We start from the raw sequence: 114051 nt of genomic DNA on the forward strand, positions 1-114051 counted from the left end.
CGTGGTGGTGATGCTGATCCGGGCCTCGATGACTCTTACCGGCTGGCCGCCGATGACCGACAGCCAGGATCCGTCTCGACAGCGGCGGGTCATCGGGAGTTTCCGGTTGGTCTTGCAGCGGATCAGCAGGTCCGCTCCGGTGGCGGTGAACGCGGTGATCAGGTCGGCGGCGGCGTAGTTGCGGTCGGCCAGCAGCAACATTCCGGCGCGCAGGCTGCGGGTCAGCCGGTGGGCTTGGGTGGTCTCGCCGGTGGTGCTCGGGTCGAACACGGCGTCGATGACCGAGCGGGTGCCGCACGTCAACAGGGCGCTCAGCCGCAGTGTGGGGTAGCCGGAGCCGCCGTTGTTGCACCGGTGTTTGACGTAGCGACGCAGGTTCGCCGGCGAGTCCGCGACGGCGATCATGGTGCCGTCGATGACGACCGGTAGCAGTCCCCGCCACCGCACCGCGGCGACAGCGCTGGTGGCCGCGGGGCCGCGTAGCAGGTCGAACAAGGCCCGCAGCGGTGCCGGGCCGAGTCGTTGCCGGGCCTGTCGCAACGCACTACCGCTCGGCGGCGACTGAACGACGTTGGTACTAGCCTGCGGAATCGTGGAACCCGCCGACGCTGCGCTGCTCATCGTCGCCGGTCTCGCCGCGGGCACGGTGAACGCGGTGGCCGGCGGCGGTTCACTCATCACCTTTCCGGCGATGATCGCGGCGGGCTTGCCACCGGTCCCGGCGAACGTGAGCAACTCGGTGGCGGTCTTCCCCGGGTATGTGGCAAGTGTGGTGGGCAGCCGGGTGGACCTGCCGCGCGGCCGCGTGCTGGCGGCGCTGGTACCGACCACGGTCCTCGGTACGGTCGCCGGGGCGGCGCTGCTGCTGGCCACCCCGGCGCGGACGTTCGAGTTGGTCGTGCCCTTCCTGGTAATCGGCGCCACGGCGGTGCTGGCCTTCCAGGATCCGCTGCGCCGGCTGGTCGGGCACCCGCGCGACCTGTCACCACACCGACGTGGCGCCGCGGTGCAGGCCATGGTCGCGGTCGGTGCGGTGTACGGTGGCTACTTCGGCGCGGCCCTCGGGGTGATGCTGGTCGCGGGACTGGCGCTGGTGCTGGACGCGACGCTGGCCCGGGTCAGCGCAATCAAGAATCTGCTCTCCGCGGTGGTGGGGCTCACCACGCTGGTGGTGTTCGCGCTGTTCGGGCCGGTGAACTGGGCGGCTGTCGGGCTGGTCGCACCGGCGACGCTGGTCGGGGGGTACGTCGGTGCCCGGTTGGTCCGCCGGCTGCCGTCAGTGGTACTCAAGGCGGTGATCGTCACGTTCGGTGCGGTCATCGGCCTGTACCTGCTCTGGCGCGCCGTGCGCTGACCGGCCGGCCCGCGCACGGTCACCGCGCGGCGCCCGCGAGTCCGCCCGTTCGGGGCTGGCCGGCAGGCAGGCGTGGAGCGCGTCCGGCACGGGGGTTGGAGGGGACCCTGGTACGACGCCCGGCCGCGACCAGGGCACCCTCCTCACCACCTCAGGCGACCGGTTCCGGGGCCGCGTCGGCACCGGTACGGTCGCCCGGCGTGACGCGCGGGTCGCCCTCGTCGGCGAAGTAGTCGTCCGGGCTCGTCCCGTCGCCGTCGTCGGACATCTTCGCGGTCCGCAGCAATAGGGTCAGCAGGGCCGCGACCGCCAGGTTGACGAGCACGGCCACGAACCCGACGTAGATGGTCATCGTGGTGTCGAGGCCGAACCGCTCCAGCGGGAACGCGGAGCCGCCGAAGTGCTTCCGGGTCGGGCTGGACACCTGGTAGAGCATCCACATTCCGACGGCCATGCCGACCGCCCAGCCGGCGATCAGCGCGGCGCGATGGAACCAGCGGGTGTAGAGGCCGAGGGCGACTGCCGGCAGCGTCTGCAGGATGATCACGCCGCCGATCAGCTGGAGGTCGATGGAGAACTGTGGGTCGAGGAAGACGATGCAGGCCACCGCGCCGATCTTCACCACCAACGAGGTGATCTTGGAGGCGTTCGCCTCCTGGGCCGGGGTGGCGTCCCGCCGCAGGTACTCCTTGTAGATGTTGCGGGTGAACAAATTCGCTGCCGCGATCGACATGATCGCCGCCGGCACCAGCGCCCCGATGCCGATGGCCGCGTAGGCGACGCCGGTGAACCAGCTCGGGAATTGCTGGTCGAAGAGCACCGGCACGATGGTGTTGTTGTCCACCGTGCCATCCGTCGCCCCCGGCAGCGGCTTCACGTCGGCCGCGATCGCCATGAAGCCGAGCAGCGCGATGAGCCCGAGCAGCACGCTGTAGGCGGGCAGCGCCGACATGTTCCGCTTGATGATGTCCCGGTTCCGGCTGGCCAACACGCCGGTGATGCTGTGCGGGTACAGAAAGAGCGCCAGCGCCGAGCCGAACGCCAGGGTGACGTACTGAACCTGGTTGTTGGCGTTGAGCAGAATCCCGTCGCCGGGGTTCGGAGAGGCATCGAACTTCGCGTCGGCGGCGTCGAAGATGGTGCCCCAGCCGCCCAGCTTGTAGGGCAGGTACAGTACCGCCGCCAGGATCACCACGTAGATCAGGGTGTCCTTGACGAAGGCGATCAGCGCCGGCGCGCGCAGCCCGGACTGGTACGTGTACGCGGCCAGGATCGCGAACGCGATGATGATGGGCAGGTGCCGGGCCAGGGCGCTCTCCCCGGTCACGCCCATGGCCTTGAGCACCGCCTCGATACCGACGAGTTGCAGCGCGATGTACGGCATCGTGGCCACGATGCCGGTGATCGCCACGAGCAGCGCGAGGACCGGCGAGTCGAACCGGCTGCGGACGAAGTCCGCCGGGGTGACGAAGCCGTGCCGGTGCGACACCGACCAGAGTCGACAGAGCACCAGGAAGACCATCGGGTAGATGACGACCGTGTACGGCACCGCGAAGAAGCCCATCGCACCGGCGCCGAACACCAGCGCCGGTACCGCCACGAAGGTGTACGCGGTGTACAGGTCACCGCCGATCAGGAACCAGGTGATCCAGCCGCCGAAGTTGCGCCCGCCCAGCCCCCACTCGTCGAGGTGGGCCATGTCCTTCGGCGCGCGCCACCGGGACGCGATGAAGCCCATGGCGCTGACCAGCAGGAAGAGCGCGGTGAAGATGCTGATCTCGGTGAGGTGGTCGCGCCACATCAGCGGTCACCCCGCCTCTTCGTCATCCGGTAGACGAGCGTGGTGGTCGCGACGCCGAGCAGGATGTACGCGAGCTGGAGCCAGTAGAAGCGCGGGAAGCCGAAGATCCGGGGCGATGCGGAGTTGAAGAACGCCGGGATCAGCGGCACCGCGATCGGCACGATAAGCAGCCAGTTCCAGGGACTCTTGTCCTTCGCCCGGGTCTTCGCGGCGGCCCGCGTCTCCGGTTCGGGTGCGGCCATCGGCACACCTCCGGTGCTGGTGGTTGGGATGTGACGGCCGAGGCTACGGCCAAGTGATCACCGTCACGTCCCACCAGCGGCCCGCTGCGCCGGGCGGTGGGTCTGCTGCGCCGAGCGGCGGGGCTGGTAACCCTGCCGGGTCCAGCCACGACCCCTTCGTCGACGAACCGGCGGCGTTCGCCGCGGCGGCGGAGCGGTTCCTCGCCGGCTGACTCAATCCGCCGTCAGGTGGGCGGTGTCGTTGACGGTGCGGACCGCGACGCCGCCGTCGGACCACAGGTCCACCACCGAGATGCCCGCGGCGTCGAGAAACAGCCGGTGTAGCAGGGTGTCGCCGGCCCCGAGCGCGTCCCGCAGGATCAGCTTGATCGGCGAGACGTGGGAGACCACCACGACGGTCTCCCCGCGGTACGCCTGCCGCAGCGCGTCGACCGCCCGACGGCTGCGCGCGGCGACCTCGGCGAACGACTCGCCGTCCGGCGGGGCGACCCGCGTCGAGGCGAGCCAGGCGTCCATCTCCCCCGCCCATCGCTCGCGTACCTCGGCGAAGGTACGCCCCTCCCATGCGCCGAAGTCACACTCGATGAGGTCCTCGTCGAGGCGTACCGGGCGGCCACCGAGCGCCGCGGCGATGGCCTCGGCGGTCCGCGCGCAGCGGGTCAACGGTGAGCTGACCACGGCCGCGACGGTCGGGGCCAACGCGGCCACCCGCGCGGCCGTGGCTTTGACCTGGGCCCGACCGCGCGCGGACAGCGGCACGTCACCGCGGCCGGAGTAGCGACGCTGCTCGGTGTACTCGGTCTCGCCGTGCCGGACCAGGATCAGCCGAGTGGCGGTGTAGCTCGGCCGCGGCTCCCAGGAGGCGGCGGCCGTCGCCGGGTCGGTACCGGTAGTGCGCGCGGTGCCGGCGCGGGCTGCGGCCTCGCGGGCGGCCGCCCGGGCCGGTGAGTCGGGCGCCGCGACCTCGCGCGGCGGCTCGGGAGCGCGGGTGGGACGCGCCGGGGCGCCGGCCGCCGCGTCCATCGCGGCGTTGGCCAGGGCGTCGGCGTGCTTGTTGCGCTCGCGCGGGATCCAGCTGAACCGGACGGCGGTGAACCGGCCGACCAGCCCGGCTGCCTGTGCGGCGAGGGGGCGCAGGCCGGGATGCTTGATCTGCCAACGGCCGCACATCTGCTCGACCACCAGCTTGGAGTCCATTCTGGCCTCCACCTCGCTGGCGCCCAGCTCGACGGCGGCCTCCAGCCCGGCGATCAGGCCGCGGTACTCGGCGACGTTGTTGGTGGCGGTCCCGATCGCCTCGGAGCGCTCGGCCAGCACCTCGCCGGTGTCCGGATCGCGGACCACCGCGCCGTACCCGGCCGGCCCGGGGTTGCCCCGGGACCCGCCGTCGGCCTCGATGACGACCACGCGCGGGGCCATCGGCTACAGACCGGACTCGGTGGTGCGGACCATGATCCGGCGACACTCCTCGCAGCGGAGCACGTCGTCCGGGTCCGCCGCGCGGATCCGGGCCAGGTCGGCGCCGGCGAGCTCCAGCCGGCACCCACCGCACCGGCCGGCGGTGAGCAGGGCCGCGCCGAGCCCGGTGTCCTCCCGGATCCGGTCGTAGAGCGCGACCAGGTCGGCCGGAAGGTCGGTGGCGAGCGGCCGCCGGGCCGCCCGCTTGAACTCCTCCTCCTTGGCGATTCCGGCCAGGCTCTCGTCGCGGCGCTGCTCCACTGCGGCCCGCTTCTCCCGGGCCTCCGCGAGCCGCTTCTCGACGCCGTCCAGGACGCCCTGCGCGGTCTCCCGCTGCTCCATCAGCTCCAGCTCGGCGTCCTCCAGGTCGCCCTGGCGGCGGCTGAGCGACACCAACTCGTGCTGGAGGGCCTCGAGCTCCCGGGCCGGACCGGTGCCGGCGGCGAGCCGGGCCTCGTCCTTGCTCTTCCGCGCGCGCACCTGGTCGACGTCCTTCTCCAGCCGGTCGATGTCGCGGTCCAGGTCGTCGACGGACACCTGGGCGCGGACCCGCTCGTCCTCCAGAGCGGACAGCTCCCGCGCGAGGGCCTCCAGCTCGGCCCGCTCGGGCAGCGCCCGGCGGCGATGGGCGAGCTGGGCGAGAGCGGTGTCGATCGCCGCCAGGTCGAGCAGGCGGCGCTGGACCTTCGAATCAGCCTTCACGGTCGGGCTCCTTGTCGTCCGCCACGGGCGGGGTGGCGTGTACGGTCCACGGGTCGGTGTCCAGGTCGGACACCAGAGTCTCGACCCCGGTCGTCGCCCGCAGGACGGCGGCCAGGTCGTCCAGCCAGGGACGTTCGGTCGCCCAGTGGGCGGCGTCGAGCAGGGCCGGCCCGCCGGCGGCCAGGTGCTCCCCGGCGGGGTGGTGACGCAGGTCGGCGGTGAGGTAGGCGTCCACCCCGGCCGCGGTCGCGGCGGCGAGGAACCCGTCCCCGGAGCCGCCGGTCACCGCGAGGGTACGTACGAGGCGCGCATGATCACCGGCTGCGCGGACCCCCCAGGCGGTGGCGGGAAGCACGGCGGCGGCGTGCCGGGTCAGCTCGGCGAGGGTCATCGGCCTGGGCAGCTCGCCGATCCGGCCGACCCCCCGGTTGGCGCCGTGGGCTGGCGAGCCCGTCGCGGGCCGGTGCAGCGGGCGCAGCCCGGTCAGCCCGAACCGGGCGGCGAGCGCGTCGGAGACACCCGGGTCGGCCACGTCCGCGTTGGTGTGTGCCACGTAGAGCGCGACATCGGCCTTGATCAGCCGATGGATGATCCGCCCCTTGTAGGTGGTCGGGGCGACCGAGGACACGCCGCGCAGCAGCAGCGGGTGATGGGCGACGATCAGGTCAGCCCCGGCGTCGATCGCCTCGGCGACCGTCTCCGGAACCACGTCCACGACGCAGAGCACCCGGCGAACCGGCGCGCGCGGTTCGCCGAGCACGAGGCCGACGCGGTCCCACTCCTCGGCCCAGCCGGGCGGGTACCGCCGGTCCAGCTCGGCCACCACGTCGGCGACGGTCGGCGAGGGCGCGGGAGTACTCACGGCGGGCCAGCTTACCGGCGCGGACCGCGTCGGGGCGCGTCGCCACCCGGGCGCTGCCCACCGCGCCGTCCGGCACCGACCCTGGTGGTCTTCGTGGCGGCGGTCGGGACTCAGGCGGCGGTGGCCGTCGGGGACCGGTCCGGTAAGGCGGCCACCGCGACCTCCCAGGGGAAGGCATGCAGGTGACGCCCGCCCGCGCCCGGCGGGTGCAGCGGGAAGACGTGGTCGCCGAAGAGCACCGTGACTCCCCACTCGGTCAGCCGCTCCAGCCCGGCCAGGAACGCCGGGTGGGCAGCCATCGCCGCGTTGGTGTACGGCACCGCCACCAGCGGCACGCCGAGCCCCTGGGCCTCGACGACGAGCCCGAGGGCCAGCGTGTCCGCGATGCCCGCCGCCCACTTGTTGACCGTGTTCACCGTCGCCGGACAGACGATCATCGCGTCGGCCGGGGGGAGGACGTCCGGGTCACCCGGGTTCTTGTAGTGGGTGCGTACCGGATACCCGGTCTGTCGGGCCAGCGCCGCACTGTCGACGAACTTCGCACCGTCCGGCGTGGTGACGACGCAGACCTCCCATCCGCCCTGCTGAGCCAGCTCGACGAGGCGACCCACGTGTTGGGCCAGCGGTGAGCCGCAGGCGATGACGTAGAGCACCCCGCGGCGCTCGCTGCTCTGGTGCGGGCCGGCCATCAGACCGGCTCCGCGTTCATACCCCTACTCCCATGTGCTCAGCCAACTCCGCGATCGGGGAAGGCGGCGTACCGCGTGTGCGACGGAGGATGTCGGACATCACCTCGTGGGCGATCGGACGGCAACGGACCTCCGACGGCGCCAACCGGTCGCCGCGCAGCAGCGTCTCGCCGGCGTTGGCCACGTCGCCGACCTGTGCGTAGCCGCGGGAGATATCCAGCAGGTGGTGGGCTCGGCGTTCGGGAAGCAACGCGTTGAAGGCCGCCTCCTCGATCCGCTGGGTGTGGATCTCCACCGCCCGTCCACCGTCCCCCATCTCGACCGCGGCGGCAGCGCGGTGCAACAGCACGTTGGTCGGGCCGAATGACGTCCAGTAGTGGTTCTGGTCGCCGCCCAGCGCACCCGCTGCTTCCTCGGCGCCGGCCAGCAGGTCCTCCACGGTGGCGCAGTCGCCGATCCGGCAGGCGGCCATCGCGCCCTGGAGCAGGAGCATGCCGTACACCGACAGCCCCTCTGACGTGGTGGCGTCGGCGCCACCCGGGGCGAGCCGGTTGGCGATCGTGACGTTCAACTCCAGGGCCGGGAGGGGCCGGCCCATCGCCACGAGCGCGTTGCAGACCCGGGTGGTGGCGACCCCGGCCAGCAGCGGGTCGTCGGCCCGCTGGGCGACCGCCATCGACCGGTCGGCCGCCAGCCAGGCCAGGTCACACTCCCCGAGCTTGCGCAGGACCGAGGAGGCGATCTGGTAGACCTGCCCGAGCAGGTGGGCCGCCTCCCGGGCGGTCTCACCGCCGAAGCCGGCATCGGCGGCCTGCGCGTCGCGCAGCAGCTTCGGCAGGGCGCGGGTGAGCATCCCGTAACGGCCGTACTGGTAGGTCAACCAGGCATGGGTGACCGCCTTGCGCATGTCTGCCAGCGGCGGCGGGTACGGTGCCGCGTCGAAGTAGGCACTCATCGAGTCGTATCTCTCCAGCGCGGCCCGGATCTCCTGGACCTCGACCGGGTCGATGCAGTTCAGCGCGTCGGTACGCCGCTCCGGGTCCTTGCCGAGCAGCAGTTGCACGTCGACCTGGAGGATGTCAGCGATCTCGTAGAGGACCGAGAACTTGTCCAGCCGGCGCACCCCGCGCTCGACCTTGTCCACCCAGCTCTTCGACTTGCCCAGTCGGTCCGCGAAGACCTGCTGCGACATCTTGCGCCGCCCCCGCCAGTACGCCACCCGCCGCCCTATGGGCAACTCGTCCATGCCCCACCCCTCCCCTGTGTCGTCCACTCCGGCCGGTGGGTCGAGGTCTCCTCCGCGGGCGCGACGCTTTACGTATTCAGGTTTTCGCTGGTCGCACAGCATGTACGTCAGCCTTACGGCCGATCCTCGTAGTTTTCGTGCAAGTTGCATCAGCCGTTCGTCAACTCAACGATCGCGGGTTACGGCAGTGACGGTGTTCGACGTACGACCTCGACACCGCCGGGTGTCCGGCGAGGGGAGATGGCATACATGTGGGGGAATGTCGGACCGCGCGTCGCGCACCTGTCACCGCTGGAGCGGGTGCGGCTGCGCCGGGTCGCCGTACGATACGCGCTACACGGCTGGGCGGTGACCCCCGGCGCGTGCCTGGCCCGGAACCGCTTCGTGTGCGGGCGGGCCGGCTGCCCCACGGTGGGCTGCCACCCGGCGCTGGAGAACTGGGAGCACCTTGCGAGCACCGACCCGGCCCGGGTGGCGACCTGGTGGCGTACCCGCCCACACGGCGTCCTGCTCCCCACCGGCCGCACGTTCGACGTGCTGGAGGTGCCGGCCCAGCTCGGGCGGCAGGTGCTGGCGGCGGCGCAGAACCACCCGGCCGGCCCCGCCGTCCGCGGGCCCGTGCTGGCCACCCCCACCGGGCGATGGATGTTCCTGGTCCGCCCCGGGGACGCCCTGCGGCCCGAGCTGGACCACTGCTTCCAGGTCGTCCGGCACGGGCCGGGTTCGTGGATCCCGGCACCCCCGACCCGGCTGCCCGAGGGTGCCGTGCGGTGGGTCGTCGCCCCGGAGCAGGCACGCTGGCAGGTGCCTGACTCGTACCTGCTGCAGAACACCCTGATCGGGGAGTTACAGGCGAGCGGGGTGCCCCTGGTTGCGGAACTACTCCCCGGGCACCTGCCGCTCCCCCGCCGTGGCCGGTGAGCCCCGTCGGGCGGCCATCCGCCCGCTCGACCGCTCGGCCGTCCGAGCGGCCGTCCGAGCGGAGCGGGCAGCATCGTCGGGCAACCCGACTCGTTGCACCTGGTGACGGCGCAGGAACGCCACGAGCGGGGGTTGCATGTCCACCGACGACACCATGCGCGAACCGGGCGCCGAGCCGCCCCGCCGCCAGCGCCCTCGGCATCGCTGGGCCGGCACCCGCCCCGCGGGCTCCCGCCCCGGCCGCCCCCGCCCCACGGGCTCCCGCCCCGCCGGCACCCACCGTCCCACCCGCTGATAACCCACCCGCTGCGACTTCGCACTGGCTGGCAACCGCCGGCCGCCGGGTCCGCGCCGCGGCGGCACCGGCGGGTGGACGCCGCCGGCCGACCGACCGGCGGCCCAGAACCCTCTTGCCCGGGTCGAGTTTTGCCAGCGCAGCCAGCCGTCGATGCCCCGACCCTCGATCTCGGCGAGGACCTTCGGCGTGGCCCCCGAAGGTCGCCCGCCGGCCAGATGCAGGATCGGGTCCTTGACGAGGACCGTCCTGAGTGCGCACGGTGCGTGCTCGGTTGCTGGACGCCGGGCCGGGCCGCTGCGCCGCCGGTCACGGCGGTGCCGGTGGCGTCGCCGGCCGTCACGCCCTCGCCGAGGAGACCACGGACCTGGGGCGTCATCGCCAGTGCGCCGCCGGCGACCGCCGCGGCGGTCCCGCCGAACGCGACGACCCACCTCGCGGCCGGGCTCGTCGCCGTCGTCCAGACCGGTCAGTCCGTCGCCGGATACCGGGATGGACGGTGCGATACCGTCCGAGCGGATCCATCGGGGTCGCCGGGACGCCGGCGGGGTGGGACCGTCGTAGCCGGACAGGGTGGGCGCTTGCTGGCCGTTGTACGCCGCGGAGTGTGGTCCGCCCGTCCCATCCACGGCCGTCCGCACACGACGTGGTGGCACATTCCGGTCGGCCATGGAGCAATCCGTTTTTTGCGGCGCACCGTTCCTGACCGGGAAGGACAGGGGTGCGGCGGCCGATGCCTGCGCGGTTGCCACGGCAAGGTAGTCAAGGGGTGGAAGGCCATCAAGCGGCGTCAGAGAACCCCGAACCGGCACTTGAGGCGGCCCTCAGCCTGCCGACGCCCAGCCGTGCCGGCCAACTCCGGACAGACCGCGTCGAGCAGGGCCGACGTGACCTCCGGGGACACGAGGAACGTTTCCGGCCCCCGCGACGCTGATCGCGCCGTTCGGTGGGACAGGGCAACGTGAGGTCCGGATAAGCCGAACCTGAAGCGTGCGTCGGGCGCCTCCGTCCCGGCCGCCGCACCGCGGGCGGCACGCGGCGGAGCGCGGATTACGACAGCGGCGCGGATTACGACAGCGGCGGAGCGCGGACCACGAAAGAGGAAGGGGCAGGAGAGCGTGAGCCGCCACCGCAGCGGGTATTCCGCCGAACCGCTGAACGCGTGAGGGGAAGGCACATGCTCAGCAAAGAGGATCAGCGCAGATTCGAGCAGATCACCCGACATCTCAGGGAGACCGACCCGGCGTTCTTCGCCCGGCTCGACGACCGCGCACGGGGCCGCCGCGGCCGGTGGCTGATGCTGTTGACCATCGTGCTCTGGGCGGCGCTGCCGGCGACGACCGTACTGGCCGGACGGCTGGCCGGCGCGATCTGCGCGGCGGTCCTGGTGGCCAACGCCGCGGTGATGTGGCGGTTTCGCCGCCGCTGGTTGTGAGGTCGCGACCCTTCCGGAACGTCGCGGCCGGGCGGACGGCACCTACCGGACGGCACTGGTGAGTTGCCAGGTGACACACGCCGACCACCGGCGGCGCCGACCGGATCGCGCCGTCAGTCACCGAGCCGCCGGTACGCCCGGCGCAGCCGCTCCACCAGCCCCGGTCCACCGATCGCGGGGGCCGGCGCCCCGAGCTGCCGGAGCAGCAGATCCGGCCCGGTCACCAGGGTGGGCGGCCGGTCGGGCAGCGGCACCGGTGGGGACCAGAACCGGTCCACCGCCTCGGCGAGCGGCGGCGATGGCAGGCCGGTGACCGCCCGCGCGGTGCCGACCGGCACAGCCTCCACGGTGGCCGGTCCACCGGCGCTACGGTCGGAGGTGGGCCGTGGGATCGGCGCGGCGCCGGTGCCACGCAGCTCGCGCAACCGGTCGAGCAGCTCGTCCCGGCTGCGGCCGCGCCAGTGCAACAGCTGGAACGGATCGGCGTCGAAGGCCTCGGCGAGCAGATAGAAGGTCGCCGCGAGGTGTTTGCAGGGGACCGCCGCGTCCGGGCAGCTACACCGCTGGCGCAGCTCATGCACAGCCGCCGGGAACAGCGGTGCGCCGGCATCAGCGAACAGCTCCTCCAGCTCGGCTGGCAGGTCACCGGCGAGCAGGCGGGCGCTGAAGAACGCCTGCGCTGCCAAGTCCGCCTCCACCCGTGCCCAGAGCGCGGGCGGGAAGGCCGGCAGCGTGATACGTACGTTGTACGGCCGAGGCCGGGAACCCTGCACGACGGCGGTCACCTCGCCGGGTGCCACGTCGAGGCGGACCACCTGACCCGCGCGGGCGTACGACCGACCCCGGGTGAGGCGGGTGCCGAGCGCGAACGACTCCAGCACCTCCAGGAACCGCCGGGACCACCAGGACCGCCCGATCGCGCCCCGGGTGCTGCGCGCCCGGAGTCCACCGTCGACCCGCCGGGGCGGGCCGTAGTCGGCAAACCGACCGGCGCCGTCGCCACGTCGGGCGGCACCGTCGCGCCCGGTGGCACCGCCGCGCGGACTCACTCGACCACCGCCCCGGTCTCCAGCCGGAACAGGTCCCGCAGCTGGGCGGTGGACAGCTCGGTGACCCACTGTTCGCCGGTGCCGACGACCTGTTCGGCGAGCTGGCGCTTGTCGGCGATCAACCTCGCGACCTTCTCCTCCATCGTGCCGGCGCAGACGAACTTGCGGACCTGGACGCGCCGACGCTGGCCGATACGGAACGCCCGGTCGGTGGCCTGGTCCTCCACCGCCGGGTTCCACCAGCGGTCGACGTGCACGACGTGGTTGGCGGCGGTGAGGGTGAGCCCGGTGCCGCCGGCCTTGAGTGACAGGACGAACAGTGCCGGCCCGTCCGGCGACTGGAACCGGGTCACCATCACGTCCCGGTCGGCCTTGCGGACGCCGCCGTGCAACAACAGCGCCTCGCGGCCGAACCGGGCCGACAGGTGGGCACGCAGCATGCCGCCGAACTCGGCGTACTGGGTGAAGAGCAGAGCCTTCTCTCCGGCCGCGAGCACCTCGTCGAGGATCTCCTCCAGCCGGGCCAGTTTGCCCGAGCGGCCCGCCAACACCGATCCGTCGCGCAGCAGCTGCGCCGGATGGTTGCAGACCTGCTTGAGCCGGGTCATGGTGGCCAGCACCAGCCCGCGACGCTCGATGCCCTCGCTCGACTCGATTCGAGCCATCATGTCGTCGACCACCGCCCGGTAGAGGGCAGCCTGCTCGGCGGTCAGGTTGCAGACCACCTCCATCTCCAGCTTCGCCGGCAAATCGGAGATGATCGAGGAGTCGGTCTTGAGCCGACGCAGCACGAACGGGCCGGTGATCCGCCGCAGCCGCTCGGCCGCCTCGGCGTCACCGTGCCGCTCGATCGGCTCGGCGTACCGTTTCTTGAAGCTCGCCGCCGGGCCGAGCAGCCCCGGGTTGGCGAACTGCATGATCGACCAGAGGTCGGCGAGCCGGTTCTCCACCGGGGTGCCGGTGACCGCGATCCGGTGCCGGGCCGGCAGCGCGCGGACCGCCTCGGCCTGCCGGGTGGAGGCGTTCTTGATGGCCTGCGCCTCGTCCACCACCACTCGGTGCCAGTCGACGCCAGCCAGGTCCACCGCGTCACGCGCCGCCACCGAATAGGTGGTGAGGACCAGATCCGCCGTGTGCACGGCGTCGGCGAACGCCGTGCCACGGGCCCGCTCGGCGCCGTGGTGCACGTGGACGCGCACATCGGGGGCGAACCGGGCCGCCTCCCGCTGCCAGTTGCCGACCAGCGACATCGGACAGACCAGCAGGGTCGGGCCGGCGGCCACCGGATCGGCCGCGAGCAGGGCGAGTAGTTGCACGGTCTTGCCGAGGCCCATGTCGTCGGCGAGCACCCCGCCCAGCCCCAGCGACTGGAGGAAGGACAGCCACGCCAGCCCCCGCCGCTGGTACGGGCGCAGCGTGCCGCGGAACGACGGCGGCGCGTCCAGCGGGGTGAGCCGCCGCTCCACCGCGCCGGCGAGCAGATCACCCAGCGCGCCATCGGCGCTCACCTCCAGCACCGGCAGCGCGTCGGAGTCGGTGTCGGACAGGCCGAGTCGCAACAGGTCACCGACGGTCAGTTCGCCGGTCGAGCGGAGCAGCCGCAGGCCGGCGGCGAGCCGCTTCGGGTCCAACTCGACCCAGCGGCCGCGCAGCCGGACCAGCGGTGTCTTCAGGGCGGCGAGGGACGCCAACTCCCCGGCGCTCAGTGGCTGGTCGCCGAGTGCCACCTCCCAGCGGTAGTCGACCAGGGCGTCGAGCCCGACACCGCCGCCGGCCCCGGCGACGGTGCCTGGGGCGGTCCGGCTGCGCGCCTGAAGGCGCGCGCCGAGCCGCGCCGACGGACGCTGCCACCAGGACGGCAGCAGTACCGCGAACCCGGCCGCGTGCAGTACCGGCGCGCCCTCCCGGAGGAACCGGTGTGCACCCTCGACGTTCAGCTCCAGCCCCTCGGGCGTGGCGGTGCGCAGCGCTGGATCCAGCTCCGGCCAGAGCCGGCTGGCCCGTCCCAGCTCCGCCAGCAGCGTCTCCTGCGGACGGTCGAGGCCGGGCGCGGTTTCCGGCTCGTGCCAGATCCGCCCGGCGTCGACGTGCAGGCTCGGTTCCTCCGCGGCCTGCAGGCCGAACTCCACCCGCCAGGGCAGGTCGACCGGCGGGTCGACCGGCACCACGGTGACCGGCTCGGTGATCTCGTCGAAGAATGGCTCGACCAGGCGAAAGCTGGCCCGGACCGGCCCGCCCGCCGCGTCGCGCTGCCACGCGTCCAGCTCGTCCCGGAGCGTCGCCAGAGCCGCCGGACCCGCGGCGAAGTCGCGGTGCGGACCGGTCAGCGCGGCCAGCCACGCCGGCACCGCGCCCAGCGAACGCACCCCCCGGGCGAGCGCAGCGTCCGCGAGCGTGGCCCGCACCGCGGCGTCGGTGAGCGCGTCGAGCGCGTCGGCAACCAGGTCACCGGTGTCCGAACCGATGCCGTCCCGGCTCCGGCCGCCGTCCCGAGCCGGACCGGCCGACCCGATCGCGGTCCGGCCGGCGGTCCGGGACCCGGCCGCGATACCGGCCCCCCGATCGGCCACCGCGACGCCGATGACATCGGCAGATTCCTCAGCGGCGGAGTGTGCGATGCCAGTGGCGTCGGACGGGTCGAGCCGGACCTCGACAGCGGCCCGGGCGGCCGGCGGCAGGGCCAGCGCGAGCGAACGCGCCCAGCCGGCGTCCGTGCCGGTGAGCAGTGGCCGCCACACCGCCCGTGCGGTCACCGTTCCCGGGTCGGTCGGGGCCCACCCGCCCGATCGGGCACCGTCCGCTCGCCAGGCCGCGTCGCCTGCGGCCCGCTCCACCGACTGGACCGGGACCGTCACGCCCGGCAGGACCCGACCCCGGGCGGCCAGGTCCACGGCGAACGCCGCCAATTCGGCGAGGTGGCGCAGGGCCGTCCCGGCCACGGCCGACTCGGCGACCCGGCACAGCAGGGACAGGGCACAGTCCGGGGCGTACACCAGGGCGGGGGCTCGCCACCCGGCCAGGGTGACCGGCCCACGCGCCGGTTCCACCGGCTCGGTGCGGACCAGTTCCGGTGAGTCGAGCGGCGAACCGGCACGGGTGGGCAGGCTGAGCAGGGCCGTGCCGAGCGCGGTCGGCTCGGCGATCTCGGCCAGGACGGCGGTGAGCGCGGTGTGGTCGGCGGCGAACGGGTGCGGGCGCTCCCGGGGCGCCCGCCCCGGCCGGCGCGGGGCACGAGCCGGCCGGGCGCTGTCCTCGGCCCAGACGGCGAGCCCGGTGCCGGGCCGCCATGACCCGTGGATGACCAGCACGCGTTTCCCCCTCGCTCCCGCCCCGGCCAGGATAGGCACCGCACTGCCCACCCGGTCCTCCGGGACGGCCCCGCCGGCCGACACGGCGGCCCACGTGACCCACGCGCCGCCGGGGAGCGGCAGCGGGCCCGCACCCACGACGGCACGGAGTACCCAGAACGCTGCCCCCGCGCTGACGGCACCCCCGGACAACTCGGTGAGCAACGCCCGCTCCCGGACCGGCTGCACAGCCTGACCCAGGGCCGGCGTCCGCTAACCGCTGCGGAGACGGGTCCGGCGGTGCAGGATGGGCGCATGGCATCAACCGCGGAGATCCCCCTGGTCGGTGGCACTGCCGACGGGCAGACCGTCACCGTCGAGTTGGACCCGAACGGCCGTCCGCCCCTCACCCACCACCACCTGGGCGACGGTGGGCTCACCGAGGCGGAGATCTACGAGCTGGAGACGGTTGCGGCCGCGACGGGCCAGTGGCGCTACTGCTGGCGCGGCCCGGCGGTCTGACCTGCCGCGCCTCGGAGGTTGACGGCGGGCTCAGGAGGATCGAGGCGGGCTCATGCACCGACGCGGATCAACGACTCGGCCCGCAGGCTCTCCAGTACCGCCCGGGTGACCTGGGAGGTGCCCCGGGCCTCCTCGCACACGTCGGCCACCCGGCGGGCGGTGGCCTCGGCGCGCTGCTCCCGCTCGTCCCACAGCCGGTCCACCTCGGCCAGCAGCGGGCCCTCGACCTCCCGCTCCACGCCGCGCAGCGCCGGCACGCCGAGCCGCTGGGCGAGGTCGAAGACCTTGCCGGCGTACGGCAGGGGCAGGAACGGGGTCCCGACCATCGCGGCGAAGATGAGGAAGTGCAGCCGCATGCCGACCGCGAGGTCGAAGTGGCGCATCAGACCGAGGATCTGCTGCGGCGCGTAGGTACCGTGCAGAATCCGCCCCCGCTCGGCGGCGATCATGTGCGACAGCACACCGTGCGAGTGCCGGATGTCGTCCCGCTCCATCGGGACGAACAGGACGTACGCGTCGATCCGCTGCACGAGGAAGTCACCGATCTGGGCCAGCAGCCGATGGTAGCCGTCGACGTCGAGCCGTTCGGCGGCCCGCCCCGGCTCCCGTACGCTCATGCCCACCAGCCGCCTGCCGGCCGGCACCCCCTCCTCGCGCAGCAGATGCGCGGGGAAGTCCTCCGGCTCCAGCAGGAACGCCGGGTCGGCGGTCACCGTGATCGGGTTGAGCAGGCCCGCCTCCTCGAGCAGCATCCGGGACTCCTGGTCCCGCACGGTCACCTGGGCGGCCCCGGCCAGCGTCTCGCGCACCATCCCGGTGTCCACGGTCTCGCTGAGCGGGCCGACCCCAACCGCGTACGTCAGCAGCGGCAGGCCACGCTCCTGGGCGACTCGGACGACCCGCAGGTACCGGCGGGCCTCCCGGTCGTAGAGGATGCCGCCGCCGCCCAGGATGAGCAGGTCCAGCTGGGCGAGAACCAGGGAAGAGTCGTTGCGGCTCACCCCTTCCCAGGGCACCGCCTCCACGTCCGGGTGGGCCACCCGGGTGTGCGCGGGGTCACGGGAGAAGACGATGATCCGGGCATTCGGCTCCTGCTCCCGCAGGTCGGCCAGGAGGCCGGTGAGGATCGCTTCGTCGCCGAGGTTACGACCCCCGTACGAGCCGAGCACACCGATGGTCAAGCCGGCGCCATGCGTCATCCGTCGCTCCTCCCCAGGTGCGTCCGGGAAGGTCTTCCCGGTCCACCGGCGAACAGTCCTCTCCGGCGTGGTCACCGGGACGGTGACGGCGCGACCAGCCGGGCGACGAAGGCCACGACCACCTCGTCCGGGTCGAACCCGGTGTCGATACCGGTGGTGAGCAGGTCCAACAGCAGCCCGTCCAGGGCGTAGTGCAGCAGGGCGATCTCGAACGCACCGCCGGGCAGCCCGGAGGCGGCGTGGAAGGCGAGGTCCTCGCGGTACCCCCGGCGCAGCGTGTCGCCCAGCGCCCGGCCCAGCCCGGGGTGGCGGACCGCCTCCAGGCGCAGCTCGATCAGGGCCCGGGTCAGATCGGGCTCCCGGGTGGTCCGCTCGACGATGTAGCGCACGTAGTCGGTGAAGAGCTCCAGCGACGGTTCCCGCGCGCCCAGCCTCGCCAGCACCTCCTCGTCCGGGGCGAACCGTTCCATGATTCGCTCGCCGAGTGCGCTGAGCAGCGCGTCGCGGGAGCGGAAGTAGTTGGAGGCGGTGCCGGTCGGGACCTTCGACTCGGCGTCAACAGCACGGTGGGTCAGCCCCCGCGCGCCGGTCGCCGCCAGCACCCGCAGCCCCGCGTCCGCCAGGGCCGCCCGTCGTTCCGGATTCCGTACCACAGGAACACTTTACGCAACCACGACAGCTGTCGTATATTTTCAACCACGACACCAGTAGTGATTGGGGAATCGGTTGCGCAAGCTCGTGTACTACGTCGCCAGCACCCTCGACGGTTTCATCGCCGCCCCGGACGGGTCAGCCGACTTCTTCGGGCTCGAGCCCGACCTGGCCGAACACCTCGCGGCGCACTGGCCACAGACGCTGCCGACCGTCGCCCACCCGCAGTTCGGAATCGACCGGCCGGAGGGCCGCTTCGACGCCGTGATGATGGGCCGAGGGACCTACGACCACGCGCTCAGGCAGGGCATCACCAGCCCGTACGCCCACCTGAAGCAGTACGTCTTCGCCCACTCCCTGCCGCCAGCGACCGAGCCGGAAGTGAAGATCGTCTCCAGCGATCCGGTCGAGTTCGTCCGGACGCTCAGGCACGAGACCGGGGGCGACATCTGGCTCTGCGGCGGCGGCCACCTCGCCGGCCAGCTCCTGCCCGAGGTGGACGAGCTGGTCGTCAAGCTCAACCCGATCGTGATCGGCAGCGGCGTCCCGCTCGCCGCGCGAGACTTCGATCCCCGACGGTTCACCCTGGTCGACACCAGGCCGCTCGCCAGCGGAGTCGTCATCCTGCGCTACGCGCGCCCGGCCACCGACGGTACCGCCGGGTGATCCCGCGGGTACGCGACTCGTCCGGGTGAGATCAGGTCGGCGGGCGGACCACGTGGGTGAGAAACGGCAGGACCGCGGCCGGTAGGGCGGGTGACGCGAGGATGTCGTGGTGGGTGAGGCCGGGCAGCACGGCCAGCCGGGCGACCGGCCGCCCGCTGCCGTCCCGACCGGCGTCCCGGTGGCCACCGCCGAGCAGGCCGAAGAACTCCACCATGTGCGCGGTGGTGACCGAGTCGGCGTCGGCGAAGACCAGCAGGGTGGGCAGGGCGAGGGCGGACACCTCCAACGACCAGTCGTACTCGCGCCGCAGCAGCTCCCCTGACTTCGCCCAGAGCCGGGACCAGTCCGCCGGCTGGGGCGCGACCCGGACGTGGTGCTGATACGCCGGACTGGCCCGCATGTGCTCGCCGTACGTTTCGTCCTGCCCGGCCATCGCAGCGAGCACCTCCGGGTACCAGCCGCTCCGCCGGCACGGTGCCGACACCACCACCAGCCGGCGGACCAGGCCGGGATGCTGGATCGCGGTCCGTAGCGCGACGCCACCGCCGAGCGAGTACCCGAGGATGTCGACGGCGGTCAGGCCGAGCCGGACGATCAGCGCCGCCACGTCGTCGGCCATCGACTCGTACCGCAGCGGCCGGTCGACGTCGGCGGTGCGGCCGTGGCCCTGCAGGTCGACCGCGATCACGCGACGCCGGGCGGTCAACGCCGGAAGAAGCGGGGCGAACGCCGCAGTCGATCCGAAGCCGCCGTGCAACAGCACCAACGGGCGGCCGGCGCCGGACGCCTCGTACCAGATGCGGAGGCCGTCGACCTCGGTGTAGGTCACGACGCCCGCCCGCCGCGTGGGCTCATGCCCGCGACCCGGGTGAGTACGGCGACCGCGCGGAGCCGGCGGCCCGCCGAGACGGATCCTCCCGATGCGCGACCGTGAGGAGGACCGCCGCGCCGAGCCGGTGCCGGCAACCAACCCTCAACGCCACCGCCCGCACCCCCAGTTCCGACACCCACGCCAGGGTCCACCTCCATCGGGACATGTCATCATCCCGGCCTACAACGAACACCGATGAAGATCACGCCGACACGCTGAACACATCAGACCAACCTGGCCCCTGCAATCTGTACGGCTGCCGGACAGGACGAGATCGGCACAGCGCTGCGGCCGGTCCTCACCGCGCCAACCGGGGACACCGCGACCGAACGGTTCCTCGAGTTCGCCGAAACCCGGACAAGAATCACCCGGCGCTCGTCAAGCCGGGGGAGAACACCCGGGCGAGCAGTCCGCCGCTTGCCGGAGTAACACGGGAGTGTCAAGTTAACGGCTGATCTTGGTTGTTGAGGTGGTCAGTTGTTGGCCGGGGTGAGCCGGCCTTCGAAGGCGATCTGGAAGGCGTTCAGTGGTGCTTTCCAGCGTATGGTCCAGCGTCGGCGGCCGGCTCCGGTCGGGTCGAGGCTCATCAAGGCCATGTAGACGCACTTGAGTGCGGCCTGCTCGTTCGGGAAGTGGCCACGAGCTCGCACGGCCCTGCGGATACGGGCGTTGACGGACTCGATCGCGTTCGTGGAGCAGATGACCTTGCGGATCTCCACGTCGAAGGCGAGGAACGGCACGAACTCCGCCCACGCGTTCTCCCACAGCTTCACGATCGCCGGATACTTACGGCCCCACGCCTCGGCGAACTCGAGGAACCGCTCGGTGGCGGCGTCCTCGGTCGCCGCGGTGTAGACCGGCCGCAGCGCTTTGGCGATCTTGTCCCAGTCCTGCCGGGCGGCGTAGCGGAACGAGTTGCGCAGCAGGTGCACCACACACGTCTGCACGATCGTGCGCGGCCACACCGTCTCCACCGTCTCCGGCAGTCCCTTGAGCCCGTCACAGACCAGCATCAGCACGTCGGCCACGCCGCGGTTCTTCAACTCGGTGAGCACGTGCAGCCAGTACTTGGCGCCCTCGCCGCCGTCACCGGCCCAGATACCGAGGATGTCGCGGTGGCCGTCGACGGTGACCGCCATCGCGAGGTAGATCGGCCGGTTCGCGACCTGACCGTCCCTGATCTTGACGTTGATGGCGTCGATGAACACGACCGGGTAGACCCGGTCCAGGGGCCGGTTCTGCCACTCGGCCATGCCGTCCATGACCTTGTCGGTGATCGTGGAGATGGTCTGCTTCGACACCTCAGCGCCGTAGACCTCAGCCAGGTGCGCGGCGATCTCGCCGTGGGTCAGGCCCTTGGCCGACAGCGACAGGACCATGTCGTCGACGCCGGTCAGACGCCGCTGCCGCTTACGCACGATCTGCGGCTCGAACGTCCCGGCGGCGTCGCGTGGGACCCGCACCTCGACCGGCCCGACGTCGGTGAGCACCGTCTTGGTCCGGCTGCCGTTACGGGTGTTCCCGCTACCCCGACCCGCCGGGTCGTGCTTGTCGTAGCCGACGTGGTCGGTGATCTCCCCATCCAACGCCGACTCGAGGACCCGCTTCGTCAGCTGCTGCAGCAGCCCACCCTCGCCGGTCAGCTTCAACCCGTCACCACGAGCCCGATCGACCAGCATCGCGATCAACTGCTCATCCGTGACCGCACCCACCGGCTCCACGGCCGGCTGTCCCACGGTGGTCTCGGTCGTCATCTGGCGTCTCTCCCTTGATCGGTCGATCAGCCGTTATTTGTACAGTCCCGAGTAACACGGCTTTCGCGACCCCTGTCGACCCCTGGACGAACACCGTGAACTGTGACGTCGACGTCTTGCCGAGATGATTCACTGATGAAGTGCCTCGTTCCGAGCCGAGCAAGGCGGATGGACGGCAGCCGGTAACTGTTGTCGAGGGAGATGAGCATGACGCGTCCGATACCGGAACTCGATACGGAGGACTTACGGGAAATGGCCATTCGGGGTGGCATCGAGGGCGCGGCCGACATGGACCGGGAGGAACTGGTGGAATCCCTGCTCGCCCGCCCCGGCGAGGGCGCCTGGCAGGAGGATCCCAAGCCGGCCGCGGTCAACCCGAACGACTACCGTTACCACGCCCCCGATGAGCGGTGAGTCGCTCCGCCCAACAGGTTGATCGATCATGTGGTGTGGCCGTGTTCGATGGAGAGCGGCACACGGTCAACGGCCCTTGCCGCCGGTGTCGACGGTGATGATGCGGAACGGTGGGGCCGCGGCGGCGCGTTTGTGGTGGTGGTGGTGTTCTTCCCGTTCAGGGCGAATGTTTAGGTTCCAACCCGACGAATAGTTGTTCGAGCTGCTGGAGCGCGCCGAGCCGCACGTCGGACAGAAAGGACTCGCGCCGGAGGAGTTTGTCGGCGGCGACGATCGTGACGTCGGGCCGGGAACATCCCACCATCGACACTGGCGTGCCCGCTCGGTCGACCGAGCGAGTGCCGAGCGAGCGGCAAGCGAATCCGTGGCAGCGGCCAGACAAGCGCGAAGGCCCGATGACCTTGGTGTTTCCCCAGTTCACCGGGCCTGTTCCGGTTATGTGGTGGGCGCGGCAGGTTTCGAACCTGCGACCCCTCGCTTGTAAGGCGAGTGCTCTCCCGCTGAGCTACGCGCCCGGACGCCCGTACGGAGGGCCGGAGGCTGGCAAGCTTACCCTGCCGACCACAGACCACGCCGCACGGTCGCGTTCCGGTCCTCCCGGGTCAGGCGTTGGTCACCTCGGCGAGCGCCTTGCGCCAGCCCTGCTGGTCGCGCACCTCTCCCGGCATGTTCATCTCCGCGAAGCGGACGACGCCCGCCTTGTCGATGACGAAGGTGCCGCGGTTGGCGACACCGCCGACGTCGTTGAAGACCCCGTACGCCTGGGCGACCGCGCCGTGCGGCCAGAAGTCCGACAGGAGCGGGAACTGGTAGCCCTCCCGGTCGGCCCAGATCTTGTGGGTGTAGACCGAGTCGACGCTGACGGTCAGAACCTGGACGTCGTCGTTGAGGTACTCGTTGAGGTTGTCCCGCACCTCGCACAGCTCACCCTGGCAGACGCCGGTGAAGGCGAGCGGGTAGAAGACCAGCAGCACGACGCGCTTGCCGCGATAGTCGGAGAGCTTGACCTCCTGGTTGTTCTGATCCTTGAGCACGAAGTCCGGCGCCTCTGCGCCAACCTGGATAGGCACTTAAGAGCTCCTTTGTGGTCGACTGGACGGTGACGACAGCGTGCCACACCCGGCGGCGACGCCACCGTGTGTGAAATCGCTCAACTACTTCTTGGACTTCGACCCGCGCCGGAGCACCAGCCGCGCGCCGCTCCAGTCCCGGCCGGCGTTGATCGTGGACGTCTGCTGGAGCCCCGCGGTGGGTGCGGACTCGGCGACCTCGCTCGGCTCGACGTGCCCGTCACGCCCGGCCTTGGGCGTGAGAAGCCACACGACCCCGTTGTCTGCCAGCGGGCCAAGGGCGTCGACGAGCAGCTCGAAGAGGTCACCGTCGCCATCCCGATACCACACCAGCACCGCGTCGACCACCTCGTCCGTGTCCTCGTCGACCAGCTCCCCACAGCGGTCGGTCAGGGCGTCCCGGAGATCCTGGTCGACGTCGTCGTCGTACCCCATCTCCATGACGACCATCCCCGGCTCGATTCCGAACCGGTCCGCCAGGCTGCGTACCCCGTCGGCGGCCTGACCAGCGGTCGCGCTCACTGTCGCGTGCCTCCTCATCTCATCCCTGCTCGCGGCGCCGTACGACGCCGTCCGGCCAAGTCCACACAGTTGCGGCTCCCCGCGCAAGTGGCGCACCGGGTGGAACGGAATTTACCGTGCCAGCAGCGTGCGGGCACCCTCGGTGATGGCATCCTCGGTGACCAGGACCAGACCGGCAGCCGGACCTAATGGTACAAACGAGTCAACTGCCGCGACTCTCCGCGCGGCGCCCACATATCCGGCATCGACCAGGGCCGCGATGACTCCCTCCCCGACGCCACCCGAACGTCGTGTCTCGTCCACGACCAGCACCCGGCCGGTCGCCGTGGATTCCCGGATGAGGTCGGCGACCGGCAGCGGCGACAGCCAGCGAAGGTCCACCACCCGGGTGCCCACCCCTTCCTCGGCGAGCACGGCGGCGGCGCGCAGCGACAGCCGCACCCCGTTACCGAAGGTGATGATCGTGACGTCCTCAGCCGAGCCCACCGCGTACACGCGGGCCCGGCCCACCGGCACGTGCACGCTGGGCCAGGTGCCCGGTTCCGGGTACTCGGCGAGCCACTCCCCGTCACCCTCGATGTGCAGGTCACGAGCGTGGTACAGGGCGATCGGCTCCAGGAACACGCAGACGCTGCCGTCGACCGCCGCGCTGGCCAGGCAGGTGCGCAGCATGGCGGACGCGTCGTCCGGCCGTGCCGGGACCGCGACCACCAGACCGGGGATGTCCCGGAGTACCGCCACCGAGTTGTCGTTGTGGAAGTGCCCGCCGAACCCCTCCTGATACGCCAGCCCGGCGATCCGAACCACCATCGGGTTGCGGAACGCCCCGCGCGAGAAGAATTGCGTCGTGGCCGCCTCACCGCGCAGTTGGTCCTCGGCGTTGTGCAGGTACGCGAGGTACTGGATCTCCGGCACCGGCAGCATCCCGGCCAGGCCGGCGCCCAGCCCGAGCCCGAGGATGGAGGTCTCGTCGAGCAGCGTGTCGAACACCCGGGCGGCGCCGAAGCGCTCCCACAGCCCTTTCGTCACGCCGTACACCCCGCCCTTGGCACCGACATCCTCGCCGAAGACGGCCATCTGTGGATGCTCCACCAGCCCGTCGGCCAGCGCGGCGTTGATGCTCTGCGCGAGCGTCAGCGGGCCGGTCCGTTCCGGCCGCCGTCCGCCGAACGCCTCGGCCCGGGCAGCCGCACCCGGCCCGGCCGCGCGGGCCGACGCGTCGGCCACCGCCCGGGCCACCCGCGCCGGCCGCCGGGGCGCCAGCGGGGCCAGCACCTCGGCCGGGTCGGCCAGCTTCGGCTCGTCCAGCACCTCCTCGGCGATCCGGCGCACCTGCCAGCCGATCTCGTCGTACCGGGCCAGCAGTTCCGCACCGGTGGCGACGCCGGCCCCGACCAGCAGCCGCGCGGTGGCCAGTAGCGGGTCCCGGTCGAGGTCGGCGGCGATCTCGGCGCCGGCACGGTAGGCGGCCTCCACGTCCGCGCCGGCGTGTCCCATCAGGCGGACGGTCGACAGGTGCAGCACCGCTGGGCGGCGGTGCCGGCGCACCCACGCCGCCGCCTCGGCCGCCACCGAGTACGCCCCGGCAAGGTCGGTCCCGTCGGCGGCGAAGTAGCGGATCCCCGGTTTCGATCGCAGGGTCGCCGCCACCCACCCCTGCGGCGAGCGGACGCTGATGCCGAACCCGTTGTCCTCGCAGACGAACAGGACGGGGATACGCAGGCCGGTGTGGTCGTACCAGCCGGCGGTGTTGAGGGCGGCGGTGGCGCTGGCGTGGTTGACCGACGCGTCGCCGAAGGAGCAGACGACGACGGCGTCCGGTGGCCACGGGGTATGGGACGCGGTGTCGGCCCGGCCCCCGGGTTGCCGGTCCGTCCCGTCGAGCCGGCGACGTCGTTCCAATGCGAGACCGAGGCCGACCGCGCGGGGCAGATGCGAGGCGACGGTGGCGGTGGTCGGCACGACCGCGAGGTCGGCCCGGCCGAAGACCTTGTGCCGGCCGCCGGCCACCGGCTCGCGGGCCGAGGCGACCATGCCGCGCAGCACGTCACGGGCCGCGCCCGCGTACCCGGGGGCGAGGGGCCGGTCCGCACCGAGTCCGGCGGTGCGCTCGGGCCCGTTTCCGGTGGGCGCCGTCCCGATCGGGTCGGCGCCGTCAGATCCGGCCGCGGGCCGCGGACGCTCGCCAGATCCGGCCGCAGGCCGCGGACGCTCGTCGGGCCCGGCGGCTGATCGGGCGTCGGCACGATCGTCGAGGTCGACCGCTGACCTGGCGTTCGCCACCACCGCGGAGAGCGGAGGCGGCGTGGTGGCGCCACCCGGGCCGGCCGGGGCGGCAGGTCCGGACGCGACGCCACGCTCCGGGGTGAGGCCGGTGGATCCGGTCGGGTCCCCCGGCGAAGCCCGGGTCACCACGGCGTCCCGGCACGACGCCAAATCCTGCGAAGACGGGGACCCCGGCACGACGGCCTGGCCGGGGCCGGCCGGCAACGGGCCGGGCACATCGGCCGGGTGGCCGTCCCGTGACGGCGGAGCCACCGCGGTCGCCGACGGAACAGCAGACCCGGCTGGCTGGCCGGGCAGCCCGCGCGGTACGTCCTCCGGCGTCCTGTCGGCCCCCGCCGCCTGCCCGGCCCGGACGCAGTAGAAGGCGCCGGACCGGTAGTGCAGCAGGGCCGGGTCGGTGGGCCGCAGGGCGGCGGCGACCGCGGCGTTACCCTCGTGTCCGGCGGAGCCGATGGTGTGGAAGCCCTCGCCGAAGCTACGCAGCCAGCGACCGGCGAGGTCGAGCTGGCGGCTGACGACCTGGGCGTCGAACAGGTCCAGCGCCCGCGCGCCGGTCAGCGACGCGCCGTCGGTGACGGGTCGGGTCGGGTCCCGTCCCGCCTCGGGGCCGGTCAGGGTGTCCAGGGCCGCGCGGAGCCGTTCGTCAAGATCGTGCGGGGTGGTCACGTCGGACAGCATTCCCGACCGAGGCCCGAGTCGCACACCAGGACACGACGCGGGAAACGCCTACGCCGCCGCGCACGCCTCCGGGCATCCGCCGTCGGACGCCCTGAACACCAGCTCACGCAGGGTGGCGCAGCCCGCTCCGCGAGGCCGCGGGCCGACTTCGACTAGCGTCGCACCGGTCCACTGCGTATCCTTTGTTCAATACTTTCTGAACGTTCGAAACGGGATCGGGTGATGGAACTCTCCGAGCAGCGGCGCTACGCGGAGGACGCCGCCGTCGTGCTGGGCGGGCTCGGGCTCCCGCCGGCGTACGGCAAGCTGCTCGGCTGGCTCCTGGTGTGCGATCCGCCGGGGCAGACCAGCGCGCAACTCGCCAGCGGCCTCGGGCTCTCCAAGGGCTCGGTCAGCACCGGCATGCGCATGTTGGAAACCAGCGGCCTCGCCCGGCGGGTGCCGGTGCCGGGGCAACGCGGTCACGCGTACGAGATCCAGCCGGACGCGATCGTTCGGATCGCCGCCGACGCCACGAAGTTCCGGGCGTTCCGCGAACTGATGGAACGCGGACTCGCCGTCACCGCCGGGGCGGACACCCCGGGCGCCGGGCGTCTGCGGGTGATGCGCGACTTCTACGCGTTCGTCGAACGCGAGGTGCCCAAGCTCGTCGAACGCTTCGAATCGGAGTACCTGGGGAAGGGAGACCGCGATGGCCGAGCCCGCCATCCACACCGAGGACCTGGTGAAGACGTACGGCCGCAACCGCGGCCTGGCCGGACTGGACCTGCGGGTCGAGCCGGGTGAGGTGTACGGCTTTCTCGGCCCGAACGGAGCCGGCAAGTCCACCACCATCCGGCTGCTGCTCGACCTGATCCGACCCACCAGCGGACGGATCCGGGTGCTCGGCGCCGACCCGCGCCGCGACGGCGTGGCGCTGCGCCGCCGGATCGGCTACCTCGCCGGCGACTTCGTCACCGACGGCCGGCAGACCGCCCGCGAACTCCTCACCTACCTCGGCAACCTGCGCGGCGGGCTGCCCCAAGCCCGGGTGGACGAGCTGGCGAGCCGGCTCGACCTCGACCTGAACCGACGGATCAAGGGGCTGAGCAAGGGCAACCGGCAGAAGGTCGGCATCGTCCAGGCCTTCATGCACGATCCGGAGCTGCTCGTCCTGGACGAGCCGACCAGCGGGTTGGACCCGTTCCTCCAACAGGAGTTCGTGACCATGGTTCGCGAGGCGCGGGCCGCCGGCCGGACGGTCTTCATGTCCTCGCACGTGATGAGCGAGGTCCAGCAGACCGCCGACCGGATCGGGATCATCCGGGACGGCCGGCTGGTCACCGTCGCCCGGGTCGAGGAGCTGCGCGAGCGGGCCGTCCGTCGGGTAGAGATCCACTTCGGGGACCCGGTGACCGAGGCGGAGTTCGCCGCCCTGCCCGGGGTCAGCGAGGTGAGCGTCGCCGGCACCACCCTGCGCTGCCGCCTCGACGGACGGGCCGACGCCCTGGTCAAGGCGGCAGCGGGGCACACCGTTGTCGGACTGCTCTCCGAGGAGCCCGACCTGGAGGAACTGTTCTTCGGCTACTACGCCCGCGAGGAGGCCAGCAGTGCTGCTGCGTGACCCGTTCGGCAAGACGCTGCACGACGCCCGCCGGTCCCTGCTGGTCTGGGCCGTCGCCGTCGTCGCCGTCGGCAGCATGTACGCGTCGTTCTGGCCGACCATGCAGACCCCGGAGATGGCAAAGGCGCTCGAGGCGTACCCGGAAGGGCTGCTGGAGGCGTTCAACTACCGCGACCTGACCAGCGCGGCCGGCTACCTCGGCAGCGCGGTCTACGGCCTGCTGGTGCCGCTGCTGGTGACGGTCTTCGCCATCACCGCCGGCAGCCGGGTGGTGGCCGGCGACGAGGAGGCCGGCACCCTCGACCTGGTCCTCGCGCACCCGGTGGGTCGGGCCCGACTCGCCCTGCTGCGGTTCGCCGCCGCCGCCGTCGGTGTCGTCGGGGTGACCGTGCTGCTCGGCCTGGCGCTGGTCGGGCTGCGCGGCCCGGCGCGACTGGCGAGTATCAGCGTCGGCGGGTTCGCGGCCATGACCCTGCACCTGGCGCTGTTCGGGCTGGCGTTCACCGCGCTCGCCTTCGCGGTCGGGGCGGCCACCGGGCGGCGGGCGACGGCCCTCGGCGCCGGCGCCGGGGTAGCCGTCCTCGGCTACCTGGCCAACTCGGTCTTCCCCCAGGTCGAGGGCCTCGGCTGGGCGCGGGAGGCGTCGCCGTACCACTGGTATCTGGGCGGCTCACCCCTGGTCGACGGGGTGCAGCCACTCGGCGCGCTGCTGCTGCTCGCCAGCACCGCCGCGCTGGTGGCCACCGGCACCGCCGCCTTCACCCGCCGCGACCTCGCCGTGTGACGTGCGGCAGGGACCGTTGGCGGCGCCGCACAGGACCCCTTGGCAACGCTTCAGCGGCCAAGCCAACGAACATCACGCTGCCCAGGACCACCCACGCTGGTCGTCGACCGCAGCTGCACGGCCAGCCGCCCCGGGTCGCTGGCGGCCCTCGCTGACGCTCGCCATCGCCGTCAGCCGGGGAGGAACGAGAGGCGGACCTGGCGGACCGGGTTGTCGCCGTTCGGGTCGACCAGGCACACCGACTGCCAGGTGCCCAGCGCGATCCGCCCGCCGACCACCGGCAGGGTCGCGTACGGCGGCACGAACGCCGGCAGCACGTGGTCCCGCCCGTGGCCGGGTGAGCCGTGCCGGTGCCGCCACCGGTTGTCGGCGGGGAGCAGCTCGTCCAGCGCGGTGAGCAGGTCGTTGTCGGAGCCGGACCCGGTCTCGATGATCGCCAGGCCGGCGGTGGCGTGCGGCACGAAGACGTGCAGCAGCCCGTCGCCCTGCCCGGCGACGAACCGCTCCGCCTCGGCGGTGATGTCCCGGACGGTGGGGCGATTTCCGGTCTGGACAGTGATCACCTCGGTGCGCATACGCCGCATTCTGCCCGAGCCGGACCGCCGTCGCCCGGCCGACCGCGCCGCGTCACCCACTGCCGCGCCGCCCCACCGGCCCCGGCAACATCCCCGCGCCCGTCCGCCACGTGCACGCCCGTGCGGTAGGACTCCGCGCACAACCGTGCGGTAGTAATCAGCCGCGGGTCCACCGATCCGGCCGCCATCACCGTCGCGCCCCGCAACCGGACGGATACGGGGCGACGGACCCGCGACCAGCGCGATGTTACCGGCGGGTACCTGTGTCGAGCGTCGCGTCTCCCGGCGGTGGACGTGACGACGGGTGCCACGAGGGGGCAGGATGGCGCTAGAGACCTGTCCCACCCACAACCGAGGGAACGCCTGTGGCTACGGAACGCAAGCGCCCGGTGATCACCGCCGGTCTGCCGAGCCAGCTTCCGGACATCGACCCCGCAGAGACCAGCGAATGGGTCGAGTCGCTCGACGGTGTCATCGGCGAACGCGGGACCAAGCGCGCCCGCTACGTCATGCTGCGCCTGCTGGAGCGGGCCCGCGAGCGCCAGGTCGGGGTGCCGTCCCTGACCACCACGGACTACATCAACAGCATCCCGCCGGAGCGTGAGCCCTGGTTCCCGGGTGACGAGCACGTCGAACGGCGGATCCGGGCGTACGTCCGGTGGAACGCGGCGATGCTGGTACACCGGGCGCAGCGGCCGGAGATCGGTGTGGGCGGGCACATCTCCACCTTCGCCAGCTCGGCCTCGCTCTACGAGGTCGGCTTCAACCACTTCTTCCGGGGTAAGGACCACCCGGGCGGCGGCGACCACATCTTCTACCAGGGCCACGCCTCCCCGGGCATGTACGCACGGGCGTTCCTGGAGGGCCGGCTCACCGAGCACCAGCTCGACGGATTCCGGCAGGAGCTGTCACACCCCGGGGGCGGCCTGCCGTCGTACCCGCACCCGCGGCTGATGCCGGACTTCTGGGAGTTCCCCACCGTCTCGATGGGCCTCGGCGGCGTCAACGCCATCTACCAGGCCCGGTTCAACCGGTACCTGCACCACCGCGGCATCAAGGACACCTCCGACCAGCACGTCTGGGCGTTCCTCGGCGACGGCGAGATGGACGAGCCGGAGACGCTCGGCGCGATCGGGGTGGCCGCCCGCGAGGAGCTGGACAACCTCACCTTCGTCATCAACTGCAACCTCCAGCGCCTCGACGGACCGGTCCGCGGCAACGGCAAGGTCATGCAGGAGCTGGAGGCGTTCTTCCGGGGTGCCGGCTGGAACGTCGTCAAGGTGGTGTGGGGCCGCGAGTGGGACCCGCTGCTCGCCCGGGACACCGACGGCGCGCTGGTCAACCTCATGAACACCACGCCCGACGGGGACTACCAGACCTACAAGGCGGAGTCCGGGACGTACGTCCGGGAGCACTTCTTCGGTCGCGACCCGCGGACCCGCAAGATGGTCGAGCACCTGACCGACGAGGAGATCTGGAACCTCAAGCGCGGCGGCCACGACTATCGGAAGCTCTACGCGGCGTACAAGGCGGCGATGGAGCACACCGGTCAGCCGACGGTGATCCTGGCCAAGACGATCAAGGGCTGGACGCTCGGCTCGCACTTCGAGGGCCGCAACGCCACCCACCAGATGAAGAAGCTGACGTTGGAGGACCTGAAGACCTTCCGCGACCGGCTCTACCTGGACATCCCGGACAGGGCGCTGGAGGAGAACCCCTACCTGCCGCCGTACTACCACCCGGGCGAGAAGTCCGACGAGATCGCCTACCTCAAGGACCGGCGAGCCCAACTCGGCGGCTATCTGCCGTCGCGGCGACCCGGCACCAAGCGGCTCACCATCCCCGGCCCGGAGCGCTTCTCCGACGTCAAGCGCGGCTCCGGCAAGCAGAAGGTTGCCACCACGATGGCCTTCGTCCGCCTGCTCAAGGACGTGATGAAGGACAAGGAGTTCGGCAGGCGCTGGGTGCCGATCATCCCGGACGAGGCACGCACCTTCGGCATGGACTCGCTGTTCCCGACGCAGAAGATCTACTCCCCGCACGGCCAGCGGTACACCTCGGTCGACCGGGAGCTGTTCCTGTCGTACAAGGAGTCGACCGCCGGGCAGATCCTGCACGAGGGCATCAACGAGGTCGGGTCGGTGGCGTCGTTCACGGCGGCGGGCTCCTCGTACGCCACGCACAACGAGCCGATGATCCCGATGTACATCTTCTACTCGATGTTCGGCTTCCAGCGCACCGCCGACGGGCTGTGGGCGGCGGCCGACCAGATGGCGCGGGGCTTCCTGCTCGGTGCCACCGCCGGACGCACCACACTCAACGGTGAGGGTCTCCAACACGAGGACGGCCACTCGCTGCTGATCGCTGCCACCAACCCGGCGGTGGTCGCCTACGACCCGGCGTTCGCGTACGAGATCGCGCACATCGTGGAGAACGGCCTGCACCGCATGTACGGAGTGGCGCAGGAGAACGTCTTCTACTACCTGACCGTCTACAACGAGCCGATCGTGCAGCCGGCGGAGCCGGACGCGGTGGACGTCGAGGGCCTGCTCAAGGGGATCTACCGCTACGCGGTGGCACCCCAGGTGGACGGTCCGAAGGCGCAGCTGCTCGCCTCGGGCACCGGCATGCAGTGGGCGCTGCAGGCGCAGGAGCTGCTCGCCCAGGACTGGGGGGTGGCCGCCGACGTCTGGTCGGTGACGTCGTGGACGGAGCTGCGCCGGGATGCGGTCGAGGCCGAGGAGCACAACCTGGTCAACCCGGGTGGAGACCAGCGGGTGCCGTATGTGGCGCGGAAGCTGGCCGACGCCGACGGCCCGAAGGTCGCGGTCAGCGACTGGATGCGGGCGGTGCCCGACCTGATCGCCCGCTGGGTGCCGGGCGACTACACCTCGCTCGGCACCGACGGGTTCGGCATGTCGGACACCCGGCACGCCCTGCGCCGGTACTTCCACGTGGACGCCGAGTCGATCGTGGTCGCGACGCTGCGGCAGCTCGCCCTGCGGGGCGCGGTGCCGGCGACCGTGCCCGCCGAGGCAGCCAAGAAGTACGCGATCGAGGACGTCACCGCCGCCCCGGTCGGCGAGACCGGCGGCGACAGCTAGCCCGGACAGGACGCACGGCCCGGCGCCATCACGCGCGTCGGGCCGTGCGCCGTGTCCAGGGACGGGCGGTTCGGCGCGGCCGGTATCGGACGCGGACTTGTTGCGACATCCGGGACGGCCAGGGCGCACAGTGGCGGTGGCCCGGGATCCCTGGCGGGGACCCGGGCCACCGCCGGGGGCGGGTGACGCCAGGACTCGGCCCGGTCAGCCGACGGCGGCCAGGTCGGTCAGCCGGGCGAGCGAGTCCTCCAGGTCGGCGCCGACCCGACGCAGGCCGAGTCGGAGCAGGGCGGCCTTGGCTGGGCCAGCCGGCCAGCGTACGACGATGAGCCGCACGGTCGTCCCGCCCTCCTCCTCGGCGGTGAGCTGGACGTAGATTTCGGTGCGCGCCTCGGCGCGGGCCCCGGCGCCCTTGGCGCGTTCCCGCCAGCCGATCAGGGTCGGCTCCTGGTAGGCGATCACCTCGGCCTCATGCGCCGTGCCGCGCCCCGCCTGGACCAACTGCCGCCGGCCGAAGCCCTCGCCCGAGAGCACCTCGGCCGCACGGACCCCGGCCAGCCAGTCCGGCAACTGTTCGGCCCGCTGGACGACGCCCCAGACCGCTCCGATCGGCGCCATCACGTGCGCACTGCGTTCCACGAGGATCATTTCCGTCTTCCTCCAGTGAGGACATCCCACAATATCGGCACTCTATGCGCAAATTCGGACTTACTTGGACGGGTTCGGAAAAGACACGCCGAAAACCATTGCGGAGCGGGGACTCCGAGGCCTATGGCGCTGCACGCCAGGGACCTGCCACAGCCGCTGGAAGACGCCGGCGGCTGGCTGAACCGGGACGCCGCCTACCGGTTCGCCGAGTACGCCGACGCGACCGCCGCCCGGTTTGGCGACCGGGTGCGGCTGTGGATCACGCTCAACGAACCATGCATCCACATGAGCCCCGGTCACGGCACGGGGGTGCACGCACCGGGGTCTACCTGTCGGTGGACGCGGCGCTCATCACGCAGGTGCTCCCCCGGGCCGCCGACCGGGCCAAGGATCTCGACGTGATCAACATCGCGAACCCGGCGCCACAGGTGCTCGGCCCGGCGATCTCCGCGCCGATCGTGGTGTTCCTGGGCGGCCACCCGGTCCTGTATGCCGTCACCGCGGCGGCCACCGTCCTGGTGTTTAAGATCCACTCCGTTGCGTGACCGCCGGCAGCACGGGCGGGGATCCCGTTGATGAGCGAGGCGATGACAAGGGGCCCTTCCTCGCGGCGCGAGGGGCGGCCGTAGGCTGGGGGCGTGACGGTACGTGTACGCTTCGCCCCCTCCCCTACCGGTATGTTCCACGTCGGCGGTGCCCGCTCGGCGCTGCAGAACTGGATCTACGCCAAGCAGCAGGGCGGGGTGTTCGTACTGCGCATCGAGGACACCGACGCGGCCCGCAACAAGCCGGAGTGGACCGAGGGGATCCTCTCGGCGCTGGACTGGATCGGCATCGCCCGGGGCAGCTACGAGGGCCCCTACTTCCAGTCCCGGTACGCCGGCGAGCACCGGGCCGCCGCCGCCCGGCTGTACGAGTCCGGTCGGGCGTACCACTGCGACTGCACCCGAGAGTCGGTACAGGCCCGCACCGGCTCGCAGTACACCGGGTACGACGGGTTCTGCCGCGACCGCGGCCTGACGCCCGGTGAGGGTCGCGCGCTGCGCTTCCGTACGCCCGACGAGGGCGAGACCGTGGTGGTCGATCTGATCCGTGGCGAGCCCACCTTCGAGAACAGGCTGATCGAGGACTTCGTCATCGCCCGGGGCGACGGCTCGCCGGTCTTCCTGCTCGCCAACGTGGTCGACGACGTGACCATGGGGATCACCCACGTGATCCGGGCCGAGGAGCACCTGCCCAACACCCCGAAGCAGCAGCTGCTCTGGGACGCGCTGGGCGTCAAGCCTCCGCTGTGGGCGCACGTCCCGGTGGTGGTCAACGAGAAGCGGCAGAAGCTGTCCAAGCGTCGCGACAAGGTCGCCCTCGAGGCGTACCGCGAGGAGGGTTACCTGGCCGACGCGATGCGCAACTATCTCATGCTGCTCGGCTGGGCGCCGTCCGGCGACCGCGAGATCGTGCCCTGGTCGGTGATCGAGGAGGAGTTCCGGCTGGCCGACGTCAACCCGTCGCCGGCGTTCTTCGACGAGAAGAAGCTGCGCGCGTTCAACGGCGAGTACATTCGCGCCCTGCCGGTGGCCGAGTTCATCGCCGCCTGTCAGCCGTGGCTGACCGGAGCCGACACCATCGCGCCGCCGCCATGGCAGCCAGAGGAGTTCGACGCCGAAGCGTTCGCGGCGGTGGCCCCGCTGGCGCAGACCCGGATCGCGGTGCTCAGCGAGATCGTGCCGAACGTCGACTTTCTCTTCCTGGACTCGCCGCTGATCGACGAGGCGGCCTGGGTCAAGGCGATGAAGGAGGGCGCAGCGGAGCTGCTCGACGCGTCCGTCGCCGCCTTCGAGGCGCTGGCGTCCTGGGACGCGGTGTCCATCAAGTCGGCGCTGGAGGCGGTCGGTGCACAGCGTGGCCTCAGGCTGGGCAAGGCTCAGGCCCCGGTCCGGGTCGCGGTGACCGGCCGCAGCGTCGGACTTCCGCTCTTCGAGTCGCTGGAGGTGCTCGGCCAGGACCGCACCCTCACCCGCCTGCGTGCCGCGCGTCTCCGGCTCTTCTGATCCCTCCCACCTTCGCGGGTCGGTCTCTACTCGCTTGTGCTGGCAATGTGACCGGACGACAAGTGCAAGATCACGGGGATGGTGGGGTCGTGGGGTGGCCTGGGAGGCGGGGCCGGGCGCCGGCGCGGCGACACACCGAATACCACTGGCGAGGCACGGGCCACACGTGCGACCCTGCCCGTCATGAAACCCTCCCTAACGGCACGATCCGCCCACCGGACAACAGCGGTCGTGGATTGATCGTCACGTGGTTCGCACCTACTTCCAACTACAGTTTGGCAAGGTGCAACCGGCCGCCGTGCGGCGGCGTCATAAGGTTGGGTATCCAGCCTGCGATTGCGGTCACGTCGGTCGGCCCGACACATGACCCTGCAGTGCAGCCATCCATCGAACGGGGCGAGGAGAAGGCGATGGTCCGAAGGGTACGGCGGCTGACCGCTCTGGTCGCGGGAGCACTGGCGACGGGAGTGCTGTCGCTCGGTCTGGCCGCTCCGGTGACGGCGACCCCGAAGCCGAGGCCCGCGGGCGTCGACATCACGGGCAAGGGGCTGACCGAGCCGCTGCGGCTGCGCGCGGACCTGCACCCGACCGAGGTGGTCGCCGTCATCGACCAGGTCAGCTTCCTCGGAAGCACCGGCCAGACCACCAGCCCGCGCAAGGCCGACCTCGGTCCGAAGTACACGCTCGTGGTGCTCTCCGGCGGGACACCGCGACAAACCTACGACCTGTATCCGAAGGCGGTCGGCGGGCCGCGCGTCTACCGGCCGGCGAAGCAGCCGGGCTCGCGGCAGACCACCGCCGGCTGGTTCCTCGGCCGGCTCAACATGTCAGAGACACTGCGGACAGTCGGCGTGCCGTTGAAACGCGAGTTCGACACGGTGAGCGGGGGCGTCGGCGGCGGCGAGCGGGTGATTCCGGAGGATGCCATCAACCCCGCCAAGGACATCGACGAGGCGCTGGGCGAGTTGCGGCGAGTGTTGCTGCTCAACGTGGCGGTCGTGGTCGCTATCACGTTCGGGCTGGCTGGGATCGCCCTGCTGATCCGCCGCCGGACCCGCTGACACCACCTCGGCGGAGTTCAGACCCTCAGGACCGCCCTGAGCCGAACGTGGCCCGCCTCGACCAGACGAACCGCGCACCGCCTGGTCGAGGGGGAACGTCCGGGTCACGTGGACGGTCAGCCGGCCCGCGTCCACCAGCCCCGCCAGGACAGCACGAGCAGGTCGGGTTCGCGGGCACCACGCTGGTGGCCGGACGGCCGGCGGACAGTCAGCACCAGCGGCGTGGCGGCCGCTCGCGGCGACCGATCCGCTGCCGGGGCCGGACCGGGCCGTGCCGGTGCCCACCCGCCCAACCCGGCTGGTCACTGCGGCAGCTGGCGGGCACGGGCTCGGTGACGCCGGACGACGGCGGATCGGCCGACCGCTGCCGGGGCACCGCGACGTCGTCGTCGGCGGGCTCGGGCACGCGCCCCGTGGACATCTCACCCGGGTGCGCCGGCGTGCCCCCGGCCAGCCGCCGGTGGTGCTTGCCGGCCGGCTGCTCGTGGTGACCAGGCCGGTAGGGCTCGCCCTGGGCGCAGCCGTGGTCGGCCTCCCCATGCGCCATCCCGGTCTCCTCACACTCGCCGTCGCCCGCCGGCGGTCGCCCCGGCGTGCCCTGTCACCGTACTGGTCGAGGGTGCGGAGCTGTGCAACGCGTACCCAGGTCAGCCCCGGGCCCGGCGCGGGAAGATCGTCTCCCACACCGGAAAGGCGACCAGCCAGACGACGACGGCGAGGCTGAGCCTCGCAATCCAGTTCGCCAGCTCACGGGTACGCTCGGCGTCACCGACCCAGACGATCGCCAGGACGAGCAGGCCGCAGGCGATCGCCCAGCCGAGCAGACCGCGCGCCCACTGCCGCCACTCGTGCCGGGTTCGGGCCCACCCGTGCCGGGGCGGGCGCACCGGAGGCGGCCCGCCCGCGAACCAGTACGCGAACCGCTGATCGGCCCAGCGGACCGTGGAACGGCCGAACGCCGCCGAGAAGCCCAGGTAGGCGGCCGCCAGGCCGTGCGTGACGTCCGCGGTGGCGCCGCGCCGCAGGTCCAGCGCGGTCGCCACGAGGAGCACCAGATCCACCAGGGGTACGCACACCAGCAGCGCCGCCCCGACCCGCGGCCGGCGCAGCGGGTAGCGCGCCACCAGCCCGGCCACGAGCACCACCCAGAACGCGATCTCGCCGGCGACGATCAGTCCGACCAGCATCTTTCTCCCTCCCCATGTCCGGTCCCTTTAGGCTCGCCGGCCCGGGGACGGCCGACCTCGACACCGCAGACGATCCTCAGGTCCATCCTTCGACGGACCCGCGCGCCGACATCCGCCCTTCGACGGAGGGGCGGTGGGTGATCTCCGTCCCGGGTCGGAGTCCGGGCGACCGGCGTTGTGGTGGGATCGGAGCCATGCGACCGCCACCCTGGCTCGGCCCCGGCACGCTCGGCCGGGACCTCACGCTGGGCGGAGTGTCCCTGGCCGGCGGTCTGGTCCTGTACGCCATCGGCACACAGCCGCAGCTGCCCTACGGGACGATGACACCGGACCCGGCGTTCCTGCCGTCGCTCGTGGCGGTCTGCGTGGCGGTCGCTCTGCGGCGGGTCGCGACCGGAACCAGCCTGGCGCTGGGCACCGTGGCGGTGGTCGTCGACGTGGCCCTGGGCGGATCGCTGGCCACCGTCCTCGTGTACACCCAGGTCCTCTACGACGCGTGTGTGTTCGGCTCGCGTCGGACGTGGCGGTGGCTGCTGCGGGTCACCGTGGCGCTGAGCGTGCTCGGCGCGGCGGCCGGGGTGCTGTGGCTGGGACGCTGGCAGGGGGTCGGCGTGGGAGCGCCGGTGGTGCTTGCCGGAGTGCTCCCGGTGGTCACCGGGCTCAGTGTGCGGCAGTACCGCGACCAGGCCACCGCAGAGCGCACCTGGGCCGAGCAGACCGCCCGCCTGGTCGAACTGGACCGACGGGAGGCGGTAAGCACCGAGCGGGCCCGGATGGCGCGGGAGCTGCACGACGTGATCGCCAACCACCTGAGCGCGGTGGCCATCCACGCCACCGCCGTGCTCTCCGTGCCCGACCTGGGCCGGTCACAGGTGGAGTCGGCGCTGCGGGTGATCCGGGAAAGCAGCGTGCAGGGCCTGGCCGAGATGCGGCAGATGATCGGGCTGCTCCGCGGCCCGGCCGAGAGCGGGACCGGCGAGGACGCGACGGAGGAGGCGACCCGGGCCCGGTTGAGCGAGGTGGCGACCGTGGTGGACCGCGCACGGGCTGCCGGGCTGGCGGTGCGGGTGCGCTGGCGGGGTGAGCCCCGCGTACTGCCGGTAGGGGTGGACCTCGCCGCGTACCGGATCGTGCAGGAGTCGCTGACCAACGCGCTCAAACACGGCACGGGTGAGGCGGACCTGAAGGTGGCGTACGAGCCGGCGACGGTGGTGGTGAGCGTGGCCAACCGGCCGCGCCGCGAGGCCGCGACGGTGGGTGGCGGGGGCGCCGGACTGATCGGGATGCGGGAGCGGGTGGCATTGCTGCACGGCCGGTTCACCGCCGGGCCCCGGGACGGACACTGGCACGTCCGGGCCGAACTGCCGACCGACGCTTTCGTCGGGAACGGGAGGGCGAGATGACCGGCCCGGTCCGGGTACTCCTCGCCGACGACCAGTCGACCGTACGGGCGGGCCTGGCCCTGATCCTGGCGGGAGAGCCCGGCGTCGAGGTGGTGGGTGAGGCTGACGACGGTGTCGAGGCGGTCCGGCTGTGCCGGGAGTTGCGCCCGGACGTCGCGGTGCTCGATGTGCGGATGCCTCGCCGGGACGGCATCTCGGCGACCCGGGAGATCGTCACGGACCACCTCGCCGACGTGCTGGTGCTCACCACGTTCGACCTCGACGAGTACGTTTTCGGGGCGTTGCGGGCCGGCGCCGCCGGATTCCTGCTCAAGGACACCGACGCGGCCGGGCTGGTCGCCGCGGTGCGGACGGTGGCCCGCGGCGAGGGCTTCATCGCCCCGGCGGTGACCCGGCGCCTGATCACCGCCTTCGCGGCCAGCGCGCCGGCCACCCCGGAGAGCGCCCGAGCGGCGGTAGGCGCGTTGACGCCCCGCGAACGAGACGTGCTCACCTGCCTCGGGTTGGGCCTGTCCAACCAGCAGATCGCCGACCGGTTGACGATGGCGGAGAGCACCACGAAGACCCACGTCAGCCGAATCCTCGCCAAGCTCGACCTGCGCAGCCGGGTGCAGGCTGCCATCCTGGCCCAGGAACTGGGCCTGCCGGTGCCTCCGCCGGCCGCGCCGGCGGGCGGGGGCACCGGGTAGGGACCGGCCCTACGTCCCGGCTGTGATCCGACCGGCGCCTTCACCCGGCCCGTACCTCGCCGACGCCGCCGGCATCAGGTCGACCGGTTCCCCTCGACCGAGGGCGGCGGCCCAGGCCCGGCGAACCAGAGCACGGCTTGTCACTAGGCTGGGGCGGTGAGCGAGCCGGGTACCGAACTGGCGGCCACCCTGCGCCGGATCGAGCGGGCGGCCGGGACGCTGGCCACCGCCAGTGTGGTGCGGATGGACGAGACCCTGCCGTGGTTCCGCGCGCTCCCCGCCGACCAGCGCTCGTGGGTGATGCTGGTGGCCCAGGCCGGCGTGCGCTCGCTGGTGCAGTGGCTGCGCTCCGGCGGTGGCGCCGCTGACAGCACCCAGGAGGTCTCGGACGAGGTCTTCGCGGCCGCACCTCAGGCGCTGGCCCGGTCGATCAGCCTCCAGCAGACCGTCGCCCTGATCAAGGTCACCATCGACGTGGTGGAGGAGCAGGTCCCTCATCTGGCCGCCCCCGGTGAGGAGCCGCAGCTGCGGGAGGCGGTGCTGCGCTTCTCCCGGGAGATCGCCTTCGCCGCCGCGCGGGTGTACGCGCGCGCCGCCGAGTCCCGCGGCTCGTGGGACGCCCGGCTCCAGGCGCTGCTCGTGGACGCGCTGCTGCGCGGTGACTCTCCGGACGTCCTGGCCAGCCGGGCCGCCGCGCTGGGCTGGATGGACGCGCCCCCGGTCGCCGTGGCTGTCGGCCGCTCTCCCGGCGGGGAGGTCGCCGCGGTGCTGCATACGGTCTACCGGCAGGCCCGGCGGATCAGCGTCGAGGTGATCGGCGGAGTGCACGGGGATCGGCTGGTCATCGTGCTCGGCGGTGCCGCCGACCCGATGGCCGCCACCGGCAAGCTGCTCGATGCCTTCGGGGAGGGGCCGGTGGTGGTCGGCCCGGCGGTGCCGAGCCTGGACGAGGCCACCGAGTCGGCACGGGCCGCCCTCGCCGGGTTCCGGGCCGCGCCGGCCTGGCCGGCCGCACCGCGGCCGGTGCCCGCCGCCGACCTGCTGCCGGAGCGGGCGCTCGCCGGCGACTCGGAGGCCCGACGGCGGCTGCGGCACGACGTGTACGCGACGCTGACCCGCTTGGGCGGGGAACTGCTGGAGACGTTGGACGCCTTCTTCGCCGCTGGTGGAACGCTGGAGAGCGCCGCACGCACGCTGTTCGTGCACCCGAACACGGTGCGCTACCGGCTGCGACGGGTCGCCGAGGTGACCGGGTTCTCCCCGCTCGAAGCACGGGACGCGTACGCGCTCCAGGTGGCACTGACGGTCGGCCGGCTCGATCCGGTCGTCACGGTGGTCCCGACCCAGACAATGACCCCAGGCATGAGGAAAACATCACAGAACGATGGTGATCACGGCCGATCTTTGTAGGATCCCTCCAAAGGTCCTAGTGCGGTTTGGTCGGGGGCGGCACAGCGCTACCCGCGCGTATCCGGGAGAGTCATAGACGTGCTCGCTGTACTCTCCCCCGGCCAGGGTTCACAGAAGCCCGGCTTCCTGACGCCCTGGCTCGACCTGCCCGGTGCCGAGGCGCGGCTACGGTGGTGGTCCGCGCTCTCCGGGGTCGACCTGGTCCACCTCGGCACGGTCGCCGATGCCGCCGAGATCAAGGACACCGCCGGCACCCAGCCGCTGCTCGTCGCGGCGGCGCTGCTCGCCGCCGAGCACCTGCCGATGTACGACGTCGCCCTCACCGCCGGCCACAGCGTCGGCGAGCTGGGCGCGACGGTACTCGCCGGAGCGCTCCCGCCGGAGGCCGCCGTCACCCTCGCCGGTGTCCGCGGCCGAGAGATGGCCGCCGCCTGTGCGCTGGAGCCGACCGGAATGGCCGCTGTGCTCGGCGGCGACCCGGACGAGGTACTGGCCGCGATCGCCGCACACGGGCTACACCCGGCCAACCGCAACGGCGCCGGGCAGATCGTCGCCGCCGGCGCGCTCGACGGGCTGGACAAGCTCGCCGCCGAGCCACCGACGCGCACCCGGATCGTCCGCCTCCAGGTGGCCGGCGCGTTCCACACGCCGTACATGGCCCCGGCCGAGGCTGCGTTGGCGGCGGTGGCCGCCGGGATCACCCCCGCCGATCCGGCCCGCATCCTGCTGTCCAACCTCGACGGCTCGGCCGTCAACCACGGCCGGGAGATGGTGCAGCGACTGGTCCGCCAGGTCACCGCCCCCGTCCGCTGGGACCTCTGCACGCGCACGCTGGCCGACCTCGGGGTGACCGGGGTGATCGAGCTGCCGCCGGCCGGCGCGCTCGCCGGCTTGGTGAAGCGGGCGCTGAAAGGCGACACCGCCCCGGAGATCGTCACGCTCAACACCCCCGACGACCTGCCCGCCGCGCGGGACCTGATCGCCCGGCACAGCGGGCTCGGCCACGAGCCGGTGATCCAGTTCCGGGTCGTGGTCTCCCCCGCGGCCGGCACCTTCATGCCCGTCGAGGAGCTGGCCGAGGGCGCCGACCTGCGCACCGGACAGGTCATCGGGCACGTCTCCACCCGGCAGGGCCCGGTCGAGGTGACCGCACACGCCGGCGGGCTGCTCACCGAGTGGCTCGCCCACCACGACGACCCGATCGCCCCGGGCCAGCCGCTGGCCCGGATCGGAGGTCACGCATGAGCGACCGCAGCAAGCGGATCAGCCGGCTCGGCGCGGATGTGTCTCGTGACGGCACGTCAGCGAAGCGGAGTGCCGTCACGGCCGAACGCGGCGGGCACACCAGCGAACACGGCCGGGACAAGTCCCAGGCCGAGGTCGGCCGCGGGGAGGGACCGGCATGACCGGCAGCCGGATCGTCGCGCTCGGCCACTACCAGCCGTCGCGCGTGGTGACCAACGACGAGATCGCCCAGCTGGTGGAGACCAACGACGAATGGATCCGCGACCGAGTGGGCATCGTCACCCGGCGGATCGCCGACGGTGAGACGGTGTCCGACATGGCCGCCGCCGCCGCGGGCAAGGCGCTGGCCGGCTCCGGCCTGACCGCCGCCGACATCGACCTCGTGGTGGTCGCCACCTGCACCGCCGTCGATCGCAGCCCGAACGTCGCCTGCCGGGTCGCCGCCAAGCTCGGCATCACCGCCCCGGGCGCGTACGACATCAACACCGCCTGTTCGGGCTTCGCGTACGCCCTGGGCACCGTCGACCATGCCATCCGGGCCGGTGCCTCGCGCAACGCCATCGTCATCGGCGCCGAGAAGCTTTCCGACTTCACCGACTGGACCGACCGCTCGACCTGCATCATCTTCGGTGACGGGGCCGGTGCCGCGGTGGTCACGGCCAGCGCGGCGGACGAGCCCGCCGGTGTCGGCCCGGTGATCTGGGGCTCGGTGCCCGACCGGGGCGACGCGGTCCGCATCGAGGGCTGGCGTCCGTACATTCAGCAGGAGGGGCAGGCGGTCTTCCGCTGGGCCACCACCGCGCTGGCCCCGCTGGCGCTGCAGGCGTGCGAACGCGCCGGAGTCGACCCGTCGGAGCTGGCCGCGTTCGTGCCGCACCAGGCCAACGCCCGGATCATCGACGGTATCGCCAAGCGCCTCGGCATCCCCGACGCGATCATCGCCAAGGACATCGTCGAGTCCGGCAACACCTCGGCGGCGAGCGTCCCGCTGGCGCTGTCGAAGCTGGTCGAGCGGCGGGAGGTGCCCTCCGGCGCCCCGGTGCTGCTGTTCGGCTTCGGCGGCGGCCTGACCTACGCCGGTCAGGTCGTCCGCTGCCCCTGAAGACCCGGCGCGGTCCGGCCGTGCCGCCTTCGCCACCCACGGCGAAGCAATCCCGATGAAAGGAACCAAACCGTAATGACCCGTGACGAGATCACCACCGGCCTCGCCGAGATCCTCGAAGAGGTTGCCGGGGTGAACCCGGACGACGTGGCCGAGGGGAAGTCCTTCACCGACGACCTGGACGTCGACTCGCTGTCGATGGTGGAGGTCGTGGTGGCCGCCGAGGAGAAGTTCGGCGTCAAGATCCCGGACAACGAGGTGCAGAACCTGAAGACCGTCGGGGACGCCGTCAGCTACATCGAGGCGCAGTCCTGACCATGGCACACACCGATGTCGTCGTCACCGGGCTCGGCGCGACCACCCCGCTGGGCGGGGACGTCGCGTCGACCTGGGACGCCATGCGGAGCGGCCACTCCGGGGTGGGTCCGCTCACCCAGGAGTGGGCCGAGCAGCTGCCGGTCCGGATCGCCGCCCAGCTCGCGGTCGATCCGGCCGGCCTGCTGGACCGGGTGAAGCTGCGCCGCCTGGACCGCTCCGAGGCGATCGCGATCATCGCCGCGCACCAGGCCTGGGCGGACGCCGGTCTGGCCGACTCCGGGCTGGACCCGGACCGGCTGGGCGTCAGCATCGGCTCCGGCATCGGCGGCGCGCTGACCCTGCTCGCCCAGGACGACATCCTGGAGGCGTCCGGCCCGCGGCGGGTCTCCCCGCACACCATTCCGATGCTGATGCCGAACGGCCCGGCCGCCTGGGTCGGCCTGGAACTGGGCGCCCGGGCGGGCGTGCACTCGGTGGCCAGCGCCTGCGCCACCGGGGCGGAGGCGATCGCCCTCGGCCTGGACATGATCCGTGCCGGCCGCGCCGACGTGGTGGTTGCCGGCGGCACCGAGGCGGTCATCCACGCGCTGCCGATCGCCGGCTTCTCCTCGATGCGGGCGATGTCGACCCGCAACGACGAGCCGGAGCGGGCTTCCCGGCCGTGGGACTCCGGCCGCGACGGTTTCGTGCTGGGTGAGGGCGCCGGCATCCTCGTGCTGGAGCGTGCCGACCACGCCGCCGCCCGCGGCGCCCAGGTGTACGCGCGGCTCGCCGGCGCCGGCCTCACCTCCGACGGCTACGACATCGTCCAGCCACATCCCGAGGGGGCCGGCGCGATCCGGGCCATCGCCAAGGCGATCGCCGACGCCGACGTAGCCAAGCGGGACATCGTGCATGTCAACGCCCACGCCACGTCGACCCCGGTCGGCGACCTCGCCGAGATCAGGGCTCTGCACCAGGCGCTGGGTGATCACCCGGTGCTGACCTCGACGAAGTCAATGTCCGGGCACCTGCTCGGTGCGGCCGGCGCACTGGAGTCGATCGCCACGATCCTGGCGATCCGCGACGGCGTGGTGCCGCCCACGATCAACCTGGACGACCCGGACGACGGTCTCGACCTGGACGTGGCCGCCAACAAGGCGCGCCACCTGGAGATCCCCGCCGCGCTGAACAACTCGTTCGGTTTCGGCGGACACAACGTGGCTCTCGTCTTCACGCGGGCCTGAGACCACAGCCTTGGAGGCTCACGTGACCACCACTGTCGTCGGCTCGGATGCGTCTACCACCGACCATCGGGACCCGGAGCTGCGACTGCGGGCCCTGTTCGACGCGGGTACGCTGCGCCTGCTCGCACCCCGGGACACCTCCGGCGTGCTCTGGGCGCAAGGCGAGATCGAGGGTACGCCCGCCATCGCGTACGCCACGGACGCCACGAAGATGGGCGGCGCGATGGGCGCCGAGGGGTGCCGGCACATCGTCGACGCCATCGACACCGCCGTCCGGGAGCGGGTGCCCGTGCTCGGGCTCTGGCACTCCGGCGGCGCCCGGCTGGCTGAGGGCGTCGTCGCGCTCGACGCGGTCGGGCAGGTGTTCGCCGCCATGGTCCGGGCCTCCGGCCGGGTGCCACAGATCTCCGTCGTGCTCGGTCCCGCCGCTGGTGGCGCGGCGTACGGGCCGGCGCTGACCGACATCGTGGTGATGAGCGGCAGCGGTCGGATCTTCGTGACCGGCCCGGAGGTGGTCCGCAGCGTCACCGGCGAGCAGGTCGACATGGAACGCCTCGGCGGCCCCGAGCCGCACGGCCGACGCTCCGGCGTCGTGCACGTGACGTGCGGGGACGACGAGGAGGCGCTGGCCGAGTCGCGCAAGCTCGCCGCGCTGTTGGGCCACCAGGGCCGGCTATCCCCCGACGACGTGCCCGCCTCGGTTGAGGACGGGCACGACCTGGCCGCGAAGATGCCGGCCGAGACCAACCGCGCGTATGACGTGAAGCCGGTCGTCAAGGCACTGCTCGACGCTCCCGGCGTGGAGCTGCACGCGAAGTGGGCGCCGAACATCGTCACCACACTGGGCCGGTTCGCCGGCCGGACGGTCGGTGTCATCGCCAACAACCCGCTGCGCCTGGGCGGCTGCCTCGACGCGTCCAGCGCCGAGAAGGCAGCCCGGTTCGTACGGATGTGCGACTCGCTCGGCGTGCCGCTGATCGTGCTGGTCGACGTCCCCGGTTATCTACCCGGTCTGGGCCAGGAGTGGGACGGCGTGGTCCGACGCGGGGCGAAGCTGCTGCACGCGTTCGCCGAGGCGGTGGTGCCGCGGGTGACGCTGGTGACCCGCAAGGCTTACGGCGGGGCGTACATCGCGATGAACTCCCGCTCCCTCAGCGCGACCGCGGTCTTCGCCTGGCCGAACGCGGAGGTCGCGGTGATGGGTGCCAGCGCGGCGGTGAACATCCTGCACCGTAAGAAGCTGGCCGCCGCCCCCGCCGAAGAACGCGAGGCGCTGCGAGCGCAACTCATCGAAGAGCAGATCCGCGTCGCCGGCGGCGTGAACCGGGCGCTGGAGATCGGCGTGGTCGACGAGGTCATCAAGCCGGCCGAGACCCGGCGGCGCATCGCCGAGGCGCTGGCCGCCGCCCCGGCGGCCCGCGGCGCCCACGGCAACATCCCGCTGTAGCCGTGGAGGCGTGCTCTCAGTACCGGTTGGCCACACCAGCTTAGAGATCAACAAGGGGAGTCCCACCACCGTGCCACGTCGTAGCACCGCAGCGCTGCTGGCCACGCTGAGCCTCGTCCTACCCACCGGCTGCGGCCGCGACGACACACCCGACGACGCGTCGTCGGCTCCGACGGCCACCGGCGAGCCCTGGTACGACGAGATCGCCGTCGCCGGGGCCGACGGCGAGGTGGGCCGGGCCGGAACCCCGTGCCCGTTGCCGCTGACGTTCCCCCTCGCCGAGGGCTGGCGACCCGAGACCGTCGAGCTACCCGAGACCGTCGAGCTACCCGAAACGGTCGAGCTGCCCGAGTCGGCCCCGTCCGGGAACCCGGACGCCCAGCTGGGCGCGGAACTCGCGGCGGCGCTCGGCCGGCGCGGCGGCGCCACCGTCCGGTGCGAGGTGGACGGCCGCCGCGCGGGCGCCGGGTTCCTGCGGGTCTGGGCCGTCGACCAGTCAGCGGTCACCCCGCGCGCCGCGCTGGCCGACTTCCTCGCCGACACGTCGGTCGAGCAGACCGTCGAGCCGCGATACCGGGACGTGACCGCCGGCGACTTCGCCGGTGTCGAGGTGACCTGGCTGAGCCGGAGCGAGCTGCTGGACGAGGAGAACCGCAACTGGGCGGTGGCCGTCCGGGCGGACGAACGAACCCTGCTGTTCACCGTGAGCGAAGGCCTCCTCGCCGAGCGAACCGACGTGCTGCCGGCGTACCGGCTGGCGACCCGGGGGCTGCGCGCCAGCGGGTAGACGGCGGTCTGCGGCGCCCGCCGAGCCGGCTGGCCAACGCTTCGTCGTCTGCGGCGACGGCGGGCTCGCCCGTCGTCTCGTGTCCGAGCTGGTGGACCGTTACGGCGTCGCCGTAACGGTCGTCCTTCCGTCGTTGGCCGACAACCACGCCCAGGACATCGCCGAGTTCCGACCGTCGACCGGCGAGCACGTGCGACGCCCCGATGTCGTGGTCGGACGTCGCCTCAACGCCGAGATCCTGGAGCGGGCCGGCGTCCGCGACGCGGCCGCGGTGGCTCTCGTCGGCGCCGACGACGTAACCAACGTGGACGCCGCCATGATCGTACGCGAGCTGGCCCCGGAGGTTCGTTTGGTGGTCCGCCTGTTCAACCCGGTGCTCGGCGACGGCGTGGCGGCCATGCTCGGGGACTGCGCCGTGCTCTCCGGCTCGGAGATCGCCGCGCCGGCGTTCGTCGCGGCGACGCTCGGCGACAACGTCCCGACATACCTGCGGTTGGCGGAGGACGAGCTGCTGCGTGCGGCCCCGCGCCGGACGCTGGGCGGGTCGACCGCGGACATCGTCTGCGGGCTGGCTGACACCAGCGGGCCGGAGCCGGTCACCCTCCCCGCCGACGAGGACGCCGCCGACCTGGTCCTGGTCCGGGCACACGAGCGGCACCACCGGGCGCCGGCCCGCCGGCGGCCCCGGCTGCTGCGCGCCACCCGGCTGGTCCTCAGCCGCAACCTACGGTTCGCGCTGGCCGGCACGGCAGCGCTGTTCGCGGTCGCCAGCCTGCTGCTCGCGTACGCCCGGGACCTGAACGTCGCCGAGGCCGGCTACCTCACCCTGCTCACCGCGCTCGGCGGGGCCGAGACGGACCCTGCCGCCCCGCTCGCCGAGAAGGTGACCTCGGTGGTGCTGGTGGTCGCCGGGGTGGCCCTGGTGCCCACGGTCACCGCCCTGGTGGTCGACTCGCTGGTGCACGCCCGGTTGGCGGTGGCGGCCGGTGGTCTCACCGACCCGGTCGCCGACCACGTGATCGTGGTGGGTCTGGGCAACGTCGGCACCAGGGTGATCGAGGAGCTGCACGCCTTCGGCGTAGCGGTGGTCGCGGTGGACCGGGCGGCGTCGGCCCGGGGCGTGGCGGTCGCCCGCGAGCTGGGACAGCCCGTGCTGATCGGGGACGCCACCCGGCCGGAGACGCTGCGGTCCGCGTCCGTGCGGACCTGCCGGGCCCTGGTGATGCTGACCTCCGACGACGTGACGAACCTGGAGACCGCCCTGCTCGGCCGCGCGGCCTACCGCGCGGCGCACGGGCCGTCGGCGGAACCGTTGCGGGTGGTGCTGCGGCTCTTCGACGGCGGCTTCGCCCAACGGGTCCAGCGGACCTTCGGCATCAACCACTCGCGCAGTGTCTCCTACCTGGCCGCCCCCGCGTTCGCGGCGGCCATGATGGGCCGTGAGGTGATCGACACCATCTCGGTCGACCGGCGGATCATACTGGTGGCCGAGCTGCCGGTCGGCGCCGGTTCTGACCTCGAGGGCCGATACTGCCCGGAGATCTCGGTCGCCGGGGCGGTCCGGGTCATCGCGATGCGCACCGGTCGGGCCGGCCAAACCATCTGGTCGTTACCGGAGCGCCGGCCGCTGGTCCGCACCGATCGGCTGGTCGTGGTGGCGACCCGGGCCGGGCTCGCGGCGCTGCTGCCCCGCACCGTGCCCTGGGCCGACGCGCCGGCCGAGGGCTCGCCGCGTAGCCCGCTACCCCGGTCGGGCGGGTCACCACCGCCGGTCGCCGACGGCGCGGATGCGGCGCCCGGACCGATGCCGTCGGCCGGGTGAGCGCCACCCGACCGCGACCTGGTCCCGCCCGGCGTCCCGCTCCAGTGGCGGGCGCTACGACGCGACCGCGGTCGCCCAGCCGGAGTTGGTCCGCAGCCTGCGCGAACGTGGCGTCGGCCTGGACGACGTCCAGCAGATCCTGGCTCGGCAGATCACCGTGGCGGACGTGGCGCGTGGCGCGGGCGCGCGCTGGACGCGAGATCAGGGGTCTGCGGCTGTGCCGCGGCGGCGGGCTGCCGGGTCAGCTGTCGCAGGTGGTGGCGGGCAGGCCGGGCACCGGCACCGGGGAGCGGCCGGCGGGCGGGGCCTTGCCCGCCAGCACGCGAGCCAGGGCGGTCATCGACGCCCCACTCGACGAGTATGTGGCCAGCAGCGTCGGTGAGACCGCCTTGGCCAGCACGTACGGGGTGTCTGTGGCGACCGTGACGGCAGCGTCGGCGCGCAGGTCGTCCGCGTCGTCGCCGTAGCCGACCAGGTGCACCACCGTGCCGCCGCCGGCGACCACACGCACCCCGGCCGCGGTCAGCGCCTCGGCCAACACCGTGCGGGTGTGGTCGCGGCCTGCGGAGGCGGTCACCGTCACCGGACCACGCACCGGCGCGCCGCACCGACCCCGCAGCACCGTCACCGCCGCGGCGGCGAGCTGTCCGGCCGCGTCCCGGTGCGCCGGGGCGGCGAGGACGGACAGATCGGGGGTGGCCCGGTCGGCCAGAGTGACCTTCATGGTGAGCACCCGGGTCACCGCCTCGACCAGCCGAGCCCGGGGCAGCGAGCCGTCCCGCAGGGCGGCGAGTAACCCGTCGTACGCCTGACCGACGTGCGGCGGCATGAGAATCAGGTCGTTGCCGGCGTTCAGTGCGCGGACCGCGGCCTCCCCCGGCGGCCATCGCTTCGCCGGCGCCATGTTCATTCCGTCGGTGATCACCACTCCCCGGAACCCGAGCTGGCCCCGGAGTACCCCGGTGAGGAGCTTGTGCGAGAAGGTCGCCGGGGTACCCGGGTCGACCGACCGCACGTCAAGGTGCCCGGACATCACCGCGAGGGCGCCCGCGTCGACGCCGGCCCGGAAAGGCACCCACGCCCCGGCTTCCAGCACCGTCCGGGGCTGTTCCAGCACGGGCAGGTCGGTGTGCGAGTCGATGGCGCTGTGGCCGTGGCCGGGGAAGTGCTTGAGGGTCGCCGCGACGCCCGCAGCCTGCAGCCCCTGTACCGCGCCGCCGACCTGGGTCGCCGCCACCTGCGGGTCGGCGCCGTACGACCGGGAGCCGATGACCGTGCTGGGGGTGGCGAGCACGTCGGCGACCGGAGCGAAGTCGACGTTGATGCCCATGGCGGCGAGCTCGGTGCCGGCGGCCCGCCAGGCCGCCTCGGTCAGCTCTGGCCGGCCGGCCGCACCGGCGGCGAGCGCGCTGGGCAGCAGCGTGACGCCGTCGGTGATCCGGGTGACCACCCCGAACTCCTGGTCGGTGCCGATCAGGAACGGCGCCGCGCCGGCGGGCAGCCGGCCGGCAGCCTCACGCAGCCCGGTGGTCAGCTGACGGACCTGCTTCGGGTTGTCGACGTTGGTCGTCTCCTGGTTGCCGCTGGTGGGGTCGTCAGCGCTGAACCCGACCAGGATCAGCCCGCCGAGGTGGTATTTCGCGATCATCGCGGCGGGCGTGTCGACGCCGGCAAGGGCCCGGTTGCCGGCGGCCGACCCAGGCGAGACGCGGGTCGCGGCGTCGCCGTACGCGTACGGCATCAGCACCTGGCCGACGAGGTCCTCGTCGGCCAGTGTGCCGGCCAGGGCCGCGGCGCGGCTGGCGGGATCACCGGCCGAGACGGAGGCCGACGGCGCCGCCGAGGACCCGGTCGGTGCCGGTGTCGGACGCGCGCGATCCGCTGTGTCGGCACAGCCGGAGACGAGCAGTGCGGTCAGTGCGGCGAACGCGATGCCGCCGCGTCGCGGAGTTGTCGACACGCGAGCCATCCCACCAGTTCGACGCTAATCGGGGCAACCCGACCCCGTGCGCGCCGACCCCGGGTGGCGCCCGCCGTGGCGCGGCCCGCGCGCGGGGATCAGCCGACCCGGGTGAGCAGGGTCACCGGAGCGCCGTCGCCCGCGTACCGGTAGGGCTCGAGCTCGGCGTCCCAAGCGGTGCCGAGCGCCTTGTCCAGGGCGTGCGCGAGGGCCTCCGGCGCCCGGGCACTCGCCATGATGCTGCGCAGCTGGTCCTCGCCCAGCTGGATGTCGCCGGCCGCACCCACGGTGGCCCGGAACAGGCCCCGGCCCGGGACGTACATGAAGCGCTCCCCGTCGGCGCCGGAACTCGGCTCCTCGGTGACCTCGAAACGGATCATGGGCCACTGCCGGAGGGCAGCAGCCAGCTCGGCGCCCGTCCCCGGACGACCGGTCCACCCGCACTCCGCCCGGCGGGCGCCGGAGTCGACGGGCTGAGCCGTCCACTGCAGGTTGACCGGCGCCGCGAGGACGCGCGCGATCGCCCACTCGACGTGCGAGCACACGGCGAGCGGGGTCGAGTGGACGTATACGACGCCACGCGTTGGCACGGTGACCTCCCGGAGAGCGAGGTGCGTCTTCCCCTACGACCTCGATCAGCCGGGTGGCTTCTGGCACACATGATGACTCCTGTGACGGATGGTGCGCCAGAGAATCGGAAAACTCGCCGGTGGAATAGCCGGTCGGGTGACCGCCGTTGACGCTCACGACGCGGTGACCAGCCAGACATCGCAGCCGTGTACAGTTCCATTGGCGGCCTGTGCCGCGAACGTCTTTCGCGGGTCCACCTCCGGGTGAATCCGCACCAGCCCCCGGACGTCTACCCACGTCCTCCCGTACGTCTGCAAGGAGTACCTCCGTGGCGAGCAACACCTCTAAGACCGCGCGCGCGTCCGTCCGGGCCGGCCAGGCTGGCCAGGGTGGCGCCCTCAGCGTGCTGGGCGAGTTCAAGTACCTGATCCCGCTCAACGGCGGCAAGTACGCCTACGTGCGGAACCTGACCAACGGCAAGACCGTGCACCTGCGCACCGACTCCGAGGCCTTCATCGAGGAGATCCGGACGCTGGCCGCCGCGGGACACGCCACCAAGATCCGGGCCGAGCTGAGCACCCTCAACGTCAGCCACCCGGGTGACGGCTGGGACGCCACCGAGAAGCGCCTCGTCGAGGCCGGCGTCTTCGAGGGCTGAGCCCTTCCGCGTACCACCGGAACCGCCCGTCGGGCCCATCCCGGCGGGCGGTTCCGTGTCACGTTCACAACAGGTTGACCTCGCCGGTGGCGAGGTCGTAGAGAGCGCCGACCACGCTGACGCGGCCGGCAGCGACCGGCTCGGCCAGCTGATCGTCGACGCGCAGCGTGGCCACCGTCCGCAGCACGTGCCGTCGAACGGCCAGCGGCCCGGCCTGCGGGTCACGCAGGCCGACCTCCGCGACGGCAGGTGCGATCTGGTCGACCAGGTGGGCAAGCGAGCCGTTCGGGCGCACGTTGTCACGCAGCGCGCTCACCGCCGCGGCGATCGCGCCGCACCGCTCGTGCCCCAGCACCATCACCAGGGGAACGCCGAGCTGCCCCACCACATACTCGATGGAGCCCAGCACCGCCCGGTCCAGCACATGCCCGGCGGTGCGGATCACGCAGATCGACCCGAAAGTCTGGTCGAAGATCGCCTCCAGCGGCACCCGCGAGTCGATGCAGCCGAGCAGGACTGCGTACGGCTGCTGGTCGCCGGAGGCGGACGCCGCCGCGGCGGTGACGTCATGGCCGTGGATCGGCTGGCCGCTGACGAAGCGCCGGTTGCCGGCCAGCAGCTCGGCCAGCGCGGCGCGCGGCGTACGCCCCGCGGCGCGCCCGCCCGGATCGTCCGGCGGAGCCATGTCCGTCAGCCTGACTGGTCCCCGGAGTTCCGCGGGCCGGGTTGGCGAACCTTCTCTCCGGTGCGGTTCCCGTGATGTCATGACGGGTAAGCCGGCGTTACCGACGGGTATCGGACGTTACCGTCGGTGTGACGGACTCGCACCGCCCGGGGAGGTGGCGATGCCGGAGACACGTGAGGTGCGTCTGGCCGACGACGTCCGCCTGCACGTCGAGGTGAGCGGGCCGGCCGACGCCGAGGTGACGGCGGTGCTGCTGCACGGATGGACCCTGGACGGGCGTTGCTGGCACCGGCAGCTCGCCGACCTGCGGGAACGTTTCGGCGCCGTCCGCGCGGTGACCTACGACGCCCGCGGGCACGGCCGGTCCAGCTGCATGGCGCTGCCCACCGCCACCCTGGCCCAGCTCGGCGACGACCTCGCCGCGGTGCTCGACACGGTGGCCCCCACCGGCCGGGTCGTGCTGGTCGGCCACTCGATGGGCGGCATGACGGTCATGGAGTACGCGCACCGCCATCCCGCGCACTTCGCCGCCCGGGTCGCCGGGTTGGTGTTCGTCTCCACCACCGCGGAGGGGCACACCCACACCCGCTACGGCCTCTCACCCCGGATCGCCCGGTTGATCCGGCTCGCCGAGACCACCGGCGCCGGCGTATTGGCCCGCTGCGGGTCCTGGCGACCGCCGCGAGCCCTGTTGCGTGCCCTCCGGCCGAGCATCCGCTGGATGCTCTTCGGCGACCGCTGCGAGCCGACCGACATCCGCCTGGTCACCTCGGCGGTGGCCCACGCGTCGCTCCGGTCGATCGGTGGTTTCCGGGCCTCGATCGGGGCGCAGGACCGGCTGGAGACCCTGGCCGAGCTGGCTCACCTGCCGGCCGCCGCGCTGGTCGGCGGCCGGGACCGGCTGACCCCGCCGCCGTGCGCCGAGTCGATCGCGGCCGCCCTTCCGGCGATCGAGCTGACCGTCTGCCCGGGTGCCGGGCACATGCTGATGATGGAGCGTCCTGATCAGGTGAACGGCGCGCTGGCCGGTGTGCTACGCCGCGTGCTGGACCGCCCCGCCGCGACGGTGGAGTCCGTCGGGTAACACGTTCGCGCACCTCCGGTGCCTGCCGGTGATGCCGGGGCCGTACTCTCGTTCGGTTGGCCGGCGTACGGCCGCGCGTACCGCGCCGCCCTCGCCGTCGACATCAGGAGGAGCGAGCGTTGACCGACCAGACCGCGCTGGAGCAGGAGATCGCCGTCGAGCAGCGGCATCTCGACCGGGTGTACACGCGCCTGGCCGAGCTGCGCCGGTCGGCGGTCCGCGCGGAGCGGGAGGGCTACCGGCTGGCCCGGGTCGGCAACTTCGGCGCCCTGGTGGAGCGGGACGCGATGGTGTACCACGCGGCGCAGCGCCGGTACCTCCTCGACGCTGAGCACGAGGGGCTGGTCTTCGGCCGCCTCGACCTGCGTGACCGGCAGGTGCTGCACGTCGGCCGGCTGGGTATCCGCGACGAGAACGCCGCCACTCTGGTGGTGGACTGGCGCGCCCCGGCCGCCGCCGCCTTCTACCGCGCAACTCCGGCGCAGCCGCTCGACGTGGTCCGGCGTCGCATGATCCAGTCAAGCGGCGAGCGGGTCACCCGGATCGAGGACGATCTACTCGACCCGGCGGCCGCCCCGCCGGAGATGACGGTGGTCGGTGACGGCGCCCTGCTCGCCACCCTGTCGAAGGCGACCGGACGCGGCATGCGGGACATCGTGGCCACCATCCAGCGAGAGCAGGACGAGGCGATCCGGTCCCCCGGGTCGGGCGTCACGATCGTCTCCGGCGGCCCGGGGACCGGCAAGACCGCGGTCGCCCTGCACCGGGCAGCGTACCTGCTCTACTCCGACCGCAGCCGGTATGCCGGCGGCGGGATCCTGGTGGTCGGGCCGTCGACGGTCTTCGTCGAGTACATCGCCTCGGTGCTGCCCTCGCTGGGCGAGGACACCGCCACGCTGGCCTCGCTGGGCAGCCTCATCCCCGGGATGACCGCGGCCCGCACCGACCCGCCGGAGGTCGCCGCGGTGAAGGGTTCACTACGGATGCGGCGGGTGCTGGAGCGCGCGGCCCGGGACGCGGTCCCGGGTGGTCCCGGCGAGCTGCGGTTGCTCTACCGGGGCCAGCTGTTGCGGATCGACCGCCGCGAGCTGGACGCCATCCGGGAGCGGGCGCTGCCGCGGGGGGCGCGACGCAACGAGGTGCGCCGGGTCGGTTTCGACGGCGTCTTCGCCGCGCTCTGGGCGCAGGCCCGGCGGTTGGGCGTCGCCGGCCTGCCGGCGCAGCACGCGTTCGAGGACGAAGTCGCCGAGCGGCCCGAGTTCCGCGAGTTCCTCAAGGCGTGGTGGCCCCGGCTGCACCCGCGCCATGTGCTCGGCTGGCTGGCTCGGCCCGATCGGCTGCGCCGGTACGCCGCCGGCGTGCTCGCCGCCCGCGAGGTCCGGCTGCTCACCGAGGCGTACCGAAGTCTGGACTCCCGGGGGCTGACCGTCGCCGACATCGCCCTGCTCGACGAACTGGACACTCTGCTCGGCAAGCCGATGAAGCCAGCCCGGCCGAAGCGGGACCCGTTCCAGCTGGCGGGTGGGGTCCGCGAGCTGAGCACGTTCGCCGACCGGCAGCGCGCCGCCCGGGAGGCCGCCCGGCGGCGCCCCGAGGACTACCGCGAGTACGCGCACGTGATGGTCGACGAGTCGCAGGACGTCTCGCCGATGCAGTGGCGCATGGTCGGGCGACGCGGACGGCTGGCGTCGTGGACCGTGGTCGGCGACCCGGCGCAAACGGCGTGGACCGGTGACCCGGACGAGTTGGCCCGGGCCCGCGACCAGGCGCTCGGCCGTCGCCGCCGGCACTACTACACGCTCACCACCAACTACCGCAACTCGGCGGAGATCTTCACGGTGGCGGCGGCGGAGATCCGGCGGCTCGACCCCGACCTGCCGCTGCCCACCGCCGTCCGCACGACCGGCGTCGAACCGGTTGAACTGGTGGTGCCGCCGGCGGAGTTGGAGACCGCCGTCGTGGAGGCCGCCGGTGCGCTGCTCGCCGAGGTGGCGGGGACGGTGGGCGTGATCGCGCCGGTGCCGCGCCGGGAGCAGGTCGCCGGGTGGCTGGGTGGGCTCGGCGCGCTGCGCCTACAGGTGGTGACCAGCCTGGAGGCCAAGGGTATGGAGTACGACGGGGTGGTGCTGGTCGCCCCGAGCGAGATCCGGGCCGAGCCGGGATCGGGCGTGCGAACCCTGTACGTCGCGTTGTCCCGCGCCACCCAGCGGCTGACCACGATCGATCCCGCCGAATGAACGCCATCATTTGCATACATAGCGATGTGAGCATAGATTGGACGCGGATCGGGACGGGTGACGGAAGGTGTCCGCGTGGGCCCAAGTCATGACCACCACGGGGCGGTCGCGAACGCGGCGGAGCGGCACCGGAGCCGCCTCTGGGCCGCCTTCGGGCTGCTCGCCACCCTGATGACGGTGGAGGCGGTGGCCGCGTTCCACACCGGGTCGCTGGCGCTGCTCAGCGACGCCGGACACATGTTCACCGACGTGCTCGGCATCGGCATGGCGCTCGCCGCCCTCACCGCCACCCGCCGCCGCAACGGCGATCCGCAGCGCACCTTCGGCCTCTACCGGCTGGAGGTGCTGGCCGCGCTCGCCAACGCCCTACTGCTCTCCGGCGTGGCGATCTACGTGGTGGTGGAGGCCGTACGCCGCTTCGGCGACCCGCCGGAGGTGCTGACCGGCCCGATGCTCGCGGTGGCAGTCCTCGGCCTGCTGGCCAACCTGGTAGCCTTCGTCCTGCTGCGACCCGGCGCACGGGAGAGCATCAACCTCCAGGGCGCCTACCTCGAGGTGCTGGGCGACCTGCTCGGCAGCCTCGGCGTGATCGGAGCGGCCCTACTGATCGCGGGCACCAACTGGTGGTGGGCCGACCCGCTGGTCGCGGTCGCCATCGGCGTGTTCATCCTGCCGCGCACCTGGCGGCTCGGGCGGGCGGCGCTGCGCATCCTCGTCCAGGCCGCCCCGGAGCACCTCCAGGTCACCGCCGTGCACGACCGCCTGGTGACCGTTCCGGGCGTCTGCGAGGTGCACGACCTGCACGTCTGGACGCTCACCTCAGGCATGGAGGTGGCCTCCGCCCACCTCACCATGGCACCCGGCGCCGACGTCGGCGCGGTCCTGGCCGCGGCGCGGGCCACGCTGCGGGAGGAATTCCACATCGAGCATGCGACGTTGCAGACCGAGCCCGGTGCGACCCACGGAGCCTGCGGGTCGGTCGAGTGGTGACGAACACATCCGCGATCTGACGGGATGTTCGTTGGTGACATCCGATCCGACTGTCGTCACACGGACACCCTGGGTAACTCCCACTGCAATCGCCCCAGCCACACCGGTAGGCTCTGTTCCGGCCTCCGCCAGGCGGCACCCACCGGTGCCGGCGGCGGCCGCCGCCTAATCGCCCCCGCGGGGCGAGCCGGGGAACCAGGTACCTGGGGTGCATCCGCGCCAGCGGTAGGGATCTTCCGTCCCGAACCCGTCAGCTAACCCGGTCGGCGGCTGACGGAAGGACATGTGGATCAATGCCGGAAGTGGCACCCGAACGACATGCCGCCCGGGTGGTGGCCCTGATCATCGCGGCCCTCACCCTCACCCTCGGTCTCGGCGTCGCGCCGGTCGCCCCCGCGGCGGCCGTTCCCCCGGCCCGCCAGGCCGCCGCACCCGGGGACGATCCGGAGGGCGGCACCCCCGCCCTCCGCGCGCAGCTCGAGGCGGCCAGCAAGGGCTACCTGGACGCCAAACGGGCCCTGGACACCTCGGTGAAGCGGCAGGCACAACTCGCCGAACAGCTCAAAGCCACCGAGACCCGGCTCGCCGAACAGACCACCCGGGTCGGCGAGCTGGCCGGCCTGGCGTACCGCACCGGCCGGCTCGGCGCCGCGTCGGCGCTGCTCAACAGCGGCACACCGGAGGGCTTCATGGACCGGGCCGCCGCCTTGGACGCGGTCACCGCCAACGAGGACCAGGCCCTGCGCGAGCTGCGGGACAACCGAGACCAGGTCGCCGAGGCCAAGCTCGCGGTGGAGGTCGAGATCGTCGAGCAACGCAAGCAGCAGGCGGTGATGGCCAAGCGCAAGCAGCAGGCGGAGCGGGCGCTCACCACGGCCAACTCCCGGGCCGCCCAGGCTCCCGCCAGCCGGGGCGGGTCCCGGACCGCCGCGCCGGCCCCGCGCAACTCGGACGGCTCCTGGCCGCGGGAGTCGTGCAGCGTCAACGACCCGACCCCGGCCAACGGCTGCATCACCCCCCGGACGCTCCACGCGCTCAACCAGGCCAAAGCGGCCGGATTCACCCGGTACGTCTCGTGCTACCGCCCCGGCGGCTCGGGCGAGCACCCGAAGGGCCGGGCCTGCGACTTCGCGGCCCAGAAGAACGGCTTCGGCGGTGCCGCCACCGGGGGCGACCGGACCTACGGCAACAACCTGGCGGCGTTCTTCGTCAACAACGCCGACCGGCTCGCCGTGCTCTACGTGATCTGGTACCGGCAGATCTGGCTGCCCAGCAGCGGGTGGAAGTCATACAGCGGAGCGCGCGGCGATCCGTCCAGCGACCACACCAACCACGTGCACCTGTCGGTCTACTGACCACAGGCGGGCCGGGTCCGCCGGTCACCCGGACGGCCCCGGCCCGCCGTGGTCAGACGGAGGGCGGATCGGCGGCCAGCACGGCGCCGAGTCGACTGCCCAGCGCCAGATGGGCCGACCGGGCCTGCGCGAACACGTACCCGAACAGCGACGCGGGCGCGGCGACGGTGACCTCCACGTCGATCCGGACACCGTCTGGATCAGCCGACAGCCGGGTGCGGTTGCGGACGGTCGTCGCCGGCCACTGCCGGGCCACAGTCACCACCTCGTCCGGATCGGCGACAAGCACGTCGGCGCGGTACGCGATCGGGAAACGCAGCCGTCCGACCGCCAGTTGGTCGGTGATCGCGTAGCTGGCGCGGGCACCGGACGCGGGCGGAAGCCGCCGGACCCGGACCATCAACGGATGCAACTCCACCTGCTGGAGCGGGTCGGCGAGCAACGCCGCGGCGACCACGGGCGCGCAGCGTGCCTGCACGGTATAGCTGAAGGATTCGCGCCTCAGCACGCCGTCTCCCCACCGTCGTGGCTCCGCCCGATCGTCGCCCACCCACGCCCGGCTGGCAATGCCCGATCGGACACCGACGAACGCCCACCCGCTCGCTACGGTCGACTGATACGGCACCACCGGGGTGACCGAGCCGGTGTCGGCCAAGGGGGGACACACGCCGCCGACGAGCGCGGGGCGGTGAGTCGATGGCCGCCGAGTGGGTCAGGCGCCCGGGAGGACTTCCGGGGCCGCGGCACCCGCGTAGTAGGGCTCCGGGGCGCCGAAGAGACCGAGCAGGCCGGTCACCCAGAGCTGCCGGTGCACGAACCGGCTCGGCTGGGTGACCACCAGCTTGACGCCGCTCACCTCGGCGGTCTGGAAGCCCGCGACCATGGCGCTGATGCCGACCGAGTCGATGAAGGTCACCAGCCGCATGTTCAGCTCGATCCGGGTGGGGCGTCCCTTGGCCAGGATCTCGGCGATCGCCTCGCGCACCTCGTACGCGGTGTCCACGTCGATCTCGCCACGCGGCGCGATCTCGAGGACACCCCTGGGCAGGACCGACTTCACGATCGACAGGCTCACGCGAGCACCTCCACTCGCCCATCCGACGGGCGCCTCATCAGTACGCGGGCCGCGACCGAGAGTATTCCTCCGACGCCCTCGGTCGCCACCCCTCGGGATGAGCAATTCTTGTGGTCCGGAGCTCCAAGTCGCCTATGTCCGGACATTTCACCTTCCGTTTCCACGATCGTCGGCGACGGACAGTCGCCGAACCAGAGTAGCTGTCCTCGGCCGTTCCGACCTCAACCCGGCCCGCCGGGGCGCCCCGCCCGGAATCGGGCCCCGCCCTCTTCCACCCCGCACGCCCCCACCTTCCACCCCGTACGCCCCCACCGGAAGTCGTTTTCCGCCGAGGCGTCCCCACCTCGCGCGCCGGCGCGTTGCCATATCGGCTACAGGCCGGTGGACCGCGGCACAGCCGACGCGGCACAGCCGACGCGGCGCGCGTGCCCCGGTGCGGTTGTTCGAGACACATAGCATCGACGGACAGGACGGTACCGTGACGGAGGAACAATCGATGATCAGGAGAGCGGATCGATGATCAGGAGACTGGCCGCGCTGGCCGGGGTCGGTGCACTGCTCACCCTCGTACTGGCCTGCGGTTTCGGCGGCGGTGAAGACGAGGACGAGGACGACGACTTTGCAGGACGCACGACGGTGGGCGTCGTCCTCCACTGACCCGGTTTGTGGCGCCCCGCCGCGGGGCAATGGCGCACCAGGCGATCCGCGACACGCCGGAGACCCGCCCGACGTCCGACGTGGCCGCCGGTTTCGGCATTCGAGGAGGTAGACGATGTACCCAATCAAGCTGCTGGACCGCCGTGCCAAACCGGAGCGGATCGCGGACCAGGCGTGGCAGCACCTGGCCTCGGCGGTCAGCTTCGCGGGGGACAATGTCCGTCACTCCGCCCGCTCCGCCCGCCGTGGCGGCTCCGGTCTCGCCGACAACGCCGGCGACCTGGTCGGCTCGGCGGCCGAGGAGGCCCGGCGCCGCGCCACCCTGGCGTTCGACGCCCTCGCCGGCCGACGGCCGGCGCTGCCGTGGACGATGCTGATCGGCGCCGCGCTGGTCGGGGTGGCGGTCGGCTGGGCCGCCGGCACCGCGGCGCGCGCGGTAGGCAGCTGCTCGGACCGGTCGGCCGACGACATCGAGTTCGTCGACGTGGATCGACCCAGCTCCCCCGCCGACCTGGACGACTGACACCGTTCACAGCCTGAGCACCCCCGGACGACCGAGTCGTCCGGGGGTGCTCAGGGCGACCCGCGATCTCGCACCACCGACCGGCCGCTGCGCCTCAACTGGATACGCGACCCGAAGCCGCGAGATCGACAGGTGCGGGGACCGAGGAGGGGCTCTGGGGCTGGTGAGAGAACTCAACCCGTCGTGGTGCAGGGCCAGAAGGCGGTCCCGATCGGCATGGCGGACCGACACCGTCACCCGCCCCGGGCGAGGGCGCCTCACCCGCCGAACGGACAGGATCGTGCCGGACGGGCGCGTGTCTGTCACCGAGGAGGGAGTCAGCGATGACCATCATGACGATCAGCCGCACCGACCAGGACATCCAGGCCGCCGTGCTCGATGAGTTGACCTTCGAGCCCCGGGTGCGACCGCACGAGATCGGCGTGACCGTCACCGAGGGGGTGGTGACCCTGACCGGCCGGATCGACAGCTACGCCCGGAAGTGGGCCGCGGAGCGCGCCGCGCACCGGGTGCCGCGGGTCCGGGCTGTCGCCAACGACCTCACCGTGCAGATCGGCACCGCCGCCGAGCGCCCGGACCCGGACATCGCCACGGCAGTCGACCACAGCCTCGAGTGGGACGCCTTCGTACCGGTGGACCTGATCGACGTGAGCGTGTCGCACGGCTGGGTCACGCTGCACGGCGATGTGGAGTGGGAGTACCAGCGCCGGGCCGCCGAGCGTGCCGTCGCCCGGCTGACCGGCGTCCGCGGGGTGAGCAACGGTCTCTCCGTCCGCCCGTCCGTCCGTGCCGACGGGCACCTGCTCGCCGAGCGCATCGTCGACGCGCTCGCCCGTAACCAGGCCACCGAGGCGGAGCAGATCACCGTCCGGGTGCACGGCGACACCGTGCTGCTCGGCGGCTTGGTGCACTCGATACCCGAACGGGCCGAGGTCGAGCGGACCGTCTGGTCCGCCCCGGGGGTCCGGGAGGTGCAGAACCACGTCGCCGTCGCCCCGGTGCTGCGGTAAGCCCGGCCGGCGAACCACCCGGGCGGGGTGAGCCATCCTCACCCCGGTCCGGACGAGCCTGGGAGTCATGACTGATCCGAACGGGCTGGCCCGACCCGGGCGCGCGACGCCCGGGTCCATGCCGCGCCGGGCGCGACACCACGGCACTGATCGGCAGGTGGTGGCGCAATGACCACGCCGCTCCAGGTCACCGCCCGCCTACGGATTCCGGTAACCGAAACCGACCACGTGCGGGGGCCGGCGAACGCGCCGGTCACGATCGTCGAGTACGGGGACTTCCAGTGCCGGTTCTGCGGGGCCGCGTACACGAACCTCGCCGAACTCCTCCGCCAGCGGGCCGACACGGTCCGGCTCATCTACCGACACTTCCCGATCGCCAACGTGCACCCGTACGCGCAGAGCGCCGCCGAGGCAGCCGAGGCCGCCGCCGGACGCGGGCGGTTCTGGGTGCTGCACGACTGGCTCTACGAACACCAGGACCAGCTCGACCCGGTGCATCTGTCGCTCGGCATCGAGCAGGTCGGGCTGCCCGCCGACGAGATCAGCGCCGAGATGGGCGGTCAGACCCACACCGACCGGGTGCGGCGCGACTTCGTCGGCGGCATCCACAGCGGCGTGGCTGCCGCCCCGACCCTGTTCGTCAACGACGTCCGCCACGACGGCGGCTACGACCTCGCCGACCTGCTCGCCGCGGCCGACGCCGCCGCGCCCCCGTGACCCCACCGAGGCGCGTCACACGGTGACCGGAACGCCGCGCCGATCAGGCCCGGTCAGATCAGCCGCAGGTCACGGGCCCGGCGGACGGCCTCGCGCCGGCGCGTGGCGTCAAGCTTGCGGTAGATGTTGCGCACGTGGGTCTTGACCGTGTTAACGGACAGGGACAGTTCAGCGGCTATCTCCACGTTGGACAGAAGGCTCTGCAGGTATCGCAGGATGGTCAGCTCGCGCTCGGTGAGCGGCTCGTCGAGCACGGCGGGCCCGGCCCCGGTCCCCACCCGCTCCGCCGGCTCGTCCGCACCGCGCACCAGGTCGTCCACCGTGGGCCAGTGCGCCGTGCCCGTGTCCAGGTGCGCCGCCAGCAGGTCGCGAAGGCCTGGGTCCGCGTGAGCGAACGGCCGGCGGACGCCCTCCGGCCCGGCCAGGTCGAGGGCCCGCTCCAGCACCCGCCGGGCCCGCCGCTCGTCGCCCGCGCGCCCGGCGAGCACCGCGTCCAGCACCGCAGCCTCCAGGCGTACCGGCAGTGGCCAGCCGTCCGCCTCCACCGCCTGCCAGTCGGGCAGGGCGGCCTCGGCGGCTCGGACGTCACCCGCCCGCAGTTCGACCCGGGCGAGACCGACGGCGAGCACGGCGTCGTCGCCAGCGTCAGCGAGCAGGTCCCGGGCGGCCTCCAGGTCACCCCGGGCCCCCCGCAGATCCGCTTCGGCGACGCGCAGCCACCGCTCGGGTTCACCCGCCTCGGACCGCTCGGCCAACCGGTCCCGCGCGGCGGCGAGCGCCCGCTGCCCGCCCGCCAGGTCACCGGCGTCCCGCAGCAGGTGGGCCCGGCACAGCCCAGCCACCGCCCCGCCGTCCGGTTCCCCCGACGCCGGCTCCGCCAGCGCCAGATTCGCCTCGGTCTCCTCGGGCTGGTCGCGATACAGCGCCACGACGGCCAGCGCCAGGTACGCGTACCCGCGGTCGGTCCGACAGGACCAGCCCTGGCACGGCGGCAGGGCGAGCGCCGCCCGGGCGGACGCCTCTGCCTCCCGCAGCCCGCCGCGCACCGCGCTCAACACCGCCACCCGGCTCGCACCGACCAGTTCGGTCCGCGTCCGGCCGGTCGTCCGCGCTGCCGCGAGCGCGACCCCCAGATGCGTCTCCGCGCTCCGCAGGTCGCCGTCGGCGAGGTCGGCCAAGCCGAGCGCGGTACCCGCCACCGCCCGCACGTCGGCGTCCTCGGCGCCGGCCCCGCGCGGCTCGGGCTGCGGGGCCGGCGCCGCGAGCAGCCGGTCCACCGGCTCCGGGCCGGGCGGCACCGCCGCCGGACGGGAGGCGAGCAGCCGGGTCGCGGCGTCGCGGACCGCCCTCGAATCAGCGGACCGGCGGGCCACCGCCAGTTCCACCGCCGTGGCCAGCCGGACGAACCGCTCCCGGCGGGGCACGGGCAGCGACCGGGCCAGCTGCGCGGCGCGGCGCAGATACCCGGTGGCGGCCGGCACGTCCCCGGCGTGGGCGCGTTCCGCGGCACAGGCCAACGCCAGTTCCGGGTCCCCCGCCATGGCCTCGGCGGGCGGCGACGCGGCCGCCGGCGCCGGCCCGTCCGGGCCCACCGGATCATACGGGGCCAGCTCGGGCCAGCTCATCACAAACAGCTCGGTGGCCCGGGCCCAGTCCGCGCCGGCGAGCGCGTGCCGCAGCCCGTCGGCGGGTCGCCCGTTGTCGGCGTACCAGCCGGCAGCACGCAGGTGCAGCTCCCGCAGGTCGTCGGGGGGCAGCCGACCCAGCTCGGTGTGCAGCAGGTCGGCGAGCAGCGGATGGCAGCGGTACCAGGGCGGCCGGCCGTCGCCCCGCAGTAGCGGACCGCCCTCGCCGGACAGGGTGGCCAGGGCCGCCTCGGCGTCGCCGCGGCCGGTGAGCGCGTCGGCCAGCCCGGCGCAGACCGCGTCCGCCACCGCCGCACGACGCAGCACTTCCCGGTCGTCGGGGTCAAGCCCGGCGAGCACCTCGCCGCGCAGGTAGTCGGCGACGTCCGGCTGGTCGCCGCCGAACTGCTCGACCCAGCGGTCCGGGTCCGGCTGCCCGTGCAGGGCCAGCGCCGCGAACCGCAGTGGCGCCGGCCAACCACCGGTCCGCTCCCGCAGCCGGCGTACGCCCCCCGCCGGAAGCGCCACCCCGTGCGCGGTGAGCAGGTCGGCTGTCTCGTCCGCGGTGAACGCCAGCTGATCCGGGCCGACCTCGGTCAGCTCGCCGGCCAGCCGCCACCGGTGCACCGCCAGCGGCACGCCGGCCCGGGTACCGGCCACCAGCCGGAATCGCTGCTCGGCGTGTCGGAGCAGAAACTCCAGACCGGTGACCGCCGCCGGATCGGCCACCCGGTGCAGATCGTCCAGGACCAGCAGCACCGGCCGTTCCCGGGCGGCGAGGGCCGCGGCCAGCAGTTCCAGCTGGTCCGGACGGGGTGGCCGGTCGGGCAGCGGCGGGCCACCCCCCGGGTCCTCGACGGCCCGCAGTGCCGCCACCAGGTACGACCACAGGCGATCGCCGTCGTCACCGCACTCCACCGACACCCAGCCCAGGTCGACCCGGCCCGGACCCGGACCCGGGCCGGCGGCCCCGAAGTCGCCCGGCGGGACGCTCCCGGGCGACGTGTCCCGGTCCCGGGCTCCGTCCGCGGCCCCGGTCACCGGCCCGCCGCGGACCGGATCCCGGCCGGCCACGCCGGCGGCCCGGAACCAGGAGGCGAGCAGAGTGGTTTTTCCCCAGCCGGCCGGCGCGGCGACGAGGGTCACCGGCGCGGCCGTCCCCGCGTCCAGCGCCCGCAGCAGCCGGGGCCGGAGCACCACCGGTTCGGGCAGCGTGGGCGGGCTCAGCCGGGACGCCAGCACCGGCGTACCCGGTCCCGTGGCGCTCGCGATCTCCCGTCGGCCCTCCGGCACCCAGCCCCACCCCCACCGCCCGCGTCCGCGTCCGCTCCCCCCACGTCCTGCGGCCGGCAATTACCCGACCGACGCCGGTTCACCCCTTCCGGGGGAGCCCGCTTCACCCCACCCCGGCCAACCCTGGCCATAGCCGGTGGTCACCGCCGGGTCGGCACTGACGAGACGGGAGTCGCGGGTGGGACGTAGCGGACAGCGGGCGGGGATCGCCGCCGGTGCGTTGGCGGCGACATTGGTCGGGGTGAGCGCGCGGGCCGCGGCGCGGACGCTGGCCGGCCGCGCGTCCCGGATCCGCCGGGACGCCGAACCACCCCCCGCTGGATGGCAGGTGGTGACGGTCGACCGGACGCCCGGCGAGGTACTGCCCGGCGGGCGGTGGCCGGAGCCACTGCGGCGGCTCGGCGGCAGCGTCCAGGTGCGGGCGCGGACGGCCCCCGGTCACCGGGGTACCGAACTGGCCGCGCGGCCGCTGTCCGGCGCACCGCCCCCGGGGCTCGCCGCCCACCTGGTCGGCGACGACCCCGCCCGGATGGTCCGGGCCGCGCTGCGGCAGGCCAAGCAGCTCACCGAGACGGGCGAGGTGCTGCGCGCCGACCGTACGCCGATGGACCGGGGGCCGGCCGGATGAGGGCGCTGTGCTGGACGGGCACCGGTCAGGTGGCGGTGCGGCAGGTACCCGATCCGGAGCTGCGCAACGGTCACGACGCGATCGTTCGGGTGCGGCAGAGCGCCACCTGCGGCGGCGACCTGCCGCTGCTGGCCGGGCGGCCACCGTACCTGGCCGTGGGCGAGGTACTGGGGCACGAGTTCCTCGGCGAGGTCGTCGCGGTGGGGCCGGAGGTGCGCCGGCACCGCGTCGGCGACCGGGTGGTGGTCAGCGCCTCGGTCGCCTGCGGCGGCTGCTGGTACTGCCGCGGCGGGCAGCCGTCGTGCTGCGACAACGGCAGCCTGGAGCCGGAGGCGGGCGAAGCGGCGTACGGGCACCCCGTCCCCGGGGCCTTCGGACGTCCCCGGGCCGCGGGTGGGTTCGCCGGGAGCCACGCCGAGTATGTCCGCGTGCCGTACGCCGACGTCGGCGCGTTCGAGGTGCCGGACGCGGTCAGCGACGACCGGGCGCTCTTCGCCTCGGACTCCGCCCCGGCCGGCTGGATGGCGGCCGACCTGGGCGGGGTACGCCCGGGCGACGTGGTGGCGGTCTGGGGTGCCGGGGCGGTCGGTCAGCTCACCGCCCGGTCCGCCGGGCTGCTCGGGGCGGAACGGGTCATCGTCGTCGACACCGAGGACGACCGGCTGCGCATGGCGGAACGGCACAGCGGAGCGGAGACCGTCGACCCGCGCCGCGCCGACGTGCCCGCCGAGTTGCGCGAACGGACCGGCGGCCGGGGGCCGGACGTGTGTGTGGAAGCGGTCGGCCCGGCCTGGGATGGGCAGGTCCGGTCGCTGGCCGAACGGTTCGTCGGCGCCGGGGAACGCCCGCCGGCGGTCCGCGAGGCGGTGCACGCCTGCCGCAAGGGCGGGACGGTCGTCGTGCTCGGCGAGTTCACCGGGCACGTCGACGCCTTCCCGTTGGGTGCGGTCACCGCCAAGGGGTTGTCCGTGCGGAGCGCCCGGCAGCACGGGCAACGGTACGTTCCGATGCTGCTGGAGCGGATGGCCCGCGACGAGTTGCGCACCGAACACCTCGCGACCCACCGGCTGCCGCTGGAACAGGGCGCGCTCGGATACGCCCTGTTCCGGGACCGGCGGGACGGCTGTGTGCGGGCCGTGCTCAACCCGGACCTGCCGCCGGGTATCGCGGGAGCGGGGTCGGTGGCAGACTCGGCGGATGCGTGAGGATCGGACGTACGACCTCGTCCTGTTCGGGGCCACCGGTTTCACCGGTCGCCTGACCGCCGAGTACCTCGCCCGGCACGCGCCGGCCGGGCTGCGCTGGGCCCTGGCCGGGCGTAATCCCACCAAGCTCGCCGCCGTCCGAGACCAGCTCGCCGCGATCGACTCGGCGCTGGCGGACCTGCCCCTGCTCGGCGCCGACGTCACCGACGCGGAGTCGCTGCGGGCGGTGGCCGAAGGCAGTCGGGTTGTCGCCACCACCGTCGGCCCGTACGTCCACCACGGCGAGCCACTCGTCGCGGCGTGCGCCCGGGCGGGCACCGACTACCTGGACATCACCGGGGAGCCCGAGTTCGTCGACCTGATGTATGTACGGCACCACGCCGAGGCGGTCCGCACCGGTTCCCGCCTGGTGCACACGTGCGGGTTCGACTCGATCCCGTACGACCTGGGCGTCTGGTTCACCCTGAAGCACCTGCCGACGGATGTGCCGATCACCGTCGACGGTTTCGTCCGGGCCGGTGCGCGGTTCTCCGCCGGTACGTACCACTCGGCGCTGACCGCGTTCTCCCGTAGCGGCGAGACGAGCCGCGCCGCGAAGGCCCGCCGGGCGGTGGAGCCGCGGCTGGAGGGTCGGCAGGCCCGTGCGCTACCCGGCCGGATCGCCCGCTCGCCGGAGCTGGGCATGTGGACGGTGCCGCTGCCGACCATCGACCCGCAGGTGGTGCGCCGCTCGGCCGCCGCCCGGCCGGAATACGGCCCGGACTTCCGGTACCGGCACTTCGCGGCGGTGAAGCGGCTGCCGACGGTGCTGGCCGGCGCGGCCGGGCTGGGGGTGGTGGTCGGTCTGGTGAAGCTGCCACCGACCCGACGCTGGCTGCTCGGGCGGTTCTCCTCCGGGCAGGGTCCGAGCCCGGAGCACCGGGCCCGGTCCTGGTTCCGGGTGCGGTTCCTGGCCGAGGGGGGAGGTCAGCGGGTGCAGACCGAGGTGGCCGGCGGCGACCCGGGTTACGACGAGACCGCCAAGATGCTCGCCGAGTCGGCGCTCTGCCTGGCCCTGGACGACCTGCCGTCGACGTCCGGCCAGCTGACCCCGGTGACGGCGATGGGAGATGCGCTGCTGGATCGCCTCCAGCGGGCCGACATCACCTTCCGCGTCCGGTGAGTTGCCGGGCCCTCTCCTTGACGCCGGAGGTCGTGGGCGAGGAAGGGCCCCGTCACGGTCACGGTCACCGGGCGGACGGTCGACGCCGCTGCGCTGCCGTACGACGTCCCGGACCAGCGGCGGTTACCGTACCCCGGCCCGGATCGGCCGGCGCACCGCGCGGGCCTGGGGCCATGGGCTCGCTGCGGGCGGGCGGGGCTGGGCGGGCCGGAGCTGAGCGGGACGCGACGGTAGCATCTGGTGGTCCACCTGACGTCCGGACGGAGGCGTACGGAGCAGCATGCTCGACATGGAGTTGATCCGGAAGGATCGCGACGCGGTGGCGTCCGCGCTGGCCAAGCGGATGGACCTGGCGGAGGTGACCCACGCGCTGGACGAGATCCAGCAGCTCGACCAGCAGCGGCGCGGCCTGATCACCGAGATCGACGGCGAGCGCCAGCGCCGCAAGGCCGAGGCTCGGGCGTACGCGGAGGCCAAGCGGGCCGGCCGCGAGCCGGAGGTCGCGGCCCCGGAGGCCGGCCGGAGGCAGATCGCCGAGTTGGAAACCGAGCTGGACGAGGTGCAGTCACGGCTGCGGGACCGGATGAGCGAACTGCCCAACCTGCCCGCCGACGACGTCGTGCCCGGCGGCAAGGAGGCCAACCGGGTCGTCAAGACGTTCGGCGAACCGCCGGCGATCGAGAAGGTCCGCGACCACGTCGAGCTGAGCCGGATGCTGGGCCTGGTCGACCACGAGCGGGGCGTGAAGCTCGGCGGTTCCGGGTTCTGGATGTACACCGGCCTGGGCGCCCGGCTGGAGTGGGCGCTGGTCAACTGGCTGATCGAGCGGAACGTCGAGGCCGGGTACGAGTTCCTGCTCCCACCGCACCTGCTGCTGGACACGGCCGGGTTCGCCGCCGGCCAGTTCCCCAAGTTCTACGACGACGTCTACCACCTGGACCGGCGGTCCGCGCCGCGCGGGCAGTTCCTGCTGCCCACCGCGGAGACGGCGATCCTCGGGGCGTACCAGGACGAAATCCTGGAAACCGCGAAGCTGCCGTTGAAGGTGTTCGCGTACACCCCTTGTTACCGGCGGGAGGCGGCCGGCTCACACTCGGACGAGCGGGGCACGGTCCGGGGCCACCAGTTCAACAAGGTCGAGATCTTCCAGTTCGCCCTGCCGGAGCAGGCCGACGCGGCGTTGGAGGCGATGATCGGGCACGCGGAGAGCCTGGTCGAGGCCCTGGGCCTGCACTACCAGCGCAGCCTCCTCGCCGCCGGTGACGCCAGTGCGGCGATGCGCAAGACTCTCGACATCGAGGTGTGGATGCCGAGCACCGGCAGGTACAAGGAGGTCTCGTCGGTCTCCTGGGGCGGCGACTACCAGGCCCGGCGGGCAGCGATCCGCTACCGGGAGCGGGGCGGCAAGCAGACCCGCTTCGTGCACACGCTGAACGGCTCCGCCCTGGCCACCAGCCGGCTCTTCCCGGCGATCCTGGAGCAGTTCCAGCAGCCCGACGGCTCGGTCCTGGTCCCCGAGGTGCTCCGCGACCGGCTGGGCTCCGACCGCCTCACCCCGCGCTGACCTCGAGCGGCGGGGCCGGGGGGGGTGTCCCTATGGGTTTTGTCAAGCCGCGAGGCGGGGTTCGTCCGCCGGTTTCGGCTGGTATGGGGTCTTGGTGCGCAGCATGGCGTGTAGGACGTCGACGCGGCGTCGGGCGAGGCAGATGAGGGCGGCGTTGTGTTTCTTGCCCTCGGCGCGTTTCCGGTCGTAGTAGGTGCGGCTGGTCGGGTCGGTCAGGGCGGCGAACGCGGACAGGAAGAACGCGCGTTTGAGCTGCTTGTTGCCGCCCTTGGGTGGGTGCTCGCCGCGGATGCTGGTGCCGGAGCGGCGGGTGACTGGGGCCAGGCCGGCGTAGGCGGCGAGGTGGCCGGAGGTGGGGAAGGTGGTGCCGTCGCCGACTTCGAGCAGGATGCGGGCTGCGGTCCTGACGCCGATGCCGGGCATCGAGGTCAGGACCCCGGCAAGAGGGTGCGCATCAAGCATCCCCTCAACCTGTTCGGCGACTTGGTCACGCTGGTGCAGCAGGTCACGCAGGTTGTCAGCCAGTCGCGGCAGGACGGTCTCGGCCGCCGCGGTGCCAGGCACGACGACGGTCTGCGCGTCGAGCGCGGTGAGGATCTGCGCGACCAGGCGTACGCCTATGCGTGGCGCACGCTTCTTGACCATCTCGACCAGTTTCGTCCGGCCGGCCTTGCGCAGCCCGGCTGGTCCACCGCACTGCGACAGCAGCTCCAGCACGGCTGGATGCTGCAGTTTCGGGCCCAGGACCCGCTCCAGCGGCGGGTGGATCTGGGTGAGCAGACCACGAATCCGGTTGGAGATCCGGGTGACCTCGCCGGCGAGGTCGTCGTCGTAGCCGACCAGGACTTCCAGCTCAGCGAGGGCGTCGTCGCCGGCGTCGACGCGGCGCAGCGTGTGCGGCAGGGTGCGGGCGGCGTCGGCGATCACGTAGGCGTCGCGGGCGTCGGTCTTCGCGGTGCCGGGGTGCAGGTCGGCCAGTCGGCGCATGACCAGGCCGGGCAGGTAGGCCACCTGATGCCCACACACGCGCGGGCCACCGCCACGGGCAGCGCGCCGATCGATGCGGGCTGGTCGACCACCATCAGGACCCGGCCGTGCCGGGCGAGCTTGTCGAACAGTTTCCGCAGGCCGGCCTCGGTATTGGGCAGCGTAGCGTCGTGCAGCCGCTTCCCTTCCGGGGTTAGCGCGACCGCATGGTGTCCTTCCTTGCCGACATCCAGTCCGATAAAGACGCCGTACTCGTCGTACAACGCTGTGCCTCCCCAACTGCTACCGTGGCTCGGCCGCTGGTCAGCGTCGGACTGCCGGCATCCACGTTACGAAGAGACCTACCCCGCACGCGGGGCGGCCGGGTCCCTATCAGCGGTCCGCCGACGCCACCCGGCCCGGCGACAACACCCCCCGGATCATGCGTACGACAGGGGCGGTTAGTCATACCGAGCCGGGCGACCGAGCAGTCCCCGGCTGGGGACGATCAAAAAGGTAACGGGGGAATCCGGTTCCGCCGCTCGCCGGCGCTCCGCGGTGTCGGGATGGGGCCACTTCTGCCGCCGCAGGCGTTGCAGCGGCTCTGTGCCTTACCCCTGAGCGAGGGTCGCCAGCTGGCGGGTGAGCGCCTCACCGTCGAGGAAGCCGTGGTGGATGACCGTGCCGGCGCGGTCGAGGATGACGAAGGTACTCTGCTCGACCACCTCGAAGCGGCGCCACAACGCGCCCGCCCGGTCGTCGAGCTGTGGCACGCCGGCCAGCTCGAACTCGGTGACGAAGTCCTTCATCGCCCGCTGCTGGCCGAGGCCGGCGACACCGATGACCGGCACGGTGTCGCGGTACCGCGGGGCCACCTCCGCGACCGTCCACGCCTGGCTGGCGCAGGTGGCGCACCACGGCGCCCAGAACCACAGCACCACTGGTCTCCCGGCCAGCCTGGCGGCGTCGAAGGCCGTCCCGTCGAGGGTCTTCGCGGCGAATGTCAGCGTGGCCGGCACGGTCACCGGCCGCTGGGCCGGGCTCGACACCGGCACCGACGGGGTACCGGTCGCCGACGGGGCGCCGGTGGCGGCCAGCGTGCCGCCGGTCGGGGACGCCTCGTCGTTGGGCCCGGCGGTGGCGGGTACGCCGCCGTCCCCGCCGCACGCCGCCGTGCCGAGCAGGGCGACCGCCGTCACGGTCGCCAGGACGGTACCCGACAGCCGTCGCATCGGTGCCTCCCGTCGGTATGGGGTCACGACTCGGCCTTGGCCAGCCGCAGTGCCAATTCGGGGCAGACCTTGACCGCCTTGAGCGCCCCCTCGCGCAGCCAGGTCGGCACCGGCGTGGCGGGAAAGGCGGGGTATCCGTTGGCGTCGAGGCGGATGAAGTCCGGCACGACGTGCGCGCACAGCCCGTGCCCGTCGCACCGGGACCAGTCGAGCGTCAGTCGTTGCGGGTTCGCGTCGGGTGCGCCGGGCAGACCCATCACCCCCCTGACCCGCCGGCCGCACCCCTCACCGGTACTGTGCAGCCGCAGGTCCTCGGCGAAGACCTCCATCGCGGAGAGCGCGAACCGCGCCGTGCCGTCGGGGTGGCTGCACGCGCCGCGGCCCTTGACGTCCCCGGCCGCGGCCCGGACGACCTGCAGCGGGGCACTGCCGGAAACCGCGAGGTCGACCGAGCGGGCCAGATCCGGCAGGCCCATCTTGCACGGCCCGCACTGCCCGGCGGACTCGCCGGCCAGGTAGCGGACCACCTGCGCGGCCTCGCCGAGTGGGCAGGTGTCCGCGCCGAGGGGCACGATGATGCCGGCGCCGAGGGTGCCGCCGACGGCGGCCAGCCCCTTGCGGGAGATCTCAGCCCGGTCCGCCGCCTCCGGCGTGATCCACTTTCCGTGGTACCCGCCCATCAGGATGCCCGGCCCGGCCGGCACCTCGCACAGGTCGAGGATCTCCCGCAGCGGTGTGCCGGCGGCGCACTCCACCACGGCTGGCCGTTTCGCCGCCCCGGTGACGGTGAGCAGCACGGTACCGGGCTCGTCGTCAGTGCCGAGCGCCGCGTACTCGTACGGTCCGAGCCGGGCGGCGATGGCGAGGTGGGCGTATGTCTCGGCGTTGGAGAGCAGGGTGGGTAGCCCGCCGACGCCCGAGTCGCTGGAGCGCTTCTTCGTGCCGGGCGGGATGTGCGGCAGCCCGTTGATGCCGTTGACCAACGCCCCACCCTCGCCGGAGATGAACCGGTGCGGCACGGTGACGACGCTCGCCGGCACCGGCAACCGCCGTTCCCCCAACGCCTCCATCAGGGATTCCTGGCCGACCCCGTCATCGGCCACCCCAATGATGATCTCGTCGGCATCCAACGCGTACGCGGCCACGGCCGCCCCGTCGAGGATGAGGTGCGGGGCGCGGGTGAGCAGCACCTTGTCCTTCCAACTCGCCGGCTCACCCTCGGTGGCGTTGACCACCACGATCGCGGTGGCATCCTGCCGCTCGCAGGACTCCAACACCGCCCGCACCTTCTTGGCGAACGGGAAGCCCGCCCCACCTTTGCCCTTGAGCTGGACGCCTTCGGCGAGCCGCAGCAGGTTCGCCGGTTCGATCGGCCCGATCGGGCCGTGCACCTCCTCGTGGGCGAGCAGGTCGAGCCGGCCGAACTCGGCGAAGCCGGCGGTCAGCCGGGGCTCGCCGACACATGCCACCGGCGGCACGGTCGTCCGCGTCACTTGGCCTCCCCCCGCAGTCCGGCCCAGTAGGCGGTGTCGACGGAGTCCGCGTTCGCCCGACGCCGTCGTCGGCTCTCCTTCGCTTCCCGGCGCGCCCGCCGGGAAGCGAGATCGACCAGGGTGGGGGTTTCGTCCGGGGGCGGGACGTCGTCGGGGACGTACCGGGCCGGCGGTCGCCAGTAGTCCGGTTCCTCCAGCAGGTCTTCCTCGGCGCTGTGCCGGCCGCCGCCGCTGCGCGGTGCGGACGAGACCGGGGTGCCGGAGACCGGGCCCGTGGAGACCGGGCCCGTGGAGACCGGGCCCGTGGAGACCGGGCCCGTGGAGACCGGCGCGGTCTCCCACCGCCGTGCGCTGGTCCACGGCTCCTCCGGCTCGTCGGCGCGGCGTGGCGGCGCCGAACGCCGACCCGCGTCCACCTCTTCCCGGCGGCGACGGCCGCGGGTCGGCTCGTCGTCCTCCGCGCGACGACGCCGGCCGGTCGGAGCTGGGTTCTCGTCCCGGCGGGCCACCGCAGGCTCACGCTCCTCGATGCGGCGCCGGGACCGCGTGACCGGCACCTCATCCGTGCTGCGCTCGCCGGCGCGGCGGGCGGTCCGTTCGCCGAGGCCGGCCGGCTCCGGCCCGACCTCGTCGCGGCGACGGCGGTCAGCGGGCTCGCGCAGTGACCCCGGCTCCGGCACCACCGGCACCGTGAACCGCTGCGGGTCGCGGCGACGACCGCCGGGCGCGTTCCAGGTGCCTGCGAGCGTTGTCTCGGACCACGTCGACTCCCGCCCGCTCCGGCTCTCCGGCCGCTCGCCGTCATCACGCTTGCGGGCCAGGGCGCCGAGGAGCGTCCGGCCCCTGCCCTCCTCGGTCGGCCGCGCGGTCATCGCCTTGTTGATCGCGGCGGCCTGGTGCTGCTCGCGGCTACGCCGGCCCAGGTGAACCGAAAGCCGGACGAGCAGTGCGACCAGCACCAGCAGCGCGCAGGCGAGATAGCTGAGTACCACCCAGGACTTCGCGGGACGGCCGGCGTTGAGGCCGTGCGTGATGGCGAAGGGCCACGAGGCGTACGCGGCGGAGTGCAGAGTACGCCACAACCACTTCGGACCGGTCCCGGCGAAGCGGGCACGGATGACGCCGGTCCAGAGCACACTCACCATGAGCAGCCCAGCCAACGTACCCAGGCCGACATACACCCCGCGACCGCCGACGAACGGAACGACAGCGTCGGTGCTCTCCGCCCGTCCGGTGGCGACCTTGGTGATGACGTGGAAGACCAGCCCGGCCACCCCGAGGATGCCGGTGGCACGGTGCGCGGACTGGAGCAGCACCCGGTGCCGGATCAGCAGGACGAGGCGGTCGGTGGCGAGCAACCCGAGCATCACGGTGAGGCTGAGCGACACCAGGGCGATCACGCCGGCGAAGAACTCGGTGAAGAAGAAGCCGTACGCGTACACCGCGGAACCCACGCCGGTCAGCATGCTCACTGCCCACACCGCGGCGAGCGCGGAGATGGTCAACAGGACAAGTGCGGACCGCGCCGGGGCGCGGACCCCCCGCCTGGTGGTGCCGGTCCGGACGGTCGCCGTCATCGTTTTCTGCTGTGTCCGGGCCATCTGCTCCTCGATCGTCTCGCGGTGGCGCGCCACCGGCCGACCCTGTTCCCTTCTCCAGTACGAGCCACTCGCGCCGCCGGATCACCGGGCGGTAAGAAAATTCCATGCCCGCCGTCGAACCGACCCGCCACCCGGCGCGTGCAGGCCGCCGCCCGTCCCGGGACGGGCCGCGCGCTGGCCACGCCGTCGGTGACGGCGGACACCGGGCTGGCCCGGCCAACCGGTCGGGCAACTCACCGGGGTGACGTCCGCCCCTGGCATGGGAGCACCAACCAGGGGTATGACGGGAACATGAGGGCGAGTTTCCGGCTCGGTCGGATCGCGGGCGTACCCGTCGGCGTGAACTGGAGTGTCCTGGTCATCTTCGTACTGATCGCCTGGGCACTGTCGGCCAACCAGTTCCCCCGGTCGTACCCCGACCAGCCGGCGATCGCCTACGTCCTGGCCGGCCTCGCCGCCGCGGTGGTCTTCTTTCTCGGCCTGCTCGCCCACGAGGTCTCCCACGCCATCGTCGCCAAGCGCAACGGGCTCGAGGTCGGCGGGATCACGCTCTGGATCCTCGGCGGCGTCGCGGAACTGAAGGGCGAGGCGCGCGACCCCGGTGCCGAGCTACGAATCGCCGGGGTCGGGCCGCTGGTGAGCCTGCTGATCGGCATCTTCTTCGGCGTCATCGCGGTGGCACTGGCGACGACCGGGTACAACGGGCTCTGGCTCGGCGCGCTGGCCTGGCTGGGCGGCATCAACGTGCTGCTGGCCGTCTTCAACGTCCTGCCCGCCGCTCCACTGGACGGGGGGCGACTCCTGCGCGCGGCGGTGTGGAAGGCCACCGGCGACCGGACGAAGGCCTCGGTGGTCGCCGCCCGGGCCGGCTGGGTGCTCGGCGCGCTGCTGATCGGGCTGGGCTTCTGGCAGTTCTTCGCCGGTGCCGGGTTCGGCGGGCTGTGGCTGATCCTGATCGGCTGGTTCCTGATCGGCGCAGCCGGGATGGAGGAGCGGCAGGCCCGGATGGGCGACGCGCTGCGCGGCGTCCGGGTGGCCGATGTGATGACGCCTCAGCCGCAGACCGCCTCCGGGGAACTGACCGTGGCCGACTTCGTCGACAACTACCTGTTCGCGTACCGCCACTCGGCGCTACCGCTCACCGAGGAAGGTCGACCCGTCGGCCTGGTCACCCTCGACCGGGTACGCGACGTGCCGGCCGACCGTCGGGGCTCCACCACCCTCGCCGAGGTCTCCTGCCGCGCCGACGAGCTGGTGCTCGCCTCGCCCGACGAGGCGCTGAACGATCTCCTTCCCCGGCTCAGCGAGTGCACGGACGGGCGGGCGCTGGTGGTGACCGGCGACCACCTGGTCGGCATCATCTCGCCGAGCGACATCAGCCGAGCGGTTCAGCGGGGCAGTATGCGCAACCAGACGACCGGCCGCTGACAGAGGGGCGCCGGACCAGGCCGGGCCCGGAGCGCGTGGGTTCTCCGTCAGCCCCCGCTAGCACGGCCGCGGCTGGGTGGCACACCTGGCCGCTGTTCCTGGCAGACATATTTTGCCTGCCAGGAACAGGGCCCATCCGCGACACCGCATCCAGCGCGCAATCGCTGATCACTCAGGACCGTGGTCCGCGCCGAGGTCGGCTGGCCGCAGTTGCGCGATTGGCGGGGGCGGGCCGGGCCGAAGGCGGCCGGGCCGAAGGCGGTTAGCGTGGGGTAGGCGGGGAAATTCGGGTGGATGAACAGCCACCGTCATCCGGCCCAGCGGCGCAACGTCCTTCCGGCTGAGGAGGAGAGCAATCCGACCGGAGTCGGCGTGCTGTCGCCGAGCAGCCCGCCAGCGGACACCTCACCGGCGAGTGTCTGGCCGGCCACCACCCCCGGCCCACAGCCCAGTCCGGCGCCGCCGCCGGCGCCGACGCCGGTGCCGCACCCCGGGCCGCCACCCCGCGAGTGCGTCGCGTGGGAGGCTCGCGGTGCTGTTTCCCCGTTCACACACCCGTGGCGGCGGTCGTCCGCGGCCAGTACGGCGGCCTCCGCCTCGGACTCCGCCGACAACGGCTACCGCAGGGCCGCGACCGCCTGCCGGGTCTCCTCGGCGATGAGGTCGCCGTTGATCGCCGCACCCGCCTGCGCCCCGCTCGCCGCCGCGGCACCCGCCTGCGCGGCCAGGTCGGTGACGTTACCGGCCGACCACACCCCGGGGATGTCGGTGCGTCCGGTCGGATCGGCCGGGATGTACTCACCCATCGGGTGGTCGGCCGGCCGCAGCCCGAGCCCCGCCAGGAACCCGGCCCGCGCCGCCATCCGTGGCGCGACCGCCACGGCGTCCCGGCCGACCACCGTGCCGTCGGCGAGACGCACCCCGACAAGCCGGTCACCGGCGACGTCCAGCGCCGCCACCGTACCGGTCACCACGCGGATACCCCGGGCAGCGAGTTGCTCGGCCTGCTCCGCGTCCGGACCACCGCTCAGGTGTGTGAAGTACGTGACGTCCCCGCTCAACTGCCGGAACAGCAACGCCTGATGCACCGACATCGGCCCGGTGGCGAGTACGCCGATGGCCTGGTCCCGGACCTCCCAACCGTGGCAGTACGGACAGTGGAGCACGTCTCGCCCCCAGCGCTCCCGCAACCCGGGAATGTCCGGCAGCACATCGACCACTCCGGTGGTCACGAGCAGCCGACGCGCCCGGACGGACCGGCCGTCGGCCAGCGTCACCGCGAACCCGTCACCCGCACGTGCAACATCAGCGACCTCGCCGGTCACCACCCGGCCGCCGTACTCACGCACCTCGGCCCGACCGCGCTCCAGCAACTCGGCCGGCGGCATCCCCTCCCGGGCCAGCAGCCCGTGTACGCCCCCGGCCGGAGCGTTACGCGGGGCACCCGAGTCGACGACCACCACCGAACGACGGGACCGAGCGAGCATCAACGCCCCGTTCAGGCCAGCGGCGCCACCACCAACGACCACCACGTCATAGCGACTGTTCAACTCATCGGTCATCCTGACCACCTCCCGGCGGCAACCATCCACCGACGACGGCAAACCGGCAAACATCATTGCCACTCCGGCAAATAAGTGGCATGGACGGCGACCTGCCACCACCCAGCTGACCCGACCGGAACAGCACCCACCCCCGCGGCACCCGCGGGCGCGACACCCACGACACCGAGCGCGACGTCGACCTCAACGCACCCGGCGACCGCGACCGAGAGCATCGATGCGACCCCACCGGCCGGGGATGTCGAGCAGCTCGACGCGGCCCAGCGCGGCCGGGACCCACGGGTTGATGATCAAGTGATCGCCCTGCGGCTCGAGACCAAGGATCACCCGCAGCATCAGCAGCGGTGCGCCCGCCGACCAGGCCTGTGGGCTACACGCAGTCGGGTACTCCACGGGGTAGGTGGTCCGCGACCGGGCATATCCGGCGAACGCTTCGGGCAGGCGACCCTGGAAGTACTCGGCGGCGTCGAACATCGCCTGGCAGACCGTCGCGGCCTCGCTCCGGTACCCGTAGCGCAGCAGCCCCCAGGCGATGACGGAGTTGTCGAACGGCCAGACGGTGCCGACGTGATAGCCGAGCGGGTTGTACCGGCGGCAGCCGGTGGCGAGCGTCCGCACCCCCCAGCCGGAGAAGAGCCGGGGACCGAGCAGATGCTCCACCACCCTCGGGGCACGGTCCTCGTCGACGATGCCACTCCACAGCAGGTGACCGATGTTGGAGGACAACGCGTCGACCTGCCCGCCCTCGGCGTCCAGGGCGAGGGCGAAGTACTCGCCCTCGCCGATCCAGAAGTCGCGGTTGAAGCGGGTCTTGAGTTCGGTCGCCTCGCGTTCGAGCTGCTCGGCGTAGTCCGGATCGTTCCAGAACAGCCGAGCCAGCCGGGCGCCGCGCCGCTTCGCGTCGTAGGCATAGCCCTGCAACTCGCAGGTCGCCCGAGGAAGAGACGGGATACGGCCGTTGCGGTAGGAGATCGAATCCCACGAGTCCTTCCAGCACTGGTTGATCAGCCCGGTGTCGGGATTGCGGGTCTCGTACCAGATGTAACCGCTGCCCAGCGGGTCTCCGTACTCGTCGATCCAGTGGAGCGCGGCACGGGCCTCGTACTCGAGAATCCGGACCAGCGTGCTGTCCCCGGTCCACCGCTCGTACTCGTCGAGCAGGATCACGAAGAGCGGCGTCGTGTCCGCCGCCCCGTAGTACGGGCTGTGCGGCTGCTCCTCGAATCCGGCGGACTCCCCGTAGCGGATCTCATGCAGAATCTTCCCGGGCTCCTCGTCCCGGAAGTCGTCCAGCCGGCCGCCCTGCCCGAACGCCAGCGCGGCGAGGGTCGCCGGGATCAACTGCGGCGTGAACGGCAACGTCTGCAGGCAGGTGAAGATGCTGTCCCGACCGAACAGGGTCATGAACCACGGCAGGCCGGCGGCGACCAGCTCCGTCCGGACGGACAGCCCCGTGTACCGGAGGGCGGACAGGTCGACCAGGCTGCGCCGATACGTCGCCTCCAGTTGCGAGCACTCGCAATCGAGCCGCGGGGCGCCAGCCAGCCAGTCGTCCATGGCCGACTGGAGCTGCTCCGGTGATCGGGCATGCCCGATCGCGATGTTCTCCCGGAAGTCCCGACCACGCGCGCCCAGCACCGCCGTCTCGACGTTGAGCGTGGTCTGCCACTCCCCGTCGACGGGAACGTTGATCCGGAAGGTCATGCCGCCGCGGTCGACCCCGCCGGTCGCAGTGGAGGTGATCAGCGTCTCGCGCTCGAACGGGCCCCGCTGGTACCGGAAACGGAGCCGCTCGTCTTCCACGACGACCGCCACGGCCTGTCGCTTGCGCGCCGGATTCTTGATCTCGAAGATGTCGGCGAAGTCGCTTCCCATCTCCACCCGGACGACGAGGTCGGCGTCCTCCTCGCCGTGGTTGAGAACCGCGAGCTTCTCCACGAAGCTGTTGCCGATCGTCTGATGCCGGATGACCGACACCTTGGCGTCGACATAGTGGGTGGGCTCGCCCGGGACCAGGAAATACCTGGTCTCGTAGTACCTGAGGTTGTCGACGGACAGGGAGTTCAGCCGCTCACCGTTCACGGTGAGCTGCCAGGTCGACAGGAAGCGCGTGTCGTAGGAGAACAAGCCGGTCGGGTACGCCGGGGATGGGTCGACGTCACCGGCGGAGTCGCTGACCAGGAACGTGTTCCCGTCGAGGATGCTGAACAGGTCCTTCATCGCTCTCGGGCCGTCCGCTCGAGCGTGGCATCCAGCCGGGCGCGCCACTCGGCGCGGCTGAGTCCCCGGGCGACTGCGACGTCTCTCGGATGCCGGCTGCCCTGCCGGGCCGGCAGGAAGTGTCGTAGTGCGTTGGGCAGCGCGGGATCCCCGACCAGCGCAGCCTCGTTCCGCCAGAGCGCCGCGATCAGGGAGGTGTCACCGGAGATCAGCCGTTCGAACACGTCCATGCTGGTGTTCATCACCGCATCGGCCGGCCGGTTCTCCCGGCTGACTCGGACCGTGGCGGCACGCAGGTCGATAAACCAGTGCTCGGTGCAGGCGCCGGCGGTCAGGTCGACGCGCAGGGTCTTCCGGACCCGCGGTGGCACCGCCGAGGTCTCCCGTCGTGCGAGAGACGCGAAGAAGGATTCCACCGCATGCCCCATGACCCCTCCCGCGAGTATCCCCAAAAGGGTAAGTCCGCGTTCGGCCCGCCTGTCGGAATTGGGCAATCTCGTCCGTGTCGGACACGGGTGACGGCCGCCTTCAGTCCGCAACCGGTTGGGTGGGCACAGCTTGGTGACGGCGCAGTCCGGCGATGAGGAAACCAACCATTCGACGCGCGTCGTAGCGTGGGTCGCGGCCCGCACCGATGCACAGGTTGCCGACGCCACGCATCAGTTCGTAGGCCGCCACGTCGGGGCGGATCTCGCCCGCCGCCGCGGCGGCGTCGACCAACCGGGCGCACACCGGGACGAGGCGGTCGAGGAAGTAGGCGTGCAGGGCCTGGAAGGTGGCGTCGTCGGACTGCAGCGCCTCGGCGAGGCCGTGCTTGGTAACCAAGAAGTCGACGAAGAGGTCGATCCAACGAGCCAGGGCGACGTGCGGGGTGCCACTGGCCGCCAGCAGGGCCGGACCGGCTTCGGCGCAGGCCTCGACCTGGTGCCGGTAGACGGCGACGATGAGATCGGCGCGCGTCGGGAAGTGGCGGTAGATGGTGCCGACACCGACACCGGCCCGGGCGGCGATGTCACGTACCGGCACATCGACGCCGGAGGCGAGGAAAGCCGCGCCGGCCGCGTCGAGCAGGGTCCGCTCGTTGCGTCGGGCGTCGGCCCGCTTCCGTGAGGCTGAGCCCCCCGACCCGCCGTCGATGTCGGCCACTGCGCTGTTACCTCCGTCACGACGCTTGATAAGCGGAACGCTGTTCCGTATCGTTTCAACGGAACGAGGTTCCGCTTGTTCATGATGTCAGGGCAGGCGCTTCATGTCCAAACCGCACATCACCAGCTCGGCTCAACCCGCAAGGAGAAACCATATGGACCACACCGACAAGGGCACCAGCGCACCCGCCCCGGTCGTCTCGGTCAGTCCGGTGACGCTGCCGGCCGTCGGCCGTGGCGAGGACCTGCAGGTGCGAGTGTCAGCCCCCGCAGCGGGGCACGAACTACCCATCATCGTCTTCTCGCACGGCTTCGGCTGGTCGATGACCGGCTATGCCCCGCTGGTCGACTTCTGGGCAGCTCACGGCTTCGTGGTGGTTGTACCCACGCACCTCGACTCCAGGACGCTGAACATCACGCCCGACGATCACCGCTACCCCGAGATCTGGCGCTTCCGAGTCGACGACCTGAGGCGCATCCTCGACCAGCTCGACCTTGTCGAGTCCGCCGTTCCCGGTCTCCGTGGACGCCTCGACCGAAGCCGCATCGCCGTGGCCGGACACTCCTGGGGTGGCCAGACGGCGAGCACGCTGCTGGGCGCACGGGTCCTCGGTGCCGACGGCGTCCCCGGCGAGGACCTGTCCGACTCGCGGGTCAAGGCGGGTGTGCTGCTGTCCACGACCGGCACGGGCGGAGCCGACCTGAGCCCGTTCGCCGCCGAGCACTTCCCCTTCATGAACCCGAGCTTCGCGGACATGGCCACGCCGGCCCTCGTGGTCGCGGGAGACCGGGACCAGTCCCCCCTGAGCGTCCGGGGGCCGGACTGGTTCGCCGACCCGTACCACCTGAGCCCCGGGCCGAAGAGCCTGCTCACGCTGTTCGGGGCAGAACACTCCCTTGGTGGAGTCGCCGGCCACGCCGTCGCGGAAACGACCGACGAGAATCCCGAACGAGTCGCTCTCGTCCAACGGCTCACCTGGGCCTACCTGCGCAGTGCGCTCTACCCCGCGGACCACAGCTGGGCAACAGCGAACGCCGAGCTGACCACGGGCACCGACCCGCTGGGCCGAATCGACTCCAAGTGAGACGCTGAGAAGCACCACGCGCCCCTCATCGGCTGGACGCCGGCGCGGGGCGCGTGGTCGATCTCCGACGTCGGCACTTCGCCAGTGACTACTTGTCGAGGAACGCGAGCAGGGCCTTGTTCGCCCTCGTCCGCAACGTGACCCGCCTGATGCCGGTCTGCGCCCGACACTCCCGATCGCCGAGTCGCTCCGGCCCGAACCGGACGGCTACCACGCGGCCTCGGCGGGGGCGCGCCGCGCCGGCCCCGCCATCGCGTAGGTGACGAGACCCTGCACGGCGAGCACGGCGGCGGTGATCGCGGCGGTCCGGTTGTCCGGCGCCTGCGACTGCCAGGTGAAAATCTGCCCGGACGCCGTTTCCGTCAGGGGGAAGACCACCGCCGGGAGGGTCCAGCCCAGCGGCAGCAACCAGGACCTGCCCGCACCGATCGTCGCCGCGCCCAGCGCCGTCAGCCCGATCAGGCCGGCCGCGTCGCGGATCACCAGCCCGGCCGGGCCGAACCGCGCGTCGGTGTGCAGCGTGGGCAGCAGCAGGATGAGGACGAGGGCGAACGCGGCCAGCAGGTGTACGGCCCGCCGCGGGAACCATCGCAGCGAGGCCGTGCCCTCGAGCGCGTCGTCGGGACCGGCGAGCGTGGTGGTCGTCGTCGCGACGATCACCAGGACGGTCAGGATCACCATCGGGGTGCCCACGTCACGGCTGTCCGAGTTGACCACCCACAGGCACCAGGAGATCGCGGCGCTCCCGGCGGCCACGGCCAGCGCGACCGGCACCCGACGCGAGCGCAGATAGAGCGTCAGCCATCTCATCGGCGGCTCCCGGCGGGCAGGTCGGTGAGTTCCTCGCAGGCGAGGGCCGCGCGCCGGACCTCTGCCACGCGGGCCACCGCCTCCCGCTCTGGCAGTCGGCGCAGTGCCCGCCACCACCTGACGGCCTCGGCGTTGATCTCGGCCGGTTCGAGGGAGTGGCCCGGCTCGGGCACGCGTCCCAGCAGCCAGTAACCGACGGCACGGGCGACCGGTGTGCTCGGCTGGCGGCCTTCGCAGCCCCGCATGTTGGCACCACCCGCGTCCAGCATCCGCGGAATGACCTCGGATTTGCCCGCGAGGCGACCGTGCTTGTCGACCTGGACGGGGATCAACACGGTGTCGGCCCGTCGCGGAGGGCTCGTGTCGGGATGGTAGGTGGTGGTGTCCTCGTGCGCGGCGGTCGGCGGATCCGGCAGTTTCGCCAGCATGGAGAGGGCCTGCCGGGCCAGGGGCGTGACCTCGGGCAGTAGCCCGGCGTGGACGCGGCTGACGCAGACCCGGGGGCTGCCCTGCGCGCAGACGTGTTCCTGCGCGACGGGGTCGATCGGGTGCGCGACGAATGCGTCACCGCGCGGAGCGACCACGGTCGCCAGGGCGACACCGAGGGCCGCCGGCAGCAGCGCCGCCACCCGGCTGCGCCATGACCCGGACGCGAGCAGCACCACGGCGGCGCCCGCGAGCGCCGTCAGCCAGATAGCCTGCGCGAGGCTGACCCGGCCGGTCACCGTCTGGTAGTCGGTGTACTGGCCCATGCCGTACATCGGCGAGAGGACCATGGCCAGCCACTCGGTTCCGGTGCGGCGCATGGCGGCAGGAATCACCAACAGCAGCGCGATGCCGGCCACGGCGAGCACGGGCGCGGTCACCACGGACGGTACGAAGCGCCCGACCGCCAGGCCGAGCCAGGCCGCCGCGATCATCGCCAGCCCGCCGACGGCCACGACGGTGAAGACCGACCCGGGCAGGTAGCTCGCCGTGTCGATGATCCTGGGAACGGCCACCGCCGCCACCGCCAGATAGCCGCACCCCACGGCGACGCCCATCGCGCCGAGAATGGGCAGAATCCGCTGCGCGCGGGGCCGGGCGGTGCTGGCGAACAGCTCCGCCACGCGGGACCGGTGCTCGCGGCGCGCCTGCCAGGCACCGGCGGCGAGCGCGAGCGGCCACAGCAGCACCAGATACTCCCGTTGGATCATGGCCAGCGGCATCCACCCGGCCGACCACCGTTGCGGGGCGGTGTACAAGAGGACCGCACCGGCCACGAGCAGGGCCAGCAGGGCACCGGCAGCGGCGGAGCGGCGCAGTTCGACACGGAGAACCCGGCTCACCGGGTCACCCCCGCGCGGTGCCGGCGCAGGATCGCCGAGTATCCCCGCTCGGCCGGGCTGTCCCCGGCGTCGCCCTGCCCGCCCTCGGCGACGAGGTCGTCCGGGGCGCCCTGGAAGACGAGCCGCCCCTCGTGCATCATGACGACGTCGGTGCAGGCGGCGACCACGTCCTCGACCAGGTGCGTGGAGACCAGGACACAGCTGTCGACACCCAGTTCGCGCAGGAGCGCACGGAAGTCCACGCGTTGCTCGGGGTCCAGTCCGACGGTGGGCTCGTCGAGCAGCAGCACCGCCGGGTCGTTCACGATCGCCTGTGCGATGCCGGCGCGGCGCAGCATGCCGCCGGAGAGAGTCTTCATCCGCGCGTCCGCCTTGGCGGCGAGCCCGACCCGTTCGATCGCCCGTTGCACCGCCCCCGGCACGGCGCTCTTCGGCACTTCCTTGAGCCAGGCCATGTACTCGACGAACTCCCGCACGGTGAAGCGCGGGTAGAACCCGAACTGCTGCGGCAGGTATCCGAGACCGCGACGGACCCGCCGCAGGTCGGCCCTGGCGTCGACGCTCTCGCCGAGCACCGTCAGCCGCCCGCCGGCCGGCTTCACGACCGTGGCCAGCGACCGCATCAGCGTCGTCTTGCCGGCGCCGTTCGGTCCGAGCAACCCGTGCACACCGGTGTCCAGGGCCAGGTCCAGCCCGTCGACGGCCAGGTGCCGGCCGGCGCGAACGCGCAACCCGTCGGCCTGCACCACCCAGGGATGAGTGGTCGGGGCCGTCTCGGCCGCGCTCACCACACGCATCATCAACTCTCCATTGGTCGGCGAACTACTAGCTCAGTCTCGGCTGGACAGCCATCGGTAGCCGTCGGCGCGGGTCGCGGTGACCGCGACGAGCGCCGCGGTGATCAGGGCCCAGATGGGAATGCTGCCCGGGCTGAGTACGACCGGGAGGTTCATCGTGGCCATGCTCGGCACCACCACAGCCACCCCCCACGCCGCGCCGATGCCGGTCGCCGCCCGGTGTAGGCCCAACACCCCACCCAGGGCGATGGTGGCGGCCGTACCCGCCAAGCTGGGCAGCAACATCAGCGCCATCGAGATCCCACTGCCGATCCCCAGGAGGGCCAGCGCGGGCACGACCACGGCCAGCACCACCACGGCGCGTCGCAGCAGCATCGCCAGCCCGGCGCCGGGCGTGCCGGCGACCAGTTCCCACGCGGGATCGGCGCGCCGACTCCAGGCCACGGCGACGCCCGGAAGCGGCGCCACCGGGGCGAGCAGCAGCACCAGCGAGGGCAGATCCGGCCGCAGCCGGTCGAGAAGGTACGCGCAGCCCAGCACCGCCACCGTCATGGCGAGCCACGGCACCAACGCCCAGACGAACCAGCGTCGCCGCATCGCCGACCAGGGCCGGGCCGCGTGGGCCGGAGGCGGCCCCGCGGCGATGCCGACGTCCAGGCCGGAGGCGATCCGGTCGAGCAGCGCCCGGGTCTGGTCCCCGACGCTGCCGGCCAGGCGGGCTCGGCAGTCCGCGCAGTTCTCCAGGTGTGCCTCGACCGACCACACGGTCGCCTCGTCCAGCCCGTCGCCGCCGCCGGCGTAGCGGGCGATCACGGCGAGGTTCGGGTGTCTGGTCATGACAGTGCCTCCCGCAGAGCGATCCGGGCCCGCCGCGCGCGGGACTTCACCGTGCCCTCCGGCACTCCCAGCAGAATCGACGTCTCCCGCACGGACAGCCCGTCGAGGACCATCGCGCGCAGGACCTGCCGCAGCTCGACCGGAAGCACGAGCAGGGCCTGCTCCAGTTCCTGCCCGATCCGCCCGGCCATCACCTCGTCCTCGGCGGCGGGCGCGGCGGTCTCCGCCAGCGGCACCGGCGGCACCTGCGCCTGCCGGGCCCGCCGCCGGAACGCGTCCACCAACCGGTTGGCGGCGATGGTCCACAGCCAGCCGACCGCACTGCCGGACGTTGCGGCGCCGGCGAATCCACCGGCGGCCCGCCAGACGGCCAGGTACGTCTCCTGCATCACGTCGGCAACGATCTCCTCGTCGGCGCACCGGCGGCGCAGGCGCACGGCGAGCCACGGTGACGTGCGCCGATACAGCTCGTCGAACGCCCGCCGATCACCACCGGCCATGCGGCGCACGAGTGCTGCCTCGTCGACCGCGTCCATGCCTCGTCTCACATCAGGCAAGACGACGTCCACCCCTCGACGGTTCTCCACGAACTATGACCTACATCACGCCGACGGGCGGTCACCTTGGGCGACCGGGCCATCGAAGCCCGACCACGGAGCGAGCGCCGAGGCCCGGCAACCCTAACGTGACCTTGCAGTCATGCGGCTGGGGCAGATCGGCGGACAGGGCCTTCGCGTGAGAAACATCCACTAATTACCCTTAGCCGCCTTATATTCACTTTTGGGACATGAATTCCGGGAGGGCCTGGAGGGGGTCATCGTGACCACTCGACGGCGACTGTTGATGGCGGGTGCCGCCGGTGGAGCGGCCGTCCTGCTGTCTCCGCACGGTTCCCGCGCCGTGGTGCCACAGTCGGCGCAGCCGCCACTGTGGCCACAGCCGACGCAGCCGTCACTGGACCCCGACAGCATCGAGAAGTACCAGACGAACCTGCTGGTCCCGGCGGTCATGCCGCCGGTGCGCCGACGCGGCCGGGACCGGATCGACGAGTACCTGATCGGGGTGCGGCAGTTCTCGCAGCAGGTCCTGCCGCCGAATCTGCCCCGAACCACGGTCTGGGGACTCGGCGCCGCCGCCGACCGTGGAACGTTCCAGTTCCCGGGGTTCACCATCGAAGCACGAGTCGACCGCCCCGTGCAGGTGACCTGGATCAACCAACTCGTGGACCGGCACGACCGGTTCCTGCCGCCGCTGCTCCCCGTCGACCCGACGCTGCACTGGGCCAACCCGCCGGGCGGGACTCCACCCCCACCTTCACCCGGACACCCGGCCCGTACCTCGGCCCGGTCCCGATCGTCGTGCATCTGCACGGCGGGCACACCCAGGCGGAGAGTGACGGCTACCCGGAAGCATGGTTCCTGCCGGCAGCGGCGAACATCCCGCCGGCTACGCGACGGTCGGCAGCTTCTACGACCAGTACCGGGCGTCGTTCGCCGAGCAGTTCGGGATCCAGTGGCGGCCCGGGACCTCGACATCTCGCTACGAAAACGATCAACGGGCGACCGCCGAATGGTACCACGACCACGCCCTGGGTATGACCCGGCAGGCCGTCTACTCCGGACTCGCCGGCTTCTACCTGCTCCGCGGAGGTAAGTCCGACCTGCCACCAGGCATCCTGCCCGGCCCCGCCCCCGCCCTCGGCGACCCACCGGGCACCCGCTACTACGAGATCCCGATCGTCATCCAGGACCGGTCCTTCCACCGTGACGGCTCGCTGTTCTACCCCGGCAGCCGGGCCTTCAGCGGCACCTGCGCCAACCCCGCGAACTACATCCCCAACGGCGACGTCCCGCCGATCTGGGTTCCCGAGTTCTTCGCCGACACCATCGTGGCGAACGGCCAGACCTGGCCACGCCTCGAGGTCGAACGACGACGGTACCGGCTACGCCTGCTCAACGGCTGCAACTCCCGCACCCTGATCCTGAAGATCGCCGCCGACCCCACCGCCGCGCGCCCCGCCACCCCGGCCCTACCGATCTGGCTGATCGGCACCGACGGCGGCTTCCTCCCCCAACCCGAACCACTCGACGAGGTCACCCTCGGCGGCGCCCAACGCGCCGACGTGATCATCGACTTCACCGACGTGCCCGCCGGCACCGACCTGTACCTGATCAACGAGGGCCCGGACGGGCCGTACCCCGGCGGGACACCCGGCGTCGACTTCACGCCCGCCGACGTCGACACCACCGGTCAGGTCATGAAACTCGCCGTCGTCCCCCGCACCGGACCCGACACGAGCGTCCCACCAGACCAACTCCGCCTGCCCAGATTCACCCCCCTCGGCCCGGCGACCAACACCCGCCGCGTCTCACTCAATGAACAGATGTCCTCCACCGGCTGCGGCCCCATTGCCGTGCTACTCGGCACCGTCGACCCCGACGGCACCGCCGTGCCGTTGACCTGGAGCGACCCGGTCACCGAGAACGTCGCACTCAACGCCACCGAAATCTGGGAAATCGACAACCGCACGGTCGACGGTCACCCGATCCACGTCCACCAGGTCGAATTCCAGGTCATCGGTCGCGGACCCGACGGCAACCAACCACCCGGCCCCCAGGACAGCGGCTACCTCGACACCGTGATCGCCCTACCCGGCGAGATCACCCGGATCAAGGCCCTCTTCGACCTACCCGGCCGATACGTCTGGCACTGCCACATCCTGGAGCACGAAGACAACGAGATGATGCGGCCGGTGAACGTCGGCCCCGCAGTCGCCCCACACCAGGCCGACCCCGCCGCCGAGCCGTCCCATTCGGACCAGCGCTCGAACGAGTCGCCCCAATACCCCGAATAAGAGGTCCCATCACGAGGCCACTCAGCCTCGCGGCCTCGCCCTCTTCGCACCACGGTCGTCACGAACAGTGCCGTCACCGACAGTGGGACATCTCACCATGGCTGGCGGCGCATTCTTCCGGACGCCGGGAGACACGAGGTCCGGCTGGCAACTACCTGCACGCCGTAGTCCTCCCAGCTGTGGAAAGGGAATTGACCCTTACGCTACGTAAGATCCTAGCGTCGCTGGCATGGCAAAGCAGATGAAGGTTTCCCACCGCCTGAAACTTGACCTTGAGGCGGGCAATGCCGCGATGGTCGACCTCGGTAAGATGCTCGGCCCGACCGGTGTCAACACGCGGCAGGTCAAGGTCGACTACGACGCAGCGACTGCCGGTCAGCGCGGCGACATCGTGCCAGTCGTCGTAACGATTTTCGAGGACCGCTCCTACGCGCTGGAGTACCGGACCCCGCCAACCTCGTATCTGATCCGACGGGCACTGGGGCTATCGAAGGGGGCGGGTCGCCCGGGGTCTCAGTCGGTGGCGAAACTGTCGCGGGAGCAGCTGCGAGAGGTCGCGCTGCGCAAGCTCCCGGACCTCAACACCGACGATGTGGAGGTCGCAATGAAGCAGATCGCGGGAACCGCACGATCGATGGGTGTGCTCATCGCAGATGAATGACGGCCTCTGGCGCGCCGTCGTGCCGCCCTACCGGATGCTCGACCCTGGTCTGGTGTACGCCGAGACGACGCTTTCGGACACGCTGGCCGAGCTCTGCGCGGCGCTTCCCGACGAGACGAACGCCAGCCACCTGCTCAACCAGGCGCTGCTCCGCGCCGGGGCGACCCCGCAGCTGATCGGACGGGACGGCGGCTGGCGGGTCGTGGTGGCAGGGGACAATCCCCGCGCCGCAGCCGCTACCGCCCTGGCCGTGCTGGTCGCCGCCCACGGATGGGGACGCCTCAAGCGATGCTTCCGGTGCGGGCGGCCCTTCATCGATCGAACCAACGGAGTGAGCCGGCGTGGCTGCACCGACCACCCCACCCGCCCCCGCAGTAGTTCGCGGCCGAGCCGTACTTGATTCCCTCACCCGTACGATTTCCAGGGTGGTGCGCAGGATGCGTTGGCACCAGTCGACCAGCGTTCCGGCGGCTCGGTTGGCTGACCCGTCGCGTCGCTGCCGCTGACCGGTCGGCCGTCTGGCGGGAGGTGATCCTGCCGCAGCCGGTGCAGGTGTTGCTGACCGCGATCGTCATCGTCGCCGACTGGATCGCCAGCAACGAGCAGTTCTTCCCGTACGGCTTCCGGCAGGAGGATGCCCCCGATCGGCTTCAGCAGGCGTGGGAGGAACGGGATCTGCCGACCCCGTGGCGGACTGTCGACACCGCCGGTGTCGATGCGGCGAGGCTCTTCGCCCGACGATTCGCGATGCCGGCCGGGTCTCAGCCGTACCCGGTACAGGCCGCGGTGGTGGAGCAGGCCCGCGTGATGCCGCTGCCGGGGCTGCTGATCGTCGAGGCGTCGATGGGAGACCGGTTACCTGCTCCCCGCGCACGCGGGGTGATCCCGATGCGCTTCGGCAGGCACTGAGCGAGACGCCCGGCACCGTCGCCCGCATCCGGGACCACCTGGCCACCATCAGGACCAGCGGCACCGCCACCGAACGCAAGGCCGACACGACAATGCCCCGCCCGAAACGGACGGGGACACCTCGAAGAGTTCACCGGTTCGCTCGATGGTGCGGTCGGTGGGCCGGAGGCAACACCATGCGAACCGACTCGCGACGATAACCGATGCGCCGCTGCCGCTGCGTTTGAGCAGGTCAAGGACTCTGCTGCCGAATTCGTGACACGCCGTCGGGATCGTTCGTACTGGCCGGTCACGGGGTCATGATCCCTGTTCGCGGTCGTGTTCCTTCCGTCGGTGGCTGCGGGATGGGGTGTACGGGTGTCGATGCAGCCGCGGTCGCGGGTCCAGATTCCTGATCAGACGGTGCTGGTGGCCCGCGCGGCGTTCCCGAACGGCAGCGTGGCGATATCAGCGCGTGACCACCTGGGTGAGGTGTTCACCGACGAACAGTTCGCTGCCGCGTTCGGTGTCCGGGGCGCTCCGGCCGAATCGCCGGGCGCCTTAGCGCTGGTGACCGCGTTGCAGTTCGCGGAGAACCTGACCGATCGGCAGGCCGCGCGGATGGTCGCCCGGGCGATCGACTGGAAGTACGCGCTCGGCCTGGAGCTGACCGATCCCGGCTTCGACGCCAGCGTGCTGTCCAAGTTCCGTACCCGGCTGGTCGAGCACGGCCTGGAAGAACAGGTCTTCACCGCGATGCTGACCGTGTCGACCGGCAAGGGCCTGATCGCGGCTGGTGGTAAGCAGCGCACCGATTCCACTCACGTGATCAGCGCGGTGCGAGACCTCAACCGTCTGGAGGTGGCCGGCGAGTCGGTACGGGCCTGCCTGGAAACGTTGTCGGTGGCCGCACCGGACTGGCTGGCCACCGCTATCGACGTCGGCGAGTGGGCGCACCGGTACGGGCCACGCATCGATTCCTGGCGGCTACCCGCCTCGCAGGCCAAGCGGGACCGCCTCGCCCAGGTCTACGGCACCGACGCCGTCGCCCTGCTGCGCGCGGTGTTCGCCCCTGCCGCCCCGGTCTGGCTGGCCGAACTGCCCGCGGTGCGGACGCTGCGCACCGTGCTGGTGCAGAACTATCTGATCACCACCGACAGCAGGGGGCGGGAGGTGATCCGGCGGCGGGAGGCGGACACGGACGGTCTCCCGCCCGCCAGATCCCGGATCACCTCCCCGTACGACACCGACACCCGGTGGGCCGCAAAAGGCGACGACCTGTTCTGGAACGGCTACAAGGTCCACCTGACCGAGACCTGCGACCCCGACACCGAGCACGGCACCACCAGCGACCACGACGGCCAGACCGGTCCCCGGCCGACACCGAACCTGATCGTCAACGTGGCCACCACGGCGGCCACCGTCCCCGACGTGAAAGCCACCACCGGCATCCACCAGCACCTGCACGACCGCCGGCTGCTGCCCGCCGAGCACTACCTCGACTCCGGCTACCCCTCAGCCGACACCATCGCCACCGCGCAGACTTTCGGCGTCACCATGGTCACCCCGGCCCTGCTCGACCAGTCCGCCCAGGCCCGTGCCCGCACCGGCTACGACAAGACCTGCTTCACCATCGACTTCGACACCCGGCAGGTCACCTGCCCCCAAGGACACACCAACACCTCCTGGAGCCCCACGGTCCAACGCGGCACCGAGGTCATCGTGGTCAAGTTCCCCACCACCACCTGCGGCCCGTGCCCCGCCCGCGCCCAGTGCACCACCGCGAAACGCGGCGGCCGGCAACTCACCTTCTACCCCCGCGACCTCCACCACGCCCTCACCGCTGCCCGCACCCGACAGACCAGCGACAGCTGGCACGACAAGTACAAGCTGCGCGCCGGCGTCGAAGGCACCATCAACCAGGCCCTCGACATCACCGGCATCCGCCACACCCGCTACCGCGGCCTCGCGAAAACCCGCCTCCAACACGTGTTCTCCGCGATCGCCCTCAACCTCGTCCGACTCCACACCTGGTGGACCGACCACCCCCTACCAACAGCCCGGACCAGCAACCTCCAACGCCTCGATCACGCCCTCGCCGCCTGAACCCCGAATTGGGCAGCAGAGTCGTCAAGTCGATAGGAGGAACCCGATCTCGGCGGCCGCGGCCGAACGCTGTCAGTCGAGCAGGTTGCGGATGTCCGCGGCTGTCAGTTCGGCGGAGGCGAAATCGCCGCCGTCGAGGACGCTGCTGAACAGCTCGGCCTTCCTGGCCTGGAGTGCCATGACCTTCTGTTCGATGGTGTCCTTGGCGACGAGGCGGTAGACCATGACGTTACGGGTCTGGCCGATACGGTGGACGCGGTCCACCGCTTGTGCTTCGGTGGCCGGATTCCACCACGGGTCGAGCAGGATGCAGTAGTCGGCCTCCGTCAGATTCAATCCGAAGCCGCCCGACTTGAGGCTGACCAGGAAGACCGGGGCGGCGTCGTTCTTGAAGCCCGTGATGACCTGCGCGCGCTGCCGCGTCTTGCCGTCCAGGTAGCAACAGGTGATGCCGGCGTCCTCGAGCCGTTGCCGGGCGGCGGTCAGGAAGCGGGTGAACTGGCTGAAGACCAGAACCCGGTGTCCTTCGGCGGCAAGGTCGGTGGCCATTTCACTCAGCGCGTCCAGTTTGGTCGACGCGATGGCGTGGTGTTTCGGATCGACCAGGTTCAGGTCGAGGCTGGCCTGTCTGAGCAGGGTCAGCGAGCGGAAGATCTCGAAGCGGTTCTTCTGCAGGTCACCGAGCAGACCGAGGACCTTCTGCCGTTCCCGTTGCAGATAGGTTTGGTACATCTTGCGATGTTTGGGATTCAGGTCCAGCTCGATGACCTGTTCCTGCTTGGCCGGGAGTTCGGTAACCACGTCGGCCTTACGGCGTCGTAGCATGAGTGGCCGGATCCGGCGACGCAGCTGGGCGAGGCGGTCTTGGTCGTGGTCTTTCTCGATCGGCCGACGGTAGTAGTCGGTGAAACGGTCGATTCGGTGCAGCAGGCCGGGCGCGGTGATGGACAGCAGAGCCCACAGTTCGGCCAGGTTGTTCTCCATCGGTGTGCCGGTGATGGCCAGCTTGAATCCGACCGGCAGTTGCTTGGCGCACCGGTAGCTCTGCGACTGGGCGTTCTTGACGAACTGCGCCTCGTCCAGGACCAGCCCGGTCCACGGTAGGGCGGCGTAGTCGTCGTATTCCAGCCGGAACAGCGTGTACGACGTGACCACAATGTGCGCTCCCGCGACCGCCTGCTCCAGCGTTTCGGTCCGGCGTGCTCCGGTCTGGACGATGGAGTTGACGGTGAGTCCCGGGGTGAAGCGTGCCGCCTCGTGCGCCCAGTTGCTGACGACGCTGGACGGTGCGACCACCAGGAATGGTGCTCCGGCGGGGGCCTGCTCGTGGGCGTGACAGATCAGCGCCAGCGTTTGCAGAGTCTTGCCCAGCCCCATGTCGTCGGCCAGCACCCCGCCGAGATCATGCCGATAGAGCGCGGCCAGCCACTGGAAGCCTTCCGACTGGTAGGGCCGGAGGGTGGCGACCAGCCCTTGCGGAAGTGTCTCGGCGGATCCGACTCCCGCGCAGCTCAGCGCGCGAACGGACTCCTGCCAGGCTGCGGCCTGACCGGTGACCTCTCCCAGCTCGGACAGTTCCTGCCATAGTCCCGCTTGAAAGCGGCCGACCCGGAGGACGCCGGCCGGGGCATCCTCCAACTCGCGGGCTTCCGCGATCAGGTTCCGCAACTGGCGGAACTCGGGCTGATCGAGCCGGAAGTATCGTCCGCTCGGCAGGATCATGAACTCCTGCTCGGCAGCCAACGCGACGAACAGATCCTCGAAGCCCACTTCCTCGCCACCGACCGAGACCTGGACGGCAAGATCGAACCAGTCTGGGCGGCCGGCTGTGTTCTCGGCCGCACCGACGAACGAGACGATCGGGGCGGTCTCGTCCTCGACGTAGTCCGGCGCGTCCTCGTCCGGCCGGAGGACCACATCCAGGCCGTCCGTCTTGACAAGCTTGGGGAAGACATCACGGACGAGTCGCAGCATGACGTCGCCGGCGACGACGGCGTGGCTCAGCAGTCGCCGCCCGCCCGGGAACGGCTCCGTCAGTCCGTACGCCGGCTCCGCCACCAGGTCCGTCGCCCGTCGGAGTGTTCCGGCCCGGTCACCGTTCTGGTCGACGCCGACGTTTAGCGGCTCCAGATGGGCTTCCGTTCCGACGGCGGAAACCCAATCCCAGCTCAACGACATACGGTGCCCCGGCAATCGCTGCACGCTCAACGTCAGTGTCGCCGGCCTGATGTCGGGCAGAGCCGCCGACTCGTCGACCGGCACGACGTCGGCCCGGCGCACCAGCCCTGGATAGTACTGCCGCAGGAACCGCGACTCGTCGGCGACGGGAACGACGATCGCCGGAGCGGCCAATGCCTCCACGACCTGCGCGCTCACCGGCCGCGCCAGGGGCGCCAGCCGCAACGTCCCCGGATCCGTCGAGGCCGACTGCCCCGTTGTTCGCCACCACGCGACCCCATGGGCCGGGCGCCCGATCAGGATCGACCTGTCGGGATCGATCATCTCGGCGTCGTCCGTCAACACCGGGCGCAGCCGCAGCCCGGCATCGACCCGATCAGCTCGCACCGAGAATCGCACCGGCTGTGCCGCCACCCGGACCAGCGACGCGGCTCGGCCGCTCTGCACCAGCGGCAACCCTGCCTCCTGCGCCTCAGCCAAGACGTCCCACACCCGTCGACTACGGAACTCATCCAGGTAGACGACGCGCTGACCCGACCCGTAGTAGCGGTAGGGGTCGCGGTCTTCCCCGTCCGCCAGCGAGAGCAACTCCAGCAGGAGATCCACGTGGTGCTGCGCCCGAGGCGAGCCAGGCGTGTAGGCGTAGTCGAGCGAAGTCCACGAAACGCCGCTGCGGATCCAGCCCTTCTTACCCGGAACAACCGGCCGAAGCCCGATCCGCCACTGCGGGCGCCCTTCACCATCCTCGAGGTCGAACTGCAATGCCAGATCGGGAGAGCCCGGCGCGCCGGATGGACTGTCAGCGCCGACGAGGGCCGCCAACGCCAATTCCCACGACGGCGTCGGCCGTGGCCCCAAGGCGTGGGACGTGTAAGCGATCAGTAACAGGGCCGCCGGATGCGAACACCCGCGTGCCGAGTCGCAGGTGCATACGCCGCTGACGCTCTTGATCGCACCGTCGATGCCGGTCACGACCGATGCCGTCACCCAGCCGGCCGTGTCGGCCCGCACCACGGCCTCTCCCCGGCCAGTCTGCCGGTCCCAGCTGACGTCGACCAGATCGCCACGTGCGACCAACGAACGAGCTTGCATGAAGGCCTTGACACCGACGGCCTCACACACCACCGCCTCGTCCTCAGTCAGAACCAGCCGTGCCAACGAGTAACCTCCACCCGATTCCTGAGCGCCAACGCTACCGAGTTGACTGTTGCTGCCGCATACAACACCACCCGATCGAGAACACCGCAGGCGAAGGGTCGGCGGTGGAGTTCACTCTTGGGCGACTGCCTGCCGGCCCTGCAGTGATGCCCGGTCGGCGGCGGCACGGCCCGATGCCCAGCCCTGCCGGTTACTGATGGTCGACCGGTGATGTGTCAGTTGGGGGAACTGTTTCTCGAACGCGTCGCGTACCGCGTCGTCACGCGCGGCGAGCACGGGAAGGAACTGGGCGCTGTTCGCCGACGCGGCCGCTTTCCGGCCTACCTCGTCGGCGGCAGCACTGAGTCGCTCACCGATCCGCGACGCGTACGCCGTCAGGAACGACTGCCGAAACGAGCGGGTGGTGTTGCGCCCGTACTCGTCGGCCGCGGGTTTGGCCTGGGTCATCGCCCTGGTCGCCTGCACGAGCAGCGACGTGAACACCAACTCGGTGGAGTCCAGATCCGAAGCGAAGCCGACGACGGTCGTGAAGGCGAACCGCTTCGTCCACACCGCCCGGCAACTGTTCGCCTCCGCGACGACCTGAAGCAGCAGCGACTTCGGCGCCTCGTACGGATTGTCGACGGCTATCCGCCGGGTGACCGGCTGGTCGCGTTCTCCCGTGGCCGCCACCAGCAGGGCATGGTCGATCCGGTGCCGGGCCATCAACTCCTGCGCCTTGGCCGTGAACGCATCGGCCTCCTCCGGGTAGTCGGTGGACTCCGCCTTGGCCAGCAACGCCCGAACCCGATCCAGCATCCGCTGGTCGAGATCGGCCGGCACGGCCGCCGTAGCCGGCCGGGCCTCGCCAGGCGCTGGACCGACCACCTCGATCGCCGGCAGCGTCGCCAGCAGATGAAGTACCTCGATCATCACGGTGATCACCGCGGCCCGGTCCAGACCCTGCCGGTCACCCCAGACCGTCACGTAATGGTCGTCGTGTTCCCACCACACCCGTGCGTCGAGAATCGTCAGCTGTGCCTGCCACCGCTGGTCGACGGCCGCCTTCGGATAGCCGCGCATCCGCGCCGCAATACCATCGACCACCAGCCGGCCGTGCCGTGCGCCGCATTCGCGGCGCGCCACCCGGACCAGTTCGGCCGGCTGCCAGCCACGCCGCCACGCCTGCTCCACATCGCGCAGCAACCGGGCCAGCAGGGCACGGTTGACGACCTGGATCCCGGCCGCACCACCCGGGCCAGCGATCAGCAAGGAGCGGCATCGGTCAAGCGCGGCGCCGTGTTCGCCGTACTGAGCGTGGACCGCCTGTTCGATGATCTGCTCCGCCAGCTCAAGCTGCGACGGAACACGCGGTACGCCGAACAGGCCCAGCGGATCACCAGCGTCCGCCGGCCCCGCAGACCTTCGGCGTTGCGCCTCCGCCGCCTTCCGCTTGGCCTTGTGCCGCTCGCGACTGTTCTTACCCACTGATCCCCACCCGCCCCGACACCGACAAGCCGCCAACGCTACCAACCCGACAACCCACCGGATCCACACCTCCGGACACGATCGAGGCTCAAGGCACGGGCCGATCGAGGCACTCGACCCGGTAGCCGCGTCCGCGGCGTCATGTTCACCCTGCTGACCAAGCATCAGCGGTCGTTACCGGACCACGTACTCGACACCGCATGCCCAGGCTGGTCATCACGCTGACGGGACCACGTGTCGTCGCGTACCCCTCGGATAGGATGCGTGTCGCGCAGGTAGACGAAGACACCGTCCGCCGTAGGCCTTCGCCCCAGCACAGGGCATGGGCAGCAACCGGCAACAGCGGATGACCAACCGGTGCCGGCTGGAGAAGGACCAGGTAGATGAGCACGGATGACGAGCTGGTCGAGCGGGTGCGCACGCTGCGGGCCCAGGGATGTACGCCCAAACAGATCGCTCGTACCGTCGGGGTCCCCGCCGCGCGGGTGACGACGTTGGTGCGGGCCATGGCCGCAGAGCAGGCCGCCGCCAACCCACACCGATTGGTCGGTTGCTGGGTGAGTCCGCGGTGGAGCGGCGGACTGACGGTGACCGGGCATCCGGAGTGGCCTGATGTCGACTTCGACCAGTCCGAACTGCACGGCGGTCTGGCCAACATCGTCGTCGCCCGCCAGGAGCGCCGCGATCGGGTGACGGTCTGCGCGTACCTGGTGGACACCTACTGCCTGGGGCTGAAGAACACCCTCGGGCCGAGGTCGATGGCCGCCGGCGACCTGGACCCGTTCGTGGCCTTCTACTTCGACGCCCACAGCGAGCCACCACTGCCGGTCGGGCTCGAACTCGTCCAGCACCTGGTGTTCGGCGGCATCGAGTACGCCCGAGGCCTGGGATTCGAGCCGCACCCCGACATCGACCTGGTCGCCGAGCATCTCGGCGAATGGACGCCACCCAGCGCGATCACGTTCGGCCGCCACGGCCAGCCCCTGTACGTCCAGGGCCCACGGGACAACGCCGCCTCGATCACGGCCACCCTCAACCGCACCATCGGAAAAGGCAACTACCACTACGTTCTGCAGACCAACGTTTAGCCCATGACTCCGAAAGGCCTTCATGAGCGGACAATCTCTACCCGCCCGCCGATGACCACGGCGCGAACCATAGATCACCGTCCGGGACACCGACCCGGCCGACCGCAACGAACTTGTCGACCCACCGCACCGGACACCGACCAGGCAACGGCAACGTTGACCTGCCAATATCCGATCCCGGAACGGAGGGCCGCCCGCCAGCGCCCCCTCCGTTTGGGTATCCGTTTCGGGTGGGCCGGACGCGTCGCCGCGAACACCGCCCATCACCATCACCGGTGACCCGCTGCTGGCAGGTTTGACCAGGTCACGGGCACGGGGCGGCCCCCGATGACCGCCACCCACGCCAGGTCCGTCTGGGTCAGCGACTCAAGCCGCCGCCTGGCGGGGCTCGAAGCTCACGTTGAGACTGGCATTCAAGGCCGCCGCCAACCGCTCCAACACCGGGAGGGTTGGTACGGTGCCGCCAGCCTCGAACCGGGCGACCGCCGACTGCGTCATCCCCGATTCCCTAGCAAGTTGCACCTGGCTCCAACCCCGGCGTTCACGAAGATCGCGCACCGCACGACCAAGCTCGAACGCCAACCGCGCCGCATCGTAGGCCTCTGCGGCTCCCGGCTCGGCCATGCGCCGCTCTCGCATCATGGCCCAATCGCTACGCTCGCCCATGACCTAGCCCTCCTCTTCCACGACGCGGTGCGCCTCACCTATGCAGTTGGCCAACGCCCGACGCGCCCGGTCGACCTCCCGCTCGTCGCGCATCCGCGTCTTGTAGAACACCGTCAGCAGGATGATCCGCCTGTCCGATGCGATCCAGTAGGTGACCCGCACCGCCTGCCGTTCGAGGTAGAAACGCAATTCGCGCAGCTTCCCGTCAAGCTGTTTCGTGTACGGCTCACCCAGCAACGGCCCGTGTTCAGCCAGCAGGTCGACGTAGAACGCCGCTCGGGCAAACAGCGCCGTCGGAAGGCTCTCCAGCCACTTCTCAACCTCCGGCTCCAGCTCGACCGCACCCCAAGGCATAGCAACGATGCTATACCAGGCTGCGGCGTCAACGCAGGGGCGGAGCGATATTCGCACTGTTCGAGCCGTGTCGACATAAGGACAGGTCAAAGCCGTGGTGGGGCGGACGGGACTCGAACCCGTGACCGAGGGATTATGAGTCCCCTGCTCTAACCGGCTGAGCTACCGCCCCGGCACCGCGCCGGATCGTAACCCGCCCTGATGATCAGCGGCCAGCACGAACCAGCTCCCTTCGGGCACGGCGCCGGGCGCACCAGCACGATGGGCAACGCGAGAATAACAGCGTGCGGCACATCGGCCGCCACGAGGCGGCGGCGTCAGGTCGAACGCAGGTACGCCAGGACCGCGTCGGCCGTACGCCAGCCGCTGGCCAGCGCCCCCTGGATCGACGGGCTGTCCCGGTGGTCACCGGCCACGAAGAGCCCCTTCCCCAGCGCCACCGGCTTGCGCAGCCGCCCCTGCGGTGGCGGCGTGGCGGGCAGCGCGTCGGGGACATGGACGGTGGTGAGGTGCGTCCAGTCCGCCGTGGCCCGTCCGTATAGACGGGTCAGTTCGTCCCGGATCGCCGGTTCGGGTGGGATGGACGGGCCGACCGCCGAGGTGGCGACCAGGTGTCGCCCCTCCGGCGCGTACGTGGGTGCCGCCTGACTGACGACGACGGTGTTTGCGATCAGTTCCCGCCGGTCGCCGTCGACCAGCAGGATCGGCTCGTACACCGGCGGGTTGTCGGTGGCGTGGTACCAGGTCGTGTAGCTGTTCATGCGTACCCGCGACAGCCTCGGCAGCAGCGTCGTCGCCGCCGGTGGATCGACCGCCACCACGACGGCGCGGCAGGCGATCTCACCGGCCCGGGTGCGGACTCGACCGGGTGCGACCTCGCTCACCGGGGTGTCCAGGTCGATCAGGTCGGCGGGCAACGGGGCTGCGACGGCCCCGGGCAGCGCGGCCATCCCCTCGGCTGGCAGGCCGATACGGCCACGGGCGAACGAGCGCAGGATCATCGCGAGGACGTGGCTGGAGGTCTCCAACTGGCGGTCGACGAGTACGCCGGAGAGGAACGGCCGCAGCAGTTCCTCGATGATCGCGTCGGAGAGGCCGGCGCGGCGCAGTGCCACCTCGGAGGTCATCTCCGGTGCCTCCAGCAGCCGTCGGACGGGCAGCGTGGCGCAGCCGGTGGTGAGCGCGGCGAACCGCAGCCGGTCCAGCGGCGAGCCGACGCCGGCCAGTGCGGCGCCGGCCGCACCGGCCGGCTTCCGCAGCGGATTGACCAGCCGGATCAGCTCGTCTCCCCGGCGCACCAGCACGCCGGGGGTGAAGTACCCGAGGCCGAGCCGGCCGACGTCCAGCAGGGTGCCGAGCCGCGGGTAGGCGGTGTTGAGCACCTGGAAGCCGCGGTCGAGCAGGTACCCGTCGACCCTGTCGGTGGCGACCCGCCCGCCGAGCCGGCCGGTCGCCTCCAGCAGCCGCCACGGCGCGCCGGCGCGGTGCAGCCGCCGCGCCGCCGCCAGCCCGGCCAGGCCGCCGCCCACGATCACCACTTCGGTCTCAGCCGGCATGGCGCACCTCCCGCGCGGTGTTGGACGGCGACAACCGGCTCGGCCACCAGATCCTCGGGCCGATGTCGTACGACAGCGCGGGCACCAGCAACGAGCGGACGACGATGGTGTCGATCAGCACCCCGACGGCGACTGCCACCCCCAGCTCGACCAGCACGACCAGCGGGAGTACGGCGAGCGCACTGAATGTGGCGGCGAGCACGATGCCGGCGGAGGTGATGACACCACCGGTGACGACGAGCCCGTGCAGCACCCCTGCGCGGGTGCCCCGCCGCGCCGACTCCTGGCGGACCCGGCTCATCAAGAAGATGTTGTAGTCGATGCCGAGGGCGACCAGGAAAACGAAGGCGAACAGCGGGAACGAGGCGTCCACCCCGGGGAAGTCGAGGAGGTACCTGAAGATCAGCGCGCACAGCCCGAGGGTGGCTCCGTACGAGAGCAGCACTGTCGCGATGAGCAGCAGCGGGGCGAGCAGTGCCCGCAGCAACAGGGCCAGGATCACCGCTATGACGCCGAGCACCACCGGAATGATGACGTTGCGGTCCCGGGTGGAGGCGTCGGCGGTGTCGACGTTGGTCGCGGTGAAGCCGCCGACCACCGCGTCCGCGCCGGGCACCGCGTGCACGGCCACCCGCAGTTCGCGGACGGCGCGTTCGGCGCCGTCGGAGTCCGGTGGGTCGGCGAGTGTGGCCTCCAGCTACACGACGCCGTCGACCACTCGCGGCGGCGTGTCCGGGTCGGGTGGGCCGACCGGGTTCTCGGTGACCGGACGCACCGCGGCGACACCCGGTACGCCCTGCGCCACCTGGGCGACCTGTCGGGCGGTCTCCTGCCGGGCGAAGATGCTAGCCGGGCTGCCCGTGCCGGCCGGGTAGTGGCGGGCGATCGCCTCCTGCCCGGCGACCGAGTCGGTCCGCTCGGTGAACAGGTCACTCTGGCCGAGGGCGGTCGCGCCGAGCTGCGTGAGGCCGACGGTGAGCGCGGCCAGCGCGACGGCGGTGACCAGCCAGACCCGCCGGGCCCGGTGTGCCACGAAGCCGGCCACGCGGTTCCAGATCCCGTGCTCGGCCTGCGGCTGGGCGTGGTCGAAGCGCGGTCGGCGCGGCCAGAACGCCCAGCGCCCGCCGAGCACCAGCAGGGCGGGCAGGAAGGTGAGCATCACCACCAGGGTGGCCGCGATGCCGATGGCGGCGACCGGTCCGAGCGCACGGTTCGAGTTCAGGCTGGACAGGAGCAGGCAGAGCAGGCTGGCGATGGTGGTGCCGGCGGAGGCGATGATCGCCGGCGCGGCGCCGCGCCAGGCCGCTGTCATGGCGTCCCAGGGGCGTTCGTGCTGGTGTAGTTCCTCCCGGTGGCGGGCGACCAGCAGCAGGGCGTAGTCGGTGCCGGCGCCAAAGACCAGCACGGTGAGAATGCCCTGCGCTTGCCCGTTCAGTGTGATGACGTCGGCGTCGGCGAGCAGGTAGACGAAGACCGCGGCGAGCGCGAACGACATGCCGGCGGCCAGCAGCGGGAAGAGCCACAGCACCGGGCTGCGGTAGACGACGAGCAGGATCACCAGCACCACGCAGAGGGTGACCAGCAGCAGCGTCCCGTCGATGGCGGAGAAGACTTCGATCAGGTCGGCGAGCAGACCGGCCGGACCGGCCACGTTGGCGGTGAGCCCGTCGCGGTCGCCGCCGGCGATGCCGCGTAGTTCCTCGACGACGTCGCCGATCTTCTCGCCACGGTCGTCGTCGATCGGCACGACCATTTGCACGGCTTGCCCGTCATCGCTGGGGATCGGCGGCGGCAGTGGGCCGACCACGCCGGGGACCTCGGCGAAGCGGGCGGCGTCGGCGGCGATCTGCTGCCGGTCGACGTCGGTGATGCCCGAGCGCCGTTCGTAGACGACGAGCGCCGGGGTGGTGGGTTCGTCGACGAACCGGGCGGCCAGTGCTTGGGCGCGGGTCGCTTCGGCGTCGGCGGGGAGGAAGGCAGCGTTGTCGTTGGTGGCGACCTCACCGAGCCGCCCCGAGTACGGTCCGGTCACCCCTCCGATCGCCAGCCAGGCCAACGCGACCAGCAGCGCGATCAGCGTCACCCGGCTCTGATTTCCTCGTCCGGACATCCACACCCATCCAGTAACCGACGCACCAGCCACCCATCCGGAGCCCCGGCCGACATCCCCATCCTGCCGGCCCAGGCCAGCACGCGAGGCGGAAACCACCCCCACGCCGACGCCGACGCCGACGCCGACGCCGCCAATCTTGCACTCTGTGAGCCTGATAGGGCGCCATTCACGCCGTTGGTCGGAAGGTGCGGGATCGCCGACGGTGGCGGTGGCCGGGGCAAGGAAAGGCCCTTCGGCAAGGGCAGACGGGCGTGGTGGTGTGGAGTAGAGAGGAGAGGAGCTCCCCCGTTTGGACTCGAACCAAAAACCTGCCGGTTAACAGCCGGCTGCTCTGCCAATTGAGCTACGGGGGACCGCCGCCACACGCTTCCCGGATCTCTCCGACGCTGTGCGACGGGACAAGAGTACAGGACTCCCGGGGGCTACGGTCCAGGGGGTTCGCCGAACGGCCGCCACCATCACGACACTCAGATATTCGGGGCAAATCGCCATCACGGCACAAGGAGGTATGAGCGGAGAGCAGGATGGGTAGTTAGCTGCCTACGACAGGACGCAGGCGCGAATCGGTCTGTCCCGACGGGGTATGTGGCGGGACAACGGCGCGTCAGGTACGGAAGGAGCCGCCATGCGCGGAAAGATCATGTTTCTTGGCGGGCTGGCTGCGGGATTCGTCCTGGGCGCCCGTGCCGGCCGGGAGAGGTACGAGGAGCTGGTGATACGTGGCCGCAGGGTCCTCGACCACCCGACCGTCCAGGAGGCGGCCGGCGTCGCGCAGGCCCAGGCGAACCGGCTCTACAGCGAGGGCAAGGACTGGCTCGGCCAGTCGAAGCTGGGCGAGAAGCTGAGCGGCGACGGTCACAAGCAGCAGCTGGCCGCCGCCGACGACGCGTTCGCCGGCGCGCCGGCCACCATCGGCGCGAAGTCCGGCACCGGCTCGCCCTCCGGTTCCCCGTCGGCCAGCGGCACGTCCCGCAGCAAGCCGTCCAGCTCGGGCACCAGCAGCACGGTGTAACGAGGACGCCCACAGCGGGCCGGTCGTCTCGGACGATCGGCCCGCCGCCGTGCGGGTCGAGGCCGTTCGGCTGCCCGGCAGTGCGCGGAGGCACCGCTGCCCGGCAGTGCGCGGAGGCACCGCTGCCCGGCAGTGCGCGGAGGCACGGCTGCCCGGTAGAAGGGGAACCGCCCCGGGCTCCTGGTGCCGGTGGCTCGGGCGTGTCGCGCCAGCGAGAGAACGACACCTCCGCCGATATGCCTGGGTGGCATTTTTATGCCTGTCAGGCATACCGCTCGCGAGCGAATGGCCTTCCCGACGCGACACGACGTTGATACCCACGTCGACCCGGCGGCTGGACACGTCCCTGATCGTCGGACCTGCGGACCGGTCGGATTGCCCGTGGGAATCGCGTTCGCCGCTACGTTGTGCTGACCGTCGGAGCAGCTCAGTATCGACGGTCGATCGCCTGGGCGGCCAGGGCGGCGAGCGCCAGCCGGCTTTCCCGAGCCACGGAGGATCGCTCCAGCGCGGCCAGGGCCGCGTCGGCGCGGACCCGGATCATCTGCTCGATCTTCGCGCGGGCGCCGGTGCCCTCGATGATCTTCCGCAGCTCGGCGGCACCGTCCGCGTCCAGCTCGGGATTGCCGAACAGCTCCCGTAGCCGCGCGGTCTGTGCGCGGTCGGCGTGGTCGCGGGTCAGGGCCATCATGACCGTGGGCTTACCCTCGCGCAGATCGTCCAGAACGGACTTACCGGTGACCGCCGCGTTGCCGAAGACGCCCAGCACGTCGTCCCGAAGCTGAAAGGCATCGCCGAGCGGGTCACCGAACTCGGCCAGCGCGGCGATCAGCCCCGGCGCCGCTCCGGCCAGTGCGGCGCCGATCTGCAAGGGCCGGGTGACGGTGTAGCGGGCTGCCTTCATGCGGATCACCGCAAGCGCGTTGGCGACCGAACCGTTGCCCATTCCGGACACCAGGTCCAGGTACTCCCCCACGATCACCTCGGTGCGCATCAGCGCAAGGACGCGGTACCCCCGATGCACCGCCTCGCTGCTCAACCCGCACTCGTGGAACATCTGGTCCGACCAGGCGACGCAGAGGTCGCCGCAGAGCAGGGCGGTGTTGCGTCCGTACGCCTCGGGATCGCCCCGCCAGGACGAACGGGCGTGCAGGTCGGCGAAGATCCGGTGCACCGAGGGCTGTCCCCGACGAAGGTCACTGCCGTCGAGGATATCGTCGTGGATCAAGGCAAACGTGTGGAACAGCTCCAGCGCGGCGGCGGCCACCACGATCGGCGTGCCGTCCGGCTCGCCCGCACTCCGCCAGCCCCAGTAGCAGAACAGCGGGCGGAGGCGCTTGCCACCGGCGAGCACGAACCGGCGCAACGCCGAGCGGACGCCGCACGGCGCCCAGTCCGGCCAGTCCGGATCCTGCCGGTCGAGGAACGCCGCCAGCTCGGCGTCGACCCGGGCGCGCAGCTCGCTCGGGTCGGTCGGCGCCACCGTGACGGTCACGGCTCCTCCCTCGGCCACCCGGCCGATCCCAGTCCGGTCGGTTCCAGCGGAAGCCCGTTCACCTCGGTCACGGCGACCCGCTTTCGCGTGCTGTACGCATGGCACTCCTCCGGCCTCCGGTCGGGAACCGGCCCGCATATATCTACATAGATATCAGAAGAGTATTCGGAAAGGCATCCGTCATCCTGCTTCCCCGCTCGTCCGCCGCCCGCCCCGCGAGATCTCACCAGCCAGCGCCAAGGTCAACGGCACCGGACGAGGCGCCCGGTCCGCGCGGCGGACGGGACAGGCAGGGACGGTCGGCGTCTCGCCCGCTTCCCCGCGACCCAGCCAGAGATCAGCACCACAAGCAGCGAACGGTAAGGCAACGGCGGGAACGGGAACCGGGGTAACGGGCGATTCAGTGACGAGGGGCGTTGCGCTTCTTGCGCAGCTTACGGTCGTCCCGCAGCTCGACGTACGGCTCCTTGTCCGGCGGCCGCAACCCGGCGGCGATGGCACGGCCGCGCTCCAGTTCGGCGTCGAATTCGGCGCCCAACAGGATGGCGATGTTACTGAGCCAGAGCCACACCAGAAATATGATCACCCCGGCGAGCGCGCCGTACGTCTTGTTGTACGAGCCGAAGTTGCCCACGTAGAACGCGAAGAGCCCGGAGACCGCCAACCAGATCACCACGGCCAACACGCTTCCCGGACTGACCCACCGGAAGCCGCCGTGCCGCGCGTTCGGCGAGGCCCAGTAGAGGATGGCGAACATCAGGCTGACCAGGAGCAGCAACACCGGCCACTTGGCGACGTTCCACACCGTCACCGCCGTCGGGCCCACCCCGAACGCGCCCCCCACAGCCGCGGCGAGACCGCCGGTGAAGACCACGATGACCGCGCTGGCCAGCAGCAGCACCCCGATCACCGCGGTGACGCCGATCCGGATGGGCAGGGTCTTCCACATCGGCCGCCCCTCCGGCACGTCGTAGACGGTGTTCGAGGCCCGCATGAACGCACCGACGTAACCCGAGGCCGACCAGAAGGCGGTGAGCAGACCGACGATCGCGGCGATCCCCGCAGCCCCCGGTTCTCCTGCCTGGTCGATGGCCGAGACTAGGATCCGCCGGGTGTTCTCCTCCGGCACGGCCTGGTTGACCGTGGCCAGGACACCGTCCGTCGCACGGGCATCGAGCAGACCGAGCAGCGAGACCAGGACCACCAGGCCGGGAAAGATGGAGAGCACCCCGTAGTAGGTGAGCGCCGCCGCCCAGTCGATGAGACTGTCGTCGAAGAACTCGCGGCCGGTGCGCCGCAGCGCCGCCTTCCAACCGGCGCTGGGCAGGTCGGTCGGGCGGTCCGGCCCGTCGTCCGGGCCGACCGGTCGGGTTTGGACGCTGTGCCCGCCGGGCTCCCGTTCGGTGCCGCGCTCCCGGGTGCCGCGTTGCGCGCGACGCCGTGGCTGTCACCGGTCTCCGGTCGGACCTTGGCCGGCCCGCTGACACCACCGGCGACGTCGACCGGCTCACGGTCCCGCCGGCGGACGGAAGACTCATCGGAGGTCATCGCCCCTCCCTCGTGTCGGCTGCGTTCTTCACCATGCCCCGACGGCGGTGAACGCTAACCAGCTACTTGTAGAGCAGCCGACCCATCCTGCGCGAGGCGATCAGCAGGCCAGCGGCCAGCGCGACGACCAGGTAGAGGACGTCGAGCAGCCACACCCAGCCGGCCGTGCCCACGGTGATGCCACGGATCAGGTGCACCGCCCGGTAGAGCGGGGTCACCTCGACCAGCCAACGCAGCAGCGCCGGGTAGCCCTCGGCCGGGATGAAGGTACCGGAGAACAGAAAGAGGACGAACTGCGCCGAGCCCATCAGGTCGAAATCCTGCCAGCTGCGCATGAACGTGGAGATCGCCATCCCGAGCGCCCCGAACGCGAAGCCGACCAGCACCGCCGCCGGGAACGCGGCCAGGGCACGGGCCGCGGTCGTCAGGTCCATCACGGTCATCACCACCAGGAACGCGGCCGAATAGGCGCTGCCCCGCAGCATCGCCCAGGCCAGCTCGCCGAGGGCGATCTCGAACGGCTGCACCGGGGTGGCGATCACCCCGTCGTACAGCTTCATGTACTTCATCTTCCCGAAGAAGTTGAAGGTGGTCTCGGCGAGCGCGCCGGTCATCGCGGACGAGGCGAGCATGGCCGGGGCGACGAACGCCGCGTACGTGACGACCGGACCGCCGGGCAGCGTGAGGTCGCCGACGAGCGCGCCGACCCCGACGCCGATCGAGAGCAGGTAGAGCAGCGGCTCGACGAAACCGGAGACGAGCAGCAGCCAGTAGACGGACCTCAGGGCCGCGACGTTGCGCTGGGTCACCGAAGCCGACCGCCGCGAGGCGGCGGAAACGTCGACCAACCGGGGTAGGACGAGACTGACCATGAACCCTTCCTAGACGACGAGCCGGCGGCCGAAGGCGCGACGGGCCAGCAGCCAGCCGCCGACCACCCAGGCAGCCAGGTAGAGCAGATGACCGGCGACCGACCACTGCGGGGCGATGCCGAGGGTCGCCGCGCGGGACAGGTCGACGGCGTGCCACAGCGGCGTGGCGTACGCGAGCCAGCGCAGCGCCAGCGGCAGCGACTCGACCGGGAAGAACACCCCGGCGAAGAGCGTCATCGGGATCACCGCGAACCGGAACAGCATCGCGAGCCAGCTGTCCGAATCGACCGCCGCCGCGTACGCGAAGGTGGGGGCCGCGACCGCCAGGCCGAGCAGCGCCGCCACCGGCAGCGCCAGCACCGCCCACGGCGACCGCAGCGCCCCCAGCAGACCGGTCACCACGAGGAACGCCGTGGCCGAGGTCAACACCCGGAACAGGACGTACGCCAGGTGACCGCCGAGGATGTCGCCCACCCGCAGCGGCGCCGCGCTCTGCGCGAAGTAGGTCTTGATCCACTGGAAGTTGCTGAACACCGGCCAGGTGGACTCGGCGATCGCCACCTGCAACGCCGTCGAGGCGAGCAGCCCGCCGACGATCCAACTCAGGTAGCTCACCCCACCGACGCCCCGGTCGATGTAGGCCCCGACGCCCACTCCGAAGCCGAGCACGGTCAGCGCGGGCAGCAGGAACGAGGAGAAGACGCCGGCCCGCCAGGTGCGCCGGTAACCCACCAGGTAGTGCGCGAGCACCGCCAACGCCGGCACCCGCGGCAGCGCCGGCCGAGCCCGGTCCCGCGCCATCTCCGTCATGCCACTCCGCTCCCCGTCCACCCCGTCACCGTCCACCCGTCCCCGTCCACCCGTCCCCATCCACTCGGTCTTCCTACCGCACCGGTACGACAGGCCGCGGCCACCCTACGGCGCCCCGCCCGCCCTGTCGCCCGATTTGCCGGTGGGGTCATGGTTGATCGACTTCGTGCCGCGGCAGCGGGCTGTCCGGGCCAGCCGGATACCGCGTCGCCGGCGGCACGGAGTGGATCGACCGGCCCGCTACCGCCGCTCGGGAGCGTGGGCGACGAACGCGCGCCAGGTCTCGGGGGCGAAGGCCAGGACGGGGCCGCCCGGGTCCTTGGAGTCGCGCACGGCGACCCGGCCGGGGAGGTTGTCGGCGACCTCCACGCAGTTGCCGCCGCTGCCGTTGCTGCGGGTGCTCTTGCGCCATGCGGCGCCGGTCAGGTCCATGTCTCCGCCACTTCAGCTATCAGGTCGAGGGACTGCTGCTGCGATAGTGCCTCACCACGGATCGACTCCCAAACCTCGACCATCTGCTGCACGTAGTCGGCGCGGTCGATCACCTGCCCGTGGCGCTGCCCGTCCAGGTAGACGACGTCCTCTCCGGCCGGCGACGTGGCGATCACGAAGGGGCCGTCGAGCCCGGCGTAGGCCCCGGCCGAGAGCGGCACGACCTGGATGCGGACCCGCGGCAGCGTCTTGCCCAGCTTCACGAGATGCTGCAACTGCTCCCGCATCACCTCCGGCCCACCGACGCGGCGGCGCAGCAGGTACTCGTCGACGACCACGCTGAGCAGCGGTGGCCGGTCGCGGATCAGGACCCCCTGCCGGTCGAGCCGGGCGGTCACCTGCTGCTCGATCTCGTCCTCCGCGAACAGCCCGGCGCCGGCCAGGATGGCGCGGGCGTAGCCCTCGGTCTGCGACAGGCCCGGCACGTAGAGCGGCTCGAACGAGCGCAAGGCCGTCGCCTCCTGCTCGATCCCGGCCCAGTCGCGGAACCACGGCACCACGGTCTCCCGGCTGATCCGTTTCTGGATGCGCTCGAACCGCCCGTCCGCGCCGAGGACCGCGTCGCACCGGCGGGCGAAGTCCAGGCTCGGCCTGCGCTCGCAGGTCTCCACCTTGGCCACCAGCGCGCCCGAATAGCTCAGGGCCTCGGCGAGGGTGGTCTGGGACATGCCGTTGGCGGCCCGAACGAGCCGCAACTCCTCCGCAAAGTGGTCCAACATGGACGAACGTTCCACGGACAGCCTCCGTACATCCTCGGACCGCCTGGGGTCGACCGCCGTACGCGCTGGTCGTCGGCGCGCGGGACCTCCCACCGTAGTCGCGTCGCCAACACACTGTCACGCAGCGGAACCGCTCACGGGATCGGACGGCGGGCGGAACCAGGCCGGGAGCGCCCCGGCCCGACAGCTCCGGGGCGCTCTCTCCCACCTCGACGGAGGCACGATGCGACTCAGGTTCTGGCGCGGCGCGCGCCCGACGCCGCCCACCCCGTTCCCGATGCCACCCGTCCCGCTCCCCCGACGTGCGCCGAACCAACACCCGTCATGGGCGACCGCCCCGACGGAGGTCCCCACCGACGACCCGACCCGGCCCACCTGGGCGACCGCCCCGACGCGGGCCTTCCCCGTCAGCCGACCCGGCTGCCCGGGGCGGCTGACCCGCGCGCAGGAGTGGCGGGCGAACGGCGGCCGGTGCTCGGGCGGCTCGGAGGGCCCGCGCTGATGCCGCGCCACCGCCCACACGTGCCGGCCCGCCCGTCCTGGCGCTGCCGGGTGTGCGGAGCCGCGTGGCCGTGCTCACCGGCCCGGCTGGCCCTGCTCGGCGAGTACCGCGAGAACCGGATTGGGCTGCTGGTCTACCTCGGAACGCTGATGGCCGAGGCCGTGACCGACGTGGCCGACCTGAACGGTCCGACAGCGTCGGCGAACCTGCACGACCGTTTCCTGGCCTGGGCCCGGGCCCGGGGCGACGGCGGCCACGACAGATCTGGACAGCCTTAATCTACATAGGTAGGGTAAGGGCATGGAGCCGCTCGAACGGATCGGTGGCGCCACCGTCGACGTGCTGCGCGTCCTGCTCGACGGGGGGCGGCCGCGCTGGGGCCTGGAGATCATCAAAGTGACCGGCCGCCCGTCCGGCAGCGTCTACCCGCTGTTGGAGCGCCTGGAACGGCACGGCTGGGTCACCTCCTCCTGGGAGGAGGAGATGGATCGGCGCGGACCCCGACGACGCATGTACGAGCTGACCGCCGACGGCGCCCGGGAGGCACAGCGGGTGTGCGCCCGAGCGGCCACGCGGGTCACCCCTGTCCGGTCCACCCGGCCCCGGGAGGCCTGATGGATCGGCTGACCGTCGCGCTCGCCCTGGTCCGCTGTGCCGCCGCACTGCTGCCCAGCCCACACCGCGCCCGCTACCTCGAACAGTGGCGGGCCGACGTGCGGGGAGCCGCCGGGCTGGACCTGTCACCCCTGCGCCTCGCGGTGGGGACCACCGTCGCCGCCGCACGGATCGCCGTCATCTACCGAAAGGGATCACACGCCATGCAACCCATCGGCCCGCTCGCCCTCGCCCTGCGGCTCGTCGGCGGTCCCGGTGCCCGCCGCCGCGCCGTGACGCTCGCCGCGCTGTTCGGATTCGCCCTGCTGGCCGGCCTCGGACTGCTCCTCACCGGGTGACCCGGTCAGGAGAGGGCGGCGCGGGGCGACACCGCCGTTGGGTCGGACAGACGACTCATCGTCCACGTGACGATCCCAGGACCGGCGGAGCCCCACGCCGTGGCGATCAGTCCACCAACGTGCGGCCGGTGAGGTGCAGGAAGACGTCCTCCAGGCTGCTGCGCCGGACCAGCACGTTGACCGGATGCAGGCCCAGCCCGGTGACCTCGGTCACCGCCGCGTCGCCGTCGGCCACATAGAGCAGGATCCGGTCGGGCAGCACCTCGACTCGCTCGCCCAGCCCGTCGAGCTTGCCCGCGAACGCCTCCTGCGATTCGGCGGCGAAGCGCAGCTCGACCACCTCCCGGGTGGAGTGCCGCTCGATCAGCGCCCGGGGCGAGCCCTCGGCGACGATCCGCCCGCCGTCCATCACCACCAGGCGGTCACAGAGCTGCTCGGCCTCGTCCATGTAGTGCGTGGTGAGCACCAGCGTGACGCCCTGCTGCTTGAGCCGGAACAGCCGCTCCCACACCAGGTGCCGGGCCTGCGGGTCGAGACCGGTGGTCGGCTCGTCGAGCAACACGATCTCCGGCTCGTTGACCAGCGCGCGGGCGATGGTGAGCCGGCGTTTCATGCCGCCGGACAACGGCTCGACCTTGCTGTCGGCCCGCTCGGCGAGCTGCACGAAGTCGAGCAACTCGGCGGCGCGGGCGCGGGCCACCCGGCGCGGGATGCCGAAGTATCGCGCGTAAGTCGTCAGATTCTCCCGGACGGTCAGCTCCGGGTCGAGGTTGTCGAGCTGGGGGCAGACGCCGAGCCGGGCCCGGATGGCGGGGCCGTCGCGCACCGGATCCATGCCGAGGATGCGCAGCTGTCCGCCGCTGGGGGGCGAGATGCAGCCGACCATCCGCATGGTGGACGACTTGCCGGCGCCGTTGGGCCCGAGGAAGCCGAACGCCTCACCGGCGCGGACCTCCACGTCGATGCCGTCCACGGCGGTGAAGTCGCCGAACCGCTTCACCAGCCCCCGTGCCTGGATGAGTGGTTGTGCCATGGTCACCCCCCGACCTTAGCGATCAGGTCCGACACTCCCCACCGAGTTACCGCGCGGCGGTACCGCAGCGGCACAGCGGCAACGACGAGCACAGCGGCAACGACGAGCACAGCGGCAACGACGAGCACAGCGCTGACCGCACGTGGCACCTGACCACGCACGGGCTGCCGCCGCCACGCGCAACCGGTCAGGCGTCGCGGGACGTCGTCGCGTCCCGGGCCGCCGCGACCAGACGGTCGGTCGCCGCGAGCACGTCCGGGTCGTCCGGGGGCGTTCCCGGCTCGAACCGGACCGTCCAGGTCAGACCGTCGACCCCGGGCACCCGCCGGGCGACCACCCGCCCCGCCCCGCCGGGCACCGGGTGGAGCTGGGTGTACGCCACCGACTTCGTGACCCGGGTCCGCACCTGGTGCGGCAGGTCCGCCGGGTCGACCAACAGGTACGTCTCGGCGGGCAGGTCGGCGACGACCAGGTAGCCCTCGCGCTCGGTGACATGTTCGGCGGGGGTGACGGTCAGCTCCCGCCCGGACCAGACGGCCTTGAGGATGTCGTGCCACCCGATCCGGTGCCCCCGACCCGGCAGCCACAGCCCCCGGTCGGTGGCGACCAGCACCCCGTCGGCCTCGCCGCTGCCGGCGGCGGCCCAGTCGAGCACGCGCTCGTCGGGGCCGAGCGGCGGACGGTCGGCCGGCGGCAGCTTCGGCCGGCGGCGGAACAGCGCCATCTAGAGTCCCTTCCAGGACGGTGCCATCCAGAGTCCCTTCCAGGACGGTGCCATCTAGAGCCCTCCCGCGGCCTGCTCGCGCAGCGCCCGGGCGTGCTGCTCCAGCGACAACAGCTCGCCGAAGGCGGCGAAGTACTCGTCCTTGTTGCTGACCGGGTTGATCCGCTGGATCTTGGACTTGAGGTCCCGGATCCGGCCGGTCACCGAGCCCCACTGCAACCGCGCCATCGTCACCGAGAGGTAGCGCGGATCAGGCTCCCCGTCGATGCGCAGTGGCTCGACGGCCAGCTCACCGACGAGCGCCTTGGCGGCGAGGTCGTCACAGGCGTCGCGGACCGACTCGATCCACACCGCGCCGCCGGTGGCCGCCGCCACCCCACCGGCCGCCGCGACCGCCGACCGGACCGCCACGTGTACGGGGTGTCGGTACTCGGTGGCCTCGACCGCGTCGAACATCGGCCCGGCCAGCACCGGCACCTGCAGGGCCAGCTTCAGCGCCTCGCGCTCGACCATCGACTGCGGGCTGTCCACGGTCGGCTCGGCGGGGGCGGAACGGGCGGCCGCCCCCCGGTCCGACGCGGGGGCGTTACCGGCTTCCAGCACCGCCCGCAGCACCGGCTCGATCTCCATGCCCAGGTCGCCGGCGAGCTTGCGGACGTACTCCGGGCGCTTCTCCCGATCCTTGATCTTGGCAACCAGCGGCGCCGCCCGACGCATCGCCTCCACCCGGCCGTCGACGGTGTCCAGGTCGTACCGGCTGATCGCATGCCGCAGCGCGAAGTCGACGAGCGGCTCGCGGCGGGCGACCAGATCACGGACCGCGAGGTCACCCTTGGCCAGGCGCAGCTCGCACGGATCCATGTTGTC

The 114051-nt window shown here is 72.0% G+C and carries 100 protein-coding genes, 3 tRNA genes, 9 pseudogenes and 1 riboswitch (2 of these 113 only partly in view); of the genes and pseudogenes, 52 read left to right on the plus strand and 60 right to left on the minus strand.

Annotated elements, in window-relative coordinates; translation table 11 throughout:
- Positions 1 to 678, minus strand: the 5' portion of a protein-coding gene (locus QTQ03_RS11410; protein WP_353890587.1) for an IS4 family transposase. 534 nt of this gene lie to the left of the window's left edge; the window shows 678 of its 1212 coding nt (coding positions 1-678); it begins with the start codon at positions 676 to 678; the stop codon falls past the left edge of the window.
- Between QTQ03_RS11410 and QTQ03_RS11415 the strand changes: the two genes are divergently transcribed.
- On the plus strand, positions 593 to 1354 hold the full coding sequence (locus QTQ03_RS11415) for a sulfite exporter TauE/SafE family protein (protein WP_289277985.1): 762 nt from the start codon (positions 593 to 595) through the stop codon (positions 1352 to 1354). The two genes, QTQ03_RS11410 and QTQ03_RS11415, sit on opposite strands and share 86 nt — an antisense overlap.
- Positions 1355 to 1505: 151 nt before the next feature.
- Here QTQ03_RS11415 and mctP read toward each other — a convergent pair whose 3' ends face one another.
- Positions 1506 to 3155, minus strand: a complete 1650-nt coding sequence (mctP, locus tag QTQ03_RS11420) for a monocarboxylate uptake permease MctP (RefSeq protein WP_289277986.1) — start codon at positions 3153 to 3155, stop codon at positions 1506 to 1508.
- Positions 3155 to 3397, minus strand: a complete 243-nt coding sequence (locus tag QTQ03_RS11425; RefSeq protein WP_289277987.1) for a DUF3311 domain-containing protein — start codon at positions 3395 to 3397, stop codon at positions 3155 to 3157. The genes mctP and QTQ03_RS11425 overlap by 1 nt, the downstream gene beginning before the upstream one ends.
- 53 nt (positions 3398 to 3450) lie before the next feature.
- On the opposite strand from QTQ03_RS11425, the gene QTQ03_RS11430 reads away from it, so the two are divergent.
- Complete coding sequence (locus QTQ03_RS11430) at positions 3451 to 3609, plus strand: hypothetical protein (protein WP_289277988.1); 159 nt, start codon at positions 3451 to 3453, stop codon at positions 3607 to 3609.
- 1 nt (position 3610) lies between these two features.
- Here QTQ03_RS11430 and QTQ03_RS11435 read toward each other — a convergent pair whose 3' ends face one another.
- The 5 genes from QTQ03_RS11435 to QTQ03_RS11455 form a co-directional block, all read right to left on the minus strand.
- Positions 3611 to 4816: a bifunctional RNase H/acid phosphatase gene (locus QTQ03_RS11435; protein ID WP_289277989.1), complete on the minus strand. Its 1206-nt coding sequence runs from the start codon at positions 4814 to 4816 to the stop codon at positions 3611 to 3613.
- Positions 4817 to 4819: 3 nt separating this feature from the next.
- On the minus strand, positions 4820 to 5557 hold the full coding sequence (locus QTQ03_RS11440) for a zinc ribbon domain-containing protein (RefSeq protein WP_289277990.1): 738 nt from the start codon (positions 5555 to 5557) through the stop codon (positions 4820 to 4822).
- Positions 5547 to 6383, minus strand: a complete 837-nt coding sequence (locus tag QTQ03_RS11445) for a Nif3-like dinuclear metal center hexameric protein (RefSeq protein WP_289280774.1) — start codon at positions 6381 to 6383, stop codon at positions 5547 to 5549. The genes QTQ03_RS11440 and QTQ03_RS11445 overlap by 11 nt, the downstream gene beginning before the upstream one ends.
- A gap of 146 nt (positions 6384 to 6529) precedes the next feature.
- Positions 6530 to 7108 (minus strand): flavoprotein, encoded by a 579-nt coding sequence (locus tag QTQ03_RS11450; protein WP_289277991.1) that lies wholly within the window; start codon positions 7106 to 7108, stop codon positions 6530 to 6532.
- Positions 7109 to 7124: 16 nt separating this feature from the next.
- Positions 7125 to 8354 carry a helix-turn-helix domain-containing protein gene (locus QTQ03_RS11455; protein WP_289277992.1) on the minus strand — a complete coding sequence of 410 codons (1230 nt, stop codon included), beginning with the start codon at positions 8352 to 8354 and terminating at the stop codon, positions 7125 to 7127.
- A 240-nt stretch (positions 8355 to 8594) separates the two neighbouring features.
- Here QTQ03_RS11455 and QTQ03_RS11460 point away from each other — a divergent pair, with 240 nt between their 5' ends.
- Together QTQ03_RS11460 and QTQ03_RS11465 are read left to right on the plus strand one after the other, a co-directional pair.
- Positions 8595 to 9275 (plus strand): bifunctional DNA primase/polymerase, encoded by a 681-nt coding sequence (locus tag QTQ03_RS11460; RefSeq protein ID WP_289277993.1) that lies wholly within the window; start codon positions 8595 to 8597, stop codon positions 9273 to 9275.
- Between the two features lie 1472 nt (positions 9276 to 10747).
- Positions 10748 to 11005, plus strand: a complete 258-nt coding sequence (locus tag QTQ03_RS11465) for a DUF3040 domain-containing protein (RefSeq protein ID WP_289277994.1) — start codon at positions 10748 to 10750, stop codon at positions 11003 to 11005.
- Positions 11006 to 11118: 113 nt separating this feature from the next.
- On the opposite strand, the gene QTQ03_RS11470 is transcribed toward QTQ03_RS11465, so the two are convergent.
- The 3 genes and pseudogenes from QTQ03_RS11470 to QTQ03_RS30665 form a co-directional block, all read right to left on the minus strand.
- The gene (locus QTQ03_RS11470) at positions 11119 to 12054 is read right to left on the minus strand and encodes an SWIM zinc finger family protein (protein ID WP_289277995.1); all 936 of its coding nucleotides are present in this window, start codon (positions 12052 to 12054) and stop codon (positions 11119 to 11121) included.
- Complete coding sequence (locus QTQ03_RS11475; protein ID WP_502889854.1) at positions 12051 to 14222, minus strand: DEAD/DEAH box helicase; 2172 nt, start codon at positions 14220 to 14222, stop codon at positions 12051 to 12053. The genes QTQ03_RS11470 and QTQ03_RS11475 overlap by 4 nt, the downstream gene beginning before the upstream one ends.
- Positions 14223 to 14225: 3 nt before the next feature.
- A pseudogene (locus QTQ03_RS30665) lies at positions 14226 to 15362 on the minus strand (ATP-dependent helicase); the annotation flags it as partial.
- A gap of 294 nt (positions 15363 to 15656) precedes the next feature.
- Here QTQ03_RS30665 and QTQ03_RS11480 point away from each other — a divergent pair.
- On the plus strand, positions 15657 to 15863 hold the full coding sequence (locus QTQ03_RS11480; RefSeq protein WP_289277996.1) for a DUF8847 domain-containing protein: 207 nt from the start codon (positions 15657 to 15659) through the stop codon (positions 15861 to 15863).
- Between the two features lie 50 nt (positions 15864 to 15913).
- On the opposite strand, the gene QTQ03_RS11485 is transcribed toward QTQ03_RS11480, so the two are convergent.
- Both QTQ03_RS11485 and QTQ03_RS11490 read right to left on the minus strand, forming a co-directional pair.
- The gene (locus QTQ03_RS11485; protein ID WP_289277997.1) at positions 15914 to 17062 is read right to left on the minus strand and encodes a polysaccharide pyruvyl transferase family protein; all 1149 of its coding nucleotides are present in this window, start codon (positions 17060 to 17062) and stop codon (positions 15914 to 15916) included.
- A gap of 71 nt (positions 17063 to 17133) precedes the next feature.
- A complete protein-coding gene (locus tag QTQ03_RS11490) occupies positions 17134 to 17715 on the minus strand; it encodes a TetR/AcrR family transcriptional regulator (RefSeq protein ID WP_289277998.1) in 582 nt (193 codons plus the stop codon).
- Between the two features lie 73 nt (positions 17716 to 17788).
- Between QTQ03_RS11490 and QTQ03_RS11495 the strand changes: the two genes are divergently transcribed.
- The gene (locus QTQ03_RS11495; RefSeq protein WP_289277999.1) at positions 17789 to 18379 is read left to right on the plus strand and encodes a dihydrofolate reductase family protein; all 591 of its coding nucleotides are present in this window, start codon (positions 17789 to 17791) and stop codon (positions 18377 to 18379) included.
- Positions 18380 to 18410: 31 nt separating this feature from the next.
- Here QTQ03_RS11495 and QTQ03_RS11500 read toward each other — a convergent pair whose 3' ends face one another.
- Together QTQ03_RS11500 and QTQ03_RS11505 are read right to left on the minus strand one after the other, a co-directional pair.
- On the minus strand, positions 18411 to 19208 hold the full coding sequence (locus tag QTQ03_RS11500) for an alpha/beta fold hydrolase (RefSeq protein WP_289278000.1): 798 nt from the start codon (positions 19206 to 19208) through the stop codon (positions 18411 to 18413).
- Positions 19209 to 19723: 515 nt separating this feature from the next.
- Positions 19724 to 20929 carry an IS256 family transposase gene (locus QTQ03_RS11505; RefSeq protein WP_289280776.1) on the minus strand — a complete coding sequence of 402 codons (1206 nt, stop codon included), beginning with the start codon at positions 20927 to 20929 and terminating at the stop codon, positions 19724 to 19726.
- Between the two features lie 282 nt (positions 20930 to 21211).
- On the opposite strand from QTQ03_RS11505, the gene QTQ03_RS11510 reads away from it, so the two are divergent.
- The gene (locus tag QTQ03_RS11510) at positions 21212 to 21418 is read left to right on the plus strand and encodes a hypothetical protein (RefSeq protein WP_289278001.1); all 207 of its coding nucleotides are present in this window, start codon (positions 21212 to 21214) and stop codon (positions 21416 to 21418) included.
- Between the two features lie 440 nt (positions 21419 to 21858).
- On the opposite strand, the gene QTQ03_RS11515 is transcribed toward QTQ03_RS11510, so the two are convergent.
- From QTQ03_RS11515 to QTQ03_RS11530, 4 genes are all read right to left on the minus strand, one after another.
- Positions 21859 to 21933, minus strand: a tRNA-Val gene (locus QTQ03_RS11515).
- An 87-nt stretch (positions 21934 to 22020) separates the two neighbouring features.
- The gene (locus QTQ03_RS11520) at positions 22021 to 22488 is read right to left on the minus strand and encodes a peroxiredoxin (RefSeq protein ID WP_289278002.1); all 468 of its coding nucleotides are present in this window, start codon (positions 22486 to 22488) and stop codon (positions 22021 to 22023) included.
- Between the two features lie 84 nt (positions 22489 to 22572).
- Positions 22573 to 23010, minus strand: a complete 438-nt coding sequence (locus tag QTQ03_RS11525) for a DUF3052 domain-containing protein (protein ID WP_289278003.1) — start codon at positions 23008 to 23010, stop codon at positions 22573 to 22575.
- Positions 23011 to 23121: 111 nt separating this feature from the next.
- Complete coding sequence (locus tag QTQ03_RS11530; protein WP_289278004.1) at positions 23122 to 25974, minus strand: thiamine pyrophosphate-dependent enzyme; 2853 nt, start codon at positions 25972 to 25974, stop codon at positions 23122 to 23124.
- Positions 25975 to 26196: 222 nt separating this feature from the next.
- Here QTQ03_RS11530 and QTQ03_RS11535 point away from each other — a divergent pair.
- The 3 genes and pseudogenes from QTQ03_RS11535 to QTQ03_RS11545 all read left to right on the plus strand — a co-directional run.
- Positions 26197 to 26643 (plus strand): annotated as a pseudogene (locus QTQ03_RS11535) (GbsR/MarR family transcriptional regulator); the annotation flags it as partial.
- Positions 26644 to 26665: 22 nt separating this feature from the next.
- On the plus strand, positions 26666 to 27577 hold the full coding sequence (locus tag QTQ03_RS11540; protein ID WP_289278005.1) for an ABC transporter ATP-binding protein: 912 nt from the start codon (positions 26666 to 26668) through the stop codon (positions 27575 to 27577).
- The gene (locus QTQ03_RS11545) at positions 27564 to 28361 is read left to right on the plus strand and encodes an ABC transporter permease subunit (RefSeq protein ID WP_289278006.1); all 798 of its coding nucleotides are present in this window, start codon (positions 27564 to 27566) and stop codon (positions 28359 to 28361) included. Before QTQ03_RS11540 ends, QTQ03_RS11545 begins: the two co-directional genes overlap by 14 nt.
- A gap of 170 nt (positions 28362 to 28531) precedes the next feature.
- Here QTQ03_RS11545 and QTQ03_RS11550 read toward each other — a convergent pair whose 3' ends face one another.
- Complete coding sequence (locus QTQ03_RS11550) at positions 28532 to 28936, minus strand: YjbQ family protein (RefSeq protein ID WP_289278007.1); 405 nt, start codon at positions 28934 to 28936, stop codon at positions 28532 to 28534.
- A gap of 365 nt (positions 28937 to 29301) precedes the next feature.
- Between QTQ03_RS11550 and aceE the strand changes: the two genes are divergently transcribed.
- Positions 29302 to 32040, plus strand: a complete 2739-nt coding sequence (gene aceE, locus QTQ03_RS11555) for a pyruvate dehydrogenase (acetyl-transferring), homodimeric type (RefSeq protein WP_289278008.1) — start codon at positions 29302 to 29304, stop codon at positions 32038 to 32040.
- 204 nt (positions 32041 to 32244) lie between these two features.
- Here aceE and QTQ03_RS11560 read toward each other — a convergent pair whose 3' ends face one another.
- Positions 32245 to 32688, minus strand: a complete 444-nt coding sequence (locus QTQ03_RS11560; RefSeq protein WP_289278009.1) for an SRPBCC family protein — start codon at positions 32686 to 32688, stop codon at positions 32245 to 32247.
- A 123-nt stretch (positions 32689 to 32811) separates the two neighbouring features.
- On the opposite strand from QTQ03_RS11560, the gene QTQ03_RS11565 reads away from it, so the two are divergent.
- The 4 genes and pseudogenes from QTQ03_RS11565 to QTQ03_RS11580 all read left to right on the plus strand — a co-directional run bounded on the left by QTQ03_RS11565 (position 32812) and on the right by QTQ03_RS11580 (position 35797).
- Positions 32812 to 33090: a family 1 glycosylhydrolase gene (locus QTQ03_RS11565; protein ID WP_502889744.1), complete on the plus strand. Its 279-nt coding sequence runs from the start codon at positions 32812 to 32814 to the stop codon at positions 33088 to 33090.
- A pseudogene (locus tag QTQ03_RS11570) lies at positions 32997 to 33233 on the plus strand (MFS transporter); the annotation flags it as partial. The gene QTQ03_RS11565 and the pseudogene QTQ03_RS11570, both read left to right, overlap by 94 nt.
- Before the next feature lie 93 nt (positions 33234 to 33326).
- Positions 33327 to 34736 carry a glutamate--tRNA ligase gene (gene gltX, locus QTQ03_RS11575; protein ID WP_289278010.1) on the plus strand — a complete coding sequence of 470 codons (1410 nt, stop codon included), beginning with the start codon at positions 33327 to 33329 and terminating at the stop codon, positions 34734 to 34736.
- Between the two features lie 410 nt (positions 34737 to 35146).
- Positions 35147 to 35797 (plus strand): hypothetical protein, encoded by a 651-nt coding sequence (locus QTQ03_RS11580; RefSeq protein ID WP_289280777.1) that lies wholly within the window; start codon positions 35147 to 35149, stop codon positions 35795 to 35797.
- A gap of 208 nt (positions 35798 to 36005) precedes the next feature.
- Here QTQ03_RS11580 and QTQ03_RS11585 read toward each other — a convergent pair whose 3' ends face one another.
- A complete protein-coding gene (locus QTQ03_RS11585) occupies positions 36006 to 36344 on the minus strand; it encodes a hypothetical protein (RefSeq protein WP_289278011.1) in 339 nt (112 codons plus the stop codon).
- Positions 36345 to 36444: 100 nt separating this feature from the next.
- A complete protein-coding gene (locus tag QTQ03_RS11590) occupies positions 36445 to 36984 on the minus strand; it encodes a hypothetical protein (RefSeq protein WP_289278012.1) in 540 nt (179 codons plus the stop codon).
- A 194-nt stretch (positions 36985 to 37178) separates the two neighbouring features.
- Between QTQ03_RS11590 and QTQ03_RS11595 the strand changes: the two genes are divergently transcribed.
- From QTQ03_RS11595 to QTQ03_RS11650, 12 genes and pseudogenes are all read left to right on the plus strand, one after another.
- Entirely contained in the window at positions 37179 to 38387 is a 1209-nt protein-coding gene (locus QTQ03_RS11595; RefSeq protein ID WP_289278013.1) for a sensor histidine kinase, read from the plus strand.
- Positions 38384 to 39076: a response regulator gene (locus QTQ03_RS11600; RefSeq protein WP_289278014.1), complete on the plus strand. Its 693-nt coding sequence runs from the start codon at positions 38384 to 38386 to the stop codon at positions 39074 to 39076. The genes QTQ03_RS11595 and QTQ03_RS11600 overlap by 4 nt, the downstream gene beginning before the upstream one ends.
- Before the next feature lie 111 nt (positions 39077 to 39187).
- Positions 39188 to 40486 (plus strand): annotated as a pseudogene (locus tag QTQ03_RS11605) (PucR family transcriptional regulator); the annotation flags it as partial.
- A gap of 78 nt (positions 40487 to 40564) precedes the next feature.
- Entirely contained in the window at positions 40565 to 41731 is a 1167-nt protein-coding gene (locus tag QTQ03_RS11610; protein WP_289278016.1) for an acyltransferase domain-containing protein, read from the plus strand.
- Positions 41728 to 41892 (plus strand): hypothetical protein, encoded by a 165-nt coding sequence (locus tag QTQ03_RS11615; RefSeq protein WP_289278017.1) that lies wholly within the window; start codon positions 41728 to 41730, stop codon positions 41890 to 41892. The genes QTQ03_RS11610 and QTQ03_RS11615 overlap by 4 nt, the downstream gene beginning before the upstream one ends.
- Positions 41889 to 42833: a beta-ketoacyl-ACP synthase III gene (locus tag QTQ03_RS11620; protein WP_289278018.1), complete on the plus strand. Its 945-nt coding sequence runs from the start codon at positions 41889 to 41891 to the stop codon at positions 42831 to 42833. The genes QTQ03_RS11615 and QTQ03_RS11620 overlap by 4 nt, the downstream gene beginning before the upstream one ends.
- Before the next feature lie 75 nt (positions 42834 to 42908).
- Positions 42909 to 43148 (plus strand): acyl carrier protein, encoded by a 240-nt coding sequence (locus QTQ03_RS11625; RefSeq protein ID WP_053653162.1) that lies wholly within the window; start codon positions 42909 to 42911, stop codon positions 43146 to 43148.
- 2 nt (positions 43149 to 43150) lie between these two features.
- A complete protein-coding gene (gene fabF / locus QTQ03_RS11630; RefSeq protein WP_289278019.1) occupies positions 43151 to 44377 on the plus strand; it encodes a beta-ketoacyl-ACP synthase II in 1227 nt (408 codons plus the stop codon).
- Positions 44378 to 44399: 22 nt separating this feature from the next.
- Positions 44400 to 45824, plus strand: a complete 1425-nt coding sequence (locus QTQ03_RS11635) for an acyl-CoA carboxylase subunit beta (protein WP_289278020.1) — start codon at positions 44400 to 44402, stop codon at positions 45822 to 45824.
- A 70-nt stretch (positions 45825 to 45894) separates the two neighbouring features.
- A complete protein-coding gene (locus QTQ03_RS11640; protein WP_289278021.1) occupies positions 45895 to 46611 on the plus strand; it encodes a lipoprotein in 717 nt (238 codons plus the stop codon).
- 52 nt (positions 46612 to 46663) lie between these two features.
- A pseudogene (locus tag QTQ03_RS11645) lies at positions 46664 to 46969 on the plus strand (NAD-binding protein); the annotation flags it as partial.
- A gap of 39 nt (positions 46970 to 47008) precedes the next feature.
- The gene (locus QTQ03_RS11650) at positions 47009 to 48433 is read left to right on the plus strand and encodes a potassium channel family protein (RefSeq protein WP_289280778.1); all 1425 of its coding nucleotides are present in this window, start codon (positions 47009 to 47011) and stop codon (positions 48431 to 48433) included.
- 241 nt (positions 48434 to 48674) lie between these two features.
- On the opposite strand, the gene QTQ03_RS11655 is transcribed toward QTQ03_RS11650, so the two are convergent.
- Positions 48675 to 50402, minus strand: a complete 1728-nt coding sequence (locus tag QTQ03_RS11655) for a glycoside hydrolase family 3 protein (RefSeq protein ID WP_289278022.1) — start codon at positions 50400 to 50402, stop codon at positions 48675 to 48677.
- Between the two features lie 89 nt (positions 50403 to 50491).
- Positions 50492 to 50983: a DUF3145 domain-containing protein gene (locus tag QTQ03_RS11660; RefSeq protein ID WP_289278023.1), complete on the minus strand. Its 492-nt coding sequence runs from the start codon at positions 50981 to 50983 to the stop codon at positions 50492 to 50494.
- 308 nt (positions 50984 to 51291) lie between these two features.
- Between QTQ03_RS11660 and QTQ03_RS11665 the strand changes: the two genes are divergently transcribed.
- Complete coding sequence (locus tag QTQ03_RS11665; RefSeq protein WP_289278024.1) at positions 51292 to 51621, plus strand: hypothetical protein; 330 nt, start codon at positions 51292 to 51294, stop codon at positions 51619 to 51621.
- Between the two features lie 64 nt (positions 51622 to 51685).
- Here the strand turns inward: QTQ03_RS11665 and QTQ03_RS11670 are convergent, their stop codons facing one another.
- A complete protein-coding gene (locus tag QTQ03_RS11670; protein ID WP_289278025.1) occupies positions 51686 to 52306 on the minus strand; it encodes a carbonic anhydrase in 621 nt (206 codons plus the stop codon).
- 160 nt (positions 52307 to 52466) lie between these two features.
- Between QTQ03_RS11670 and QTQ03_RS11675 the strand changes: the two genes are divergently transcribed.
- The 4 genes from QTQ03_RS11675 (at position 52467) to QTQ03_RS11690 (ending at position 57972) form a co-directional block, all read left to right on the plus strand.
- Entirely contained in the window at positions 52467 to 53390 is a 924-nt protein-coding gene (locus QTQ03_RS11675) for an alpha/beta fold hydrolase (RefSeq protein ID WP_289278026.1), read from the plus strand.
- Between the two features lie 119 nt (positions 53391 to 53509).
- Complete coding sequence (locus tag QTQ03_RS11680) at positions 53510 to 55627, plus strand: HelD family protein (RefSeq protein WP_289278027.1); 2118 nt, start codon at positions 53510 to 53512, stop codon at positions 55625 to 55627.
- Between the two features lie 75 nt (positions 55628 to 55702).
- Positions 55703 to 56617 carry a cation diffusion facilitator family transporter gene (locus QTQ03_RS11685; RefSeq protein WP_289278028.1) on the plus strand — a complete coding sequence of 305 codons (915 nt, stop codon included), beginning with the start codon at positions 55703 to 55705 and terminating at the stop codon, positions 56615 to 56617.
- 152 nt (positions 56618 to 56769) lie between these two features.
- A riboswitch (cyclic di-AMP (ydaO/yuaA leader) is annotated at positions 56770 to 56902 on the plus strand.
- Between the two features lie 17 nt (positions 56903 to 56919).
- Positions 56920 to 57972, plus strand: a complete 1053-nt coding sequence (locus QTQ03_RS11690) for a coiled-coil domain-containing protein (protein ID WP_289280779.1) — start codon at positions 56920 to 56922, stop codon at positions 57970 to 57972.
- A 52-nt stretch (positions 57973 to 58024) separates the two neighbouring features.
- Here the strand turns inward: QTQ03_RS11690 and QTQ03_RS11695 are convergent, their stop codons facing one another.
- Positions 58025 to 58480 carry an SRPBCC family protein gene (locus QTQ03_RS11695; protein WP_289278029.1) on the minus strand — a complete coding sequence of 152 codons (456 nt, stop codon included), beginning with the start codon at positions 58478 to 58480 and terminating at the stop codon, positions 58025 to 58027.
- A gap of 204 nt (positions 58481 to 58684) precedes the next feature.
- Positions 58685 to 59047, minus strand: a complete 363-nt coding sequence (locus tag QTQ03_RS11700) for an STAS domain-containing protein (protein ID WP_289278030.1) — start codon at positions 59045 to 59047, stop codon at positions 58685 to 58687.
- Positions 59048 to 59563: 516 nt separating this feature from the next.
- Here QTQ03_RS11700 and QTQ03_RS11705 point away from each other — a divergent pair.
- From QTQ03_RS11705 to QTQ03_RS11720, 4 genes are all read left to right on the plus strand, one after another.
- A complete protein-coding gene (locus QTQ03_RS11705; RefSeq protein WP_289278031.1) occupies positions 59564 to 59704 on the plus strand; it encodes a hypothetical protein in 141 nt (46 codons plus the stop codon).
- A gap of 115 nt (positions 59705 to 59819) precedes the next feature.
- Positions 59820 to 60227 (plus strand): hypothetical protein, encoded by a 408-nt coding sequence (locus tag QTQ03_RS11710; RefSeq protein ID WP_289278032.1) that lies wholly within the window; start codon positions 59820 to 59822, stop codon positions 60225 to 60227.
- A gap of 323 nt (positions 60228 to 60550) precedes the next feature.
- Positions 60551 to 61237 carry a BON domain-containing protein gene (locus tag QTQ03_RS11715; protein WP_289278033.1) on the plus strand — a complete coding sequence of 229 codons (687 nt, stop codon included), beginning with the start codon at positions 60551 to 60553 and terminating at the stop codon, positions 61235 to 61237.
- 168 nt (positions 61238 to 61405) lie between these two features.
- Positions 61406 to 61954 (plus strand): DsbA family protein, encoded by a 549-nt coding sequence (locus QTQ03_RS11720; RefSeq protein WP_289278034.1) that lies wholly within the window; start codon positions 61406 to 61408, stop codon positions 61952 to 61954.
- Between the two features lie 53 nt (positions 61955 to 62007).
- Here the strand turns inward: QTQ03_RS11720 and QTQ03_RS11725 are convergent, their stop codons facing one another.
- Positions 62008 to 64872 carry a winged helix-turn-helix domain-containing protein gene (locus QTQ03_RS11725; protein WP_289278035.1) on the minus strand — a complete coding sequence of 955 codons (2865 nt, stop codon included), beginning with the start codon at positions 64870 to 64872 and terminating at the stop codon, positions 62008 to 62010.
- A 178-nt stretch (positions 64873 to 65050) separates the two neighbouring features.
- Here QTQ03_RS11725 and QTQ03_RS11730 point away from each other — a divergent pair, with 178 nt between their 5' ends.
- The 4 genes from QTQ03_RS11730 (at position 65051) to serS (ending at position 69431) form a co-directional block, all read left to right on the plus strand.
- The gene (locus QTQ03_RS11730) at positions 65051 to 65500 is read left to right on the plus strand and encodes a hypothetical protein (protein ID WP_502889745.1); all 450 of its coding nucleotides are present in this window, start codon (positions 65051 to 65053) and stop codon (positions 65498 to 65500) included.
- A complete protein-coding gene (locus QTQ03_RS11735; RefSeq protein WP_289278036.1) occupies positions 65497 to 66705 on the plus strand; it encodes a zinc-dependent alcohol dehydrogenase in 1209 nt (402 codons plus the stop codon). The genes QTQ03_RS11730 and QTQ03_RS11735 overlap by 4 nt, the downstream gene beginning before the upstream one ends.
- Positions 66698 to 67867, plus strand: coding sequence for a saccharopine dehydrogenase family protein (locus tag QTQ03_RS11740; protein ID WP_289278037.1), 1170 nt, complete (start codon positions 66698 to 66700; stop codon positions 67865 to 67867). Before QTQ03_RS11735 ends, QTQ03_RS11740 begins: the two co-directional genes overlap by 8 nt.
- 280 nt (positions 67868 to 68147) lie before the next feature.
- The gene (gene serS, locus QTQ03_RS11745) at positions 68148 to 69431 is read left to right on the plus strand and encodes a serine--tRNA ligase (protein WP_289278038.1); all 1284 of its coding nucleotides are present in this window, start codon (positions 68148 to 68150) and stop codon (positions 69429 to 69431) included.
- Positions 69432 to 69473: 42 nt separating this feature from the next.
- Here serS and QTQ03_RS11750 read toward each other — a convergent pair.
- The 4 genes and pseudogenes from QTQ03_RS11750 to QTQ03_RS11765 all read right to left on the minus strand — a co-directional run bounded on the left by QTQ03_RS11750 (position 69474) and on the right by QTQ03_RS11765 (position 74756).
- Positions 69474 to 70681: pseudogene (locus tag QTQ03_RS11750) on the minus strand (IS110 family RNA-guided transposase).
- A 327-nt stretch (positions 70682 to 71008) separates the two neighbouring features.
- Complete coding sequence (locus QTQ03_RS11755) at positions 71009 to 71629, minus strand: redoxin domain-containing protein (RefSeq protein ID WP_289278039.1); 621 nt, start codon at positions 71627 to 71629, stop codon at positions 71009 to 71011.
- A 23-nt stretch (positions 71630 to 71652) separates the two neighbouring features.
- Positions 71653 to 73122 (minus strand): NADH-quinone oxidoreductase subunit NuoF family protein, encoded by a 1470-nt coding sequence (locus tag QTQ03_RS11760; protein ID WP_289278040.1) that lies wholly within the window; start codon positions 73120 to 73122, stop codon positions 71653 to 71655.
- A complete protein-coding gene (locus tag QTQ03_RS11765) occupies positions 73119 to 74756 on the minus strand; it encodes a hypothetical protein (RefSeq protein WP_289278041.1) in 1638 nt (545 codons plus the stop codon). The genes QTQ03_RS11760 and QTQ03_RS11765 overlap by 4 nt, the downstream gene beginning before the upstream one ends.
- Before the next feature lie 258 nt (positions 74757 to 75014).
- Here QTQ03_RS11765 and QTQ03_RS11770 point away from each other — a divergent pair, with 258 nt between their 5' ends.
- Positions 75015 to 76151 (plus strand): site-2 protease family protein, encoded by a 1137-nt coding sequence (locus tag QTQ03_RS11770; protein ID WP_289278042.1) that lies wholly within the window; start codon positions 75015 to 75017, stop codon positions 76149 to 76151.
- A gap of 551 nt (positions 76152 to 76702) precedes the next feature.
- On the opposite strand, the pseudogene QTQ03_RS11775 reads toward QTQ03_RS11770, so the two are convergent.
- From QTQ03_RS11775 to QTQ03_RS11790, 4 genes and pseudogenes are all read right to left on the minus strand, one after another.
- Positions 76703 to 77713 (minus strand): annotated as a pseudogene (locus tag QTQ03_RS11775) (NAD(P)/FAD-dependent oxidoreductase); the annotation flags it as partial.
- A gap of 183 nt (positions 77714 to 77896) precedes the next feature.
- Positions 77897 to 79933, minus strand: a complete 2037-nt coding sequence (locus QTQ03_RS11780) for an amylo-alpha-1,6-glucosidase (RefSeq protein WP_289278043.1) — start codon at positions 79931 to 79933, stop codon at positions 77897 to 77899.
- The gene (locus QTQ03_RS11785; protein WP_289278044.1) at positions 79930 to 80361 is read right to left on the minus strand and encodes an SCP2 sterol-binding domain-containing protein; all 432 of its coding nucleotides are present in this window, start codon (positions 80359 to 80361) and stop codon (positions 79930 to 79932) included. The genes QTQ03_RS11780 and QTQ03_RS11785 overlap by 4 nt, the downstream gene beginning before the upstream one ends.
- A 100-nt stretch (positions 80362 to 80461) precedes the next feature.
- Entirely contained in the window at positions 80462 to 81070 is a 609-nt protein-coding gene (locus QTQ03_RS11790; RefSeq protein ID WP_502889855.1) for a TetR/AcrR family transcriptional regulator, read from the minus strand.
- Positions 81071 to 81233: 163 nt separating this feature from the next.
- Between QTQ03_RS11790 and QTQ03_RS11795 the strand changes: the two genes are divergently transcribed.
- Complete coding sequence (locus QTQ03_RS11795; protein ID WP_289278046.1) at positions 81234 to 82163, plus strand: alpha/beta hydrolase family protein; 930 nt, start codon at positions 81234 to 81236, stop codon at positions 82161 to 82163.
- 88 nt (positions 82164 to 82251) lie between these two features.
- Here the strand turns inward: QTQ03_RS11795 and QTQ03_RS11800 are convergent, their stop codons facing one another.
- The 6 genes from QTQ03_RS11800 to QTQ03_RS11825 are packed head-to-tail and all read right to left on the minus strand — an operon-like array spanning position 82252 to position 86471.
- Positions 82252 to 82377, minus strand: a complete 126-nt coding sequence (locus QTQ03_RS11800) for a hypothetical protein (RefSeq protein WP_289278047.1) — start codon at positions 82375 to 82377, stop codon at positions 82252 to 82254.
- Entirely contained in the window at positions 82371 to 82973 is a 603-nt protein-coding gene (locus QTQ03_RS11805) for a hypothetical protein (RefSeq protein WP_289278048.1), read from the minus strand. Before QTQ03_RS11805 ends, QTQ03_RS11800 begins: the two co-directional genes overlap by 7 nt.
- The gene (locus QTQ03_RS11810; RefSeq protein WP_289278049.1) at positions 82970 to 84301 is read right to left on the minus strand and encodes an ABC transporter permease; all 1332 of its coding nucleotides are present in this window, start codon (positions 84299 to 84301) and stop codon (positions 82970 to 82972) included. The genes QTQ03_RS11805 and QTQ03_RS11810 overlap by 4 nt, the downstream gene beginning before the upstream one ends.
- Complete coding sequence (locus tag QTQ03_RS11815; RefSeq protein ID WP_289280781.1) at positions 84298 to 85098, minus strand: ABC transporter ATP-binding protein; 801 nt, start codon at positions 85096 to 85098, stop codon at positions 84298 to 84300. The genes QTQ03_RS11810 and QTQ03_RS11815 overlap by 4 nt, the downstream gene beginning before the upstream one ends.
- A 33-nt stretch (positions 85099 to 85131) precedes the next feature.
- Positions 85132 to 85935 carry a cupin domain-containing protein gene (locus QTQ03_RS11820; protein WP_289278050.1) on the minus strand — a complete coding sequence of 268 codons (804 nt, stop codon included), beginning with the start codon at positions 85933 to 85935 and terminating at the stop codon, positions 85132 to 85134.
- Positions 85932 to 86471, minus strand: a complete 540-nt coding sequence (locus QTQ03_RS11825; RefSeq protein WP_289278051.1) for an RNA polymerase sigma factor — start codon at positions 86469 to 86471, stop codon at positions 85932 to 85934. Before QTQ03_RS11825 ends, QTQ03_RS11820 begins: the two co-directional genes overlap by 4 nt.
- Positions 86472 to 86754: 283 nt before the next feature.
- Between QTQ03_RS11825 and QTQ03_RS11830 the strand changes: the two are divergent.
- The 5 genes and pseudogenes from QTQ03_RS11830 (at position 86755) to QTQ03_RS11850 (ending at position 92444) form a co-directional block, all read left to right on the plus strand.
- A pseudogene (locus QTQ03_RS11830) lies at positions 86755 to 88789 on the plus strand (multicopper oxidase family protein).
- A gap of 229 nt (positions 88790 to 89018) precedes the next feature.
- Complete coding sequence (locus QTQ03_RS11835) at positions 89019 to 89450, plus strand: uL11 family ribosomal protein (RefSeq protein ID WP_289278052.1); 432 nt, start codon at positions 89019 to 89021, stop codon at positions 89448 to 89450.
- Positions 89443 to 89850 carry a hypothetical protein gene (locus tag QTQ03_RS11840; protein ID WP_289278053.1) on the plus strand — a complete coding sequence of 136 codons (408 nt, stop codon included), beginning with the start codon at positions 89443 to 89445 and terminating at the stop codon, positions 89848 to 89850. The genes QTQ03_RS11835 and QTQ03_RS11840 overlap by 8 nt, the downstream gene beginning before the upstream one ends.
- Positions 89847 to 90359, plus strand: a complete 513-nt coding sequence (locus tag QTQ03_RS11845) for an HD domain-containing protein (protein WP_289278054.1) — start codon at positions 89847 to 89849, stop codon at positions 90357 to 90359. Before QTQ03_RS11840 ends, QTQ03_RS11845 begins: the two co-directional genes overlap by 4 nt.
- 363 nt (positions 90360 to 90722) lie before the next feature.
- Positions 90723 to 92444: an IS1182 family transposase gene (locus tag QTQ03_RS11850; RefSeq protein WP_289280782.1), complete on the plus strand. Its 1722-nt coding sequence runs from the start codon at positions 90723 to 90725 to the stop codon at positions 92442 to 92444.
- A gap of 72 nt (positions 92445 to 92516) precedes the next feature.
- On the opposite strand, the gene QTQ03_RS11855 is transcribed toward QTQ03_RS11850, so the two are convergent.
- Positions 92517 to 95780, minus strand: a complete 3264-nt coding sequence (locus QTQ03_RS11855; protein ID WP_289278055.1) for a DEAD/DEAH box helicase — start codon at positions 95778 to 95780, stop codon at positions 92517 to 92519.
- Positions 95781 to 95891: 111 nt separating this feature from the next.
- Positions 95892 to 97247 (minus strand): DUF2786 domain-containing protein, encoded by a 1356-nt coding sequence (locus QTQ03_RS11860; RefSeq protein ID WP_289278056.1) that lies wholly within the window; start codon positions 97245 to 97247, stop codon positions 95892 to 95894.
- A 383-nt stretch (positions 97248 to 97630) separates the two neighbouring features.
- Here QTQ03_RS11860 and QTQ03_RS11865 point away from each other — a divergent pair, with 383 nt between their 5' ends.
- Positions 97631 to 98335, plus strand: coding sequence for a helix-turn-helix domain-containing protein (locus QTQ03_RS11865; RefSeq protein WP_289278057.1), 705 nt, complete (start codon positions 97631 to 97633; stop codon positions 98333 to 98335).
- A gap of 366 nt (positions 98336 to 98701) precedes the next feature.
- Here the strand turns inward: QTQ03_RS11865 and QTQ03_RS11870 are convergent, their stop codons facing one another.
- From QTQ03_RS11870 to QTQ03_RS11895, 6 genes and pseudogenes are all read right to left on the minus strand, one after another.
- The gene (locus tag QTQ03_RS11870) at positions 98702 to 99001 is read right to left on the minus strand and encodes a helix-turn-helix domain-containing protein (protein ID WP_289278058.1); all 300 of its coding nucleotides are present in this window, start codon (positions 98999 to 99001) and stop codon (positions 98702 to 98704) included.
- A 3-nt stretch (positions 99002 to 99004) separates the two neighbouring features.
- A complete protein-coding gene (locus tag QTQ03_RS11875) occupies positions 99005 to 99355 on the minus strand; it encodes a type II toxin-antitoxin system RelE/ParE family toxin (RefSeq protein WP_289278059.1) in 351 nt (116 codons plus the stop codon).
- Positions 99356 to 99450: 95 nt separating this feature from the next.
- Positions 99451 to 99527: transfer RNA gene (locus tag QTQ03_RS11880), tRNA-Ile, on the minus strand.
- A gap of 145 nt (positions 99528 to 99672) precedes the next feature.
- On the minus strand, positions 99673 to 100911 hold the full coding sequence (locus QTQ03_RS11885) for an NAD(P)/FAD-dependent oxidoreductase (protein ID WP_289278060.1): 1239 nt from the start codon (positions 100909 to 100911) through the stop codon (positions 99673 to 99675).
- Positions 100901 to 103021, minus strand: a pseudogene (locus QTQ03_RS11890) (MMPL family transporter). Before QTQ03_RS11890 ends, QTQ03_RS11885 begins: the two are co-directional and overlap by 11 nt.
- Positions 103022 to 103304: 283 nt before the next feature.
- Positions 103305 to 103377: transfer RNA gene (locus QTQ03_RS11895), tRNA-Asn, on the minus strand.
- A gap of 272 nt (positions 103378 to 103649) precedes the next feature.
- Between QTQ03_RS11895 and QTQ03_RS11900 the strand changes: the two genes are divergently transcribed.
- Positions 103650 to 104036, plus strand: a complete 387-nt coding sequence (locus QTQ03_RS11900; protein ID WP_289278061.1) for a hypothetical protein — start codon at positions 103650 to 103652, stop codon at positions 104034 to 104036.
- Positions 104037 to 104463: 427 nt separating this feature from the next.
- Here the strand turns inward: QTQ03_RS11900 and QTQ03_RS11905 are convergent, their stop codons facing one another.
- The 6 genes from QTQ03_RS11905 to QTQ03_RS11930 all read right to left on the minus strand — a co-directional run bounded on the left by QTQ03_RS11905 (position 104464) and on the right by QTQ03_RS11930 (position 109972).
- Positions 104464 to 105531 carry a polyprenyl synthetase family protein gene (locus QTQ03_RS11905; protein WP_289278062.1) on the minus strand — a complete coding sequence of 356 codons (1068 nt, stop codon included), beginning with the start codon at positions 105529 to 105531 and terminating at the stop codon, positions 104464 to 104466.
- A gap of 400 nt (positions 105532 to 105931) precedes the next feature.
- Positions 105932 to 106858: a YihY/virulence factor BrkB family protein gene (locus tag QTQ03_RS11910; protein ID WP_289280783.1), complete on the minus strand. Its 927-nt coding sequence runs from the start codon at positions 106856 to 106858 to the stop codon at positions 105932 to 105934.
- 283 nt (positions 106859 to 107141) lie between these two features.
- Positions 107142 to 107951, minus strand: coding sequence for an ABC transporter permease (locus tag QTQ03_RS11915; RefSeq protein ID WP_289278063.1), 810 nt, complete (start codon positions 107949 to 107951; stop codon positions 107142 to 107144).
- A gap of 9 nt (positions 107952 to 107960) precedes the next feature.
- Positions 107961 to 108761 (minus strand): ABC transporter permease, encoded by an 801-nt coding sequence (locus tag QTQ03_RS11920; protein WP_289278064.1) that lies wholly within the window; start codon positions 108759 to 108761, stop codon positions 107961 to 107963.
- Positions 108762 to 109001: 240 nt separating this feature from the next.
- Positions 109002 to 109193, minus strand: coding sequence for a DUF397 domain-containing protein (locus tag QTQ03_RS11925; protein WP_289278065.1), 192 nt, complete (start codon positions 109191 to 109193; stop codon positions 109002 to 109004).
- Entirely contained in the window at positions 109184 to 109972 is a 789-nt protein-coding gene (locus QTQ03_RS11930; RefSeq protein WP_289278066.1) for a helix-turn-helix domain-containing protein, read from the minus strand. The genes QTQ03_RS11925 and QTQ03_RS11930 overlap by 10 nt, the downstream gene beginning before the upstream one ends.
- Before the next feature lie 501 nt (positions 109973 to 110473).
- Here QTQ03_RS11930 and QTQ03_RS11935 point away from each other — a divergent pair.
- The 3 genes from QTQ03_RS11935 to QTQ03_RS11945 are packed head-to-tail and all read left to right on the plus strand — an operon-like array spanning position 110474 to position 111427.
- On the plus strand, positions 110474 to 110752 hold the full coding sequence (locus tag QTQ03_RS11935) for a flavin reductase (protein ID WP_289278067.1): 279 nt from the start codon (positions 110474 to 110476) through the stop codon (positions 110750 to 110752).
- Between the two features lie 22 nt (positions 110753 to 110774).
- On the plus strand, positions 110775 to 111089 hold the full coding sequence (locus QTQ03_RS11940) for a PadR family transcriptional regulator (RefSeq protein WP_289278068.1): 315 nt from the start codon (positions 110775 to 110777) through the stop codon (positions 111087 to 111089).
- Positions 111089 to 111427 carry a hypothetical protein gene (locus tag QTQ03_RS11945; RefSeq protein ID WP_289278069.1) on the plus strand — a complete coding sequence of 113 codons (339 nt, stop codon included), beginning with the start codon at positions 111089 to 111091 and terminating at the stop codon, positions 111425 to 111427. Before QTQ03_RS11940 ends, QTQ03_RS11945 begins: the two co-directional genes overlap by 1 nt.
- Positions 111428 to 111533: 106 nt before the next feature.
- On the opposite strand, the gene QTQ03_RS11950 is transcribed toward QTQ03_RS11945, so the two are convergent.
- The 3 genes from QTQ03_RS11950 to dnaG form a co-directional block, all read right to left on the minus strand.
- Complete coding sequence (locus tag QTQ03_RS11950) at positions 111534 to 112466, minus strand: ABC transporter ATP-binding protein (protein ID WP_289278070.1); 933 nt, start codon at positions 112464 to 112466, stop codon at positions 111534 to 111536.
- Positions 112467 to 112647: 181 nt separating this feature from the next.
- The gene (locus QTQ03_RS11955) at positions 112648 to 113184 is read right to left on the minus strand and encodes a hypothetical protein (protein ID WP_289278071.1); all 537 of its coding nucleotides are present in this window, start codon (positions 113182 to 113184) and stop codon (positions 112648 to 112650) included.
- 54 nt (positions 113185 to 113238) lie between these two features.
- Positions 113239 to 114051, minus strand: the 3' portion of a protein-coding gene (gene dnaG / locus QTQ03_RS11960; RefSeq protein ID WP_289280784.1) for a DNA primase. The gene runs 1053 nt beyond the window's last position; 813 of the gene's 1866 nt are visible here — the last part of the coding sequence; its start codon lies off the right edge, out of view — the gene reads right to left on this strand; its stop codon occupies positions 113239 to 113241.

This window comes from Micromonospora sp. WMMA1363 (genome assembly GCF_030345795.1).
Classification (GTDB): Bacteria; Actinomycetota; Actinomycetes; order Mycobacteriales; family Micromonosporaceae; genus Micromonospora.

Coding starts and splice junctions, on each gene's coding strand:
- QTQ03_RS11865 (WP_289278057.1), top strand. CDS start 97,631: ATGAGCACGGATGACGAGCTGGTCGAGCGGGTGCGCACGCTGCGGGCC.
- QTQ03_RS11620 (WP_289278018.1), top strand. CDS start 41,889: ATGACCGGCAGCCGGATCGTCGCGCTCGGCCACTACCAGCCGTCGCGC.
- QTQ03_RS11795 (WP_289278046.1), top strand. CDS start 81,234: ATGGACCACACCGACAAGGGCACCAGCGCACCCGCCCCGGTCGTCTCG.
- QTQ03_RS11540 (WP_289278005.1), top strand. CDS start 26,666: ATGGCCGAGCCCGCCATCCACACCGAGGACCTGGTGAAGACGTACGGC.
- QTQ03_RS11425 (WP_289277987.1), bottom strand. CDS start 3,397: ATGGCCGCACCCGAACCGGAGACGCGGGCCGCCGCGAAGACCCGGGCG.
- QTQ03_RS11885 (WP_289278060.1), bottom strand. CDS start 100,911: ATGCCGGCTGAGACCGAAGTGGTGATCGTGGGCGGCGGCCTGGCCGGG.
- QTQ03_RS11915 (WP_289278063.1), bottom strand. CDS start 107,951: ATGGTCAGTCTCGTCCTACCCCGGTTGGTCGACGTTTCCGCCGCCTCG.
- QTQ03_RS11625 (WP_053653162.1), top strand. CDS start 42,909: ATGACCCGTGACGAGATCACCACCGGCCTCGCCGAGATCCTCGAAGAG.
- QTQ03_RS11935 (WP_289278067.1), top strand. CDS start 110,474: ATGCCGCGCCACCGCCCACACGTGCCGGCCCGCCCGTCCTGGCGCTGC.
- QTQ03_RS11770 (WP_289278042.1), top strand. CDS start 75,015: ATGAGGGCGAGTTTCCGGCTCGGTCGGATCGCGGGCGTACCCGTCGGC.
- QTQ03_RS11600 (WP_289278014.1), top strand. CDS start 38,384: ATGACCGGCCCGGTCCGGGTACTCCTCGCCGACGACCAGTCGACCGTA.
- QTQ03_RS11925 (WP_289278065.1), bottom strand. CDS start 109,193: ATGGACCTGACCGGCGCCGCATGGCGCAAGAGCACCCGCAGCAACGGC.
- QTQ03_RS11835 (WP_289278052.1), top strand. CDS start 89,019: ATGGCAAAGCAGATGAAGGTTTCCCACCGCCTGAAACTTGACCTTGAG.
- QTQ03_RS11780 (WP_289278043.1), bottom strand. CDS start 79,933: ATGAAGGACCTGTTCAGCATCCTCGACGGGAACACGTTCCTGGTCAGC.
- QTQ03_RS11755 (WP_289278039.1), bottom strand. CDS start 71,629: ATGCGACGGCTGTCGGGTACCGTCCTGGCGACCGTGACGGCGGTCGCC.
- QTQ03_RS11560 (WP_289278009.1), bottom strand. CDS start 32,688: ATGATCCTCGTGGAACGCAGTGCGCACGTGATGGCGCCGATCGGAGCG.
- fabF (WP_289278019.1), top strand. CDS start 43,151: ATGGCACACACCGATGTCGTCGTCACCGGGCTCGGCGCGACCACCCCG.
- QTQ03_RS11815 (WP_289280781.1), bottom strand. CDS start 85,098: ATGCGTGTGGTGAGCGCGGCCGAGACGGCCCCGACCACTCATCCCTGG.
- serS (WP_289278038.1), top strand. CDS start 68,148: ATGCTCGACATGGAGTTGATCCGGAAGGATCGCGACGCGGTGGCGTCC.
- QTQ03_RS11945 (WP_289278069.1), top strand. CDS start 111,089: ATGGATCGGCTGACCGTCGCGCTCGCCCTGGTCCGCTGTGCCGCCGCA.
- QTQ03_RS11705 (WP_289278031.1), top strand. CDS start 59,564: ATGATCAGGAGACTGGCCGCGCTGGCCGGGGTCGGTGCACTGCTCACC.
- QTQ03_RS11720 (WP_289278034.1), top strand. CDS start 61,406: ATGACCACGCCGCTCCAGGTCACCGCCCGCCTACGGATTCCGGTAACC.
- QTQ03_RS11565 (WP_502889744.1), top strand. CDS start 32,812: ATGGCGCTGCACGCCAGGGACCTGCCACAGCCGCTGGAAGACGCCGGC.
- QTQ03_RS11735 (WP_289278036.1), top strand. CDS start 65,497: ATGAGGGCGCTGTGCTGGACGGGCACCGGTCAGGTGGCGGTGCGGCAG.
- QTQ03_RS11740 (WP_289278037.1), top strand. CDS start 66,698: ATGCGTGAGGATCGGACGTACGACCTCGTCCTGTTCGGGGCCACCGGT.
- QTQ03_RS11530 (WP_289278004.1), bottom strand. CDS start 25,974: ATGCTGTCCGACGTGACCACCCCGCACGATCTTGACGAACGGCTCCGC.
- QTQ03_RS11480 (WP_289277996.1), top strand. CDS start 15,657: ATGGCATCAACCGCGGAGATCCCCCTGGTCGGTGGCACTGCCGACGGG.
- QTQ03_RS11580 (WP_289280777.1), top strand. CDS start 35,147: ATGGTCCGAAGGGTACGGCGGCTGACCGCTCTGGTCGCGGGAGCACTG.
- QTQ03_RS11465 (WP_289277994.1), top strand. CDS start 10,748: ATGCTCAGCAAAGAGGATCAGCGCAGATTCGAGCAGATCACCCGACAT.
- QTQ03_RS11650 (WP_289280778.1), top strand. CDS start 47,009: ATGCTCGGGGACTGCGCCGTGCTCTCCGGCTCGGAGATCGCCGCGCCG.
- QTQ03_RS11615 (WP_289278017.1), top strand. CDS start 41,728: ATGAGCGACCGCAGCAAGCGGATCAGCCGGCTCGGCGCGGATGTGTCT.
- QTQ03_RS11455 (WP_289277992.1), bottom strand. CDS start 8,354: ATGGACGAGTTGCCCATAGGGCGGCGGGTGGCGTACTGGCGGGGGCGG.
- QTQ03_RS11955 (WP_289278071.1), bottom strand. CDS start 113,184: ATGGCGCTGTTCCGCCGCCGGCCGAAGCTGCCGCCGGCCGACCGTCCG.
- QTQ03_RS11940 (WP_289278068.1), top strand. CDS start 110,775: ATGGAGCCGCTCGAACGGATCGGTGGCGCCACCGTCGACGTGCTGCGC.
- QTQ03_RS11460 (WP_289277993.1), top strand. CDS start 8,595: ATGGCATACATGTGGGGGAATGTCGGACCGCGCGTCGCGCACCTGTCA.
- QTQ03_RS11785 (WP_289278044.1), bottom strand. CDS start 80,361: ATGGGGCATGCGGTGGAATCCTTCTTCGCGTCTCTCGCACGACGGGAG.
- QTQ03_RS11590 (WP_289278012.1), bottom strand. CDS start 36,984: ATGCTGGTCGGACTGATCGTCGCCGGCGAGATCGCGTTCTGGGTGGTG.
- QTQ03_RS11450 (WP_289277991.1), bottom strand. CDS start 7,108: ATGGCCGGCCCGCACCAGAGCAGCGAGCGCCGCGGGGTGCTCTACGTC.
- QTQ03_RS11505 (WP_289280776.1), bottom strand. CDS start 20,929: ATGCTGGTCGATCGGGCTCGTGGTGACGGGTTGAAGCTGACCGGCGAG.
- QTQ03_RS11920 (WP_289278064.1), bottom strand. CDS start 108,761: ATGACGGAGATGGCGCGGGACCGGGCTCGGCCGGCGCTGCCGCGGGTG.
- QTQ03_RS11670 (WP_289278025.1), bottom strand. CDS start 52,306: ATGGCTCCGCCGGACGATCCGGGCGGGCGCGCCGCGGGGCGTACGCCG.
- QTQ03_RS11595 (WP_289278013.1), top strand. CDS start 37,179: ATGCGACCGCCACCCTGGCTCGGCCCCGGCACGCTCGGCCGGGACCTC.
- QTQ03_RS11820 (WP_289278050.1), bottom strand. CDS start 85,935: ATGACCAGACACCCGAACCTCGCCGTGATCGCCCGCTACGCCGGCGGC.
- QTQ03_RS11550 (WP_289278007.1), bottom strand. CDS start 28,936: ATGCGCACCGAGGTGATCACTGTCCAGACCGGAAATCGCCCCACCGTC.
- QTQ03_RS11875 (WP_289278059.1), bottom strand. CDS start 99,355: ATGCCTTGGGGTGCGGTCGAGCTGGAGCCGGAGGTTGAGAAGTGGCTG.
- QTQ03_RS11825 (WP_289278051.1), bottom strand. CDS start 86,471: ATGGACGCGGTCGACGAGGCAGCACTCGTGCGCCGCATGGCCGGTGGT.
- QTQ03_RS11900 (WP_289278061.1), top strand. CDS start 103,650: ATGCGCGGAAAGATCATGTTTCTTGGCGGGCTGGCTGCGGGATTCGTC.
- QTQ03_RS11510 (WP_289278001.1), top strand. CDS start 21,212: ATGACGCGTCCGATACCGGAACTCGATACGGAGGACTTACGGGAAATG.
- mctP (WP_289277986.1), bottom strand. CDS start 3,155: ATGTGGCGCGACCACCTCACCGAGATCAGCATCTTCACCGCGCTCTTC.
- QTQ03_RS11870 (WP_289278058.1), bottom strand. CDS start 99,001: ATGGGCGAGCGTAGCGATTGGGCCATGATGCGAGAGCGGCGCATGGCC.
- QTQ03_RS11805 (WP_289278048.1), bottom strand. CDS start 82,973: ATGAGATGGCTGACGCTCTATCTGCGCTCGCGTCGGGTGCCGGTCGCG.
- QTQ03_RS11435 (WP_289277989.1), bottom strand. CDS start 4,816: ATGGCCCCGCGCGTGGTCGTCATCGAGGCCGACGGCGGGTCCCGGGGC.
- QTQ03_RS11585 (WP_289278011.1), bottom strand. CDS start 36,344: ATGGCGCATGGGGAGGCCGACCACGGCTGCGCCCAGGGCGAGCCCTAC.
- QTQ03_RS11840 (WP_289278053.1), top strand. CDS start 89,443: ATGAATGACGGCCTCTGGCGCGCCGTCGTGCCGCCCTACCGGATGCTC.
- QTQ03_RS11485 (WP_289277997.1), bottom strand. CDS start 17,062: ATGACGCATGGCGCCGGCTTGACCATCGGTGTGCTCGGCTCGTACGGG.
- QTQ03_RS11715 (WP_289278033.1), top strand. CDS start 60,551: ATGACCATCATGACGATCAGCCGCACCGACCAGGACATCCAGGCCGCC.
- QTQ03_RS11655 (WP_289278022.1), bottom strand. CDS start 50,402: ATGGCTCGCGTGTCGACAACTCCGCGACGCGGCGGCATCGCGTTCGCC.
- QTQ03_RS11710 (WP_289278032.1), top strand. CDS start 59,820: ATGTACCCAATCAAGCTGCTGGACCGCCGTGCCAAACCGGAGCGGATC.
- QTQ03_RS11675 (WP_289278026.1), top strand. CDS start 52,467: ATGCCGGAGACACGTGAGGTGCGTCTGGCCGACGACGTCCGCCTGCAC.
- QTQ03_RS11930 (WP_289278066.1), bottom strand. CDS start 109,972: ATGTTGGACCACTTTGCGGAGGAGTTGCGGCTCGTTCGGGCCGCCAAC.
- QTQ03_RS11850 (WP_289280782.1), top strand. CDS start 90,723: ATGCAGCCGCGGTCGCGGGTCCAGATTCCTGATCAGACGGTGCTGGTG.